This window comes from Paracoccus sp. J39 (assembly GCF_000518925.1).
In the GTDB taxonomy this organism is placed as follows: domain Bacteria; phylum Pseudomonadota; class Alphaproteobacteria; order Rhodobacterales; family Rhodobacteraceae; genus Paracoccus.
The window spans coordinates 55,467-165,112 of sequence record NZ_JAEN01000002.1 but is presented as its reverse complement, the minus strand read 5'-3'; the positions used below and the strand labels follow the sequence as shown (position 1 = coordinate 165,112).

At 67.1% G+C, this 109,646-nt stretch carries 116 protein-coding genes, 2 tRNA genes and 3 pseudogenes (2 of these 121 cut by a window edge); 42 read left to right on the top strand and 79 right to left on the bottom strand.

Annotated elements, in window-relative coordinates; all coding sequences use genetic code 11:
* Positions 1-369 carry the 3' portion of an anti-phage deoxyguanosine triphosphatase gene (locus L632_RS0102765; RefSeq protein ID WP_084648051.1) on the top strand. It extends 951 nt beyond the left edge of the window, so 369 of the gene's 1,320 nt are visible here — the last part of the coding sequence; its start codon lies beyond the left edge, outside the window; the stop codon is at positions 367-369.
* Here L632_RS0102765 and L632_RS0102760 read toward each other — a convergent pair.
* Positions 366-1,655: a sorbosone dehydrogenase family protein gene (locus L632_RS0102760; RefSeq protein ID WP_028716334.1), complete on the bottom strand. Its 1,290-nt coding sequence runs from the start codon at positions 1,653-1,655 to the stop codon at positions 366-368. The genes L632_RS0102765 and L632_RS0102760 overlap by 4 nt on opposite strands.
* A gap of 123 nt (positions 1,656-1,778) precedes the next feature.
* Between L632_RS0102760 and L632_RS0102755 the strand changes: the two genes are divergently transcribed.
* A complete protein-coding gene (locus L632_RS0102755) occupies positions 1,779-2,825 on the top strand; it encodes an alkane 1-monooxygenase (protein ID WP_028712529.1) in 1,047 nt (348 codons plus the stop codon).
* A 57-nt stretch (positions 2,826-2,882) separates the two neighbouring features.
* Here the strand turns inward: L632_RS0102755 and pgi are convergent, their stop codons facing one another.
* The 5 genes from pgi to L632_RS0102730 form a co-directional block, all read right to left on the bottom strand.
* Positions 2,883-4,487 carry a glucose-6-phosphate isomerase gene (gene pgi, locus L632_RS0102750; RefSeq protein WP_028712528.1) on the bottom strand — a complete coding sequence of 535 codons (1,605 nt, stop codon included), beginning with the start codon at positions 4,485-4,487 and terminating at the stop codon, positions 2,883-2,885.
* A 1-nt stretch (position 4,488) separates the two neighbouring features.
* Positions 4,489-5,163, bottom strand: coding sequence for a 6-phosphogluconolactonase (gene pgl / locus L632_RS0102745; protein WP_036697114.1), 675 nt, complete (start codon positions 5,161-5,163; stop codon positions 4,489-4,491).
* Positions 5,160-6,611: a glucose-6-phosphate dehydrogenase gene (gene zwf, locus L632_RS0102740; RefSeq protein ID WP_028712526.1), complete on the bottom strand. Its 1,452-nt coding sequence runs from the start codon at positions 6,609-6,611 to the stop codon at positions 5,160-5,162. The genes pgl and zwf overlap by 4 nt, the downstream gene beginning before the upstream one ends.
* Before the next feature lie 76 nt (positions 6,612-6,687).
* Positions 6,688-7,281 (bottom strand): RSP_2648 family PIN domain-containing protein, encoded by a 594-nt coding sequence (locus L632_RS21990; protein WP_051416187.1) that lies wholly within the window; start codon positions 7,279-7,281, stop codon positions 6,688-6,690.
* Positions 7,278-8,474, bottom strand: coding sequence for an RSP_2647 family RNA methyltransferase (locus L632_RS0102730; RefSeq protein ID WP_028712525.1), 1,197 nt, complete (start codon positions 8,472-8,474; stop codon positions 7,278-7,280). The genes L632_RS21990 and L632_RS0102730 overlap by 4 nt, the downstream gene beginning before the upstream one ends.
* A gap of 115 nt (positions 8,475-8,589) precedes the next feature.
* Here L632_RS0102730 and edd point away from each other — a divergent pair, with 115 nt between their 5' ends.
* Positions 8,590-10,392: a phosphogluconate dehydratase gene (gene edd, locus L632_RS0102725; RefSeq protein WP_028712524.1), complete on the top strand. Its 1,803-nt coding sequence runs from the start codon at positions 8,590-8,592 to the stop codon at positions 10,390-10,392.
* A 25-nt stretch (positions 10,393-10,417) separates the two neighbouring features.
* Here edd and L632_RS21985 read toward each other — a convergent pair whose 3' ends face one another.
* From L632_RS21985 to L632_RS23750, 7 genes are all read right to left on the bottom strand, one after another.
* Complete coding sequence (locus L632_RS21985; protein ID WP_051416186.1) at positions 10,418-10,951, bottom strand: PAS domain S-box protein; 534 nt, start codon at positions 10,949-10,951, stop codon at positions 10,418-10,420.
* 76 nt (positions 10,952-11,027) lie between these two features.
* Positions 11,028-11,486 (bottom strand): low molecular weight phosphatase family protein, encoded by a 459-nt coding sequence (locus tag L632_RS0102715; RefSeq protein ID WP_028712523.1) that lies wholly within the window; start codon positions 11,484-11,486, stop codon positions 11,028-11,030.
* A 3-nt stretch (positions 11,487-11,489) separates the two neighbouring features.
* Complete coding sequence (locus L632_RS0102710) at positions 11,490-11,981, bottom strand: UPF0262 family protein (protein ID WP_028712522.1); 492 nt, start codon at positions 11,979-11,981, stop codon at positions 11,490-11,492.
* Entirely contained in the window at positions 11,978-13,288 is a 1,311-nt protein-coding gene (hisD, locus tag L632_RS0102705; protein ID WP_028716333.1) for a histidinol dehydrogenase, read from the bottom strand. The genes L632_RS0102710 and hisD overlap by 4 nt, the downstream gene beginning before the upstream one ends.
* A gap of 228 nt (positions 13,289-13,516) precedes the next feature.
* Positions 13,517-13,996 (bottom strand): DUF2948 family protein, encoded by a 480-nt coding sequence (locus L632_RS0102700; protein WP_028712520.1) that lies wholly within the window; start codon positions 13,994-13,996, stop codon positions 13,517-13,519.
* Positions 13,989-15,272 carry a UDP-N-acetylglucosamine 1-carboxyvinyltransferase gene (gene murA, locus L632_RS0102695; RefSeq protein ID WP_028712519.1) on the bottom strand — a complete coding sequence of 428 codons (1,284 nt, stop codon included), beginning with the start codon at positions 15,270-15,272 and terminating at the stop codon, positions 13,989-13,991. Before murA ends, L632_RS0102700 begins: the two co-directional genes overlap by 8 nt.
* Positions 15,273-15,461 (bottom strand): hypothetical protein, encoded by a 189-nt coding sequence (locus tag L632_RS23750; protein ID WP_084648050.1) that lies wholly within the window; start codon positions 15,459-15,461, stop codon positions 15,273-15,275.
* A 143-nt stretch (positions 15,462-15,604) separates the two neighbouring features.
* Between L632_RS23750 and L632_RS0102690 the strand changes: the two genes are divergently transcribed.
* From L632_RS0102690 to L632_RS0102675, 5 genes are all read left to right on the top strand, one after another.
* Positions 15,605-15,679: transfer RNA gene (locus L632_RS0102690), tRNA-Thr, on the top strand.
* Between the two features lie 739 nt (positions 15,680-16,418).
* Positions 16,419-18,257, top strand: coding sequence for a calcium-binding protein (locus L632_RS23415; RefSeq protein ID WP_084648049.1), 1,839 nt, complete (start codon positions 16,419-16,421; stop codon positions 18,255-18,257).
* A 192-nt stretch (positions 18,258-18,449) separates the two neighbouring features.
* Positions 18,450-18,650, top strand: a complete 201-nt coding sequence (locus L632_RS24215) for a hypothetical protein (protein WP_156929448.1) — start codon at positions 18,450-18,452, stop codon at positions 18,648-18,650.
* A 136-nt stretch (positions 18,651-18,786) separates the two neighbouring features.
* The gene (locus L632_RS0102680) at positions 18,787-19,533 is read left to right on the top strand and encodes a sulfite exporter TauE/SafE family protein (RefSeq protein WP_028712518.1); all 747 of its coding nucleotides are present in this window, start codon (positions 18,787-18,789) and stop codon (positions 19,531-19,533) included.
* Positions 19,534-19,560: 27 nt separating this feature from the next.
* Positions 19,561-19,911 carry a RidA family protein gene (locus L632_RS0102675; RefSeq protein ID WP_028712517.1) on the top strand — a complete coding sequence of 117 codons (351 nt, stop codon included), beginning with the start codon at positions 19,561-19,563 and terminating at the stop codon, positions 19,909-19,911.
* On the opposite strand, the gene lpxB is transcribed toward L632_RS0102675, so the two are convergent.
* The 8 genes and pseudogenes from lpxB to L632_RS0102635 all read right to left on the bottom strand — a co-directional run bounded on the left by lpxB (position 19,886) and on the right by L632_RS0102635 (position 30,065).
* A complete protein-coding gene (gene lpxB / locus L632_RS0102670) occupies positions 19,886-21,049 on the bottom strand; it encodes a lipid-A-disaccharide synthase (protein ID WP_028712516.1) in 1,164 nt (387 codons plus the stop codon). The two genes, L632_RS0102675 and lpxB, sit on opposite strands and share 26 nt — an antisense overlap.
* 165 nt (positions 21,050-21,214) lie before the next feature.
* Positions 21,215-22,012 carry an LpxI family protein gene (locus tag L632_RS0102665; protein WP_028712515.1) on the bottom strand — a complete coding sequence of 266 codons (798 nt, stop codon included), beginning with the start codon at positions 22,010-22,012 and terminating at the stop codon, positions 21,215-21,217.
* Positions 22,009-22,794: an acyl-ACP--UDP-N-acetylglucosamine O-acyltransferase gene (gene lpxA / locus L632_RS0102660; RefSeq protein ID WP_028712514.1), complete on the bottom strand. Its 786-nt coding sequence runs from the start codon at positions 22,792-22,794 to the stop codon at positions 22,009-22,011. The genes L632_RS0102665 and lpxA overlap by 4 nt, the downstream gene beginning before the upstream one ends.
* A complete protein-coding gene (gene fabZ, locus L632_RS0102655) occupies positions 22,787-23,278 on the bottom strand; it encodes a 3-hydroxyacyl-ACP dehydratase FabZ (protein WP_051416184.1) in 492 nt (163 codons plus the stop codon). The genes lpxA and fabZ overlap by 8 nt, the downstream gene beginning before the upstream one ends.
* Positions 23,279-23,343: 65 nt before the next feature.
* The gene (locus tag L632_RS0102650; protein WP_028712512.1) at positions 23,344-25,452 is read right to left on the bottom strand and encodes a membrane protein; all 2,109 of its coding nucleotides are present in this window, start codon (positions 25,450-25,452) and stop codon (positions 23,344-23,346) included.
* Positions 25,449-28,198 (bottom strand): annotated as a pseudogene (locus L632_RS21975) (DUF4159 domain-containing protein). The gene L632_RS0102650 and the pseudogene L632_RS21975 overlap by 4 nt, the downstream one beginning before the upstream one ends.
* Positions 28,198-29,067: a DUF58 domain-containing protein gene (locus L632_RS0102640; RefSeq protein WP_028712511.1), complete on the bottom strand. Its 870-nt coding sequence runs from the start codon at positions 29,065-29,067 to the stop codon at positions 28,198-28,200. The pseudogene L632_RS21975 and the gene L632_RS0102640 overlap by 1 nt, the downstream one beginning before the upstream one ends.
* On the bottom strand, positions 29,064-30,065 hold the full coding sequence (locus L632_RS0102635; RefSeq protein ID WP_028712510.1) for a MoxR family ATPase: 1,002 nt from the start codon (positions 30,063-30,065) through the stop codon (positions 29,064-29,066). The genes L632_RS0102640 and L632_RS0102635 overlap by 4 nt, the downstream gene beginning before the upstream one ends.
* A 61-nt stretch (positions 30,066-30,126) precedes the next feature.
* On the opposite strand from L632_RS0102635, the gene L632_RS0102630 reads away from it, so the two are divergent.
* A complete protein-coding gene (locus tag L632_RS0102630) occupies positions 30,127-30,672 on the top strand; it encodes a DUF1285 domain-containing protein (RefSeq protein ID WP_028712509.1) in 546 nt (181 codons plus the stop codon).
* A 2-nt stretch (positions 30,673-30,674) separates the two neighbouring features.
* Positions 30,675-31,430, top strand: a complete 756-nt coding sequence (locus tag L632_RS0102625) for a hydroxypyruvate isomerase family protein (protein WP_028716332.1) — start codon at positions 30,675-30,677, stop codon at positions 31,428-31,430.
* Between the two features lie 166 nt (positions 31,431-31,596).
* Here the strand turns inward: L632_RS0102625 and L632_RS0102620 are convergent, their stop codons facing one another.
* The 5 genes from L632_RS0102620 to L632_RS0102600 all read right to left on the bottom strand — a co-directional run bounded on the left by L632_RS0102620 (position 31,597) and on the right by L632_RS0102600 (position 36,549).
* The gene (locus tag L632_RS0102620; RefSeq protein ID WP_028716331.1) at positions 31,597-32,226 is read right to left on the bottom strand and encodes an FMN-binding negative transcriptional regulator; all 630 of its coding nucleotides are present in this window, start codon (positions 32,224-32,226) and stop codon (positions 31,597-31,599) included.
* 90 nt (positions 32,227-32,316) lie between these two features.
* Positions 32,317-34,647, bottom strand: coding sequence for an aldehyde dehydrogenase family protein (locus L632_RS0102615; protein ID WP_028712506.1), 2,331 nt, complete (start codon positions 34,645-34,647; stop codon positions 32,317-32,319).
* A gap of 2 nt (positions 34,648-34,649) precedes the next feature.
* Positions 34,650-35,594, bottom strand: a complete 945-nt coding sequence (deoC, locus tag L632_RS0102610; RefSeq protein ID WP_028712505.1) for a deoxyribose-phosphate aldolase — start codon at positions 35,592-35,594, stop codon at positions 34,650-34,652.
* A gap of 3 nt (positions 35,595-35,597) precedes the next feature.
* On the bottom strand, positions 35,598-36,257 hold the full coding sequence (locus L632_RS0102605) for a DUF1523 family protein (protein ID WP_028712504.1): 660 nt from the start codon (positions 36,255-36,257) through the stop codon (positions 35,598-35,600).
* A gap of 10 nt (positions 36,258-36,267) precedes the next feature.
* A complete protein-coding gene (locus L632_RS0102600; RefSeq protein ID WP_028712503.1) occupies positions 36,268-36,549 on the bottom strand; it encodes a hypothetical protein in 282 nt (93 codons plus the stop codon).
* A gap of 104 nt (positions 36,550-36,653) precedes the next feature.
* Here L632_RS0102600 and L632_RS0102595 point away from each other — a divergent pair, with 104 nt between their 5' ends.
* The 5 genes from L632_RS0102595 to L632_RS0102575 all read left to right on the top strand — a co-directional run bounded on the left by L632_RS0102595 (position 36,654) and on the right by L632_RS0102575 (position 42,251).
* Complete coding sequence (locus tag L632_RS0102595) at positions 36,654-37,955, top strand: acetylornithine deacetylase/succinyl-diaminopimelate desuccinylase family protein (RefSeq protein ID WP_028716330.1); 1,302 nt, start codon at positions 36,654-36,656, stop codon at positions 37,953-37,955.
* A gap of 35 nt (positions 37,956-37,990) precedes the next feature.
* Positions 37,991-38,284, top strand: coding sequence for a septum formation initiator family protein (locus L632_RS0102590; protein ID WP_028712501.1), 294 nt, complete (start codon positions 37,991-37,993; stop codon positions 38,282-38,284).
* A gap of 223 nt (positions 38,285-38,507) precedes the next feature.
* Positions 38,508-39,539 (top strand): pyruvate dehydrogenase (acetyl-transferring) E1 component subunit alpha, encoded by a 1,032-nt coding sequence (gene pdhA / locus L632_RS0102585; protein WP_028712500.1) that lies wholly within the window; start codon positions 38,508-38,510, stop codon positions 39,537-39,539.
* A gap of 12 nt (positions 39,540-39,551) precedes the next feature.
* On the top strand, positions 39,552-40,934 hold the full coding sequence (locus tag L632_RS0102580) for a pyruvate dehydrogenase complex E1 component subunit beta (RefSeq protein WP_028712499.1): 1,383 nt from the start codon (positions 39,552-39,554) through the stop codon (positions 40,932-40,934).
* Between the two features lie 12 nt (positions 40,935-40,946).
* Positions 40,947-42,251 (top strand): pyruvate dehydrogenase complex dihydrolipoamide acetyltransferase, encoded by a 1,305-nt coding sequence (locus L632_RS0102575; protein WP_028712498.1) that lies wholly within the window; start codon positions 40,947-40,949, stop codon positions 42,249-42,251.
* Between the two features lie 102 nt (positions 42,252-42,353).
* On the opposite strand, the gene L632_RS0102570 is transcribed toward L632_RS0102575, so the two are convergent.
* The 3 genes from L632_RS0102570 to L632_RS0102560 all read right to left on the bottom strand — a co-directional run bounded on the left by L632_RS0102570 (position 42,354) and on the right by L632_RS0102560 (position 47,425).
* A complete protein-coding gene (locus L632_RS0102570) occupies positions 42,354-45,410 on the bottom strand; it encodes an efflux RND transporter permease subunit (RefSeq protein ID WP_028716329.1) in 3,057 nt (1,018 codons plus the stop codon).
* Positions 45,407-46,573, bottom strand: a complete 1,167-nt coding sequence (locus L632_RS0102565) for an efflux RND transporter periplasmic adaptor subunit (protein ID WP_028712496.1) — start codon at positions 46,571-46,573, stop codon at positions 45,407-45,409. The genes L632_RS0102570 and L632_RS0102565 overlap by 4 nt, the downstream gene beginning before the upstream one ends.
* Positions 46,574-46,642: 69 nt before the next feature.
* Positions 46,643-47,425: a division plane positioning ATPase MipZ gene (locus L632_RS0102560; RefSeq protein WP_028712495.1), complete on the bottom strand. Its 783-nt coding sequence runs from the start codon at positions 47,423-47,425 to the stop codon at positions 46,643-46,645.
* Between the two features lie 269 nt (positions 47,426-47,694).
* Here L632_RS0102560 and L632_RS0102555 point away from each other — a divergent pair, with 269 nt between their 5' ends.
* Both L632_RS0102555 and L632_RS0102550 read left to right on the top strand, forming a co-directional pair.
* Positions 47,695-47,943, top strand: coding sequence for a hypothetical protein (locus L632_RS0102555; protein ID WP_028712494.1), 249 nt, complete (start codon positions 47,695-47,697; stop codon positions 47,941-47,943).
* On the top strand, positions 47,940-48,146 hold the full coding sequence (locus tag L632_RS0102550; protein WP_028712493.1) for a hypothetical protein: 207 nt from the start codon (positions 47,940-47,942) through the stop codon (positions 48,144-48,146). The genes L632_RS0102555 and L632_RS0102550 overlap by 4 nt, the downstream gene beginning before the upstream one ends.
* Positions 48,147-48,266: 120 nt before the next feature.
* Here L632_RS0102550 and rpmE read toward each other — a convergent pair whose 3' ends face one another.
* From rpmE to ffh, 8 genes are all read right to left on the bottom strand, one after another.
* Complete coding sequence (gene rpmE / locus L632_RS0102545; RefSeq protein ID WP_010395846.1) at positions 48,267-48,488, bottom strand: 50S ribosomal protein L31; 222 nt, start codon at positions 48,486-48,488, stop codon at positions 48,267-48,269.
* Positions 48,489-48,499: 11 nt separating this feature from the next.
* Positions 48,500-48,880 carry a 50S ribosomal protein L19 gene (rplS, locus tag L632_RS0102540; protein WP_028712492.1) on the bottom strand — a complete coding sequence of 127 codons (381 nt, stop codon included), beginning with the start codon at positions 48,878-48,880 and terminating at the stop codon, positions 48,500-48,502.
* Between the two features lie 2 nt (positions 48,881-48,882).
* Complete coding sequence (gene trmD, locus L632_RS0102535; protein WP_028712491.1) at positions 48,883-49,749, bottom strand: tRNA (guanosine(37)-N1)-methyltransferase TrmD; 867 nt, start codon at positions 49,747-49,749, stop codon at positions 48,883-48,885.
* Complete coding sequence (gene rimM, locus L632_RS0102530) at positions 49,746-50,249, bottom strand: ribosome maturation factor RimM (protein ID WP_028712490.1); 504 nt, start codon at positions 50,247-50,249, stop codon at positions 49,746-49,748. The genes trmD and rimM overlap by 4 nt, the downstream gene beginning before the upstream one ends.
* Positions 50,249-50,623: a 30S ribosomal protein S16 gene (gene rpsP / locus L632_RS0102525; RefSeq protein WP_028712489.1), complete on the bottom strand. Its 375-nt coding sequence runs from the start codon at positions 50,621-50,623 to the stop codon at positions 50,249-50,251. The genes rimM and rpsP overlap by 1 nt, the downstream gene beginning before the upstream one ends.
* Before the next feature lie 93 nt (positions 50,624-50,716).
* Positions 50,717-51,013, bottom strand: a complete 297-nt coding sequence (locus L632_RS0102520) for a chorismate mutase (RefSeq protein WP_028712488.1) — start codon at positions 51,011-51,013, stop codon at positions 50,717-50,719.
* Between the two features lie 60 nt (positions 51,014-51,073).
* Complete coding sequence (locus L632_RS0102515; RefSeq protein ID WP_028712487.1) at positions 51,074-51,604, bottom strand: GNAT family N-acetyltransferase; 531 nt, start codon at positions 51,602-51,604, stop codon at positions 51,074-51,076.
* On the bottom strand, positions 51,605-53,101 hold the full coding sequence (gene ffh, locus L632_RS0102510) for a signal recognition particle protein (protein WP_028716328.1): 1,497 nt from the start codon (positions 53,099-53,101) through the stop codon (positions 51,605-51,607).
* A 365-nt stretch (positions 53,102-53,466) separates the two neighbouring features.
* Between ffh and L632_RS0102505 the strand changes: the two genes are divergently transcribed.
* Both L632_RS0102505 and L632_RS0102500 read left to right on the top strand, forming a co-directional pair.
* Entirely contained in the window at positions 53,467-54,036 is a 570-nt protein-coding gene (locus L632_RS0102505; protein WP_028716327.1) for a peroxidase-related enzyme, read from the top strand.
* Positions 54,036-54,941, top strand: coding sequence for a DMT family transporter (locus L632_RS0102500; protein WP_036697105.1), 906 nt, complete (start codon positions 54,036-54,038; stop codon positions 54,939-54,941). Before L632_RS0102505 ends, L632_RS0102500 begins: the two co-directional genes overlap by 1 nt.
* A gap of 100 nt (positions 54,942-55,041) precedes the next feature.
* Here the strand turns inward: L632_RS0102500 and L632_RS0102495 are convergent, their stop codons facing one another.
* Positions 55,042-57,000 (bottom strand): protein meaA, encoded by a 1,959-nt coding sequence (locus L632_RS0102495; protein ID WP_028716325.1) that lies wholly within the window; start codon positions 56,998-57,000, stop codon positions 55,042-55,044.
* A 269-nt stretch (positions 57,001-57,269) separates the two neighbouring features.
* Between L632_RS0102495 and L632_RS23410 the strand changes: the two genes are divergently transcribed.
* The 4 genes from L632_RS23410 (at position 57,270) to L632_RS0102475 (ending at position 61,944) form a co-directional block, all read left to right on the top strand.
* Entirely contained in the window at positions 57,270-58,142 is an 873-nt protein-coding gene (locus tag L632_RS23410; protein ID WP_051416183.1) for an alpha/beta hydrolase, read from the top strand.
* Positions 58,143-58,325: 183 nt separating this feature from the next.
* Positions 58,326-59,615 carry a crotonyl-CoA carboxylase/reductase gene (gene ccrA, locus L632_RS0102485; RefSeq protein WP_028712482.1) on the top strand — a complete coding sequence of 430 codons (1,290 nt, stop codon included), beginning with the start codon at positions 58,326-58,328 and terminating at the stop codon, positions 59,613-59,615.
* A gap of 266 nt (positions 59,616-59,881) precedes the next feature.
* Complete coding sequence (gene gdhA / locus L632_RS0102480; RefSeq protein WP_028712481.1) at positions 59,882-61,243, top strand: NADP-specific glutamate dehydrogenase; 1,362 nt, start codon at positions 59,882-59,884, stop codon at positions 61,241-61,243.
* A gap of 95 nt (positions 61,244-61,338) precedes the next feature.
* Positions 61,339-61,944, top strand: a complete 606-nt coding sequence (locus L632_RS0102475; protein WP_028712480.1) for a hypothetical protein — start codon at positions 61,339-61,341, stop codon at positions 61,942-61,944.
* Here the strand turns inward: L632_RS0102475 and L632_RS0102470 are convergent.
* Positions 61,932-62,384, bottom strand: coding sequence for a type II toxin-antitoxin system RatA family toxin (locus tag L632_RS0102470; protein ID WP_028712479.1), 453 nt, complete (start codon positions 62,382-62,384; stop codon positions 61,932-61,934). The genes L632_RS0102475 and L632_RS0102470 overlap by 13 nt on opposite strands.
* Before the next feature lie 55 nt (positions 62,385-62,439).
* On the opposite strand from L632_RS0102470, the gene L632_RS0102465 reads away from it, so the two are divergent.
* Positions 62,440-62,628 (top strand): hypothetical protein, encoded by a 189-nt coding sequence (locus L632_RS0102465; protein ID WP_028712478.1) that lies wholly within the window; start codon positions 62,440-62,442, stop codon positions 62,626-62,628.
* A 92-nt stretch (positions 62,629-62,720) separates the two neighbouring features.
* Here L632_RS0102465 and L632_RS0102460 read toward each other — a convergent pair whose 3' ends face one another.
* Positions 62,721-63,572 carry a neutral zinc metallopeptidase gene (locus L632_RS0102460; protein WP_028712477.1) on the bottom strand — a complete coding sequence of 284 codons (852 nt, stop codon included), beginning with the start codon at positions 63,570-63,572 and terminating at the stop codon, positions 62,721-62,723.
* 131 nt (positions 63,573-63,703) lie between these two features.
* Here L632_RS0102460 and L632_RS0102455 point away from each other — a divergent pair, with 131 nt between their 5' ends.
* From L632_RS0102455 to L632_RS0102440, 4 genes are all read left to right on the top strand, one after another.
* Entirely contained in the window at positions 63,704-64,300 is a 597-nt protein-coding gene (locus tag L632_RS0102455; RefSeq protein ID WP_028712476.1) for a DedA family protein, read from the top strand.
* A gap of 53 nt (positions 64,301-64,353) precedes the next feature.
* Complete coding sequence (locus L632_RS0102450; protein WP_028712475.1) at positions 64,354-64,848, top strand: disulfide bond formation protein B; 495 nt, start codon at positions 64,354-64,356, stop codon at positions 64,846-64,848.
* 93 nt (positions 64,849-64,941) lie between these two features.
* The gene (gyrA, locus tag L632_RS0102445; protein ID WP_028716324.1) at positions 64,942-67,686 is read left to right on the top strand and encodes a DNA gyrase subunit A; all 2,745 of its coding nucleotides are present in this window, start codon (positions 64,942-64,944) and stop codon (positions 67,684-67,686) included.
* A gap of 56 nt (positions 67,687-67,742) precedes the next feature.
* On the top strand, positions 67,743-68,813 hold the full coding sequence (locus tag L632_RS0102440) for an AI-2E family transporter (RefSeq protein ID WP_028716323.1): 1,071 nt from the start codon (positions 67,743-67,745) through the stop codon (positions 68,811-68,813).
* A gap of 85 nt (positions 68,814-68,898) precedes the next feature.
* Here L632_RS0102440 and L632_RS21965 read toward each other — a convergent pair whose 3' ends face one another.
* Genes L632_RS21965 through L632_RS0102425 form a run of 3 tightly spaced genes read right to left on the bottom strand, consistent with a single transcriptional unit; the run spans position 68,899 to position 73,515 of the window.
* On the bottom strand, positions 68,899-71,334 hold the full coding sequence (locus tag L632_RS21965; protein ID WP_084637798.1) for a DUF3772 domain-containing protein: 2,436 nt from the start codon (positions 71,332-71,334) through the stop codon (positions 68,899-68,901).
* Between the two features lie 8 nt (positions 71,335-71,342).
* Entirely contained in the window at positions 71,343-72,374 is a 1,032-nt protein-coding gene (locus L632_RS0102430) for a cysteine synthase A (RefSeq protein ID WP_028712472.1), read from the bottom strand.
* A 46-nt stretch (positions 72,375-72,420) separates the two neighbouring features.
* Positions 72,421-73,515, bottom strand: coding sequence for an NUDIX domain-containing protein (locus L632_RS0102425; protein WP_028712471.1), 1,095 nt, complete (start codon positions 73,513-73,515; stop codon positions 72,421-72,423).
* A 148-nt stretch (positions 73,516-73,663) separates the two neighbouring features.
* Here L632_RS0102425 and L632_RS0102420 point away from each other — a divergent pair.
* Positions 73,664-73,753 (top strand) — tRNA-Ser (locus tag L632_RS0102420).
* Positions 73,754-74,020: 267 nt separating this feature from the next.
* On the opposite strand, the gene L632_RS0102415 is transcribed toward L632_RS0102420, so the two are convergent.
* From L632_RS0102415 to L632_RS0102385, 7 genes are all read right to left on the bottom strand, one after another.
* Positions 74,021-74,284, bottom strand: a complete 264-nt coding sequence (locus tag L632_RS0102415) for a hypothetical protein (RefSeq protein WP_028716322.1) — start codon at positions 74,282-74,284, stop codon at positions 74,021-74,023.
* 284 nt (positions 74,285-74,568) lie between these two features.
* A complete protein-coding gene (locus tag L632_RS21960; protein ID WP_036697098.1) occupies positions 74,569-75,099 on the bottom strand; it encodes a hypothetical protein in 531 nt (176 codons plus the stop codon).
* 76 nt (positions 75,100-75,175) lie between these two features.
* Positions 75,176-75,409, bottom strand: a complete 234-nt coding sequence (locus L632_RS0102405; RefSeq protein ID WP_028716321.1) for a hypothetical protein — start codon at positions 75,407-75,409, stop codon at positions 75,176-75,178.
* Complete coding sequence (locus L632_RS0102400; RefSeq protein WP_028716320.1) at positions 75,406-75,615, bottom strand: hypothetical protein; 210 nt, start codon at positions 75,613-75,615, stop codon at positions 75,406-75,408. The genes L632_RS0102405 and L632_RS0102400 overlap by 4 nt, the downstream gene beginning before the upstream one ends.
* Entirely contained in the window at positions 75,612-75,887 is a 276-nt protein-coding gene (locus tag L632_RS0102395; protein ID WP_156933624.1) for a hypothetical protein, read from the bottom strand. Before L632_RS0102395 ends, L632_RS0102400 begins: the two co-directional genes overlap by 4 nt.
* Before the next feature lie 95 nt (positions 75,888-75,982).
* Positions 75,983-76,156, bottom strand: a complete 174-nt coding sequence (locus tag L632_RS24210) for a hypothetical protein (protein WP_156933623.1) — start codon at positions 76,154-76,156, stop codon at positions 75,983-75,985.
* Entirely contained in the window at positions 76,153-76,386 is a 234-nt protein-coding gene (locus tag L632_RS0102385) for a hypothetical protein (RefSeq protein ID WP_115756339.1), read from the bottom strand. Before L632_RS0102385 ends, L632_RS24210 begins: the two co-directional genes overlap by 4 nt.
* A gap of 170 nt (positions 76,387-76,556) precedes the next feature.
* Between L632_RS0102385 and L632_RS24825 the strand changes: the two are divergent.
* Positions 76,557-76,649 (top strand): annotated as a pseudogene (locus L632_RS24825) (transcriptional regulator); the annotation flags it as partial.
* Between the two features lie 6 nt (positions 76,650-76,655).
* Here L632_RS24825 and L632_RS24820 read toward each other — a convergent pair.
* Positions 76,656-76,802, bottom strand: coding sequence for a hypothetical protein (locus L632_RS24820; RefSeq protein ID WP_232220949.1), 147 nt, complete (start codon positions 76,800-76,802; stop codon positions 76,656-76,658).
* A gap of 117 nt (positions 76,803-76,919) precedes the next feature.
* On the opposite strand from L632_RS24820, the gene L632_RS0102380 reads away from it, so the two are divergent.
* Positions 76,920-77,303, top strand: a complete 384-nt coding sequence (locus L632_RS0102380) for a DoxX family protein (RefSeq protein WP_028716317.1) — start codon at positions 76,920-76,922, stop codon at positions 77,301-77,303.
* Positions 77,304-77,412: 109 nt separating this feature from the next.
* Here the strand turns inward: L632_RS0102380 and L632_RS0102375 are convergent, their stop codons facing one another.
* Positions 77,413-77,742 (bottom strand): Rap1a/Tai family immunity protein, encoded by a 330-nt coding sequence (locus L632_RS0102375; RefSeq protein WP_028716316.1) that lies wholly within the window; start codon positions 77,740-77,742, stop codon positions 77,413-77,415.
* A 165-nt stretch (positions 77,743-77,907) separates the two neighbouring features.
* Between L632_RS0102375 and L632_RS0102370 the strand changes: the two genes are divergently transcribed.
* The 4 genes from L632_RS0102370 (at position 77,908) to L632_RS0102360 (ending at position 79,611) form a co-directional block, all read left to right on the top strand.
* A complete protein-coding gene (locus tag L632_RS0102370) occupies positions 77,908-78,207 on the top strand; it encodes a hypothetical protein (protein ID WP_156933622.1) in 300 nt (99 codons plus the stop codon).
* The gene (locus tag L632_RS0102365) at positions 78,207-78,428 is read left to right on the top strand and encodes a hypothetical protein (RefSeq protein ID WP_028716314.1); all 222 of its coding nucleotides are present in this window, start codon (positions 78,207-78,209) and stop codon (positions 78,426-78,428) included. The genes L632_RS0102370 and L632_RS0102365 overlap by 1 nt, the downstream gene beginning before the upstream one ends.
* Positions 78,429-78,485: 57 nt before the next feature.
* Positions 78,486-79,142, top strand: a complete 657-nt coding sequence (locus tag L632_RS24205) for a DUF3800 domain-containing protein (RefSeq protein ID WP_172823714.1) — start codon at positions 78,486-78,488, stop codon at positions 79,140-79,142.
* Between the two features lie 241 nt (positions 79,143-79,383).
* Positions 79,384-79,611 carry a hypothetical protein gene (locus L632_RS0102360; RefSeq protein ID WP_028716313.1) on the top strand — a complete coding sequence of 76 codons (228 nt, stop codon included), beginning with the start codon at positions 79,384-79,386 and terminating at the stop codon, positions 79,609-79,611.
* A gap of 16 nt (positions 79,612-79,627) precedes the next feature.
* Here L632_RS0102360 and L632_RS24200 read toward each other — a convergent pair whose 3' ends face one another.
* Together L632_RS24200 and L632_RS21955 are read right to left on the bottom strand one after the other, a co-directional pair.
* Entirely contained in the window at positions 79,628-79,906 is a 279-nt protein-coding gene (locus L632_RS24200) for a hypothetical protein (RefSeq protein WP_156933621.1), read from the bottom strand.
* A 285-nt stretch (positions 79,907-80,191) separates the two neighbouring features.
* On the bottom strand, positions 80,192-80,800 hold the full coding sequence (locus tag L632_RS21955; RefSeq protein WP_156933620.1) for a hypothetical protein: 609 nt from the start codon (positions 80,798-80,800) through the stop codon (positions 80,192-80,194).
* A 56-nt stretch (positions 80,801-80,856) separates the two neighbouring features.
* Here L632_RS21955 and L632_RS24195 point away from each other — a divergent pair, with 56 nt between their 5' ends.
* Positions 80,857-81,033 carry a hypothetical protein gene (locus L632_RS24195; RefSeq protein ID WP_156933619.1) on the top strand — a complete coding sequence of 59 codons (177 nt, stop codon included), beginning with the start codon at positions 80,857-80,859 and terminating at the stop codon, positions 81,031-81,033.
* On the opposite strand, the gene L632_RS0102335 is transcribed toward L632_RS24195, so the two are convergent.
* From L632_RS0102335 to L632_RS0102275, 13 genes are all read right to left on the bottom strand, one after another.
* Positions 80,990-83,164 carry a hypothetical protein gene (locus L632_RS0102335; RefSeq protein ID WP_028716312.1) on the bottom strand — a complete coding sequence of 725 codons (2,175 nt, stop codon included), beginning with the start codon at positions 83,162-83,164 and terminating at the stop codon, positions 80,990-80,992. The genes L632_RS24195 and L632_RS0102335 overlap by 44 nt on opposite strands.
* Positions 83,164-84,591: a hypothetical protein gene (locus L632_RS0102330; protein ID WP_156933618.1), complete on the bottom strand. Its 1,428-nt coding sequence runs from the start codon at positions 84,589-84,591 to the stop codon at positions 83,164-83,166. Before L632_RS0102330 ends, L632_RS0102335 begins: the two co-directional genes overlap by 1 nt.
* Positions 84,591-85,355 (bottom strand): hypothetical protein, encoded by a 765-nt coding sequence (locus L632_RS23405; RefSeq protein ID WP_028716310.1) that lies wholly within the window; start codon positions 85,353-85,355, stop codon positions 84,591-84,593. Before L632_RS23405 ends, L632_RS0102330 begins: the two co-directional genes overlap by 1 nt.
* Positions 85,356-85,467: 112 nt before the next feature.
* Positions 85,468-85,962, bottom strand: a complete 495-nt coding sequence (locus tag L632_RS0102320; protein WP_028716309.1) for a hypothetical protein — start codon at positions 85,960-85,962, stop codon at positions 85,468-85,470.
* Between the two features lie 498 nt (positions 85,963-86,460).
* Positions 86,461-87,021 carry a hypothetical protein gene (locus L632_RS0102310; protein WP_028716307.1) on the bottom strand — a complete coding sequence of 187 codons (561 nt, stop codon included), beginning with the start codon at positions 87,019-87,021 and terminating at the stop codon, positions 86,461-86,463.
* Positions 87,018-87,185 carry a hypothetical protein gene (locus L632_RS24190; protein ID WP_156933617.1) on the bottom strand — a complete coding sequence of 56 codons (168 nt, stop codon included), beginning with the start codon at positions 87,183-87,185 and terminating at the stop codon, positions 87,018-87,020. The genes L632_RS0102310 and L632_RS24190 overlap by 4 nt, the downstream gene beginning before the upstream one ends.
* A gap of 280 nt (positions 87,186-87,465) precedes the next feature.
* Entirely contained in the window at positions 87,466-88,977 is a 1,512-nt protein-coding gene (locus L632_RS0102300; RefSeq protein WP_084648048.1) for a YfjI family protein, read from the bottom strand.
* The gene (locus L632_RS0102295; RefSeq protein ID WP_028716305.1) at positions 88,974-89,855 is read right to left on the bottom strand and encodes a toprim domain-containing protein; all 882 of its coding nucleotides are present in this window, start codon (positions 89,853-89,855) and stop codon (positions 88,974-88,976) included. Before L632_RS0102295 ends, L632_RS0102300 begins: the two co-directional genes overlap by 4 nt.
* A 90-nt stretch (positions 89,856-89,945) precedes the next feature.
* A complete protein-coding gene (locus tag L632_RS21945) occupies positions 89,946-90,161 on the bottom strand; it encodes a transcriptional coactivator p15/PC4 family protein (RefSeq protein WP_036697094.1) in 216 nt (71 codons plus the stop codon).
* Positions 90,158-90,463, bottom strand: a complete 306-nt coding sequence (locus tag L632_RS0102280; protein WP_028716304.1) for a hypothetical protein — start codon at positions 90,461-90,463, stop codon at positions 90,158-90,160. Before L632_RS0102280 ends, L632_RS21945 begins: the two co-directional genes overlap by 4 nt.
* Positions 90,464-90,571: 108 nt before the next feature.
* Positions 90,572-90,766: an AlpA family transcriptional regulator gene (locus L632_RS23740; protein ID WP_084196909.1), complete on the bottom strand. Its 195-nt coding sequence runs from the start codon at positions 90,764-90,766 to the stop codon at positions 90,572-90,574.
* 90 nt (positions 90,767-90,856) lie between these two features.
* Entirely contained in the window at positions 90,857-91,534 is a 678-nt protein-coding gene (locus L632_RS24185) for a hypothetical protein (protein ID WP_156933616.1), read from the bottom strand.
* The gene (locus L632_RS0102275; protein ID WP_028716303.1) at positions 91,534-92,826 is read right to left on the bottom strand and encodes an integrase arm-type DNA-binding domain-containing protein; all 1,293 of its coding nucleotides are present in this window, start codon (positions 92,824-92,826) and stop codon (positions 91,534-91,536) included. The genes L632_RS24185 and L632_RS0102275 overlap by 1 nt, the downstream gene beginning before the upstream one ends.
* A gap of 714 nt (positions 92,827-93,540) precedes the next feature.
* Here L632_RS0102275 and L632_RS0102270 point away from each other — a divergent pair.
* A complete protein-coding gene (locus L632_RS0102270; protein WP_028712470.1) occupies positions 93,541-93,912 on the top strand; it encodes a hypothetical protein in 372 nt (123 codons plus the stop codon).
* 62 nt (positions 93,913-93,974) lie between these two features.
* Positions 93,975-94,175, top strand: a complete 201-nt coding sequence (locus L632_RS24180) for a hypothetical protein (RefSeq protein ID WP_156929447.1) — start codon at positions 93,975-93,977, stop codon at positions 94,173-94,175.
* A gap of 54 nt (positions 94,176-94,229) precedes the next feature.
* Here the strand turns inward: L632_RS24180 and L632_RS0102265 are convergent, their stop codons facing one another.
* On the bottom strand, positions 94,230-94,595 hold the full coding sequence (locus L632_RS0102265; RefSeq protein ID WP_028712469.1) for a DUF983 domain-containing protein: 366 nt from the start codon (positions 94,593-94,595) through the stop codon (positions 94,230-94,232).
* A gap of 542 nt (positions 94,596-95,137) precedes the next feature.
* On the opposite strand from L632_RS0102265, the pseudogene L632_RS24815 reads away from it, so the two are divergent.
* Positions 95,138-95,302 (top strand): annotated as a pseudogene (locus L632_RS24815) (IS5/IS1182 family transposase); the annotation flags it as partial.
* Here L632_RS24815 and L632_RS0102260 read toward each other — a convergent pair.
* From L632_RS0102260 to L632_RS0102235, 6 genes are all read right to left on the bottom strand, one after another.
* On the bottom strand, positions 95,286-96,413 hold the full coding sequence (locus L632_RS0102260) for a glycoside hydrolase family 105 protein (protein ID WP_028716302.1): 1,128 nt from the start codon (positions 96,411-96,413) through the stop codon (positions 95,286-95,288). The pseudogene L632_RS24815 and the gene L632_RS0102260 overlap by 17 nt on opposite strands.
* Positions 96,410-97,954 carry a glycoside hydrolase family 28 protein gene (locus L632_RS0102255; RefSeq protein WP_036697090.1) on the bottom strand — a complete coding sequence of 515 codons (1,545 nt, stop codon included), beginning with the start codon at positions 97,952-97,954 and terminating at the stop codon, positions 96,410-96,412. The genes L632_RS0102260 and L632_RS0102255 overlap by 4 nt, the downstream gene beginning before the upstream one ends.
* A 70-nt stretch (positions 97,955-98,024) precedes the next feature.
* Positions 98,025-99,281 carry an ABC transporter substrate-binding protein gene (locus L632_RS0102250; RefSeq protein WP_051476361.1) on the bottom strand — a complete coding sequence of 419 codons (1,257 nt, stop codon included), beginning with the start codon at positions 99,279-99,281 and terminating at the stop codon, positions 98,025-98,027.
* A gap of 21 nt (positions 99,282-99,302) precedes the next feature.
* Positions 99,303-100,412, bottom strand: a complete 1,110-nt coding sequence (locus L632_RS0102245) for an ABC transporter ATP-binding protein (RefSeq protein ID WP_028716299.1) — start codon at positions 100,410-100,412, stop codon at positions 99,303-99,305.
* The gene (locus L632_RS0102240; RefSeq protein WP_036697088.1) at positions 100,412-101,293 is read right to left on the bottom strand and encodes a carbohydrate ABC transporter permease; all 882 of its coding nucleotides are present in this window, start codon (positions 101,291-101,293) and stop codon (positions 100,412-100,414) included. Before L632_RS0102240 ends, L632_RS0102245 begins: the two co-directional genes overlap by 1 nt.
* A 9-nt stretch (positions 101,294-101,302) precedes the next feature.
* Positions 101,303-102,184, bottom strand: coding sequence for a carbohydrate ABC transporter permease (locus tag L632_RS0102235; RefSeq protein WP_028716297.1), 882 nt, complete (start codon positions 102,182-102,184; stop codon positions 101,303-101,305).
* A 217-nt stretch (positions 102,185-102,401) separates the two neighbouring features.
* Here L632_RS0102235 and L632_RS0102230 point away from each other — a divergent pair, with 217 nt between their 5' ends.
* A complete protein-coding gene (locus tag L632_RS0102230) occupies positions 102,402-103,331 on the top strand; it encodes a helix-turn-helix domain-containing protein (RefSeq protein ID WP_028716296.1) in 930 nt (309 codons plus the stop codon).
* On the opposite strand, the gene L632_RS0102225 is transcribed toward L632_RS0102230, so the two are convergent.
* The 5 genes from L632_RS0102225 to kduI all read right to left on the bottom strand — a co-directional run bounded on the left by L632_RS0102225 (position 103,332) and on the right by kduI (position 107,890).
* Positions 103,332-104,192 (bottom strand): amidohydrolase family protein, encoded by an 861-nt coding sequence (locus tag L632_RS0102225; RefSeq protein ID WP_028716295.1) that lies wholly within the window; start codon positions 104,190-104,192, stop codon positions 103,332-103,334. It abuts the gene before it with no gap.
* Complete coding sequence (locus L632_RS0102220; RefSeq protein ID WP_028716294.1) at positions 104,189-105,325, bottom strand: mandelate racemase/muconate lactonizing enzyme family protein; 1,137 nt, start codon at positions 105,323-105,325, stop codon at positions 104,189-104,191. The genes L632_RS0102225 and L632_RS0102220 overlap by 4 nt, the downstream gene beginning before the upstream one ends.
* Before the next feature lie 7 nt (positions 105,326-105,332).
* The gene (gene kdgD / locus L632_RS0102215) at positions 105,333-106,238 is read right to left on the bottom strand and encodes a 5-dehydro-4-deoxyglucarate dehydratase (RefSeq protein ID WP_028716293.1); all 906 of its coding nucleotides are present in this window, start codon (positions 106,236-106,238) and stop codon (positions 105,333-105,335) included.
* 90 nt (positions 106,239-106,328) lie between these two features.
* Positions 106,329-107,069, bottom strand: a complete 741-nt coding sequence (gene kduD / locus L632_RS0102210; protein ID WP_028716292.1) for a 2-dehydro-3-deoxy-D-gluconate 5-dehydrogenase KduD — start codon at positions 107,067-107,069, stop codon at positions 106,329-106,331.
* Complete coding sequence (gene kduI / locus L632_RS0102205) at positions 107,066-107,890, bottom strand: 5-dehydro-4-deoxy-D-glucuronate isomerase (RefSeq protein ID WP_028716291.1); 825 nt, start codon at positions 107,888-107,890, stop codon at positions 107,066-107,068. The genes kduD and kduI overlap by 4 nt, the downstream gene beginning before the upstream one ends.
* A 118-nt stretch (positions 107,891-108,008) precedes the next feature.
* On the opposite strand from kduI, the gene L632_RS0102200 reads away from it, so the two are divergent.
* Positions 108,009-108,920 (top strand): sugar kinase, encoded by a 912-nt coding sequence (locus L632_RS0102200; protein ID WP_028716290.1) that lies wholly within the window; start codon positions 108,009-108,011, stop codon positions 108,918-108,920.
* Positions 108,917-109,646 carry the 5' portion of an NAD(P)-dependent oxidoreductase gene (locus L632_RS0102195; RefSeq protein WP_232220948.1) on the top strand. It continues 89 nt past the right edge of the window, so 730 of the gene's 819 nt are visible here — the first part of the coding sequence; it begins with the start codon at positions 108,917-108,919; the stop codon falls past the right edge of the window. Before L632_RS0102200 ends, L632_RS0102195 begins: the two co-directional genes overlap by 4 nt.

Below are 109,646 nucleotides of genomic sequence, written 5' to 3'. Positions count from 1 at the left end.
TTCCGCGAGGAGCCCGGCTTCCGCGAGCCGCTGCTGCGCCATCGCGTCGAGCTGGCCGAGACGCCGCGCCGCCTCCTGGGTGCGCTGAAGGGTTTCATCTTCGACCGGGTGATCCGCAGCGCCGGAGTGCAGCAGCTGGAATTCAAGGGCCAGGCGATGGTGGTCGAGGTCTTCGAGGCGCTGCGCTCGGACCCCGAACGGCTGCTGCCCGGCGAATGGCGGGCGCGCTTCGCCGAGGCCGAGGGCGAAAGCGGCAACGGCCTGCGCATCATCTGCGATTGCGTCGCCGCCATGACCGACACCGCCTTGCTGCGGACCTATGAGCGGCTGTTCGCGCCGCGCATGGGTTCGGTCTTCGACCGGCTCTAGGCGGCGCTGACCCGCCAGATCACGTCGCCCACGTCATCGGCCATCAGAAGCGACCTGCCGTCCGGGCCAATGGCAACGCCGACCGGGCGGCCATAGGAATATTTCTCGTCCTCGGACAGGAAGCCCCAGAGGATGTCGCGCGGCGGCCCCGAGGGGCGGCCGTCCCGGAAGGGCACGAAGATCAGCTTGTAGCCTGACAGCGTCGAGCGGTTCCAGGACCCGTGCTGGCCGATCACCATGCCGTCCGGAAAGCCCGGCAGCGTGCCCTCGGGCATCCAGCACAGGCCGAGCGACGCGGTATGCCCGCCCAGGGCGTAATCGGGGGTGAGGGCCCGGGCGACCTCGGCCGGGTCCTGCGGCACGCGGTCGTCCACGGTCCGGCCCCAATAGCAATAGGGCCAGCCGTAGAAACCGCCTTCCTGCACCGAGGTCAGGTAGTCGGGCGGCGTCTCGTCCCCCAGCCCGTCGCGCTCGTTCACCACGGTCCAGAGCGCGCCGGTCATGGGCTCCCAGGCCATGCCGACCGGGTTACGCAGACCCGAGGCGAAGATGCGGGCCTTGCCGGTTTCCAGATCCAGCTCCCAGATAGCGGCGCGGCCTTCCTCGGCCTCCATGCCTTCGTCGGCGATATTGGTCAGCGAGCCGACGCCGCAATAAAGCCGCTTGCGGTCGGGCGAGACGATCAGGCTGCGCGTCCAGTGGCCGCCGGGCTTGAACTCGACCAGCCGCCGGCCCGGCCCGTCGAGGCGGGTCGCGCCCGGCTCGTAGGCGAAGGCCACGATGCCGTCGGTATTGCCGACGAAGAAGGTGTCACCGACCAGGGCCATGCCGAAGGGCTGGCGCTGGCCTTCCAGGAAGACCTCGCGCGTTTCGGCCACGCCGTCGCCGTCGCTGTCGCGCCACAGCGTGATGCGGTTGGCGCTGGTTCCCAGCGCCCGGGCGCGGCGCATGGTGGCCTGCGCGGCGCGGTCGAGCAGCGATTTCGGCGGGCTCGCCTCTTGCAGCGCCTCGGCCACCAGCACGTCGCCATTGGGCAGCACCTCGATCCAGCGCGGATGCTGCAGTTCGCGGGCGAAGGCGTTGACGCGCAGGCCGGGCGCGGCCTTGGGCAGCTGTCCCGGCGCCCAGCCCCGCGCGGTGGGCATCTTCAGGGTCATGATGCCCTGTTTCTTCGCCTCGGGGATCGCCGGGCTGCTGCCGAAGGCGGCCGTCCGGGGTGCGCCCATGCGTCGCACCAGCACCATCGCGCCGCCCACGAATGCCGTCGCCTTCGCCAGAAAATCCATGGGTTTCCTTCCTGTTTGCGCCAACAAGGCTAGCCGCGGGACGGCAAGGGTCAATCCCCGAATGCACGTCCCGGTGGTCCGGCGGGCAAAAACCGGCTATAGGCGCGAAAAACTGGTGCCGCCATGCCCGCTCCCTTCGACAGACCGGCCTCGGTCCCGGCCTTCGCGCTTTTCGCCCTGCTGCCCGGCCTGCTACTGGCCGCGGCTTGCCTGTTCGGGGGGCCGTGGATCTGGGCGGCGCTGATCTGGATGGGCGGGGCCAGCCAGATCGTCGACACGGTGATCGCGCGCGGCTTCGCCGATCCCGGCCGCGACGAGGCACCGCCCGGGACCGACCTGCTGTCGGTGCTGCTGGCGCTGCTGCATTTCCTGCTGCTGGCGGGCGGGCTGGCCGCGCTGCTGCAGCCGGAGCTGGGCATGGCCTCGCGCATCGCCCTGTTCCTGGGGCTGGGGCTGTTCTTCGGCCAGGTCTCGAACTCGAACGCGCACGAGCTGATCCATCGCGGTTCGCGCGCGCTGTTCCGGCTGGGCGCGGCGGTCTATGTGACGCTGCTCTTCGGTCATCACAGCTCGGCGCATCGGCTGGTGCATCACCGCCATGTCGCGACGCCGCTGGACCCGAACACGGCCCGGCTGGGCGAGAGCTTCTGGCATTTCTTCCCGCGCGCCTGGGCCGGATCGTTCCGCGCCGGGCTGGCGGCCGAACGGGCGCTGTCGGCGGCCAGGCCCGGCCGGCCGAACCCCTATCTGGTCTGGATCGGCGGCGGGCTGGCCTGCTGTACGGTGGTGCTGCTGGTCTTGGGCCCTGCCGGGCTGGGCTGGTACCTGGGGCTTTGCCTTTATGCGCAGATGCAGATGATGCTGGCCGATTACGTCCAGCATTACGGGCTGGAGCGCGCCCGGCGCGCGGACGGGCGCTATGAGCCGGTCGGACCGCGCCACAGCTGGGACGCGCCGCATTTCCTGTCCTCGCTGATGATGGTGAATGCGCCGCGCCATTCCGACCACCACGCCCATCCCGGCCGCGCCTATCCGGCGCTGCGGCTGGAGCGGGCCGGGAAACCGCGGCCGATGCTGCCCTGGTCGCTGCCGGTGATGGCGGCCCTTGCCATGTGGCCGCGGATCTGGCGGCGGGTCATGGACCGGCGGGTCATGCGGATGCGGGGCTGAACGGGCAAGGGCGGCGCGGGTGGCGCCGCCCTTGGGTATTTGGAGAGCGAAGAAGTCTTAGCCCCGCGCCTCGCGGATCAGCGCCGCAAGATGCTCGGTCGAGGGGTCGTGGCCGGGGGCGGGCTGGCCGTCCAGCAGCGGCGCCACCTTCAGGGCCAGTTCCTTGCCGAGTTCGACCCCCCATTGGTCGAAGCTGTTGATGCCCAGGATGACGCCCTCGGCGAAGACCCGATGCTCGTAGAGCGCGACGATCTGGCCCAGCGTGTAGGGGTCGAGTTCCGGGATCAGCAAGGTGGTCGAGGGGCGGTTGCCGGGGAAGACGCGGTGGCGGGCCTGGCGTTCCAGCTCGGCGCCGGTCAGGCCCTTGGCCTGCATGAGCGCCCGGGCCTCGTCCAGCGAGCGGCCGCGCATCAGCGCCTCGGATTGCGCGAGGCAGTTGGCGATCAGCAGCAGGTGATGATGCGCAAGCTCGGGCTCGTGTCCGCGGGCGGCGACGATGAATTCGCAGGGCACGATGGCGGTGCCCTGGTGGATCAGCTGATAGAAGGCGTGCTGGCCATTGGTGCCCGGCTCGCCCCAGACCACCGGGCCCGAGGGGACGGTCAGGTCGCTGCCGTCCATGGCCACGCGCTTGCCGTTCGATTCCATTTCCAGCTGCTGCAGATAGGCCGGCAGGCGGCCGAGGCGGTTGTCATAGGGCAGCACGGCGCGGGTGCCGTAGCCGCAGATCTGGTGGTGCCAGATGCCGACCAGCGCCAGGATCACCGGCAGGTTTTCCGCCAGCGGGGCCTGGCGGAAATGCCGGTCCATGGCCGCGCCGCCGGCCAGGAAGCGGTCGAATTCGTCCGGGCCGATGGCGATCATCAGCGACAGGCCGATCGGCCCCCACATGGAATAGCGGCCGCCGACCCAATCCTCGAAGCCGAAGACGCGGGCCTCGTCGATGCCCCATTCGGCGGTCCGGGCGGTGGCCGAGGACAGCGCGGCGAATTGCGCCGCCGGCTGCGCCACGGTCTTCGCCATCCAGTCCAGCGCGGTTTTCGCGTTGGTCATGGTCTCGATGGTGGTGAAGGTCTTGGAGGCGACGATCACCAGCGTCGTCGCGGGGTCGAGCCGGGCAATGGTATCGGCGATGTCCGCCCCGTCCACGTTCGAGACGAAATGCACCCGCGGGCCGTCATGCCAGGGCGAAAGCGCCCGCGTCGCCATGGCCGGGCCGAGGTCCGAGCCGCCGATGCCGATATTGACCACATCGGTGATCTTGCCGCCCTGCCCCGCGAAGCTGCCGTCCCGGACGGCATCGGCAAAGGCGCGCATGCGGGCATGGGTGGCGCGCACCTCAGGCATCACGTCGCGGCCGTCCACCGTTACGCTGGCGTCGAGATTGCGCAGCGCGGTGTGCAGCACGGCGCGATCCTCGGTCTCGTTGATGCGCTGGCCGGTGAACATGGCCTCGCGGCGTTCCGGAACCGGCGCGGCGAGGTCCAGCAGCAGGTCGCGGGCGCGCGCGTCGATGGTGGTCTTGGACCAGTCCAGCACCAGCCCTTCGGCGCTGGTCGAAAAGGCGGCGGCGCGGGCCGGATCGGCGGCGAACAGCGCCTCGATCCGCAGCGCGCCCTGGGAGTTGCGGTATTCTGTCAGTCTGGTCCAGGTATCGGTCATCTCACTCTGCCCAATGCACGGTGATGTCGCCAAGAAAGGCGCGGATCGGCGCCTCGGTCGGGTCGAGGCCCTGCGCGCGCTCGAAAGCCTCGCGCTTGTCGGCGCCGGCGATCAGCAGATGGGTGTTGATCGCGCCCTTCAGCGCCGAGGCGGTCAGGGTGATCCGCGGCTCGTCCTTGATGCTGTTGACGGCCATCACCGGCGGCGCGTCGGAGGCCAGCGCCAGAACGGTCTCGGAAGCCGCGGGAAACAGGCTCGCCGTATGCATGTCGGTGCCCATGCCTAAAAGCAGCACGGTCAGCGGCAGATGCGGGGCGATGGCCTCGGACAGGGCCGGCACCGCATCCTCGGGGCGCTCGTCGCCGGTATAGAGGTCGAGGTAATTGGCCGCGGCGGCCTTGTCCTTCAGCAGGTGGCGGCGCAGCAGCCGGCCGTTCGAACGGACATGCTCGCCATCCACCCAGCGTTCGTCGTTGAGCAGCACGGTGACGCGCGGCCAGTCGATCTCGCTGCCCGAAAGATAGTCATAAAGCGGCGCCGGGGTGGTGCCGCCCGGCACGCAGAGGCTGGCGCCGTCGTTCACCCGCAGATGCTGCGACAGCTGGCCCGCCAGCCGGTCGGCCAGCGCCAGGAACAGCATCTCGCGGTCGGCATATTCGATGAACTCCATGGTCATGGCCTGATCTCCCTCCAGCGGCGGTTGTCGCGATGCAGCAGGCGCAGCGCCTCCTCGGGGCCGCTGGAACCGGGATCGTAGGGCTCGGGCCGTTTCGAGCCGGCCTCCCAGGCGGCGATGATCGGGTCGGTCCAGGCCCAGGCGGCCTCGACCTCGTCGCCGCGCATGAACAGGGTCTGGTTGCCGCGGATCACGTCCATGATCAGCCGCTCATAGGCGTCCGGCATGTCGGTGCCATCGGCCCCAAGCGCAACCGCGAAGCTCATGTCCAGCGGCACCTGCACCAGGCGCATGCCGCCCGGCCCCGGCTCCTTGATCATCACGGTCAGGTGCATGCCCTCGTTCGGCTGCAGCTTGATGACCAGCTGGTTGGCCTTGTGCGTGCCGCCATCGTCGAAGATCGAATGCGGCGGCTCTTTGAAGGTCACGACGATCTCGCTGGTGCGCGCGCGCAGCCGCTTGCCGGTGCGCAGGTAGAAAGGCGTGCCGGTCCAGCGCCAGTTGGCGATCCGCACCTTCAGCGCCACGAAGCTTTCGGTGCGCGAGGCCGGATTCTCGGCATCCTCCAGATAGCCCGGGCCCTCGGGGCCGGCCAGATACTGGCCGCGCACGATATCCTCGGGGGCAAGCGGTTCCAGGGCGCGGATCACCTTGAGCTTCTCGTCGCGCACCGCACCGGGATCGAAATGATAGGGCGGCTCCATGGCGGTCAGGCACAGCAGCTGCATCAGGTGGTTCTGCACCATGTCCCGCATGGCGCCGGAATGGTCGTAATATTCGCCGCGCCCGCCGACGCCCACCGTCTCGGCCACGGTGATCTGGACATGGTCCACATATTGCGCGTTCCACAGCGGCTCGAACAGGATGTTGGCGAAGCGCACCGCCATCAGGTTCTGGACGGTTTCCTTGCCCAGGTAATGGTCGATCCGGTAGATCTGGCTTTCGTCGAAATGCCGGGCCAGCGTCGCGTTCAGCGCGCGCGCGGTGGCGAGGTCCCGGCCGAAGGGCTTTTCGACCACGATGCGGCTCTCGGCATCGGCGATGCCGTTGCCGGCCAGGCGCTCGGCGATATCGCCGAACAGCGCCGGCGCCACCGAGAAGTAGAAGGCATGCACCACCCCCGGCCGCACCCGCGCCTTGAGCTCGGCCCAGCCGTCGGTGCCGCGCGCGTCGATGGCGACATAGCCCAGCATGTCCAGGAAGGCCGCAAGCTGCGCCTGATCCTGGCCTGGGCCGATAAACTCCTCGATCGCGGCACGCATCTCGGCGCGGAACGCTTCGTCGTCCTGGCGGGTGCGGGCCGCGCCAATGATGCGGGCGCTGGCCGGCACCTGCCCCGCCATGAACCGCCGATAGAGGCCGGGCACGATCTTGCGCCGGGCCAGGTCGCCGGTGGCGCCAAAGATCACCAGGTCGAAATCCTCAACCGGAATGATGCGTGAAACCATCGCTGCCTCCTCATCGCTGATCTGCCGATTAGCCGATGTTAGCGGTAACATCAAGTCCTGCAATCCGATCCTCATTTCAGTCCTGGCCCCGTCGGGGGAAGGTATCCGCCGAATGCGACGGAAATGTCGCGGTTTCCGGGCTTTCCAGCCGGGCGATGGCCTTGGCAAGGCGCGGCAGCCGGGCGCGCCGCATCAGTTCCTTGCGGCCGAGCTCGCCTCCGGCGGCGCGAGCCCGGGCCTCGGTGGCCTCGATGGCCGCCAGCACGGTGTCGGGCGCCCTCAGGTAAAGGTCGCGCAGGAATTCATCGGGATGAATCGCCCGCAATCCGACCGAGGCCAGCGCACGGGGTGGAAAGTCGCGCAGATTCGCGGTGATGACGCTGTCAGCCCCGGCCGCCAGCGCGCATTCGACCACATGCCGGTCGGCCGGATCGGGCAGGTCAAGGCCGCCTGCCGCCTGCCCCGGCTCGACCAGCGCCTGCGGAAAGCGCGATTCCAGCAGCGCGATCTCGACCCCGGCCTCGGCGCCCTGGCGGGTGGCGGCATGGCGCCACTCGTCCAGGATGCGGCACGACCAGACCGGCTGGAACAGCCCCGCCGCCGCCGTGTCGATCAGGATTTCCCGCAACACGGTCGGGAACAGCACGCAGGCGTCCAGAACCGCCCTCATCCGTCCAGCCGGAAGAACAGCGCCTTGAGATAGCCGGTCTCGGCCAGCTGGGGCAGCGTCGGATGGTCCGGCCCGGCCTGGCCGGTATGCAGCAGCTGCATCCGCCGCCCGCCGCGGCCGATGCCGCGGGCGCTGGCATTGCGAAAGGCGGCCAGGTCGGCGGCATGGCTGCAGGAACACAGGCCCAGATAGCCGCCCGGCGCCACCAGCGGCGCGGCCAGCTTCGCCACCCGCTCATAGGCGCGCAGGCCCGCCTCCAGCGCCGGTTTCGAGGGCGCGAAAGCCGGCGGATCGCAGATCACCAGGTCGAAACGTGCGCCCTCGGCGGCCAGCGCCTCCATCTGCTCGAAGGCGTCGCCCTGGCGGGTGGCCAGCCGCGCCTCGGCCCCCATGGCGCGCGCGCCGCCCCGCGCCAGGTCCAGCGCCGCGGCCGAGCCGTCGACGCAGGTGGCATGGGTCGCCCCCGCCGCCAGCGCCGCCAGGCCGAAGCCGCCGACATGCGAGAACACGTCCAGCACGCGCTGGCCGCGCGCCAGCCGCTGCGCAAAGGCATGGTTGGGGCGCTGGTCATAGAACAGCCCGGTCTTCTGCCCCTGCGTCAGGTCGGCGAGGTAGATCGCGCCGTTCATCGGCACCTCGACCGGGCCGGGAACCTCGCCCGACAGCAGCTCCATCCGCTCGGGCAGGCCCTCCAGCCCGCGCGCCCGGCCCTGCCCGTTCAGGACCACCGTCGAGACGCCCGCGACCTGGCGCAGCGCCGCGGCGATCTCCCCGACCATGCGTTCGGCCCAGGCGGCGTTGGGCTGGATCACTGCGGCATCGCCGAAACGGTCGATGATGGTGCCGGGCAGCCCGTCGGCCTCGGCATGGACCAGCCGGTAGAAGGGCGCGTCGAACAGCCGTTCACGCAGCGCCAGCGCCCGCTGCAACCGCGCGGCGATCCAGTCGCGGCCGATCCGCACCTGCGGGTCGGGGTCCATGACGCGGGCGATGATCTTCGATTCGGGGTTTACCGTCACCAGCCCCAGCGGCCGGCGCTCGGCATCCTCGAGCAGGGCGAAGCTGCCGGGCGGGATCGCCCGGGTGCGCCGGTCGGTCACCAGCTCGTCGGCAAAGACCCAGGGAAAGCCGTGGCGGATCGCCTGCGGCTTGGATTTCGGGCGCAATCGGATGATGGGCAGATCGGCGGTCATGGCGGCCTCGTGCAAAACGCGGCAGGATTGCCACGGCAAGCGTCCGCGGGCAAGAGCAGGCCGGTTGCAATGTTACCGCTAACAGGATACATTGGCGCCAAAGGAGAAGCGAGCCATGACCCTGCACGCCACCATCGACCGGGTGACCGACCGCATCCGCGAGCGTTCGATCCATAGCCGCAGCGCCTATCTGGCCAAGATCGCCCGCGCCGCCGAAGAAGGGCCGCGCCGCGCCCATCTGTCCTGCGGCAACCAGGCCCATGCCTATGCCGCCATGCCCGACAAGCAGGATCTTGCCACCACCCGCAAGCCCAACATCGGCATCGTCACCGCCTATAACGACATGCTCTCGGCCCACCAGCCCTATGAGCGTTACCCCGACCTGATCCGGCAGGCCGCCCATGTGGCGGGCGCCACGGCGCAGGTGGCGGGCGGGGTGCCGGCGATGTGCGACGGCGTGACCCAGGGCCGGCCGGGGATGGAGCTGTCGCTGTTTTCCCGCGACGTGATCGCGCTGGCCTCGGGTGTGGCGCTGACACATGACGTCTTCGACGCGGCGCTTTACCTGGGCGTCTGCGACAAGATCGTGCCGGGGCTGATCATCGCTGCCGGCACCTTCGGCCATATCCCGGCGGTCTTCGTGCCGGCCGGGCCGATGCCCTCGGGCCTGCCCAATGACGAGAAATCCAAGGTCCGCCAGCAATTCGCCACCGGCGAGGTCGGGCGCGAGGCGCTGATGGCAGCCGAGATGGCCAGCTATCACGCGCCGGGGACCTGCACCTTCTACGGCACGGCGAACACCAACCAGATGCTGATGGAGTTCATGGGCCTGCACCTGCCCGGTTCCAGCTTCGTCAATCCGAACACGCCCCTGCGCGAGGCGCTGACCAGCGCCGCCGTGCAGCGCGCCGCCGCGATCACCCGGCTGGGCAACGACTATCTGCCGGCGGGCGAGGTGCTGGACGAGCGCGCCTTCGTCAACGGCATCGTCGGGCTGATGGCGACCGGCGGCTCGACCAACCTGGTGCTGCACCTGCCGGCGATGGCACGGGCGGCGGGGGTGATCCTGGACCTCGAGGATTTCCACGACCTGTCCGAGACCGTGCCGCTGATGGCCCGGGTCTATCCCAACGGGCTGGCCGACGTGAACCATTTCCACGCCGCCGGCGGGCTCGGCTTCATGATCGGGCAGTTGCTCGAGGCCGGGCTGCTGCATCCCGACGTCAAGACCATCGCCGGCGGCGGGCTCGATCAATATGCCAGCGAGCCGAAGCTGAAGGACGGCCGGATCGAATGGGTCGAGGGCGCGCGCGAGACGCTGAACGACAAGATCCTGCGCCCGGCCGGCAATCCTTTCGCCGCCACCGGCGGGCTGAAGCAGCTGTCCGGCAATCTGGGCCGCGGCGTCATCAAGGTTTCGGCCGTGGCCCCCGAGCGCCATGTCATCGAGGCCCCGGCCCGCGTCTTCGCCGACCAGGAGGAGGTCAAGGCCGCCTTCAAGCGCGGCGAATTCACCGAGGACGTGATCGTCATCGTCCGCTTCCAGGGCCCGCGTGCCAACGGCATGCCCGAATTGCATTCGCTGACCCCGACGCTGGCGGTGCTGCAGGATCGCGGGCTGCGGGTGGCGCTGGTCACCGACGGCCGCATGTCCGGCGCCTCGGGAAAGGTTCCGGCGGCGATCCACATCTCGCCCGAGGCCGCCGATGGCGGGCCGCTGGCGCGGGTGCGGGACGGCGATCTTGTCCGGCTCGACGCGGCGCAGGGCACGCTGACCTGCCTGGCCGAGGGCTTCGAGGAGCGCGCGCCGGCGGAACACGACCCTTCGCGTTCGGCCGAAGGGCTGGGGCGGGAACTCTTCGCCGCCTTCCGCCGCCATGTCGGCCCGGCCACCGAGGGCGCGGCAGTGGTCGTCTGACCCGCCTGTGGACCGGTGCGGCGGATCAATGCTCGCCGCGCGTTGCGAGCAGCAGGCCAGCCTCGGTCTCGGCAGCTTCCGCCGGCCGCGGCCATGGACCGCCGGGCATGCGGCGCGGCAGGCGGATCACCTGTCCCATGCCGGCCGCCACCTCGGGCAGCACAAGGCGCAGCGGCCCGGCCTCCTCGGCCGCTTCGCGCAGGAACAGCACGTTCAGGCAGACCTGCCCCGCATCGTCGCGGATCGGGCAGATGCGGGCGTCCACCCGGAACCGCCGCCCCGACTTGGTCAATTGCGCCAGCCCATGAATGCGCGATTCGCGTCCCCCCGGCGCCTCCAGAACCTGCCGCAGCCGGTCCGGCGCCTTTTCCGAGGGGTCCAGAAGGATGACCACCGGCCGGCCGATCAGCTCTTCCCTGCGATAGCCGCACATGCCCAGACAGGTCTGGTTCACCGCCACGATATGCCCCCCAAGATCGAGGACGAGCACCGCGCGATGCGTGCCCATCGCGCGCATGGCCCATTCGAGGTCGTGGTCAAGCCGCTGGATGTCGGTCATCCGGAACTCCTGCAAAGGGTTTCCGGCAGCATCGCGCCAAGAGGCTAAGATTCCGTTAGCGCGCAGAGAATTTTTCTCAAGCTTCGGTCGGCGGACCGAAACGCTCGATCATCCGCTTGCGGATCTGGTCGCGCACGGTCCGGTATAGCGCCAGCTTGGCCTCGCGCCCCTCGGCCAGGCCGCTGGGATCCATGATCGGCCAATATTCCACGTCCAGATGAGAAACCCGCGTCAGCTCAAGGGCTTGCCTCTGGCTGGCCGGCGACAGCGCGATCACCAGGTCGAAGCTGCTCAGATCGTCGCCCCAGGCCTTCATCTCCTCGAAGGAGCGCGAGCGATGGGTGGAGAGCTCGACGCCGATCTCCTTGCAGACCGCGATGGCGAAGCCGTCGATCTCCATGTCGTTCCTGACCCCCGCCGACTGCACATAGGCGGCGCGGCCGTAGAACTTCTTCATCATTCCCTCGGCCATGGGCGAACGGATGGCGTTGTGATCGCAGCAGAACAGCACCGAATGGGGGATCTGTCCGGCCACGAATCACCCCGGGATGAGCGCGCAGATCAGCGTGAACAGGCGCCGCGCGGTGTCGATATCAACCTCGGCCTTGCCCTCCAGCCGCTCCTGCAGGGTGCGGGCGCCCTCGTTGTGGATGCCGCGCCGGGCCATGTCGATCGCCTCGATCTGCGCCGGCGGCAGGCGCTTCACAGCGTCGAAATAGCTGGTGCAGATCTGGAAGTAATCCTTGACCGTCTGCCGGAACGGACCCAGCGACAGATGGAACTCGGCCACCTTGCTGCCGGATTCGGTGGCGATGTCGAAGACCAGCCGCTTTTCGCGCACCGCCAGGGCCAGCGCATAGGGGCCGGCGGGAACCTCCTGCCCGTCGCGGCCGGGCAGGACGAAGCTGTTATCCTCGAGCAGGTCGAAGACCGCGACGCGGCGATCCTGCTCGATCTCGGGCGTGGCCGGGGGCAGCGCGCTGTCGTCGATGTCGATCCGGCATAGCCGGCCGGTGGTGGGCTGACTCATGACGTCCCCCCGTTCAGTGCCGCCAGCCGCGCCGAGACCGAGCGGCCATGCGCCGAAAGCCCCTCGGATTCGGCCAGCCGCACCGCGGACGGGCCGATCGCCCCCAGCGCCTCGGGCGACAGCCGGGCCATGGTGGTGCGCTTGAGGAAATCCATCACCGACAGGCCAGACGAGAACCGCGCCGACCGCGCCGTGGGCAGGACGTGATTCGGGCCGCTGACATAATCGCCCACCGCCTCGGGCGTCCAGCCGCCCAGGAAGATCGCCCCGGCATGGCGGGTCTTTTCCGCCAGCGCCTCGGGGTCGTCCACGCAAAGCTCCAGATGCTCGGGCGCCAGCCGGTCCGAGAGCGCCGCCGCCTCGTGGAGGTCGCGGGTCACGATCACCGTGCCATAGTCGCGCCAGCTCGCCCCCGCCACCGCGGCGCGCGGCAGGGTCGGCAGCAGCCGCTCCACCTCGGCCACCACGGCGCGGGCGAGCGCCTCGTCCGGGGTGATCAGGATCGACTGGGCATCGGCATCATGCTCGGCCTGCGCCAGCAGGTCCAAGGCCAGCCATTCCGGGTTCTGCGCGCCTTGGGCGATGATCAGCACCTCGGAGGGCCCCGCGATCATGTCGATGCCGACGCGGCCGAAGACCTGCCGCTTGGCCGCCGCGACATAGGCGTTGCCGGGGCCGGTGATCTTGTCCACCGGGCGAATGGTCTCGGTGCCATAGGCCAGGGCGGCGATCGCCTGCGCGCCGCCGATGCGATAGATCTCGTCCACCCCGGCCAGCTCGGCCGCCAGCAGCACCAGCGGGTTCACCACACCGTCGGGGGTCGGCACGCAGATCACCAGCCGCTCGACCCCCGCCACCCGCGCCGGGATGGCGTTCATCAGCACCGAGGAGGGATAGCTCGCCTGCCCGCCCGGCACATAGAGGCCGGCGGCCGCGACCGGCGTCCAGCGCCAGCCCAGAGTCGCGCCCTCGGGATCGGTCCAGCTGAGGTCGTCGGGCATCTGCCTTGCGTGATAGGCGCGGATGCGGTTCGCGGCCATGGCCAGCGCGGCGCGATCCTCGGCCGAGACCTTCCCGATCTCGGCGGCGATCTCCTCCTTCGAGAAAGCCAGTGTCTCCGCCGTCAGCGCCAGGCGGTCGAAACGCCCGGTCAGTTCGACCAGAGCGGCATCGCCCCGGTCGCGCACATCGGCGATGATCGCCGCCACGGCATCGTTCACGTCCGCCGCATCCTCGCGCTTCATGGACAGAAGCGCCGAGAAGCGTTCGGCAAAATCGGGTTGGGCGGTCGACAGATGGATGGGCATGGCTCGGGCCTTCAATGACCCGACCTTGTTAGCGGCTGCGGCCAAGGGGCTCAAGCCGCTATGGCTCGGCTGAACCTGTCCGTTCAGAGCCGGTTGTGCGGCCGGATTCGAGTATTTGTGAAACGGTGAAAGCCCTTCCCAGAAGAGCAAATTTGGCGTTTCACCGTTTTTCAAATACTCATGCAGCCGCGCAATCCTCACGCCCTCCGGGAAGCAGGCGCCGCGGGATCAGCTGTCCGGATGCTGCGGCGCACGTCGCGAGGGGGCGATATAAGGTCGCGTCACGTCGCGCAGCTCGACATTCAGGCATTCCGCCTCGACGGCCAGCGTGCCGTCGCCGGCAAACTGCAGCAGCAGCAGGCCCGTGCCGTCCTCGCCCGCCTGCCATGTCACGGTCAGCAGCTCCAGGATCAGGTCCTTGTCCGTGCGGTCGATCCCGTCGCTCTGCACCCGCCGCACGTCCGAGACCAGCAGCACCGCGCGCACCCGCTCATAGGGGCGGCCGTCGCGGCGGGCGAGATCGGCATCCTCCCAGCGGAAACGGTTCAGGAGCAGGGCGAGCTGCCGGTGGCGGCCGTCATAGGCGATCTCGGTCACCGGCAGGATCGCGTCCTGCACCAGCGCCGAGATCACGGTCAGGTCGTCGGCATCGCTGGCCAGCAGCGCCAGCGGTGCGGGATCGGCATCGGTGAAACGGGCGTCAGCCATCGGCGGGAACCTCCTTGATGCGTTCGATATCGGCGCCGACACCGCGCAGCTTGCGCACGACCTTCTCGTAGCCGCGGTCGAGGTGATAGACGCGGCTGACGATGGTCTCGCCCTCGGCGGCGAGCCCGGCGAGGATCAGGCTGACCGAGGCGCGCAGGTCGGTCGCCATCACCGGAGCGCCGCGCAGCTTCTCGACGCCATGGACGGTGGCGTGGCCGCCATGGACCTCGATCCGGGCGCCCATGCGCGCCAGTTCCGGGGCATGCATGAAGCGGTTCTCGAAGATCTTCTCCTCCAGAACCGAGCTGCCCTCGGCGGTGCAAAGCAACGCCATCATCTGCGCCTGCAGGTCGGTCGGGAAGCCGGGAAAGGGTTCGGTCACCACGTCCACGGCGCGCACCCGGCCGTTCTTGCGCGAGACCTTGAGGCCGCGGGCGGTCTCGACCACCTCCACGCCGGCCGCGTCCAGCTTTTCGCAGAAGGCGGCGACCAGGTCGATGCGGCCGCCGAGGCATTCCACCTCTCCGCCGCAGATCGCCGGGGCGAGCATGTAGGTGCCCAGCTCGATCCGGTCCGTCACCACCGGATGCGTGGCGCCGCCAAGCGCCTGCACGCCCTCGACGGTGATGGTCGATGTCCCCTCGCCCTCGATCTGCGCGCCCATGCGGCGCAGGCATTCGGCCAGGTCGACGATCTCGGGCTCGCGTGCGGCATTGTTGATGACGGTGGTGCCGCGGGCCAGCGTCGCCGCCATCAGCGCGTTCTCGGTCGCGCCCACCGAGACCAGCGGAAAGTCGATCACCGCGCCCTTCAGCCCGCCCGAAGGCGCCTTGGCATGGACATAGCCCTCGCGCAGGTCGAGTTCCGCCCCCATCGCCTCCAGCGCGCGCAGGTGCAGGTCGACCGGGCGGGCGCCGATGGCGCAGCCGCCGGGCAGCGAGACCACGGCATGGCCGTCGCGCGCCAGCATCGGCCCCAGCACCAGGATCGAGGCACGCATCTTGCGCACGATGTCGTAATCGGCCCGATGGCTGGTCAGGTCGTGGCTCGACAGCGCCAGCACCTGCCCGTCCTGAAGACTCGCGACCTCGGCCCCCAGCGACTGCAGAAGCGCGGTCATGGTGCGGATGTCCGAGAGCCGGGGCGCATTGGTCAGCGTCAGCGGCTGATCGGTCAGCAGCGTCGCCGGCATCAGCGTCAGGCAGGCATTCTTGGCGCCGGCGATCGGGATCTCGCCCCTGAGCGGCCCGTTACCCCTTACAATGATCTGGTCCATCTAATCCTCGTTCCCGGGCGTCTGGCCGTTTGCCGGCATCTCTGGCCCGTGCTGCTCGTTCGTCATGTCTTCTGCCGTCCCGGCCCGCGCGCGGCCCTGCGCCTTGCGCCGCGCGAGATTGGCCCGCAGCGCCGCCTTAAGCCGCGCTTCGCGTGTATCTCCCTTGGGATCGCGGGGTGTTTTCGTCATGCCTCCTGTTAGCGTCCTTGCCGGCTTGCGTCCAGCAGCGGCTGGGCCGGCCGGGCCGGATCGGCGACGATTGGCGAAATGCATTTTTCCGACACTTCCCCCTTGCGCGCCCGGCGCAGTCGGTCTAAAGCCCCGCCCACGATGCTGCGGTAGCTCAGTGGTAGAGCACTCCCTTGGTAAGGGAGAGGTCGAGAGTTCAATCCTCTCTCGCAGCACCATTTATCCACATATTACAAATAGATGGGCGCGGAACCACACGGATTCCAAAAGCTCACTGCGGAATTTGTGAGAGGACCCATCGTTCTCCTGTGCTATCCGCACATACGCGGATTCGCGACGTTCCTCGTAAATCAGCCGCCATGCATCGCCCTCATGGGTGCCGTGAGCCCGCGATCAGCTTTGCCATCGCGGCGGCCAAGGCGGCCTCCCGGCGCGCGCGCATCCGTCCTCTGCCCGCTTCGGTGCCTTCGCAGGTCTGCTTGCCGCTGTCGGAGGACGAGATCCCGTCTTTGACAGCCCGGATCACACAAGCCTCTTCCAAGCGTCGATGGCATAAGACCGCATGCCTCCCGCCTCTGCCGAACAACGACTGGTTTATCTGCTGGCTTTGACGCGCTCAGGCGCCGGCAAGAGGTTCTTCGGCGAACGCTAAAAGCACAAGAATTGATGAAAATTTAACGACTTTTCCACCGGAAATTATAATATATTATACGGAAAGGGCTTGATCGCAAACCGCAAGGCAACGCCCGCTCTTATAATCCTATCAAATTACTGAACCTGTCGATGGACGAGAAAGGCGCTCTGCAAGGAGCGCCTTATCGTTACTCCTTGCCGCACAGATCAACCGTTAAATTTCTCTTCAATTTATAAACTGTTAACGGATTGCCGTTAACACTCTGTTAACCCACGGCTGGCCATGGTGCACGGACAACATCCACCACCGAAAAAGGGCTTCCCATGACTGCGCAATTCCACGATGGCCATCACCCCGGTCATGGAGGGGGCGGCACAGCCGGCTCGGAATACACCATCGATTCACGCAACGGCGGCGCTAAGCACGGCCACGGAACCGACGGGGATGACACGTTTTTTGTCAGGACGGATGGCCAGACCAAAAATCAGATTCATATCCATGCGGAGGGCGGAAACGATACCTTCCGGCTCGATATGGGCGTGATCGGATCGCGCTTCATTCAGCACGGGCATCATATTTTCGCCGAAGCGGGGCGTGATCGGTTTTTCTTCGACAACCTTGCCAATATGAAGGGAACGGTGGTCGGCAGGCTGGACGATTTTGACGGGAGCTCGGATGAGATCTGGATCGCCAACCAGCGGCTCGATCTGCATAATCCTGGCGCCATTACCGGTTTCGACGTGTCCATTGTCAGCTATCTTGGACAACAATGGCTGCAAATTTTCAATCAGCAGGGCGGACGTGCCTTATACGCCCTCGAGGGCGCGCGGCAGGTCAAGAATGCCAACGGGATGTGGCAGGATGAGGAGCATTTCCTGACCTGGGACCATGTCCTTCCCGATGTGCTTCCGGTTGTTCGCTATGAGAACCCGGTGAACTTCCTTCCAACGCATATGACCTCGCAATTCAATCCGGCGCGCATCGTTTCCATATCTGCAAGCTTGTCCGAGAATTTGAATCTTCAGGGCGGAATTGCCAATGAACTGATCGTCGCTCAACGCGGGCACGACCTGATCAATGGCGGCGCCGGAAACGACTATATCCGGGCCCATATGGGCAACGACACCGTCTATGGCGGCGACGGCAACGACCTGATCGAGGGCGACAAGGGCTTTGACCTGATATTCGGCGGCCCTGGGCATGACACAATCTCGGGCGGGTCCGATGCGGATACCCTGCACGGAGGAGACGGGCACGATCTCATCTTCGGGGGATCCGAGAATGACATCATCTTCGGCGGCAATGGCAATGACCGGCTGCACGGCGGCCCTGGCGACGATACGGTCAGAGGCGAGGCGGGCAATGATCTGATCCATGGCAACAGCGGCAAGGACTTCCTTTCCGGAGGCGCCGGAGACGATACCATTTTTGCCGGCGCCGGAAATGATTACGTCGAAGGCGGCAACGGTCTGGACGAACTGCACGGCGGCGATGGCGCCGACACCATCTACGGCAATCTCGGCAACGATTCGATTTTTGGCGGCGCCGGCAACGACCTCATCCACGCGGGGGATGGCAACGACTTCGCCCGCGGCGGCATAGGGGACGACACGATCTACGGCGGCGCCGGCGCGGATCTTCTGCTCGGCCTGGAAGGCAATGATCTTCTCCAGGGCGGTCCTGGAAGGGATTCGCTGCATGGTGGCATGGGCAATGACGTGCTTTACGGCGGCGCCGACAGCGACATCCTGTTCGGCAACCAGGGGAACGACACGCTGCGCGGTGGCGACGGCGATGACAACCTGACCGGCGGCCTGGGAAAGGACTGGCTGTATGGCGGTGCCGGCGCGGACAGTTTCATCTTCAGGGATGTGCTCGACTCTGCAGCAGGCGCCGAGCGCGACCTGATCATGGATTTCAATCGCGCCGAGGGGGATGTGATCGACCTGCGGCTGATCGATGCAAACAGCGCCGCAGCCGGCGATCACGCCTTCACGTTCATCGGTGACCGGGGGTTCAGCAACACCGCCGGCCAACTCCGATATGAGGCGCAAGGGGCCAATCTCGTCATTTACGGCGATGTCAATGGCGACGGAAGGGCCGACTTCTCGGTGCAGGTCAACGGCCTGTCGTCGATATCCGCCGACGACTTCCTGCTGTGATGCCTGACCGCACCGGTGAACCGATTTCCGTTTTCGGTTTCCCTGGCCTGAGCGGATGCTAGTTCCGAACCACGGGTGGTGCGGGCCCCGACCATTGGCTCCGGTTCCGGCGGCTCTCGCAGCCGGGCAATCAGGCGGGCCGGTGGCGGCAGTGGCGCCGCCCAGCCAGCGAGCCTGCGGAAGATTTCGCCGTTGAGCTTCGTCGCTCTGCATCGAAGCTCCTCGGGTGCAGCCCGGTCCGCACGGGCAGCCCGGCCGGGGAACCATCGCCCCCACGCCGCGTTCCGCCTTCGACCAGAAAGGGAGAGAACAAAAATGAAGGGCATCATCGCCTGGCTTCTTGGCGTTCCGATCTTCGTGATCATCCTGCTGTACCTGACCGGCATCTTCTGACCGGGGCCAGGCTCGACTGTGCATGATGCGCCCGGAGCCTGTCTCCGGGCGTTTTCCTTGTCGGCGCCGCATGGCTGGACGCCCCGGAACCGCAAGGCTAAGCATGGGCGCCCGACACGATCTGGAGCCGCCCCGAATGACCGAGATTTTGCTGATGCTTGCCGCCGGCTTTCTGGGCGGAATGCTGAACGCCGTCGCCGGCGGCGGCACCTTCATCACCTTTCCTGCCCTGGTCGCCAGCGGCGTGCCGGTGGTCTCGGCCAATGCCACCAGCACGGTCGCGGCCCTGCCGGGCTACCTGTCCGCCGCCCTGGGTTTCCGCAACGAGATCGCGCAGATCGATCGCGCTCTGGTGCTGCGGCTGACCTTCTGGACGCTGGTCGGCGGCATCGTCGGCTCCTGCCTGCTGCTGGTCTCGTCGAACCAGGCCTTTGCGTTGCTGGTGCCCTTCCTGCTGCTGGCGGCGACCTCGGTCTTCATCTGGGGCGCGCAGGTGCGGGAATGGGCGGCGCAGCACCGCAACGCGGTCGCGCCCTTCGGCGCCGGGACCATGGTGCCGGTCGCGATCTACGGCGGCTATTTCAACGGCGGGCTAGGCATCGTCCTGCTGGCGCTCTTCGCGCTTTGGGGCATGACCCAGCTGAACCAGATGAACGGGCTGAAGAACTGGCTGTCCTTCGCGCTGTCGGTGATCTCCTTCGCGATCTTCGCCGCGGGCGGGCAGGTCGCCTGGTGGCCGGCGGCGGTGATGAGCCTCGGAACCATCCTCGGCGGCTATCTGGGCGCCCCGGTGGCGCGGCGCATCCCTGTCCACGCGTTGCGGGCATTGATCGCGGCCATCGGCTTTGGCATGACGGCGCTGTTCCTCTGGCGGCTCTTCTGACGCCAGCCCAACCCGAAAGGATTTTCCATGTCCGAAATCAAGCGCATCGAGACCGGCCCCCGCATGAGCCAGGCGGTCATCCATAACGGCACCGTCTACCTGGCGGGCCAGGTCGGCAAGCCCGGCGAATCGGTGACCGGGCAGACCCGCGCGGTTCTGGCCCAAGTCGACCGGCTGCTGGCGGAATGCGGCTCGGACAAGACCCGCATCCTCTCGGCCCAGATCTGGCTGGCCGACATGGCCGATTTCGCCGAGATGAACGCCGTCTGGGACGCCTGGGTCGCGCCCGGCCACGCCCCCGCCCGCGCCACCGGCGAATCGGCGCTGGCGACGCCCGACTACAAGGTCGAGATCATCGTGGTCGCGGCGCAGAACTGATCGCCGCCATGACCGAACGCGCGGCGCGCAGGCCGGGAGGCTCGCCGCCGCGCCCCAGCCGCTGCATGGTCAGCGCCATGGCGGCCAGTTGCACGGCCCGCTCCTCGGGATCCTCGACCAGCCGATAAAGCGCCTGCGACATCGGCCCCGGCTGGCAGTTGCGGCCAAGATATTCCGGCACCGCGCGGGTCTCGCTGACCAGGTTGACCAGCGTCACCGTGTCGGTCCTCAGCAACAGCCCGATGATCAGCCGGCTGAGCGGCGCCACGTCATAGCCGATCACCATGGGCACGTCGTTGGCGGCCAGATCCAGGCTGACCGTGCCCGATGCCGCCAGCGCCAGATCGGCCGCGGCAAAGGCCGCGCGCCTCTCCTCGGGCCGCTCGACCACCACCGGCGCGGTCGGCCAGCGCCGCGCCATCTCGCGCACCAGCACCGAGACGCCGCGCACGGTCGGGATCACCACGCGAATCTCGGGCACCCGGTCACGCAGCCGGATCAGCGCCTCGTCGAAGCGCGGGCCCAGCCGCCCCACTTCGGTCCGGCGCGAGCCCGGCAGGCACAAGACCAGCGGCGCATCCGGCGCGATGCCGTTCGCGGCACGAAACGCCGCCGCCTCGGCCTCGCCCGCCACCGGCTCGGCGACGATGGGATGGCCGACGAAATCGCAACTCATGCCGGCGGCCTGCATCAGCGGCGGCTCGAAGGGCAGGATCGCCAGCACATGGTCGATGACCTCGGCCATCTTCCCGGCCCGCCCCGGCCGCCAGGCCCAGACCGAGGGCGCGACGTAATGGATGGTGCGCAGATCCGGGGCCAGCGCCCGCGCCTGACGCGCCACGCGCAGGCAGAAATCCGGGCTGTCGATGGTGACCAGCGCGTCGGGCCGGGCCTCGGCGACGGCACGGGCGGTCTCGGCGATGCGGGCCTTCAGCGCGCGGTATTTCGGCAGCACCTCCCAGATGCCCATGAGGCTCAGCTCTTCCATCGGGAAACGGCTCTCGAGGCCCTGCGCCGCCATGGCGGGGCCGCCCACACCCAGGAACTCGGCCGCTGGATCGAGACTTTTCAGCCCCGCCATCAGGGCACCGCCCAGGTTGTCGCCCGAGGGCTCGCCGGCGATCAGGAAGAATTTCATCGCGCCGCTCCGCTTGCCATGCCCCGACATGGGTATTTGAAAAACAGAGAAGCGATCCGGACTTCTTCGTGCCCCACATACCCTCCTGCCGCTTTCGCGTCACTGTCACTTGAGTATTTGGAAACGGTGAAGCAAGCCACTTTCACCGTTTCCCAAATACTCATGTCACCCGCGCGCCCAGAGAAACAGCCCCGCGGCTTCGGCGCGACGCATTGCCTCGGCTCGTTCCAGCAGGATAACGCTGCCCGCCTCCCAGGCGATCCCGGCCAGCCCGGCCCCGGCGGCCTGGGTGACGGTATCGGGGCCGATGGTCGGCAGGTCGATGCGCCGGTCCTGGCCGGGCTTGGGCGCCTTGTAGAGCACGCCGCCCGGCCCTTTCGGGTCGGGTTTCAGCCCGGCATGCAGGCGGGCGAATTCCAGCATCGCCTGGGTGCCCGGCAGCGCCTCGACGGCAAGGCAGAGCCCCTGCGCCACCACGGCGCCCTGGCCGATGTCGAGCGCGCCGAGGCCGGCGACGATCTCGGCGGCGCGGGCGGCATCCTTCTGGTCGCGCGGGCTCGGCTCGCCCGCCAGAACACCTTCCCCCGGCACCAGATCGGGAAGGATCTGGTCTACAGAACAAATGGATATGCCGGCCTCCTCGAAGACGTCCAGGACCGCACGCAGCGCCGCGTCGTCGCCGGACTGCATCCCCATCAGGATGCGCGGCACGATGGTCAGGGTGCGGGGGTCGAAAAGCTCGGGCTCGATCTTCGGGCGGCGGATGGCGCCGGCGAAGACCGCCTGCGTCACGCCCTGGTCGGCCAGCTCGTCCAGGAAGGGCACCAGCCGTTCCAGGCGGAAGGGCTTCGCCTCGAGCTGCGGTTTCAGGTTGTCCAGCGCATAGACCAGCGGCTGGTCCAGCGCGGCAGCGATGGCGGGGGCAAGGCGGCCCTCGCCGGCGATCAGGGCGATGCGGCTCATGGATGGGGCGCCAGGAAGCTGCGGTCCGAGGGGCCGAGGATGAAGTCCAGCACCTCGCGCACCATCGGCCCGTTCTCGGCCTCGGCCAGATGCCGGGCGGTGTCGCGGAAACTGCCCCGGCCCAGCTGCGCCAGCATGTCGCGCAGTGCGTGGATCTCCTCGCGCGAGGCGCCGCGGCGCTTCAGTCCCACCAGGTTCAGCCCGTCCAGGTGGCCGCGCGGCCCCTGCACCAGGCCGAAGGGGATCACGTCGGCCGTCACCATGGTCACCGCGCCGATCATCGCGCCGCGGCCGATGCGCACCCATTGGTGCACGCCGGACAGGCCGCCGACGATCACGTCGTCCTCGAGCACGCAATGGCCGGCCACCGAGGCGTTGTTGACCAGGATCACCCGGTCGCCGATCCGGCAGTCATGCGCGACATGGCTGCCCGCCATGAAAAGGCCGTCGTCGCCGATGCGGGTGACGCTGCCGCCGCCCTCGGTGCCGGGGTTCATGGTGACATATTCGCGGATGCGGTTGCGGGCGCCGATCTCCAGCCGGGTGCGCTCGCCGCGGAACTTCAGGTCCTGCGGCACCTCGCCCAGCGAGGCGAAGGGGAAGACCACGGTTTCGTCGCCGATCGCGGTCTCGCCCGCCACCACGACATGGGATTTCAGCACCACGCCCCGGCCGAGGACGACCTCGGGGCCGAGGACGCAGAACGGGCCGATCTCGCATCCCTCGCCGATCTTCGCGGCGGGGTCCACGACGGCCGAGGGATGGACGCGGGTTTCAGCCATTGTCGCCACGGTTCAGCATGGCCATGACCTCGGCCTCGGCGGCGAGTTGGCCGTTGACCATGGCGCGGCCCTCGAATTTCCAGATCTTGCCGCCGCCGCGCAGGGTCTTCATGTGCAGTTCCAGCACGTCGCCCGGCACCACCTTCTGGCGGAAGCGGCATTTGTCGATGGACATGAAATAGGTGCCCATCCCCTTGCCGGCGAGGTCCAGCGTCACCCCCACCAGCACCGCCGCGGCCTGGGCCATGGCCTCGATGATCAGCACGCCGGGCATCACCGGCTCCTGCGGGAAATGCCCTTCGAAATGCGGCTCGTTCGAGGTCACGTTCTTGACCCCGACGCAGCTTTCGCCCGGCACGATGTCGCGGACCCGGTCCACCAGCAGGAAGGGATAGCGATGCGGCAGGATGCGCTTGATCATCGCCAGATCGACTTCGGTCGGCGGGATATAGGCGGTCTGGTCATCGTTCGGGGCGGCGGCCATGCGATCCTCTTGGAATGTTTTCATTTGCCTAGCAACGGCGCGCGATCTTGGCAAGTTTCGCGGCGTCAGCCCCCTGCGGCCGTCCGGCGCCCGCGGCCTTCCGACAGCCAGCCCGCCAGCGCCAGCCCGGCGATCAGCGCGAGCCAAGCCCAGCCGGGCAACAGTGGGCGATGCGTCATGCCGCTGACCGAGGCCGCCTCGCGCGGGGTGATGGCGATCCACGGACCGCCGACGCCCTGCCCATGCGCCGGCCGGCCCTCGCGCACCGTGCGCAGGCCGGGCATGCCGTCCGAAAGCCGCAGCACAGCCCCCTGCGTCGCCTCGGCCAGCGGTCCGAGAACCGCGCCCGAGGCCACGGTTTCCTCGAATTCGCGCGGCGCGGCGGGGCCAAGCGCCAGGACGCGGGTGATATCGCCATCCGCCAGCCGGTAAAGCCCCGGTCCCGGCGCCGTCCAGCGCGCGGTGAAGCGGCCCGGCCCAGCCTCGGCCAGCGCGACCTCCTCGGTCTCGCCGTCGGGGCGGGTGATGCGGACCGGGCCGGCGGTCACGTTCATGGTGCGGCGGGTGATGGTCACCGTCAGGTCGCCGCCGACATCGGCCAGCAAGGCCTCTTCCTCCAGCTCCGGCTCCTGCATCGACCAATGGGCGATGCGGCGCAGCAGCTCCAGCTGCGGCCCGCCGCCCTCGAAGCCGCGGCCCCAGAGCCAGACCTGATCCGAGGTCAGCATCGCCACCCGCCCCTCGCCCACGCGGCTAAGCAGCAGCAGCGGCTCGTCCCGCGCGCCGCTCAGCACCACCTGGGCGCGCGGATCAGGGATCACCTGCGACATGCGCAGCCAGCGGCCCCAATGGCTTTCCGAACCCTCGGCCGGGGCGCCGGGCAGGCCGGCCGTGACCGGGTGGCGCTGGCCCTCCTCGGTCAGGCGCGGCAGATAGGGCTCGTCATAGACCCGGCCGGTGGGGCGCGCGGGCAGGATCGCGCCCAGGGGCGACAGGTTCAGGCTCTCCACCGAGGACATCTCGGGGCCCGCCGAGACCAGGATGGCGCCGCCCTCTTCGACATAGCGGCGGATATTGTCGTAATATTGCGGCAGCAGGATGCCGCGCACCCGGTAGCGGTCGAAGATGATCAGGTCGAAATCCCGGATCCGCTCCATGAACAGCTCCTGGGTCGGAAAGGCGATCAGCGACATCTCGTCGACCGGGACCCCGTCCATCTTGTCCGGCGGCCGCAGGATGGTGAAATGGATCAGGTCCACATTCGCATCCGATTTCAACAGGTTGCGCCAGGTTCTTTCCCCTGCGTGCGGCGCGCCCGAGACCAGCAGCACCCGCAGCCGGTCGCGCACGCCCTGGATCTGCACGGCGGCCGAGTTGTTGCGGTCGGTCAGTTCCGGCACCTCGGACTCGGGCGCGTCGAATGCGATCGAGACCACGTTCTGCCCGGCATGCTTCGGCACCACCGGCAGGTCCAGCGCCACGCCGGGCGGCAGGTCGAGCGCGCGCATCTCCTCTCCGTCCAGCAGGATGCGAAGCCGGGCCGGGGTCTGCGCCACCTCGGGCGGAACCGCGCCCTGGTCCTCGACGCGCAGGCGGATGGTGACGGGCTTGCCGATCAGCCCGTAGGCCGGGGCCTCCTCGATCACCAGCCGGCGATCCCAGTCGCCCGCTTGCCCGGTCAGCAGCACATGCACCGGCGCCGGGGCCGAGGCCGGGACCATCGGCGCGTCATGGGCCAGCCCGTCGGTGACGGCGATCACGCCGGCGACTCGGGTCTGCGGCTCGGCGGCCAGAGCCCGGGTCAGCGCGGTGCCGATCTGGGTGCCGTCCGGGTCGTCGGCCACGGTCACGCGGCGGATCTCGGTATCGGGCAGCGCCGAAAGCTGGCGGGTCAGTTCCTCGACCGCCGCGTCAGTCTGTTCGCCGCGGCCCGGCAGCGCCTGGCTGGCGCTGCGGTCGTCCAGCAGGATGACGATGTCCGACAGCTTGCTGCGGATGCCCGATTCCAGCGCCGGCCCGGCCAGGGCGGCCGCGGCCGCCAGCCCGGCGATCCCGCGCCAGGCCCAGCCGCGCAAGCCCCGCCACAGCGACCACAAGGCCACCAGCAGCGCCAGCACGGCCAGCGCCGCGACCAAGGGCCAGGGCAGCAGCGGATCGAAGGTCAGGCCGCTCATTGCACGACCTCCTCCTGCCGCAGCCGCTCCAGCAGGGCGGGCACATGCACCTGGTCGGATTTGTAGTTCCCGGTCAGCACATACATGATCAGGTTGACGCCGAAGCGATAGGCCATCTCGCGCTGGCGTTCGCCCTCGAAGCCCGAGCCGATGCTGAACATGGGCAGGCCGTTCTCATTCACCGCCCAGGCCTCGGCCCAGGCATTGCCGCCGATGACGACCGGAGAGACGCCGTCGTTGAGGTTGCGGAAAGGCACGCCCTCGGCCGCCTCGGCACCGGCGGGGGGCGCTTCGGCCCAGACCTCGCGGCCCTGATAGCGGCCGGGAAAATCCCCGAGCAGGTAATAGCTGCGGGTCAGGACGTGATCGGAGGGGATGGGCGCCAGCGGCGGGATGTCCAGCGGCGCGGCCAGCGCCTGCAGCGCCGCGCCGCCATCCGGTCCGCCCAGCCCGGCAATATCGCCGTCCCGGGTGTCGAACAGGATCATCCCGCCCGAGCGCAGGAAATGGTTCAGCCGCACATAGGCCTGCGGCGAGGGCGGCGCCTGCGCCTCGGTCACCGGCCAATAGAGAAAGGTCAGCAGCGACAGATCGTCCTGCTCGGGGTCGATGCCGATGGGCTCGCCCGGCTCGACGGTGGTGCGGGCGGTCAGCACCTGCGACAGGCCGCGCAGGCCCGCCTCCGTGGCGGCATCGACCTCGGCATCGCCGGTGACGATATAGGCCAGCGCGACCTCGTCGGCGGCACGCACCAGCCGGGGATCGGGGTCGTCCTGCGCCCAGAGGGCGGTGGCCCAGAGCAGCGCGGCAAGGATTGCAGGCCATCTCATGCCAGCGCCCCCCGCCTGCCGCGCGCCAGCCAGGCGCTGCCCAGCGCGTCCAGCGCCAGAAGTGCTGCGGCCAGCGCGATCAGCCAGCCGCGCAGGTCCAGCCCCGGCGCCTGCGCCGCGCGCTCGATACGGGCGCCGGGCCAGTCGGCAGGCGCGATCGGCCCGCCGGCGTTCAGCGCCGCCATGCGCTCGCCGCCGCGGTAAAGCCCGGCGGGCGCGCCGGGCGCCGGGCCGCGCGCGAAATCGGCGGCAGCGACCGGCGCCGGATCCTGCGGCTCGGTCGGGTGGCCGAAGCCGTCCAGCACCAGTTCGGGCAGCCAGAAGGGCTGTTCGGCACGGTCGGCCCCGGGCGCGGCGGCGCTGGCCCGCGCGCTGCGCACCAGCCGGTCCAGCATCTCGACGAACAGGCCCGAAATCGCCAGGTTCGACCATTCCGCGTTCGCCGTGGTGTGAAACAGGACCAGCTGCCCCTGTCCCAGCGGCGCGCGGGTGACCAGCGGCGTGCCGTCCGAAAGCTGGGCGATGGTGCGGTCCGCAAGATCGGGCGAAGGCTCGGCCAGCAATTGGGCGCGCACCGTCGCGTCGCCCCGCACCGAAAGCCCGGCAAAGGGTCCGTCGGCGGCAAAGGGCGCGACGGTGCGCGGATCGCCCCAGCTCAGCGCGCCGCCGATATCGCGCCCGCCGGCGCGCAGGCGCACGGGCAAGAGCGGTTCCTCGCTCAGCCGCTCGGAAGCCGCCATGCGCGGGCCGGAAAAGCGGATCAGCAGCCCGCCCTGCTCGACCCAGTCGCGCAAGCCCTGGGTCTCGGCCAGCCCGAACTGGTCGGCCAGCACGATCACGTCGGGCGAGGCTTGCAATACGTCGCCCAGCCCGCCCTCGATCAGGTCGGTGGTCGGGCCCAGCGCCCGGCGCAGGTAATGCAGGGGCGAAAGCAGCCGCTGGCCTTCGCTGGCGCGGTCGTCGCCGACCAGCGCCACCTTGCGCCGGCGCAAGGAGTCATCGGCCAGCACCACCGCCCCGGCCGAGGCATGACCCTCGACCTCGAAGCGGGTGATGCGATTGCGCAGCTCCGAAGGCAGAGCGATGGGCACCAGCCGGCTGGTCACGCCCTGATCCTCCGCTTCCTCGCCGGGCTGCAGCCGCGCCAGCTCGCGCGGGGTGCCCTGCGGATCGAGGCCGATGGCCAGCACCTCGGACGTGGCGGCCCCGGTCGAACGCAGCCGCAGCGCCGGCTGGTCGCCCGGCACCAGCTCCAGCGACTGGCGGGGTCCCTGCGGCGGCACCACAGTGACGCTGCCGCGCCCGGACAGCGCCGACAGCCATTCCACCCGGCCGGGATGGTCCAGCCCGTCGCTGAGCCACAGCACCGACAGGGTGCCGGGCGCGCCGGCCAGCACCGCCTCGGGATCCGAGGGGTAGCGCGTCTCCCACGCCGCGGGGCGCAAGGCGCGCAGTTGCGCGGCAAGCTCGGTCGCGGGCAGGAAGGGCAGCGCGCCCTCGGCCCGGCCGTCGCCCACCAGCAGCGCCGCCGGCCGGCCCTCCGCCCCCGCCTGGTCCAGCGCGCGCAGGGCGCGGGCCTGGCGCTGCGGCCAATCGGGCGCGGCGGCCCAGCCGGCATCCATCACGATCAGCAGGGGGCCCTGCCCGCCCTGGTCCGGCGAGGGCTTCCACACCGGGCCGGCAAAGCCCAGGATCAGCGCCGCGATCGCCAGAACCCGCAGCAGAAGCAGCCACCAGGGCGTGTGCCGCGCCACCGGATGCGGATCCTTGAGCCCCAGAAGCAGCCGCGTGCCGGGAAACCGCACCAGCTTCGGCGAGGGCGGCATGGCGCGCAGGATCAGCCACAGCACCGGCAGCGCCGCCAGCGCCGCGAGAATCCAGGGCGTCAGGAAGCCGATGGGACCGATCAGCAGCATCAGCCCTCCAGCACCGACCAGAGCCAGAGCAGCGCCTGCGAGGGCGGTGCCCCGGTATCGTGCATGCCGAAATGCCAGCCCGCCGTGGCGGCGGCGCGCGACAGCACCTCGCGCCGCTCGGCCAGCCGCGCCAGATAGGCCGTGCGCAGCCCGCCCGCGTCGCGCGTGTCGTGGCGCAGCGCGCCCGAGGCCGAACGGAACAGCACCGCCCCCCGCCAGGGAAAGCCGTCCTCGTCGGGATCCAGCACCTGCATCAGCACACCCTGCACCCCCAGGCCGGCGGCGCGGGCAAGGTAGTCCAGAACCGGCTGCGGATCGCCCAGGAAATCGTCGAACAGAACGATCCGCTGGCCGGGACGCAGGGCCTCGGCCGGGGGGGCGTCCTCGTCGCGGTCCAGCGCCGGGCGGGCGACCAGCGCCTCGGCCAGGCGCTCGGCCTGCAGGCGGCCGGGGCGCGGCGGCTGGCCTGCCAGCGCCACGCGCTCGCCCCCGGCCAGCAGCGCCATGGCCAGCGCCAGCGCCAGCAGCTCGGCGCGGTCGCGCTTGGCTGGCCGGTCCGCGCCGCCGGCGTAATCCATGCCCGCCGCGGCCGAGACCCAGATCGCCGCCGATTGCGCCACCTGCGCCTCGCGGTCGCGGACGAATTGCGCATCCGACCGCGCCGAGCGGCGCCAGTCGATGCTGCGTGCCGTGTCGCCCGCCGTGGCGGGGCGGTATTGCCAGAAATCCTCGCCCATGCCGGCACGGCGCTGGCCATGCGCCCCCGGCACCAGCGCCGCCGCCAGCCGCTCGGCCGACAGCATCAGCGCCGGCAAGGCGGCCGAGGCAGCCTCGGCCCGGGCGCGAAGCTGATCGGCCGCGGGTCTCACGCCGCCGCCCGCATCCGGTCGTCGAGCAGGCGCGCGATAACCCCCTCGATGGTCTCGCCGCGGGCGCGGGCGGCGAAGCTCAGCGCCATGCGGTGACGCAGCACCGGGGCGGCCATGGCTTCGACGTCGTCCAGCGTCGGCGCAAAGCGGCCGTTCAGCGCGGCGCGGGCGCGCGTGACCAGGGTCAGCGCCTGCGCGGCGCGCGGCCCCGGCCCCCAGACCAGGGTGTCGGCCATCCAGCCCGGCGCCTCGGGCGCGCCGGGCCGTGCCGCCCGCACCAGGTCGAGGATCGCGTTCAGCACCGTCTCGCCCACCGGCATGCGCCGGATCAGCGCCTGCGCCGCGACCAGCCCCGCCGCGTCGAAAACGGCATGCGCCTGGCCCTGTTCGGTCCCGGTCGTCGCCAGCAGGATGGCGCGCTCGGTGTCGCGGTCGGGATAGTCCACGTCGATCTGCAGAAGGAAACGGTCCAGCTGCGCCTCGGGCAGCGGATAGGTGCCCTCCTGCTCGATCGGGTTCTGGGTGGCAAGGACGTGGAAGGGCCGGCCCAGCGGGCGATGCTCGCCGCCGATGGTGACCTCGCCCTCCTGCATGGCCTGCAGCAGCGCGGATTGCGTGCGCGGGCTGGCGCGGTTGATCTCGTCGGCCATCAGAAGCTGGGTAAAGACCGGCCCCTCGATGAAGCGAAAGGCGCGGGTGCCGTCGGGCCGGATGTCCAGCACCTCGGAGCCCAGGATGTCGGCCGGCATCAGGTCGGGGGTGAACTGGATGCGCGCGGTATCGAGGCCCAGCACGGTGGCCAGCGTATCGACCAGCATGGTCTTGCCCAGGCCCGGCTGGCCGACCAGCAGCGCATGCCCCCCCGACAGGATCGCGGCCAGAACCTGCTCGACCACGGCATGCTGGCCGACGAAGCGGTGCTCGACACTGGCGCGGGCCTGCGCCAGACGGTCGGTCAGCGTCAGGACTTCGGAAACCAGTTTCTCATTCTCGGCCATGACAACGCCCCGTTTCTGTTCTAGGACAACATAAAGGCAGGGGTGACGGGGTCCACAGGGAATGGAGGAAAAGACTGACAATGCCGTGAGCGATGCGGCCGGAATCGCCGCCGCGGCCAGCCGCGCCTCGAAAAAGGGGCCGCCGCCGGTGCATCTTTGGAATCCGCCCTTCTGCGGCGATCTGGACATGGAAATCCGCGCCGACGGCAGCTGGTTCTACAACGGCACCCCCATTGGCCGGCCGGAAATGGTGCGGCTCTTCGCCTCGATCCTGAAGCGCGAGGGTAACGATTACTTTCTGGTCACCCCGGTTGAAAAGGTCGGCATCCGCGTGGTCGATGCGCCCTTCATCGCCGTGGACGCCGAAATCGGCGAGACCATCGTCTTTACCACCAATGTGGGCGACCGGGTGACGGCCGGCCCCGGGCATGCGATCGAGCTGCGCGGGACGGCCGAGGAACCCCGTCCCTATGTCCATATCCGCCGCGGTCTTTGGGCGCTGATCGACCGCAAGACATTCTACCGACTGGCCGATGCGGCTATGCCCGGCGAAAACGGGCGTATGGAAGTGCGATCGGGAGGGACGGCCTTTCCTCTGGAGCCCTGATCATGGCGCGATTCGCCGCCAATCTGACCTATCTGTTCACCGAACTGCCCATGCTGCAACGCTTCGCCGCCGCAAGGCGGGCGGGCTTTCACGGGGTCGAGATCCTGTTTCCCTATGATCTCGCGGTCAAGGAGCTGGCCCAGGCCGCGCAGGTGGCGGGGGTGGAGTTCGTGCTGATGAACACGCCGCCGCCGAACTGGGCCGGCGGCCCGCGCGGCTTCGCCGCCGAGCCGGGCAACGAGACCCGGTTTCGCAGCGACTTCGACCGCGCCCTGCGCTTTGCCAAGGCGCTGGGGGTGCAGCACCTGCACGTGATGGCCGGCAAGGCCGAAGGGCCCGAGGCGCGGCGCAGCTTCGTCGAGAACCTGAAATGGGCCTGCCGCCGGGCGCCGCGCGCCAGCCTGACCATCGAGCCGATGAACCGCACTGACATGCCGGGCTATTACCTCGACAGTTTCGACCTCGCGGCCGAGATCATCGATGCCGTCGGCGCGGCCAATCTGGGGCTGCAATTCGACGCCTACCAGGCGCAGATGATCCATGGCGACGCGCTGGCGGTCTGGGAACGCCATGCCGCCCGCGTGCGGCATATCCAGATCGCCGGCTGTCCCGGACGGCACGAGCCGCGCCAGGGCGATATCGACTTCGCCGAATTGCTGCGCGCCGTCGACGGCGCGGGCTATCGGGGCTGGGTCGGGGCGGAATACACCCCCCGCACCTCGACCGAGGCCGGGTTGCGCTGGCTGCGCTCGGCTTAAGATCGGGGCGGGCGTATTCAGGCGCGATCCGCCCGGGGTGACGGGACGGGGGCGCTTGATCGCCGCCGCCGCCGCGGCGCCGAAGCCGGACAAGCGCCGCAGGACGTCTTGCCGGCCTTCGCGCCCGCCGCAAATCCGGCCTTTCCGGCAGGGTCGCCTGCGCGGGTCAATCCTTGCCTGGCAGGCGCCGGGCCATTCGTTCGGCCAAGGCCTCGTGCCCGCTGGCCTGCAGCCCGGCGATCGCGCCCAGATAGTCGCGCGCCTCGCGGTTCTGGCTGAGCTTCGATTTCGCCAGCGTCCTGCGCACCGCAATGCGGAAGGCGACGATACCGCCCAGCATCTGCTGCAGGTAATCGGCCGGCGCATCGGCCATGCGCCAAGCCTCGGGCCCGTTCAGGCGGCGCTCGTGGTTGCGGGTCAGCAGGCCGACCGCGGCGCGCTTGGCATGCTCGTCATGCTGGAAGGTGATGCCGCCATAGACATGCACCACCTGATAATTCCAGGTCGGGACGTGCCGGTGATGCTCGGGCTTGCTGGGATAGAAATTCGGCGAGACATAGGCATCCTCGCCGCGAAAGATCGCCAGCACCTCCTGCCCGTCGGGGATCAGCCGGTGCATGTCGTTGGCCAGGGCCACATGGCCGATCAGCGTGCCGTCCGGCGCGGCGAGCAGCGGGATATGGTTGGCGATCAGCCCCTCATCCGTCTGCGCCACGATACAGGCCAGAGGCGCAGCCTGGATGACCGCGGCGATCTCGTCGGGGCTGATCTCTTGGAAATGCGGGGGGACATACATGCGGCGATTCCGATGCTGAGGCGGTCCGATTGTGCCCCCCGGGCGCAGCGATGACAACGCCATGCGCCGCCCGCGACCGGGCCAGCGCCGCTAATAGGCCGCGCTGCCGGTGCCGGCGGGAAGCGCGCCATAGGGCAGCCAGATGGTCTTGCTGCGGCTGGCGGCACGCAGGAATTCCCGGCCCTGCGCCTGCGGGCCGTTCCAGTCGCGGGACGCTGGGGTCCAGACCGGGATCAGGGTCTCGGCCGCGGCGCGCTGCAGTTCGGCCAGCCCCTCGCCCTGCCCGGCGTGCCAGATCGCCGAAACGCCGTCATGCGCGGCCAGCGTCCCCGCCAGCGCATCGCGCGGGCCGCTGACGATATTGACCACGCCGCCCGGCATGTCCGAGCAGGCCAGGACCTGCGCCAATGTCAGCGCCGCCATCGGCCGATCCTGCGAGGGGATCGCCACCACGGCATTGCCCATGGCGATGGCCGGCAGCACCAGCGCCATGAAACCGGCGAGCGGCGCGGCCGTCGGCGCGACCAGCCCCATGACGCCATGCGGCTCGGGCTGGACATGGCACAGGTGGCCGGGCTTGGCCGAGACCGTGGCGCCGTCGTATTTGTCGGCAAAACCGGCATAGAAGAAGCAGCGGCGGATGGCGGCATCGACCTCGGCCGGGCTGGCGTAACCGGCGAATTCGGCACGGCGCTGCGCCAGGTTCTCGGCCAGGAAATACAGCACCTGCGCCCGGCCGTGACCGCCCAGGCCCTGCCATTTCGCCAACGCGGACCCCGCTGCCTCGACCGCGTTGCGGATGTCCTTGCGATTGCCCAGCGGCACCAGCTCGTCCTGTGCGAGGTAGCTCGCGCCGCCGTCCGGCCGCTTCTGCGCGCCGCCGATATAAAGCTTGACGGTGCGGTCGATCCCGGCGCTTTCCTCGGACGCCTCGGCCGGGGGGATGTCCGCCGGCACCGGGTCGCGCTGCGCGGCGACGGGGGCGGCCAGATAGTCAAGCATCCCCTCGCGCCCGCCCTCGCGGCCATAGCCCGAATCGCGCATGCCGCCAAAGGGCGCGGCCGCGTCGAAGAGGTTGGCGCAATTCACCCAGACCACGCCGGCCTTGATCCGGGCCGCCATGTCGGTCGCCACCGTGGCGCTTTCCGACCAGACCGAGGCCGCCAGCCCGTAGCGGGTGTTGTTGGCCAGGTCCGCCGCCTCGTCCGGGCTGCGGAAGGTCGAGAGCGTGGCGATGGGGCCGAAGATCTCCTCGACCATGCCGGGATTGGCGGGGGCGATGTTTCGCAGATAGCCCGGCGCGATGAAGCAGCCCGGCGCCGCCGCGCCGCCGACCAGTTCCGCCCCGGCGGCGGTCGCCCGGTCGAGGATGCGCAGGATGCGGTCCTTTTGCACCGGGTCGACGATGGCGCCGATATCTGTGGACTTGTCGAGCGGCGCGCCAAGCCGCAGCTTGCCCATCCGCGCCCGCAACAGCGCCTCGAACCGCGCGGCGACCGCTTCGGCGACCAGGATGCGCGAGCCGGCGCAGCAGACCTCGCCCTGGTTGAACCAGACCCCGTCGACCACGCCCTCGACGGCGGCGTCCAGGTCGGCATCCTCCATGACCACGAAGGGCGACTTGCCGCCCAGTTCCAGCGTCAGCCGCTTGCCCGAGCCGGCGACGGCGCGGGCAATACCGCGCCCGACCTCGGTCGAGCCGGTGAAGGCGATCTTGTCCACCGGGGCCGCGACCAGCGCCGCGCCGGTCTCGCCGTCGCCGGTGACGATGTTGACCACCCCGGCGGGCAGGCCGACATGGGCGCAGATCTCGGCAAAGGCCAGCGCGGTCAGCGGCGTCAATTCGGCGGGCTTCAGCACCACGGTATTGCCGGCGGCCAGCGCCGGCGCCACCTTCCAGGCCAGCATCAGCAGCGGGAAATTCCACGGGATGATCTGGCCGCAGACGCCCAAGGGGCCGTGGCCGGGAAACTCGGTCTCGGCCAGTTCGGCCCAGCCGGCATGGTGGTAGAAATGCCGCACCACCAGCGGCACGTCGATGTCGCGGCTTTCGCGGATCGGCTTGCCGTTGTCCAGCGTCTCCAGCACCGCCAAGAACCGCTCGCGCTTCTGGATCGTCCGGGCGATGGCATAGAGAAAGCGCGCCCGCACATGGCCGGGCATGGCGCCCCAGCCGCGCTGCGCCCGGCGGGCGGCACGCACCGCCTTCATCACGTCGCGGGCGGTGCCCTGCGTCACCTGCGCCAGCTCCTCGCCGGTCGAGGGATCGCGGCTGGCGAAGGTCTCGCCAGCCTTGGTAAAGCGCCCGGCGATGAAATGGCCGAAGCGGCCGCGTTCGCGCAGCCAGTCGCGGACGGCAGAGGCATCCTCGGGCGCGGGGCCGTATTCCATGCTTTCCATGATCTCGCTTACCTTCGGCATGTTCACCCCGCGGCCAGACGATGGGCGGCAGCGTAGCGCCCGGTGACGTGATGGGAAATCTGCCGCTCGATATCGGCCAGAAGCGAGCTGGCGCCGATGCGGAACAGATCCGCCCGCAGCCAGTCGCGGCCCAGTTCCTCGGCCATCAGCACCTGCCAGTTCAGCGCGTCCCTGGCGGTTTTCAACCCGCCGGCCGGCTTGAAGCCCACGGCAAAGCCGGTCCGGTCGCGATAGTCGCGGATCGCGCGCAGCATGACCAGCGACACCGGCAGCGTGGCATTCACCGGCTCCTTCCCGGTCGAGGTCTTGATGAAATCGGCGCCGGCCTGCATGGCGACATGGCTGGCCTTGGCGACATTGCCCAGGGTCTTGAGCTCGCCCGTCGCCAGGATCGCCTTCATCCGGGCATGGCCGCAAGCCTCGCGCATCTCGCAGATCTCGTCGTAAAGCGCCGCCCATTCCCCGCGCAGCACCAGCGCGCGGGAAATCACGATGTCGATCTCATCCGCGCCCTGATCCAATGCATAGCGGATCTCGGCCAGCCGCAGATCGAGCGGCATCAGCCCGGCGGGAAAGCCGGTCGCGACCGAGGCCACCGGGATCGCCGTGCCCTGCAAGGCGCGTTTCGCCACCGCCACCATGGTCGGATAGACGCAGACCGCGCCGGTGGTCAGATGCTCGACCCCCAGCGCCGCCAACTGGCCGGCATCGACCGGCTGGCGCGCCTTGGCGCACAGCCGCGCCACACGGTCGGGCGTGTCGTCGCCCGACAGCGTGGTCAGGTCGATGCAGCGCACCGCGTTCAGCAGCCAGGCCGCCTGCCATTCCTTCTTCAGGCTGCGGCGGGCGGTCAGGCTTGCGGCACGGCGCTCGGCCGCCGGGGTGTTGACCTGGATGGTCTCGAACCAGTCGAGGCTGAAATCGGTGCCGGGATTCTTGCGGTCCATGGCTCAGCGCCCCCGCAGCCCGTCCCACCAGCGCCGCATGCGCCCGCGCGCCCGGTCGCGGGCCGCGTCCGCCCGGGCGTCGAGCCGGTCCCAGGCCGCATCGGCGGAGCGCACGGCTGGGTCGATGGTCCGCTCGCGGAACTGGTTCCACATGCGCCAGAGCAGGAACAAGAGCGCCCCCAGGATCAGCAGGATGATCTGCGCCGCCCAGTTGAAGGGCTTCACCTCGGGCCCAGCCACCGGCTTGATCGAGATGGCGTTCGGATAGACCGAAAGCCAGGCGATGCGCCAGCCGTAAGAGGTCACGCTGACCCATTCGGGATTGGCCGCGGTCGAGCGCAGGTCCGTCGCCTGCGCATGCAGGTTCGAGCTGTCGTATTTGAAATAGGGCGGCCAGATCCAGCCGGTATCCTCGTTGCGATAGACATAGGGCTTGCCGTTCGGCCGCACCGTGTCGATGAAGCGCACGTCGCGCTGGCCCTGGGCGTTCTGCACCGTGCCGGTATCGGGCGAGGCATAGAAAAAGGCATTCGCGCCGATATCCGTCAGCCGGTTGTAGGTGTTGGTGATGCGGACCGTCTGCTTCGAGGGCAGCGTGTAATCCAGGAACAGAAAGACCGCGATCCCGAAGATCACCCCAAGGACGGTCAGGAACCAGCGCATCGGCGCCCCCTCAATTGTAGTTCACGATCACGATGATCACGACGATCGCGACCACCGGCAGGACCAGCACCAGCCCGACGAGCCGCGCCCGCAGGGTCTTGCTGAAGCCCACCATCGAACGCCGCACGAACTCGGCGCGTTCCGGGGACGGGCCCGCGCGCTCGGGATGGCGGCGATCCCATTCCTTTTCAAGCTCTTCCCGGCGCAGGCTGCGGATATAGATCCAGATCAGCGCATAGAAGATCAGCTCGACGATCAGGACCATGCCGATCAGGCGAAGAAAGGCGATCATCGGGCCGACCCTGGTTGCGAAAAGCCTGCCCCATGGAAGGCCCCCGCGCCGCGACTGTCAATGACCCCATTGCGGCGCCGCCGCGCCCGGCCTAGCCTTGCGCCATGGACGCGCTTGCCCGTGAGATCGAGAACCGCCGCGACGACCTGGTCCGCCTGACCCGGGATCTGATCCGCATCCCGACGTTGAACCCGCCGGGCCGCAACTATCGCGAGATCTGCGAATACCTGCAGGCCCGGCTGGCGCCGCAGGGCTGGGCCTGCGAACTGATCCGCGCCCATGGCGCGCCCGGCGACAGCGAGGCCTTTCCGCGCTGGAACCTGGTCGCCCGCCATCGGGGCGGCCCGCCCGGCGAATGCGTGCATTTCAACAGCCATCACGACGTGGTCGAGGTCGGCCATGGCTGGAGCCGCGATCCCTTCGCCGCGGAACTGGAGGGCGGCCGCATCTATGGCCGCGGCGCCTGCGACATGAAGGGCGGGCTGGCCGCCAGCATCATCGCAGCCGAGGCCTTCATCGCGCTTTACCCCGACCACCCCGGCCAGATCGAGATCAGCGCCACCGCGGACGAGGAATCGGGCGGTTTCGGCGGCGTGGCCTATCTTGCCGAACAGGGCGCCTTCGCCCATGTCGGCCATGTCATCATCCCCGAGCCGCTGCACAAGGACCGCATCTGCCTGGGCCATCGCGGCGTCTGGTGGGCCGAGATCGAGACGCATGGCCGCATCGCCCACGGCTCGATGCCCTTCCTGGGCGACAGCGCCATCCGCCACATGGGCGCGGTGCTGGAAGAAATGGAGCGCACGCTGTTCCCGCCGCTGATGACCAAGCGGACCCAGATGCCGGTGATCCCCGAGGGCGCGCGCAACTCGACGCTGAACATCAACTCGATCCATGGCGGCGAACCGGATCACGGCCCGGACTTCACCGGCCTGCCGGCGCCCTGCGTCGCCGACCGCTGCCGCATCGTGATCGACCGCCGCTTCCTGATCGAGGAGGAGCTCTCGGAAATAAAGCGCGAGGTCACCGCGCTGCTCGAACAGGTCAGGGCGCAACGCCCCGGATTCTCCTATGAAATCCGCGACCTGTTCGAGGTGATCCCCAGCATGACCGACCGCGAGGCGCCGGTGGTGCGCTCGACCGCCGCCGCCATCGAACGGGTGCTGGGCCGCGAGGCCGGCTATGTGGTCAGCCCCGGCACCTACGACCAGAAACATATCGACCGCATCGGCAAGCTGAAAAACTGCATTGCCTACGGCCCCGGCGTGCTGGACCTGGCGCACCAGCCCGACGAATGGGTGGGGGTGGACGATATGCGGGATTCCGCCCGGGTCATGGCCCTGGTGCTCGACGACATCCTGCGCGGCCCCGCGGGGGATTCCCCCCGCCCCGCGCCTGTGGCATGATCGCCCGAAACCAGCGAGCAGCCGCCGAGCAGCCTATGACCCAACGCCTGTCGATCAGCGCCATCATCTTCTTCGTCGTGATGATCCTTCTGGGCGTCTATTTCGCCTACGCGGCGGTGCAGGGCCCCTCGGGCATCCTGCGGCGGGTGCAGCTGCAGGCCGAAACGCAGGAACTGGTCCAGCAGCGCGACAAGCTGCAGGCCGAAGTGGACCGGATGCGCAACCTGACCCGGCGCCTGTCGGACGACTATCTCGACCTCGACCTGCTGGACGAACGCGCCCGCGACGTGCTGGGCCTGGTGCGCGCCGACGAGATCATCATCCGCTGAGCCTCCCGCAAACATCGGCCGCGCCTTCTCTGTTGCCCAAATACCCCCGCACCCGCGCCCCAGGACGCGGCGATGCCCCCTGCGCGGCTCGACTATTTCCCCGGCGCAAGCGGCTTTCCGCATCTGCCCTCTGGACGGATGCACGAGTCCGGTTTACTTCCCCCGAAAGCTTCGCCTAGAATTAGTTTAACGCTGAACTATCCCCGCCCCGAGGAGGAGGCCCATGGTCAGAAAGCCCGCAGCCAGGCAGAACACGTCCAACGTGTCCAAGGACGAGCTGCTCAAATACTACCGCGACATGCTGTTGATCCGGCGATTCGAGGAAAAGGCCGGCCAGCTTTACGGCATGGGCCTGATCGGTGGCTTCTGCCATCTCTATATCGGGCAGGAGGCCGTCGTCGTCGGCCTCGAGGCCGCCGCCAAGGAAGGCGACAAGCGCATCACCTCCTATCGCGACCACGGCCACATGCTGGCCTGCGGCATGGAAGCCCGCGGCGTGATGGCCGAGCTGACCGGCCGCATCGGCGGCTATTCCAAGGGCAAGGGCGGCTCGATGCACATGTTCAGCCGCGAGAAGCATTTCTACGGCGGCCACGGCATCGTCGCGGCGCAGGTGCCTCTGGGTGCCGGCCTGGCCTTCGCCGACAAGTATCTCGGCAACGACAATGTCACCTTCGTCTATTTCGGCGACGGCGCCTCGAACCAGGGCCAGGTCTACGAGACCTACAACATGGCCGAGCTCTGGGAACTGCCGGTGGTCTTCGTCATCGAGAACAACCAGTATGCCATGGGCACCTCGATGAAGCGTTCGACCAAGTCGACCACGCTCTTCGGCCGCGGCGAATCCTTCGGCATCAAGGGCGAACAGGTGGACGGCATGGACGTGCTGGCGGTCAAGGCCGCGGGCGAGAAGGCCGTGGCGCATTGCCGCGCCGGCAAGGGGCCCTACATCCTCGAAGTCATGACCTATCGCTATCGCGGCCATTCCATGTCCGACCCGGCGAAATACCGCACCCGCGAGGAAGTGCAGAAGATGCGCGACGAGCGCGACGCCATCGAGCATGTGCGCGAGTTGCTGCTGACCGGCAAGCACGCCTCCGAAGAGGACCTCAAGGCCATCGACAAGGAAATCAAGGATATCGTGAACGATTCCGCCGAATTCGCCAAGGAAAGCCCCGAGCCGCCGCTGGAAGAGCTCTGGACCGATATCTACGCCAAGGAAGTGCCGCAGGGCGGCGCGGAACAGAACGCCTGAGGGGAGGGAACCATGGCAACCGAAATCCTGATGCCCGCCCTGTCGCCGACCATGGAAGAAGGCACGCTGGCCAAATGGCTGGTCAAGGAAGGCGATAGCGTGAAATCCGGCGACATCCTCGCCGAGATCGAGACCGACAAGGCCACGATGGAGTTCGAGGCCGTCGAGGAGGGCATCCTCGGCAAGCTGCTGATCGCCGAGGGCACCCAGGGGGTCAAGGTCAACACCCCCATCGCCGTGCTGGTCGAGGAAGGCGAATCCGCCGATGCCGTCCCGGCGCCGAAGGCCGAGGCGCCCGCCGAGGCCGCACCCGCCGAGGCCAGGGCCGAGGCTCCGTCCGCCCCGGCCGAGGCGGCCGCCCCTGCCCCGGCTCCGGTCGCGGACCAGTCACCCGACTGGCCGGAAGGCACGCCGATGAAGACCATGACCGTGCGCGAGGCCCTGCGCGAGGCCATGGAAGAGGAAATGAACCGCGACGAGACCGTCTTCCTGATGGGCGAGGAAGTCGGCGAATACCAGGGCGCCTACAAGATCAGCCAGGGCCTTCTGGACAAGTTCGGTCCGCGCCGCGTGGTGGACACGCCGATCTCGGAAATCGGCTTTGCCGGCATCGGCACCGGCGCCGCCATGGCCGGGCTGCGCCCGATCGTCGAGTTCATGACCTTCAACTTCGCCATGCAGGCCATCGACCATATCATCAACTCGGCCGCCAAGACGCTTTACATGTCCGGCGGCCAGATGGGCTGCCCCATCGTCTTCCGCGGCCCGAACGGCGCCGCCGCGCGCGTGGCGGCCCAGCACAGCCAGGATTACGCGGCCTGGTATGCGCAGATCCCCGGCCTCAAGGTGGTGATGCCCTATTCGGCGGCCGATGCGAAGGGCCTGCTGAAGCAGGCGATCCGCGACCCGAACCCGGTGATCTTCCTGGAAAACGAGATCCTCTACGGCCGCAGCTTCGAGGTGCCGGATCTTGACGATTTCACCATCCCCTTCGGCAAGGCCAAGATCGTGCGCCCCGGCAAGGACGTGACCCTGGTCAGCTTCGGCATCGGCATGGTCCATGCGCTCGAAGCCGCCGAGAAACTGGCCGCCGAGGGCATTGAGGCCGAGGTGATCGACCTGCGCACCCTGCGCCCCATCGATTACGCCACGCTGATCGAATCGGTAAAGCGCACCAACCGCTGCGTGACGGTGGAGGAAGGCTTCCCGGTCGCCTCGATCGGCAACCACCTCTCGGCCCATATCATGGAGAACGCCTTCGACTATCTCGACGCGCCGGTGATCAACTGCACCGGCAAGGACGTGCCCATGCCCTATGCCGCGAACCTTGAAAAGCACGCGCTGATCACCTCGGACGAGGTCGTGGCCGCGGTCAAGAAAGTCACCTACCGTTAAGGAGCGAGCGAGATGCCGACAGAAATCCTGATGCCCGCGCTTTCTCCGACCATGGAAGAGGGCACGCTGGCCAAATGGCTGGTCAAAGAGGGCGACGAGGTCAAATCCGGCGACATCCTGGCCGAGATCGAGACCGACAAGGCCACGATGGAATTCGAGGCCGTCGACGAAGGCAAGCTGGGCAAGATCCTGATCGCCGAGGGCACGGCAGGGGTCAAGGTCAACACCCCCATCGCGGTGCTGCTGGAGGAGGGCGAATCCGCCGACGACCTCGGCGCGGCGCCGGCGCCCAAGGCGGAAGCCAGGCCCGAGGCGACGAAAGCCGAAGCCGCCCCGGCACCGGCGGCAGCCGCAGCCCCAGCCCCGGCCGCGCCGAAATCGGCCGAGGGCGGGCGCATCTTCGCCTCGCCCCTGGCGCGGCGCATTGCGGCAGAAAAGGGCATCGACCTCGCCTCGGTCCAGGGCTCCGGCCCGCATGGCCGCATCGTCAAGGCGGATGTCGAGGGCGCCAAGCCCGGCGCGGCCAAGCCTGCCGCCACCGATGCCCCGAAAGCCGCCGCTCCCGCCCCGGCGACCGCAGCCCCCGCCGGCCCCTCCGCGGAAACCATCCTCAAGATCTATGCCGACCGCGAGACCGAGGAGGTGGCGCTGGACGGCATGCGCCGCACCATCGCCGCGCGCCTGTCGGAAGCCAAGCAGACCATCCCGCATTTCTACCTGCGCCGGTCCGCGAAGCTCGACGAACTGATGAAGTTCCGCGCCATGCTGAACAAGCAGCTGGAATCGCGGGGCGTGAAGCTGTCGGTGAACGACTTCATCATCAAGGCCTGCGCGCTGGCCCTGCAAGAGGTGCCGGATGCGAACGCGGTCTGGGCCGGCGACCGGATCCTGAAGCTGAAGCATTCGGACGTGGCTGTCGCGGTGGCGATCGAAGGCGGGCTCTTCACCCCGGTGCTGAAGGACGCGCAGCAAAAGACGCTGTCCGCCCTCTCGGCCGAGATGAAGGACCTGGCCACCCGCGCCAAGACCAAGAAGCTCGCGCCCCACGAATACCAGGGCGGCAGCTTCGCCATCTCCAACCTCGGCATGTTCGGGATCGAGAATTTCGACGCGGTGATCAACCCGCCGCATGGCGCGATCCTCGCCGTCGGTGCCGGCATCCAGACCCCGGTGGTCGAGAATGGCGAGGTGGTGGTCCGCAACGTCATGTCGATGACCCTCTCGGTCGACCACCGGGTGATCGACGGCGCCCTCGGCGCCCAGCTGCTGGAAGCCATCGTCAAGCACCTGGAAAACCCGATGGGCATGCTGGCCTGATCCGGGCAGCATGAACCGCAAAGGGGGCCGGCGGCCCCCTTTCTTCTTTCTTGTCCAAATATCCCGCGGGGGTCCGGGGGCGCGAAGCCCCCGGCAGCGGCCTCACTCGCCCGCCGCCTCCGCCGCCGCGTTCAGCCCGATCCGCCGCCGCAGCCAGCGCGCCACCCGCACCTGCCCGCCATGAATGACCGAGAACAGCGACGGCACGAACAGCAGCGACAGCAGCGTGGAAAGCAGCAGCCCCCCGATCACCGCGATGGCCATGGGCGAGCTGAACTCGGCCCCTTCGCCGGTGCCGAGGGCCGAGGGCACCATGCCCGCCGTCATGGCGATGGTGGTCATGACGATGGGCCGGGCCCGCTTGTGCACCGCATCCAGGATCGCCGCGCGCTTCTCCGTGCCCTGGTCCATGGAGCTGACGGCGAATTCCACCAGCATGATGGCGTTCTTGGTCACGATCCCCATCAGCATCAGGAAGCCGATCACCACCGCCATGCTGATGGAATTGCCGGTCAGGAACAGCGCCAGGATCGCGCCGCCGATGGCCAGCGGCAGCGACATCAGGATCGAGACCGGGGTGACGAAATTGTGGAACAAGAGCACCAGCACCACATAGGTCAGCAGCACGCCCGAGATCATCGCCACGGTGAAGGCCTGGAACACCTCGGCCATGATCTCGGCATCGCCCGAGGGCTGGATCTGGGTTCCCGCCGGCAGCTCCACCTGGCTCTGCAAGGCCGTGACCTGCGCGTTCACCGGCCCCAGCAGCGCCCCGCCCGCCAGGTTCGCCGACACCGTGGTGCGATAGCGCCGGTCGTAGCGCCCGATCTCGGTCGCCCCGGCCGAGATCGACACATCCGCCACCACCTCCAGCGGCACCTGCCCGGCCGAGCTTGGCACCCGCAGGTTGCGCACCGTCATCAGGTCGCGCCGGGCCGATTCGTCCAGCCGCACCATGATCGGGATCTGCTTGTCGCCGGTGTTGAACTTGGCAAGGTTCGATTCCGTGTCGCCCAGCGTCGCCACCCGCAGCGTCGTCGCCAGCGCGCTGGCGGTGACGCCCAGCTGCGCCGCGACCTCGGGGCGCGGATGGATCTGGATCTCGGGCCGCTGCAGGCTGGCCGAGGATGTGACCCCCTCCAGCGTGGACAGGGTCTTCATCGCCGCCATCAGCCGCTCGGCCGCCTCGGCCGCGCCCTCCTCGCTGTCCCCAAGGACCGAGACCTGCAGGTCGGCATTGCCCTCTTCGTTCTGGAAGTTGATCCGCTGGTCCGGAACCTGCGACAGGTCGCGCTTCAACTCGTCCTCGATGACGAAGCTCGACCGCTCGCGCTCTTCCTTGGGGCCGTAATTGACCATCAGCTTGGCCTTGGCCACGTCGTCCTCTCCGCCATTGACGAAGACCGAGCGCACCTCGGGCACCGCGCCGATGCGCTGCGAGATCATCCGCGCCGCCGCCTCGGTTTCCGACACCGTGGCGCCGGGCGGCAATTCGATGGTGATCTGGCTGCGGCCGACATCCGAGGCCGGGATGAATTCGGTCGGCAGCAGCGTGGCGGAAAAGATCGAGCCGGCAAAGACCCCCAGCCCCATCAGCAGCGTCAGGCCGCGATGGCGCAGCGTCCAGGCCAGCACCGCCATCAGCGTCCGCAGCACCGGCCCGTCGCGCTCCTCGGCCAGGCGGGTGTTGTCGCGCAGGAAATAGGCGGCCAGCATCGGCGTGATCAGCCGCGCCACCAGAAGCGAGAACAGCACCGAAACCGCGACGGTCAAGCCGAATTGCTTGAAATACTGGCCCGGAATCCCGCCCATGAAGCTGACCGGGGCAAAGACCGCGACGATCGAGAAGCTGATGGCGATGACGGTCAGGCCGATCTCGTTCGCGGCCTCCATGCTGGCCTCATAGGCGGGAACGCCCATGTTGATGTGCCGCACGATATTTTCGATCTCGACGATGGCGTCGTCGACCAGGATGCCGGTGACAAGGGTGATCGCCAGCAGGCTGATGCCGTTCAGCGTGAAGCCCAGCCAATGCATGACGAAGAAGGTCGGGATGATCGACAGGGGCAGCGCCACGGCGGCGATCAGCGTCGCGCGCCAGTTCCTCAGGAACAGGAACACCACCACCACCGCCAGCGCCGCGCCCTCGTAGAGCGTCTCCATCGTGGAATGGTAGCTGCCCGAGGTATAGGTCGTGGCATCGTCGATCAGGGTGATGCGGGTGCCGGGATTGCGCGCCTCGATCTCGGCGATGCGGGCCTTGGTGCCGTCGCCGGCCTCCAGATCGGATTCGCCGCTGGCGCGGAAGACGCCGAAGGCGACCACGGGCTGGCCGTCGAGCAGCGCGAACTTGCGTTCCTCGCTGGCGCCGTCGGTGACGCTGCCCAGCTGGTCCAGCCGCACCGTCCGCCCGCCCCCGATCAGGATCGGCGTCGCGGCCAGCCGGGCCACGTCGCCCGCCGATCCCAGCGCGCGGATGGAATATTCCGTGCCGGCCAGATCGCCCCGGCCGCCGCCCATGTCGATGTTCTTGGCCCGCAGCTGATCCGAGATCTCGGCAGCCGTCAGCCCGAAGGCCATGATGCGGTCGGGGTCCAGCTCGACATTGATCTGGCGGTCGGCGCCGCCGATGCGGGTGATGCTGGCGACGCCCGGCACGGTGGACAGGTCCCGCGACACCACGTCGTCGACGAAATCCGACAGCTGTTCGATGCTCATGCCGGGATTGCTGACGGCATAGGTCAGGATCGCCATGCCGCTGACGTCGATGCGGTGGATCAGCGGCTCGACGATGGATTCCGGCAGGTCGGCGCGGACATTGGCCACCGCGTCCTTGACGTCGTTGACGGCGCGGTCGGTATCGGTTTCCAGCTCGAATTCGACATAGATGCGGGCCGAACTGTCGGTCGCGGACGAGGTGATGTGCCGCACGCCGGTGATCGAGGCGATGGAATCCTCGATGGGCTGGATCACCTGCCGCGTCAGCTCGCTGGGGGCGGCGCCGGGCTGGCTGACCACGACGCTGACCAGCGGCAGGTCGATATTCGGCATGGCCGTGACCGCCAGCCGGCTGAAGCTGTAGAACCCCATCAGCATCAGCACGAGGAAGATCGCGATGGGCGGCACCGGATGGCGTATGGACCAGGCCGAGAAGTTCATGGCGCCGCCCGCACCTGGTCGCCGCTGCGGAAGAAGGCGCCGGCCCGGGCCACCACCGTCTCGCCGGCCGCGATGCCCTCGACGATCTCGCGCCGGCCTTGCCAGAGCAGGCCGGTGCGGACCTCGCGCGCCTCGATCCGGCCGTCCTTGACCACCTGCACCCGCTCGCCCGAGGCATCCGCCAGGATGGCCGAGCTGGGCACGGTCACCGCCTCGCGCCTGTCTGTGATGATCCAGCCGCTGGCGAAAAGTCCCGGACGTAGGCGCGGGTCGGGTTCCAGTGCGATCCGCGCCAGGCCAAGCCGCGTCACCGGATCGACGGCGGCCGGCACCAGCCGCAGCTTGCCCTCGACGCGGCCAAGACCCGCGACCGCGATCTCGGCCGTATCGCCCGGCTTCAGCTGGCTCAGCGCGGTCTCGATCACGTCGGCCTCAAGCTCGACCTCGCCGCCGGCGATCAGGGTGAACAGCGGCTCGCCGCCGCCGCCGGGAATGGCCCCCCGCCGGGCGGTCCGCGCCACCACCACGCCATCGACCGGCGCGACGATGCGGGCATGGTCCAGGTTCAGCCGCGCGATGCGCTGCGCCGCCGCGGCCTGGGCCTGCGCCGCCCGCGCCACGCCCAGCCCGTCCGAGGCCGAGGCAGAGGCCGCCCGCGCCGAAGCCTCGGTGGCGATGGCCTGATCCAGCACCGCCTGGCTGGCATTGCCGCTTTGCCGCAGGCTGCGGGTGCGCTCCAGCGCCGCGACGGCCTGGGTCAGGCTGGCCTCGGCGCTGGCGATCTGGCTTTCGGCCTGCCGCACCCCGGCCTCGGCGCGCTGATATTCGGCCTCGGCCTGGGCCAGCTGCGCCGACAGCACGTCCTCGGACAGCCGCGCCAGCACCTGCCCGGCCTTGACCCGGTCGCCGACCTCCGCCTCGATGCCGGTGATCTCGTGCCCCGAGACGAGGGCATGGACCTGCACCTCCTGCCGCGCCACCAGCGAGCCCGAGACCGGCACCCGCGCCTCGATCCAGCTGCGCTCGGCGGTGGCCAGCGTCACCACGGGCAGTTCGGTCTGCTCGACCGCGCCCGCGGTCTCGGCCATGACCATGCCGGCCGGTCCCAGGGACAGGGCAAGCGCCAGCATCGCGATCCGGGTGATCCGGCAGGTTGCCGTCATCGTCCCCTCCAAACCAATCTGCGGCGCAACATAGTCGCGCCTGCCCCCGGCAACAATGCCAGCCGGGTTTCAGAAGGAAACGCTGACGCCGGGTAGGTTCAACTCGCCGATCAGGTCGCGCAGTTCCTGCCGCGCGGCAATGTTGGACATGCTGAGCTGTTCCGTGCCGATATCCTTGAGGTCGAGAAGCGTCAATCCGCGCGGAAACAGCTCGCGGAAGATCACCCGCTCGGAAAAACCGGGCGCCACGCGGAAGCCGATGCGCCTGGACAGGTTCGCCAGCGCGCCGCCGACCTTGCGCTTGTTGTGCATCGCCTGCGTACCCAGCCGGTTGCGCAGCACCAGCCAGTCGATCGGCCCCGCCCCCGCCTCGCCGCGCAGTTGGCGGGCGGACCAGACCATCTCGGCATAGATCGAAGGCCCGAGGATCTTGCCCTCGGGCGACAGCCGCGCCAGCAGGTCGAAATCGACGAAACTGTCGTTCATCGGCGTGATCAGCGTATCGGCCAGCGTATGCGCCATCTGGCTGAGCTTCGTATGCGACCCTGGACAGTCCAGCAGGATGAAGTCGCATTCGGCATCCAGCGCCGCGACCGCCTGCGACAGCGGGTCCGGGCCGCCGGGGATCTCGGGCTGGAGATGGCCCAGCAGCGGCATCGGCAGATCTAGCCCCTCGCGTTGCGCGAAGGCGGCGCGGTTCTCGAGATAGCGGCCGAAGCTGCGCTGGCGCACGTCCAGATCGAGCGCACCGACCCGGTGGCCCATGCGCGCCAGCGCGGTCGCCACATGCATCGAGGTCGTGGACTTGCCCGAACCGCCCTTTTCGTTGCCGACGACGATGATATGCGCCACGAATCCCCCTGCGATGCCCGCCGCTTACGGGCCGGACCATAGGCCGCGACAGCCGCGATGAAAAGCGCCCAGGCCGGCGAATCGCCGGGGCCGCATCCTTTTCGCGCCGGGCCGGACCAGGGCCACGCACCCCGCAAACACCTGTTCCGGCGCCATTCTTTCATCACGACTTGGTTGGTCGATATTTATCTTGAAAAATACGATCAGATATGTCGTTATATAGCCATGCCGGAGTCATCCGGCGGGGTCAGCCAGGGAGGGAGCCAGAGATGACCGTGCTGAACCATCTGTCGGCCTTTGCCGAACATGCGCTGCGGGTCGCCATGCCCGCCGCCCCACGCTATGCGGTCAGCCTGATCGACCGCCGCACGGGCAGGCCGCATCGCATCTCGGACATACCGCTGCGCCTGATCACCGGCGTGCCTTTCGAGACCGCGTGCGAGCTGATGCGCCACCGCGACCCGTCGCGCTGGGACACCGCCATCCATCGCCTCGACCGGAAAGGAGCGATCCGATGATCCACGCCATTTTCCCCAAGCCGAACCGCGGCTTTGCCACCATCGCCCTGTCGGCGCATCAAAGCGCGCAGGGTCCGGTGCTGCGCGAATATCGCGACGGCCGCGTGGTGATCGACACCGGCCGCGGCCAGCTGACCGGCCTGCCGCTGAACCGGGCCCCGCGTGCGCCGGTCTGGATGCCGATCTTCGGCCTGGCCTATTGAATCGCCGATCCGGCGCGCATCCGGCCCTTCGCACCGCGCCGGCAGCGGGCCGCCCACCGCCCGCCCAACGAAAAACGCCGCCCCTTGGGGCGGCGTTTGCATTGCGGTCCGGGTCCGGGATCAGAAGCCCAGGCCGGCGTATTTGTTCTTGAACTTCGACACGCGGCCGCCGGTGTCCATCAGCTTGGCCGAGCCGCCGGTCCAGGCGGGGTGCGAGGTCGGGTCGATGTCCAGCGACATGGTGTCGCCTTCCTTGCCCCAGGTCGAACGCACCTGATAGGTGGTGCCGTCGGTCATCTTGACCTCGATCAGGTGATAGTCGGGATGGATGTCTGCTTTCATGGCGCGTCTCCTCAGGCCTGAGCGTCGGCTTTGGGCTTGTAGTTGCTGACCTCGGCGATACGGGCCGATTTGCCGCGGCGATCGCGCAGGTAATACAGCTTGGCGCGGCGGACCCGGCCGCGGCGCACCACGGTGATCGAGTCGATATTGGTCGAGTAGAGCGGGAAGACACGCTCGACGCCCTCGCCGAACGAGATCTTGCGCACGGTGAACGAGGCGCCGATGCCGCCGCCCTTACGCGAGATGACCACGCCTTCGTAGTTCTGCACGCGGGTGCGGGTGCCTTCGGTCACCTTGTAGCCGACGCGGACGGTGTCGCCGGCCTTGAAATCGGGGATGTCCTTGCCGAGCGCGGCGATCTGCTCGGCTTCCAACTGGGCGATCAGGTTCATCGCTATGGTTCCTCTTGATGCTCGCGGTAGCCCCGCGATTGGTCTGATGCGCCCGAGAGCTGTCGGTCCTTTGCCGGGTCCATACGAGTTTCCTCATATGCCCGCCACAGGTCGGGGCGGCGTTCCTTGGTCAGCCTTTCGGCCATGTCGCGCCGCCAACTGGCAATAGCCGCGTGATTGCCGGACAAAAGCACTTCCGGGATCGCGCGGCCTTCCCAAAGGGCGGGCTTCGTGTACTGCGGATGTTCAAGCAGGCCGCCATGGTCCGGGGAAAAGGATTCCTCGGCCAGAGACTCCTGATTCCCCAGCACGCGCGGTATAAGGCGAACCGTCGCGTCGATCAAGACCTGAGCCGCCAGTTCCCCGCCGGTCAGGACATAGTCGCCGATGCTGATCTCTTCGATGCCATGGGCGTCCAGCACCCGCTGGTCCACGCCCTCGAACCGGCCGCAGATCAGGGTCATGCCCGGGCCCTTGGCCAGTTGCCGCGCCCGCGCCTGGGTGAAGGGCCTGCCGCGTGGCGAAAGATAGATCACCGGCAGGTCCCCGCCCGCCTCGCGCAATGCCGCATCCATCACGTCGGGGCGGATCACCATGCCGGCGCCGCCGCCGGCGGGCGTGTCGTCCACGTTGCGGTGGCGGCCGATGCCGAAGGGGCGCAGGTCGATGCTGCGCAGGTTCCACAGCCCCTCCGACAGCGCCCTTCCGGTCAGGGAAAGCCCCAGAACGCCGGGAAAAGCCTCGGGGAAAAGCGTGATGACCTGTGCGGTCCATGCGCCCCTGACCTGCGGCTCGGCCATCAGATCGCGCGGCTGCGTGCTGGCCCGGATCGACAGCCGGCCGTGGGATTTCATCGCCCCGCCGGTCATTCCTGGTCTTCCGGCGGGTCGGCGACGATGCGCCCGGCGGCGATGTCCACCGTCGGCACGAAGGCACGGGTAAAGGGCAAAAGCAGCGCCTGCCCGCGGCCGGCGCCGTGGATTTCCAGGATATCGCCCGCGCCGTGATCGTAGATCGCCCGGACCTTGCCCAGCAGCGCGCCGCCGGTGTCATAGACCGACAGGCCGATCAGGTCGGCATGGTAGAATTCGTCGTCCGGCAGCGCCGGAAGCCTGTCGCGGTCGGCCCAGAGGGTGACGCCCTTCAGCGCCTCGGCCTGTTCCCGCGTCTCGATGCCCGACAGCCGGGCGCCAAGCCCGCCCGTCACCGGCCGCGTCAGGCGGACGGTGAACGAGCGGCTGCCGTCTTCGGTGTAAAGCGGGGCATAGGCGGCAATATCGTTGGGCTGCGAGGTGAAGCTCTTCAGCCTCACCTCGCCCCGGACGCCGAAGGCACCCGCGATCGCGCCGACGCAGACCCGCTCGGCCATTATTCCGAAGCGGCTTCTTCGGCCGGGGCGTTGGCCGCGGCTTCACGGGCGGCGCGCTTCTCGGCGCGTTCCTTGGCGGCCTTGCCGGGCTCGCCCTTCTTCAGGTTCTTGCGCTCGGATTTCTCTTTCACGCCGGCGGCTTCCAGGAAGCGGGCGACGCGGTCGGTCGGCTGCGCGCCCTGGGCCAGCCAGTATTGCACCCGCTCGAGGTTCATCTTGATGCGCTCTTCCGAATCCTTGGGCAGGAGCGGGTTGTAGGTGCCCAGCTTCTCGATGAAGCGGCCGTCGCGCGGCATGCGCGAGTCCGAGGCGACGATGGCGTAATGGGGGCGTTTCTTCGAGCCACCACGGGCCAGGCGGATTTTCATTGCCATTGCGTTTCTCCTTTGGAATGGCGGGGTTGCAGGATGCGCCGGAGCGCAGCCTACGGGTCGGGTTGCGGTTGGCAGGCTGCGTCTTGACGCATCCTAGGCGTGGTATCGTTCATGATGCCGGATCACTTCGGCGATCACGAAGTTCAGGAATTTGCGCGCGAATTCCGGGTCGAGATCGGCCTCGCGCGCGAGGCGTTCCAGCCGCTCGATCTGCTGCGCCTCGCGGGCGGGATCGGACGGCGGAAGGTCGTGTTCGGCCTTGAGGCGGCCGACGGACTGGGTGTGCTTGAACCGCTCGGCAAGCGTATAGACCAGGATCGCGTCCAGCCGGTCGATGCTGGCGCGATGCTCCTTGAGCAGCGTCGCGGCGCGGGCGGTCGGGTCACTCATTCGGGTCTCCGCTGGCTGAAATCTGGCTGCAGGGGGCATGTGCGCCGCCGAAGGACTTGCTCATGCCGCGCCCCTCATCGGATGGCGATAGACGAGGCAGGGTTCCTTGCCGGGATGCGCCGCATCCGGGTCGCGCACCGCGCCCAGCCTCTCGGCCAGGGCGGCCGAGCGGGCATTGGCGGGCAGGATATAGCTGACGGCGGTGGTCCAGCCGAGCTGCCGGGCGGCGAAGTCGCGGGCGGCCAGCGCCGCCTCATGCGCGATGCCCCTGCCCTCGACCGCGACGTCCCAGAGCGTCCAGCCCAGCTCGTGCTCGGGCCAACCATCCGGGAACCAGGGCCCGACCAAGCCGAGCGGCGCGCCGCCGTCGCGATCCGTCACCACGAAGGAGCCGAAGCCGCGCAGCACCCAATGGCCGACGATATGGCCGAAGGCCCGCCATGCCTGTCCCGGCTCGACCATCGGGCCGCCGATCCAGCGCGCCCGCTCGCCGATGGCGAAATCGCGCCATGCCGGCCAGTCGCCGGCCTGCGGGGCACGCAGGACCAGTCGCTCGGTCGTCAGCACGGGCGTGTCGGAGAGCGTGACCACTTATTTCTTCCCGAACAGTCCCGAGAGTCCGCCGGGCAGGTTCAGCTTGCCCAGATCGCCGCCCAGCCCCTTGGGGTCCTGCAACATCTTCGTCGCCTCGGCCATCTTGGCCGGATCGACATTGGCCATGTCGGGCAGCCCGCCGCCCTTGCCGGTCATGGCGCGCATGGCCTGTTTCAGCATGCCGCCCTTGCCCATCTTGCCGAGCTTCTTCATCGTGTCGGCCATCTGCTTCTGCATCTTCAGCAGCTTGTTCAGTTCCGACACTTCCATGCCGGCGCCGGCGGCGATGCGCTTCTTGCGGCTGGCCTGCAGGATGTCCGGATTGGCGCGTTCCTTCTTGGTCATCGAATTGATCAGCGCGATCTGGCGCTTGATCGCCTTGTCGTCGAAGCCGGCGGCCTCGGCCTGCTTGGCCATCTTGCCCATGCCCGGCATCATGCCCATGATCGACTGCATGCCGCCCATCTTGAGCATCTGCTCAAGCTGGCCCCGCAGATCGTTCATGTTGAACATGCCCTTCTGGAAGCGCCGCATCATGCGCTCGGCCTGCTCGACCTCCAGCACTTCCTGCGCCTTCTCGACCAGGGCGACGATATCGCCCATGCCGAGGATGCGGCCGGCAATGCGCTGCGCGTCGAAGGCTTCCAGCGCGTCCATCTTTTCGCCAAGGCCGACGAAGCGGATCGGCTTGCCGGTCACGGCACGCATCGACAGCGCCGCGCCGCCGCGGCCGTCGCCGTCCATCCGGGTCAGCACCACGCCCGAGATGCCGACCTTGCCGTCGAATTCGCCGGCGACGTTCACCGCGTCCTGGCCGGTCAGACCGTCGACGACCAGCAGCGTCTCGCGCGGGTTCGCCACGTCGCGGACCGCCTGCACCTCGTCCATCAGCACTTCGTCGATATGCAGCCGGCCGGCGGTGTCGAGCATATAGACGTCATAGCCGCCCAGCGTCGCCTGCTGCTTGGCGCGTCTGGCGATCTGCACGGCATTCTCGCCCGGCAAGATGGGCAGGGTATCGACGCCGATCTGCTGGCCCAGGATCGCCAGCTGCTCCATGGCGGCGGGACGGTTGGTGTCCAGCGAGGCCATCAGCACGCGCTTCTTCTCGCGGTCCTTCAGGCGCTTCGCCAGCTTCGCGGTGGTGGTGGTCTTGCCCGAGCCCTGAAGCCCGACCATCAGGATCGGCGCCGGCGGGTTGTCGATGCGCAGCGCGTCGGGCTCGTCCTCGCCCTGCAGGACCTTGATCAGCTCGTCATGGACGATCTTCACGACCTGCTGGCCGGGAGTGATCGACTTGGTGACCGCGGCGCCGGTAGCCTTCTGCGTCACCGATTTCACGAAGCTGCGCGCCACCGGCAGCGAGACGTCGGCCTCCAGCAGCGCGACGCGCACCTCGCGCATGGCGGCGGCGACGTCCTCCTCGGACAGCGCACCCTGCTTGGTCAGCCGGTCGAAGACGCCGCCAAGGCGGTCGGACAGGTTTTCAAACATCGGCGGCCCTCCTGATGGTTGCCGTTGCCCCGGGTATGGGGCGCGAATAAACAGTGACGCCCCCGTGGGCGCAACGCGCTGACGGGGGGCGATCCCCGGCGGGCGGGGACCGGAAGGGCGGACCTTCCGGGAATCCCGGTGTGGATAGGCCGAAATCGAGGCCAAGTCAACCGGAGGTCAACTTCTTGTTGACTGCAACTCGACTGTAATGGTGCCAATTCAACTTAGAACTGATCTCAGTTTGACTTGTTAACTTAAAGGTTAGCCATGCGTTGACTTGAGATTAGTGTCGACCAATCGCTCTCGCCCACGGATTGACCCTGCCCCGGCTTTGGTGAAAACCTCGGCCCCCGGAGGACCGAGCCATGACCCATTCCATCAGCCGCTTTCCCGTGCCCTCGCTTGACGAGATGCCCGAGGACATCGCCACGCGCATCCGCAAGGTGGCCGAGAAATCCGGCTTCGTGCCGAACGTCTTCCTGGCGCTGGCGCATCGCCCGGACGAGTTCCGCGCCTTCTTCGCCTATCACGACGCGCTGATGGAGCGCGAGTCGGGCCTGACCAAGGCCGAGCGCGAGCTGATCGTGGTCGCCACCTCGGGGCTGAACCAGTGCCAGTATTGCGTGGTGGCGCATGGCGCGATCCTGCGCATCCGCGCGAAGAATGCCTTCATCGCCGACCAGGTGGCGGTGAACTGGCGCAAGGCCGACCTGTCGGCCCGCGAACGCGCCATGCTGACCTATGCCGAGAAGGTGGCACTGAACGCCCAGCAGATCGGCGAGGCGGATCACCAGGCGCTGCGCGAGGCCGGGTTCGACCAGGACGAGATCTGGGACATCGGCGCCATCGCCGCCTTCTTCGGCATGTCGAACCGGCTGGTGAATGCCGGCGACATCCGGCCGAACGACGAATTCTACATGCTGGGCCGCGGCTGATGGCCGAACTGTCCGCGGTGCCGCAGATGCAGCGCGAGGCGCTGCAGGGCCATGCGGCGATGCTGCTGTTCTCGGCCGCGATCGCCGGCTCCTTCTCGCTCGGCGCGCGGGCGGCGAACCTGATCGACCCGGCGGCGATCTCGGCGGCGCGCTTCGCCATCGCGGCGGGCGTGGTCGGCGGCGTGGCCCTTGCCGGCCCCGGCATCCCGCGCGCAAGCTTTCGGGCACCCTGGCGCTACCTTCTGCTGGGCGGGCTTTTCGCCGCCTATTTCGTGCTGATGTTCGAGGGGCTCAAGACCGCTCTGCCGGTCTCGGCGGCGGCGGTGTTCACGTTGACGCCGCTGATGTCGGCGGGCTTCGGCTGGCTTCTGATGCGGCAGCGCATGACTGGGCGCATCGCCGTGGCGCTGGCGCTGGGGGCGGCGGGCTCGCTCTGGGTGATCTTCGGCGGCGACGCGGCGGCGCTGATGCGGCTGGAATTCGGCCGCGGCGAGGCGATCTACCTGGTCGGCTGCGCGGCGCATGCGCTCTATACGCCGATGGTGCGGCGGCTGAACCGCGGCGAGGCGCCGATCGTGTCGACCTTCGCCACGCTCTGCGCAGGCGGGCTGATCCTGCTGGTCTGGGGCGGAGAGGCGATCCTGCGCACCGATTGGGCGCATCTGCCGGCCATCGTCTGGGTGACGCTGCTCTATGTGGCGATCTTCGCCAGCGCGCTGACCACGGCATTGGTGCAATTCGCCACCATGCGCCTGCCCTCCTCCAAGGTGATGGCCTATACCTATCTGACCCCGGCCTGGGTGATCGGGCTCGAGGCCGCATTGACCCGCGGCCTGCCGTCGCTCGCCGTGCTGCCCGGGGTGCTGGCGACCGTCGCCGCGCTGCTTCTGCTGCTGAAGGACTGACGGCGCGGCCGCGATTTGGGTATTTGCACAACAGAGAAGCCGAAGGCACGGCTCCCGGACTTCTTCGTTCCTCAAATACCCATGCGGCCGTGCCACCGGATCAGGCGACCGCCTCCTCGGGCTCGACCAGGGCCACGATATCCATCATGATCCGGTTGAGCTCGAAATCCTTGGGCGTATAGACCCGCGCCACGCCCATCTTCAGCAGCCGGGCCGCGTCCTCGTCGGGGATGATGCCGCCGACCACCACCGGGACATGCGAAAGACCGGCGGCTCGCATGCGCTCCATCAACTCCTCGATCAGCGGCAGGTGGCTGCCCGACAGGATCGACAGGCCGACGACATGGGCGTTGTCCTCGGCGGCGCGCGTCACGATCTGCTCGGGCGTCAGGCGGATGCCTTCATAGGTGATGTCCATGCCGCAATCGCGGGCGCGGAAGGCGATCTGCTCGGCGCCGTTGGAATGGCCGTCGAGCCCGGGCTTGCCGACCAGGAATTTCAGCCGCCGGCCCAGGCGGCGGCTGACGGCGTCCACCGCCTCGCGGATCGGCTCCAGCCCCTCGGTGCGGTTGGACGGGCTGGCCGAGACGCCGGTCGGGCCGCGATATTCGCCGTGCACCTGGCGCATCACCGCCGCCCATTCGCCGGTCGTCGCACCCGCCTTGGCCGCGGCGATGGAAAACGGCATGACGTTCTGGCCCCTCTGCGCGGCATCGCGCAGCGCGGCGAGGGCGGTCTCGACGGCCGCCTCGTCGCGCGCCTGCCGCCAGGCGTTCAGCCGGGCGATCTGGTCCTGCTCGACCGCCGGATCGACGACCATGATGCCGCCGTCGCCCGCGGTCAGCGGCGAGGGCTCGCCCTGCTGCCAGCGATTGACGCCCACGACCACCGTTTCGTTCGCCTCGATGCGGTTCAGCCGCTCGGCGTTGGATTCGACCAGCCGCGACTTCATGTATTCGATGGCGGCAATGGCGCCGCCCATCTCGTCCAGCGTCGCCAGCTCCGCGCGGGCGCCGGATTTCAGCTCCTCGACCTTGGCGGCGATGGCCGGGTTGCCGTCGAAGAGGTCGCCATATTCCAGCAGGTCGGTTTCATAGGCGACGATCTGCTGCATACGCAGCGACCATTGCTGGTCCCAGGGGCGCGGCAGGCCCAGCGCCTCGTTCCAGGCCGGCAGCTGCACCGCGCGGGCGCGGGCATTCTTCGACAGCACCACCGCCAGCATCTCCAGCAGGATGCGATAGACGTTGTTTTCCGGCTGCTGCTCGGTCAGGCCCAGCGAGTTCACCTGCACGCCATAGCGGAAGCGGCGGTATTTCTCCTCCTCGATGCCGTAGCGGGTGCGGCAGATCTCGTCCCAGAGCTCGGTGAAGGCGCGCATCTTGCACATCTCGGTCACGAAGCGGATGCCGGCGTTCACGAAGAAGCTGATGCGCCCGACCATGGCCGGGAAATCCTGCGGCTCGACCTTGGTTTTCAGATCGTCGAGCACCGCGATGCCCGTGGCCAGCGCATAGGCCAGCTCCTGCTCGGGCGTCGCCCCCGCCTCTTGCAGGTGGTAGGAGCAGACGTTCATCGGGTTCCATTTCGGCAGGTGCTTCGCCGTATAGGCCGCGACGTCGGTGATCATCCGCAGCGAGGGTTTCGGCGGGCAGATATAGGTGCCGCGCGACAGGTATTCCTTGATGATGTCGTTCTGCACCGTGCCTTGCAGCTTGGTGACATCCGCGCCCTGCTCCTCGGCCACGGCGATATAGAGCGACAACAGCCAGGGCGCGGTGGCGTTGATGGTCATCGAGGTGTTCATCTGTTCCAGCGGGATCTGGTCGAACAGCGCCCGCATGTCGCCCAGATGGCAGATCGGCACGCCGACCTTGCCGACCTCTCCCCGCGCCAGGACATGGTCGCTGTCATAGCCCGTCTGCGTCGGCAGGTCGAAGGCCACCGACAGGCCGGTCTGCCCCTTGGCAAGGTTGCCCCGATAGAGTGCGTTGGATTTCTCGGCGGTCGAATGGCCCGCATAGGTGCGGAAGAGCCAGGGTTTGTCTTTCTCGGCCACGGGATTTCCCTCGCAACATTATTACGACAGGCATAGCGATAGCGTAATAATCCTGCCCGGTCAATTCGCCGCATCGCAGAGAGAACCTGACGCTGCGGTCGGTGCGATGTTCTCGGTCGATGCCGTGGAAAACGGCAGAAAACCGGGAAAACCTGCGGCCGCGGCAAATAATGCAGTTGCAGCGTTGGCGGCGGGAGGGGCGGATGCTAGCCTTGGCCCCGACGGACGAGGCCCACGGACGAGGCCCATCGACAGGAACGGAGCGCCCCATGGTGCTGACCCGCCGCTCGACCCTTGGGATCCTGGCCGCTCTGGCGGCCCGGCCGGCCGGGGCGCGGCCCGGATTGCACGACCTGGCCTATTCCGATGCCTCGCCCCGCAACCGGCTGGACATCCATCTGCCGCAGGGCGGCGGACCTTTCCCCTGGCTGCTCGACCTGCATGGCGGCGGCTTCCGCGCCGGCGACAAGCGGCTCTTGCCGGTGCCGCCCGAGCTGCTGCGGGCAGGAATCGCCGTGATACGAATGAATTACCGGCTGTCGAATGAGGCGCTCTGGCCGGCGCAGGAACAGGATGTGCTGGCCGCTCTGGACTTCCTGCGCCGTGACGGGCCCGATCTGGGCCTGAAGCCGGGGCGCGGCGCCTTGGGCGGGCGTTCGGCCGGGGCGTTCCTGGCGGTCTCGGCGGCGCTGACGCTGGCGATGCAGGGCCGGCCGCCGCGCGCGGTGGTCGATTTCTACGGGCCGATGGACTTCGGCAGCATGGATGCCGACATGGCGCGGCTGGGCGGCGCGCCCAGACGCCTGCCCGCCGATTCGCCGCAAAGCGCCGAATCGCTGCTGGTCGGCTATGCCGTGGGCCAGCGCCGAGACGAGGCGACGGCGCTGTCGCCGGTCGGCCGGCTGGGCGCCATGCGTCCCGGCACGCCGCTGCCGCCGCTGATGATCCGCCACGGGGCAGAAGACCGCATCGTTCCGCCGGGCCAGGCGCGGCGCCTGCGCGAGGCCTGGCTGGCGATCGATCCCGGTGCGGCCGTGGATTTCGCCATTCTGCCCGATGAGCGCCATGGCAGCGCCGGTTTCACGGCTACCCGCACGCAAGAGGCGCTGGCCGGTTTCCTGCTGCGGCATCTGGCGGGGTAAAGACGCCCGATCTGCGCTGCATTGCGGCGCCTCGCAAATCCGTTACGACAGATTATTATAATTTCTGCATCTGGAATGTTGCATTGTTGCGCGGACGATCTTACAACCTGCCCTGTAACCCGCGCTGATTCTGCGCCGCGGCGGAACCCCCGGCGCAAGGAGGCGGCAAGAGAGGACTCTGAGATGGCCCTGGACCAACCGACCCCGATCGCGCCCTATGACGCACCGGAAAAGGACCTTTACGAGATCGGCGAGATGCCGCCTCTGGGCTATGTGCCCAAGCAGATGTACGCTTGGGCGATCCGGCGCGAACGCCATGGCGAGCCCGACAAGGCCATGCAGGTCGAGGTGGTCGAGACGCCGCCGATCGACAGCAACGAGGTGCTGGTCCTGGTGATGGCGGCGGGCGTCAATTACAATGGCATCTGGGCTGGCCTGGGCGTTCCGATCAGCCCCTTCGACGGCCATGGCGCGCCCTATCACATCGCCGGTTCCGACGCCTCGGGCATCGTCTGGGCGGTGGGCGACAAGGTCAAGAACTGGAAGGTCGGCGACGAGGTCGTCATCCACTGCAACCAGGACGACGGCAACGACGAGGAATGCAACGGCGGCGACCCGATGTATTCGCCCAGCCAGCGCATCTGGGGCTATGAGACGCCGGACGGCAGCTTCGCGCAATTCACCCGCGTCCAGGCCCAGCAGCTGATGAAGCGGCCCCGCCACCTGACCTGGGAGGAATCGGCCTGCTACACGCTGACGCTGGCCACCGCCTACCGGATGCTGTTCGGGCACGAGCCGCATGAGCTGAAGCCGGGCATGAACGTGCTGGTCTGGGGCGCCTCGGGCGGGCTTGGCAGCTTCGCCATCCAGCTCATCAACGCGGCGGGGGCGAACGCCATCGGCGTCATCAGCGACGAGGACAAGCGCGAATTCGTCATGTCGCTGGGCGCCAAGGGCGTCATCAACCGCAAGGACTTCAAGTGCTGGGGCCAGCTGCCCACGGTGAACACCCCCGAATACAAGGAGTGGTTCGCCGAGGCGCGCAAGTTCGGCAAGGCGATCTGGGACATCACCGGCAAGGGCGTGAATGTCGACATCGTCTTCGAGCACCCGGGCGAGGCGACCTTCCCCGTCTCGACCCTGGTCTGCAAGAAGGGCGGCATGGTGGTGATCTGCGCCGGCACCTCGGGCTTCAACTGCACCTTCGACGTGCGCTACATGTGGATGCACCAGAAGCGCCTGCAGGGCAGCCATTTCGCGCATCTGAAACAGGCCAGCGCCGCCAACAAGCTGATGCTGGAACGCCGCATCGATCCCTGCATGTCCGAGGTCTTCCCCTGGGCGGAAATCCCGCAGGCGCATCTGAAGATGCTGCGCAACCAGCACAAGCCCGGCAACATGGCGGTGCTGGTGCAGTCGCCGGTCACCGGCCTGCGCACCTTCGAGGACGCGCTGGAGGCGGGGCGGCGCTGACCCGGCCCCGGCGCATGCCGACCGCCCGGCGCGGGGAGGCGCCGGGCGGTCTTTTCGTCTGCGGAAAGGCGCGGAAAAGCCTGCTGCTCTGTCAACAGGCAGAATAAAATCGCGTTACTCTTTGATATTCACCGATTTATTATCGGGTCGGCACAGCATTCCGCCGAAAACTTCGGCATTTTGCCCAAATATTGCGCCTGCCCCATTCAAACTGCCTGAACCTTGGGCTAAGGAGCCTTCCGACCCCAAGGGAAGGATTCCGCGACATGCCGCAGATCGATGACAAGCTTGCCCCCATCTACGAGGAGGTGGTCCGCCGCAACGCCGGCGAGCCCGAGTTCCATCAGGCCGTGCGCGAGGTGCTGGAAAGCCTGGGCCGGGTGGTCGCCAAGCGCCCGGACTACCTCGAAGACGCGCTGATCGAACGCATCTGCGAGCCCGAGCGCCAGATCATCTTCCGCGTGCCGTGGACCGACGACAAGGGCCGCGTGCAGATCAATCGCGGCTTCCGGGTGCAGTTCTCCTCGGCCATGGGCCCCTACAAGGGCGGCCTGCGCTTCCACCCCTCGGTGAACGTGGGCATCATCAAGTTCCTCGGCTTCGAACAGATCTTCAAGAACGCGCTGACCGGCCTGCCCATCGGCGGCGGCAAGGGCGGCTCGGACTTCGATCCCAAGGGCCGCTCGGACGGCGAGATCATGCGCTTCTGCCAAAGCTTCATGACCGAGCTTTACCGCCACCTGGGCGAATATACCGACGTGCCGGCCGGCGATATCGGCGTCGGCGCGCGCGAGATCGGCTATATGTTCGGCCAGTACAAGCGCCTGACCAACCGCTACGAGGCCGGCGTGCTGACCGGCAAGGGGCTGTTCTACGGCGGCTCGCTGGCCCGCAAGGAAGCAACCGGCTACGGCAACACCTATTTCACCCAGGCCATGCTGAAGACCGGCGGCACCGATTTCGACGGCAAGACGGTCGTGGTCTCGGGCTCGGGCAATGTCGCGATCTACACCATCGAGAAGGTGCAGGAATTCGGCGGCAAGGTCATCGCCTGCTCGGACAGCTCGGGCTATATCGTGGACGAGTCCGGCATCGACCTGGCGCTGGTCAAGGAAATCAAGGAGGTGCGCCGCGGCCGCATTTCGCAATACGTCCGGATGAAAGGCGAAGGCAACGGCGCCTATTTCGTGAAATCCGGCGAGGGCTCGATCTGGGACGTGGCCTGCGAAGTCGCCATGCCCTCGGCCACGCAGAACGAGCTGACCGGCAAGGACGCGGCCAAGCTGGTCAAGAACGGCGTCACGGCGGTCGGCGAGGGCGCGAACATGCCCTGCACCCCCGAGGCGATCCGGGCCTTCCAGCAGGCCGGCGTCAAGTTCGGCCCCGGCAAGGCGGCGAATGCCGGCGGCGTCGCCACCTCGGCGCTGGAGATGCAGCAGAACGCCTCGCGCGACCGCTGGTCCTTCGAGAAGACCGAGGCGAAGCTGGCCGAGATCATGCGCGACATCCATGACAGCTGCTACAGCACGGCCGAGGAATTCGGCGCCCCGGGCGATTACGTGATCGGCGCCAACATCGCCGGCTTCATCCGCGTGGCCGAGCCGATGCGCGCCTTCGGCGTGATCTGATCCCCTGCGCGGGCCGGCACCCCCGGCCCGCCTTGCCAGCCCGGGACAGGCCCGCTAATGCGCATGGGTGTTTTCGTCCATGGGTTGTCCTGTTCATGCTGATCTTTCTCAAGCCCCGCCTCGTGCTGCTTTCGGTTCCCAAGACCGGCACCACCGCGCTGGAAGAGGCGCTTTCGCCGCAGGCCGAGATCGCCTTCCGCTCGCGCCCGGAAATCAAGCACCTGAACCTGCGGCAATATCTCAACCGCATCCGGCCGCTGCTGAACCCGCTGGGCGGGCCGGAATTCGAGACGGTGGCGGTGGTGCGCGAGCCGCTGGACTGGCTGCGCAGCTGGTATCGCTTCCGCGCCCGCGACGGGCTGATCGGCCATGCGAACAGCACCGCCCATGTCAGCTTCGAGGCGTTCGCCGCCGATTACCTGCGGCCGGGGAACCGGCCCGAATACGCCCGGCTGGGCCGGCAGTCGGAATTCCTGATCGACCATGACGGCGCCATCGCGGTCGATCACGTCTTCCGCTACGAGGCGATGCCGGCGCTGGTCGAATTCCTGTCGCAGCGCCTCGGCACCCGGATCGCGCTGCGGCGCAGGAACATCTCGCCCCAGGCCACGACGGACCTGCCGCCGGCGGCCGAGGCGCGGCTGCGCGAGGCGCTGGCGCCGGAATACGCGATCTGGCAGGCCGCCCGTCAGGTCCCGTAAAGCGCCTTGGCCCGGTCCTCGAAGGCCCGGACGATGCGCGACATCGCCTCGCCGAAGACCACGCCGATCACCTTGCCGAGAATGGCGTTGCGGAATTCGAAATCGACGAAGAACTCCACCCTGCAGCCGCCTTCCGGCAGGTCCGCGAAGCTCCAGCCGCTGCGCAGGTACTTGAACGGCCCGTCCAGATATTCGGTGTCGATGCGCCTGGTCTCGGGCCACAAGGTCACGCGAGAGCCGAATCGTTCGCGGAACACCTTGAAGCTGATGACCAGGTCAGCCTCGACCACTTCACTGCCCGAAGCGCCAGGCCGGCGCGCGCGGATGCGGGCGGCGGTGTTCCAGGGCAGGAACTCGGGATATCTTTCGATATCGGCCACCAGCGCATACATCTGGTCGGCGGTATAGGGCAGGATGCGGCTGTCGCTGTGCTGGGGCAAGGAAATCGTCCGGGGCCGTATTCGTTTCGGGCAGCACTAGCAAAGGAAAGGGGCGATGAACAACCTCATCTGGCTGATCCGGGCTTCACGCTGGGCAAGACACCCGCCGAAGCCGCGCACCGTGATGCTGGTGCTCGCCATCATCGCGGCGGGCCTGCTGCTGGCGGGGCTGGAACATTTCGGGCTCTGGCCGGACTGGGCGACCATGGACCGGCCGCGCGGCCTGCACCTGCAGCGCCCGTAAGGCCGCTCCGGCCCCCTTTCCCCATACCCCCGCAACGGCGTCCTCAGGCCCAGCGCCCGGCTTCTTCGTTCGGCAAATACCCAAGCGGCCGCCTACATCCCGGCCGCCTTGAACGTGTCGCATTGCGCCATCTGCCCCGAGGCGAAGCCGCGCTTGAACCAAGTCTGGCGCTCGGCGGCCGAGCCATGGGTGAAGGCGTCGGGCACCACCGCGCGGCCGGCGCTTTCCATCAGCGTATCGTCGCCCACGGCGGCAGCGGCGTTGATCGCCTCGTCGATGTCGCCCTCCTCGATGCTGCCGAACTGCTCGCTGGCCTGCCTTGCCCAGATCCCGGCATAGCAATCCGCCTGCAGCTCGGTCAGCACCGAGAGCCGGTTCGAATCGCGCTGGCCGACGCGGGCGCGCAGCCCGTTCACCTCGCCCAGCGTTCCGGTCAGGTTCTGCACGTGATGGCCGATCTCATGCGCGATGACATAGGCATAGGCGAAATCGCCTCCCGCCCCCATCTTGCCGGCCATCACCCGGAAGAAATCCGTGTCCAGATAGACCTTGCGGTCCCCCGGGCAGTAGAATGGCCCCATCGCCGCCGAGGCGCCGCCGCAGGCCGACTGCACCGCGCCCGAGAACAGCACAAGGCCCGGCTCCTGATAGCGCATCCCCGCCTGGTCGGGCAGCACGCCGGCCCAGACCTCCTCGGTATCGGCCAGCACCACCGAGACGAACTGGCCGATCTCGCGCTCTTCCTGGGTCAGCTCGCGCGGCTCGCCCTGCCGGCCGCCATCATCGATGGCGCCGACGATGGGCGAGATGTCGATACCGAAGAAATAGCCCACCGCCAGCACCACCAGAACGCCGACGACGCCCATGCCGCCCGCGCCCGCCGCCCGGCCCATGCCGCGCCGGTCCTCGACATTCCGGCTGCCGCGTCTGCCCCGCCATTCCATCCGCCACCCTCCCCGCCGCGATCCGGCCCTTCACGCCAAGGTTACCGCAACCTCGTCCCGGCGCAACACCCGCGCAGGGTTGACAGTTCCGGCCCCAGCCCGCAGCAGGGTCCGAAACGAAAGGGGCAGGCATGTTCGACTGGGTGGTTTCGACGATCGAGAGCTGGGGCTATCTCGGCGTGCTGATGCTGATGGTGGCCGAGAACGTCTTTCCGCCCATCCCCTCCGAGGTGATCATGCCGCTGGCCGGCTTCCTGGCCGGCAGCGGCCGCATGTCGCTGACCCTGACCATCCTGGTCGGCACCATCGGCTCGGTCCTGGGCACGCTGATGTGGTATTACATCGGCCTCTGGTTCGGCGAGGAGCGGCTGAAGCGCTTCGCCGCCCGCCATGGCCGTCTGCTGACGCTCTCGCCCTCGGATATCGACGCGGCGCATGACTGGTTCCAGCGCCACGGCGCCATGGCGGTGTTCTTCGGCCGCATGATCCCGGCCATTCGGACGCTGATCTCGGTTCCCGCCGGGCTGGCGCGCATGCCGATGTGGAAATTCCTGCTCTATACCGTGATCGGCAGCGCGCTCTGGACCGGGGTGCTGACATTCGCCGGGCTGATGCTGCACGAAAACTATGCGCTGGTCGCGGATTGGGTCGATCCGCTGTCCAAGCTGGTGGTGGTGGCAGTGGTGGCGATCTATCTTTACCGCGTCGTCACCTGGAAGCCGCATTGAGTTCACGCGATTGGCACTTGCCGGCCGCCGCGCGCGGTCCTAACCGAAAGCCCATGAACGGATTTTCGAGCAAGCATATCGCCGTGACCGCCGGCGCGGGTTCCGCCGCCCTGCTGGCCGCCGCGCTGACCTTCCAGAGCCTGGGCTATGCGCCCTGCGAGCTCTGCATCCTGCAACGCTGGCCGCATCTGGCCGCCGCGATCATCGGCGGGCTGATCTGGTTCTTCGGCTGGAAACGCTGGCTGGCGGCGCTGGGGCTGATCGCCGCGCTTTGCGCCACCGGCCTCGCCATCTACCACGCCGGGGTCGAGTTGCAGATCTGGCAGGGACCGCAGCATTGCTCGGGCGGCGTGTCGGGGCTGGCCACCATGTCCACGCAGGACCTGATGGCGGCGCTGCAGCAGGCGCCGGTGGTGCGCTGCGACGAGGTGGCCTGGAGCCTGTTCGGCATCTCGATGGCGGGCTGGAACGCCATTCTCTCGGCCGGGCTTGCGGCGCTGTGGCTGGCCTCGGTCCGCGGCCGCCGGCGCGAGGCCGGGCTGGCCTGAGGCGGGATTTCCCGCCCGGCCGCGCCCCGTCAAGATTGCACCCAAGGCGGGTATGGGATAGACCCATGCCCAACAAGATCTTGAGGTTTCCCCGTGGCTGACATCCCTGAAAACGACGACGATACCCCCGAGAACGGCGGATCGGAGCGCGCCGTGATGCATCACGACGGCCCGGTGATCGACATCTCGCACGAGATGCGCTCCTCCTATCTCGACTATGCCATGTCGGTGATCGTCAGCCGGGCGATTCCCGACCTGCGCGACGGGCTGAAGCCGGTGCATCGCCGGGTGCTCTTCGCCATGCACGAGACCGGCAACACCCATGACAAGCCCTATCGCAAGTCGGCCCGCCCGGTCGGCGACACCATGGGTAAGTATCACCCGCATGGCGACGCCTCGATCTACGACGCGCTGGTGCGGATGGCGCAGGACTTTTCCATGTCGCTGCCGCTTCTGGACGGCCAGGGCAATTTCGGCAGCATGGACGGCGACAGCCCGGCAGCCATGCGCTATACCGAGGTGCGGATGGACAAGCCCTCGGCCTATCTGCTGATGGACATCGACAAGGACACCGTCGATTTCCAGGACAATTACGACGGCAAGGACCGCGAGCCGACCGTCCTGCCGGCGCGTTTCCCGAACATGCTGGTCAACGGCGCCGGCGGCATCGCCGTCGGTATGGCGACCAACATCCCGCCGCACAACCTGGGCGAGGTCGTGGACGCCACGCTGGCGCTGATCGAGAACCCCGACCTGCCGACCGAACGGCTGCTGGAAATCGTGCCCGGCCCGGATTTCCCGACCGGCGGCATCATCCTGGGCCGCTCGGGCGTGCGCAAGGCCTATCTGGAAGGACGCGGCAGCATCGTCGTGCGGGCCAAGACCCGGATCGAGGAGACCCGCGCCGGCCGTCAGGCGATCATCCTCGACGAGATCCCCTTCCAGGTGAACAAGGCGACGCTGATCGAGAAGATCGCCGAGCTTGCCAAGGAAAAGCGTATCGAGGGCATCGCCCATGTGCAGGACGAATCCGATCGCGTCGGCGTGCGGGTGGTGATCGAGCTGAAGCGCGACGCCACCGCCGAGGTGGTGCTGAACCAGCTGTTCCGCTTTACCCCGATGCAGACCAGCTTCGGCGCCAACATGCTGGCGCTGAACGGCGGCCGGCCCGAGCAGCTGACGCTGCGCGACTTCCTGACCCATTTCATCGCCTTCCGCGAGGAGGTGGTCGCCCGCCGCACCGCCTATGAACTGCGCAAGGCGCGGGAACGCGCGCATGTGCTCTGCGGCCTTGCCGTCGCGGTCTCGAACGTGGACGAGGTGGTGGCGACGATCCGCAGCTCGGCCGACGCCGCCGAGGCGCGGGCGCGGCTGATGGAGCGGCGCTGGCCGGCGCATGAGATCGTGGAATACCTGCGGCTGATCGACGACCCGCTGCATCCGGTGAACGAGGACGGCACCTACAACCTGTCCGAGACCCAAGCCCGCGCCATCCTGGAACTGCGCCTGCAGCGCCTGACCCAGCTGGGCGTGCAGGAGGTCACCGACGAGCTGAAGACGCTGGCCGATTCCATCCGGGAATTCCTGGCCATCCTCGCCTCGCGCGAGCGGATCATGGGCATCATCTCGAACGAGCTGACCGAGGTGAAGACCCTCTTCGCCGTGCCGCGCCGGACCGAGATCACCGACTGGGCCGGCGATCTGGACGACGAGGACCTGATCGAGCGCGAGGACATGGTCGTCACCATCACCTCGGGCGGCTATATCAAGCGCACGGCCCTGGCCGAGTTCCGCAGCCAGCGCCGCGGCGGCAAGGGCCTGTCCAGCATGGCGACGAAAGAGGACGACGTGGTGACGACCCTGTTCGTCGCCAATACCCATACGGAGCTGCTGTTCTTCACCACCGACGGCATGGTCTATCGGATGAAGACCTGGCGGCTGCCCTTGGGCGGGCGCACCGCCAAGGGCAAGGCCATCGTCAATATCCTGCCGATCCAGCCCGGGGTTTCCATCGCCGCGCTGATGCCGGTCGATGCGCCGCAAAGCGAATGGGACGGCTATCAGGTGATCTTCGCCACCTCGGAAGGCGACGTGCGCCGCAACGCGCTGTCGGATTTCGCCAATGTCATGCGCAACGGCAAGATCGCCATGAAGCTGCCCGAGGGAGTCGAGCTGATCGGCGCCCGCATGGCGACCGAGAATGACGACGTGATGCTGGTCACCGCCGCCGGCCGGGCGATCCGCTTCCCGACCACCGACGTGCGGGTGTTCAAGGGCCGCGATTCCACCGGGGTGCGCGGCATCCGGCTGGTGAACGACGGCGACAAGGTGGTCAGCATGTCGGTGATCCGGCATTTCGAGGCCGGGTCCGAGGAACGCGCCGCCTATCTGAAGATGCGCCGCGCCGTGGCCGGCGCGCTGGACGACGGCGCCGAGGAGGACGAGGACGAGGATGCCGTGGCCGAGACCGCGATCTCGCAGGAACGCTATGCCGAGATGTCGGCCGCCGAGGAGCTGATCCTGACCATCACCGCCAAGGGCGCCGGCAAGATCAGTTCGTCGCACGACTATCCGCTGCGCGGCCGCGGCGGCCAGGGCGTCATGGCAATGGACAAGGCCATGCGCGGCGGGCCGCTGGTCGCCAGCTTCCCGGTCGAGGGCGACGACCAGATCATGCTGGCGACCTCGACCGGCCAATCGATCCGGGTGCCGGTCGAGGGCATCAGCTTCCGCTCGCGCTCTGCCGGCGGCGTGCGCGTCTTCAGCACCGCACCCGGCGAGGAGGTGGTTTCTGTTGCCCGCATCGCCGAGAATGGCGAGGATGAGGCCGAAGCCTGAGACGGGGCCGGGGCGCGCGCATCGCGCCCTGCCGCCGACAGCATGAGGGGATGGGATTGAACGGGCGGGACTCGCATCTGGGCGAGCGGTTGCAGACCGGCTTTCTGGGCGTGATCGCCTTTGGCCTGATCCTGTTCCTGCTGGTGCAGGCGCGCTTCATCCTTATCTGCCTAGTGCTGGCCATCATCATCTTCTCGCTGACCAGCGACGCGATTTCCGCCTTTGCAAGGCTGAAGGTGCCGAACTGGCTGGCGACGACGCTGGCGCTGATCGCCATCGCCATCGGCCTGCTCTGGGCGGCGACGGCGATGGTGGCGCAGGTGAACGAGGTGGTCTCGACCTCGATCGCCTATGCCGACCGGGCGCAGGCGGCGCTGGCGCGGCTCAGCCAGCGCTGGGGGCCGAACGTGCAGGAGGCGATCAGCACCTTCATGGGCAATATCGATGTCGCCGGCTGGATCCGCTCGGCGGCGGCGCAGGCGTCGAACCTGATCTCGGGCTCGGTGCTGATCCTGACCTTCGTCGGCTTCATGTTCAGCGAACGGATCTGGTTCCCGATCAAGATCGAGCGCCTGACTGGCGACCCGGACCAGGCCCGGCAGGTGCTGGAAACGGTCCACAAGATCATGCGGCGGGTGAACCGCTATCTGGTGGTCAAGGCAGCGATCAGCGCCGTCACGGCGGCGCTGATCTGGACGATCTTCCGGGTGCAGGGGCTGGAACTGGCCGGGGCGGTGGCCATGCTGACCTTCATCCTGAACTTCATCCCGACGCTGGGCTCGATCGCGGCCACGGTCATCACCATCGCCATGGTGCTGGCGCAGACCGGCGACCCGGCAACGACGCTGACCGTGGGCGGGCTGACCGTGGCGGTGCAATTCATCATCGGCAATGTCTTCGATCCGATGCTGCTGGGCCAGACGCTGCGGCTGTCCTCCTTTGGCATCGTGCTGTCGCTGGCGTTCTGGGGCGTGGTCTGGGGCATCGCCGGCACCTTCCTGGCCGTGCCGATCATGGTGGCGATCATGATCGTCTGCGCCCAGATCCCCTGGCTGCGCCCGGTGGCGATCATGCTTTCGCAAGAGGGCCTGCCCGAACAGGAGCCGCCCAGCGGCCTGCGCCGCTAGGCGCAAGAGGCGGGCGCGGCGCCGGCTTGAACCGGACGGGGCCTGGGACGCGGCCGGCGGACCATGCGCAAGGCGCGGCGCCTTCTCAGCTGCTGCGGCCGGTCGGGTCTTTTTCGTCCTGCGGGCCGACGGAGGAGAGGGCGGCAGGCGCCTCGCCCTCGGCCTGGTGCAGGTAGATATCCTGCGCGCCGCGCGCGCTGCCGGGCAGCGCGATCCCCGCCGCAGCAAAGCGTTCCAGGATCTGATGATTGATCTCGGAGACGATCGAGGTGCCGCCGTTGATGTCGGAAAGCACGGCGCGCAGTTCGTAATTCTGTCCCGTGGGCGTGATGCTGCGCAACAGCACCGCCGGGGGCGGGTTCACCAGCACCGTCGGCTGGTCCTCGGCGATCTCGCGCAAAAGCGCGGCCACCTGCCGGCTGTCGGCCGTCACCCCCACCGTGATCGGCACGATGATCCGCCCGGCCAGGCTGCCGCGCGTCCAGTTGGTGACCGGCTGGGTGATCAGGTTCGAATTCGGCACGATCACCTGGGTGCGGTCGAAGGTCTGGATCTGGGTGGCCCGCACCGCCATCTTCTTGACGATGCCCTGCTGGCCGCCGACCTCGATCCAGTCGCCGACCGCGATCGGCCGCTCGACCAGCAGGATGATGCCCGACACGAAGTTCGACACCACCTGCTGCATGCCGAAACCGATGCCGACCGACAGCGCACCGGCGACGAAAGCCAGCGAGGTCAGGTCGATCCCGGCCGAGGTGACGGCAAAGACCGCCGCCAGCGCCACGCCGACATAGCCGATCATCGAGGAGACCGCGTTCTGCCCGCCCGCATCCAGCCGGGTCTTGGGCAGGATCGAGCTGCGGAAGGCGCCCTGCACGAAATTGGTCAGGAAATAGCCGATGGCAAAGACGATCAGGAAGGTCAGGATCGCCATCGGCGACAGCCGCACGCCGCCGAAGGCGAAGCCCTGCTGCGCCTTGCTCCAGGCCTCGGCCAGGTCGCTGGCGCGGGCGCCCCAGATCAGCGCGAAAAGCGGCAGCGACAGCAGGATCAGCGCAAAGCCGACCAGCACCGGCATCAGCGCGTCGCGCGCCGACTGGTCGCCGCCCTTGGCCATGGCGTAGAAGTCGGCGGTGAAGTCCTGCAGGATGATCAGCAGCCCGACCAGCGCCAGGGTCAGCACCAGCGCCCAGAGCAGCGCGTTGCCCGCCGTGACATAGCCCGCCGCCACCAGAACCGGCGCGACCAGCGCCGCCAGCCGCCCCACCATGGCAAGGAAGCTGACCACGCGGATGCGGTAATCCGGCGTGTCCGAGCCCTCGGCCGCCCGCAGCCCGCGCAGCATGTTGCAAAGCTGGAACAGGCAGAAGGCGCCGAACAGCACCAGCAGGAAGTGCCAGACCCCAGCGGAAGCCTCGCCAAGGCGCTGGGGCACGGTATCGGTGTCGTTCTGGCTGTTGAAGCCGGAAAGCGGCAGGATCGAACGGGCGAAAAGCTGGTGCAGCGCCAGGGCCGAGGCCAGCAGCGTGGCCCGCAGCCGCGCCTTGGCGCGGTGCTCCTCGCTCATCGGCAGCGGCGGCTGCACGGCGGTGTCGGGCGCGGGGAACAGCCGACGCGCCAGCCAGATGCCGCCGAAGAAGGACAGCCCCGCCGCTGGCACCGACCGCAAGAGCGGCATGCCCCACTCTTCCAGCAGGTCGGTCGAGGCCAGCGCCGCCGCGAACAGGATCACCCCGATCAGCGGGATGGCGATCTGGCCCAGAGAGACGCCGAAGATCAGCGCCGCCCGCGACCGCTCGCTGGCGCGCGCCGACAGCCGGGACGGCAGGGAATCGACCCAGTGCCGGCCGCGCGACAGCAGCAGCAGGGCCACCAGCAGGAAGCCGCCGATCAGCGGCAGGCGCGCGGTAAAGCCGCTCATGCCGCCGGTGCTGTCCCAGCGGTTGCGCGCCTCGGCATAGATCTGGCCGGCGACATGGCCCGCCTCGGCCATGGCCGGCCCCCAGTTGGCCGGGTTCAGCGGCGAGGGCGTCTTGCGGATCAGCGCGAAGGTCTGGCGGGCGCGCAGGGTCTGGTCGATCTGGGTGACGATGCCGTCGGCCCGACCGTAGGATTCCACCGCCTGCAACCCCGGTGCCTGCAGGGTCGAGAGCTGCTCGTTCAGCTCCTTCCGGCGGGCGGCGATGTCCTCGGATTCCGTCTGGCCCTCGGCCGGGGGCGGGCCGAGCGCGGCGATCTGTTCCTTCAGCGTGGCGATCCGCGTGGCGTTGATGCCCTGCGCCGCCTTAAGCCGCTCGCGCCATTTCACCACCTCGTCGCGGATGGTCTGCAGCCGGACGTCATTGGCCGAGCCGGATTCCAGGATCTGCTCGGCCTGCTCGGCCAGCTTGTTCCAGGCGGCGAAATCCGGGGCCTCGGCCTCTTGCTGCGCCAGCACCGGCAGGCTGAAGGCCAGCAGGAACACGGCCAGCAGCGTCGCAAGGCGGGGCAGCGCGGCAAGGCGGGACGAAAGGCGGGGCATGGGGCGGGTCAGTCCTGATACACCTCGGGCAGGTCCGCCGGCTGGCGCGTCATCCATTCCGGCACCGGCAGGCCCTTGGCCCGCAGGAAGTCGGGGTTGAAGAGCTTGGTCTGGTAACGCGTGCCATAGTCGCAAAGCACCGTCACGATGGTGTGACCGGGACCCATGTCCTTCGCCATGCGGATCGCGCCGGCGACATTTATCCCCGACGAGCCGCCCAGGCAGAGCCCCTCGTATTCCAGCAGGTCGAAGATCACCGGCAGCGCCTCGGCATCCGGGATGCGATAGGCGAAATCCGGGGTGAAGCCTTCGAGATTCGCGGTGATGCGGCCCTGGCCGATGCCCTCGGTGATCGAGGAACCGGGCGATTCGAACTTGCCCTCGGTATAGAAGCTGTAAAGCGCCGCGCCCTCGGGATCGGCCAGGCCCATCTTGACGCCCTTGGGCTGCAAGGCCATGGCGACGCCCGCCAGCGTCCCGCCCGAGCCGACCGCGCAGATGAAGCCGTCCACGCGGCCGCCCGTCTGTTCCCAGATCTCGGGGCCGGTGGTTTCCAGATGCGCCTGACGGTTGGCGACATTGTCGAACTGGTTGGCCCAGATGGCGCCGTTCGGCTCGGACCTGGCCAGCTCCTCGGCCAGGCGACCGGAATAGCGCACGTAGTTGTTGGGGTTCTTGTAGGGCTGCGCGGGCACCTCCACCAGCTCGGCCCCGGCCAGCCGCAGCATGTCCTTTTTCTCCTGGCTCTGCGTCTCGGGGATCACGATGACCGAGCGGAAGCCCATCGAGGCGCCGACCAGCGCCAGGCCGATGCCGGTATTGCCCGCCGTGCCCTCGACGATGGTGCCGCCCGGCTTCAGCTCGCCCCGCTCCAGCGCGTCCTTGATGATATAGAGCGCGGCGCGATCCTTGACCGACTGGCCCGGGTTCATGAACTCGGCCTTGCCCAGGATCTCGCAGCCGGTCTCTTCCGAGGCGCGACGCAGCCGGATCAGGGGAGTGTTGCCGATGGCAGAGGCGAGGTCGGGGCAGATGCGCATGGGCTTGGCCTTTCGCAGGATGTTCCCGCCCGGTTTACACGCCGCCCTATGACGGCGGCAACCCCGCCGGGGCGGTCTCTGCCTCCAGCCCCAGTTCACGGCGGATTTCGTGGCGGCGCAGTTCCAGCCACAGCGCCAGGTTCAGAAGCGGTCCGTTGCGGATCTCGCCCGCCAGCGCCATGCGGGTCAGCTCGGCCCGCGGGATCAGATGCGAGCGGATATCCTCGTCCTCGGTCGCAAGCCCGCCCAGTCCGGCGCTGTCATCCGGCAGGTCGGCGATGCCGACATAGAGATAGAGGTATTCCGCCACCGCCCCGGGGCTGGGATAGTTGTGCGGCGCCGGGAACAGGCGCGTCACGGCGATGCCGGTTTCCTCGACCGCCTCGCGCCGGGCGGCCTGTTCCGGGGTCTCGCCGGCATCGACGCGGCCGGCCACGGTCTCGTAAAGCCACGGCTGCGCATCGCCGCGCGCCAAGGGTCCGGCGCGCAGCTGGTCGATCAGCATGACCCGGTCGCGCAGCGGGTCCCAGGGCAGGACGACGGTCGCATCGCCCGAGACGAAGACCGCGCGCAGCAACGGCGGCGTCCGGCCGCCATCGTTGCGGTGCTGGCTGAGCCGGATCGCCTCGACCGAGAAATAGTCGGCATAGGGCTCCTCGACCGAATCGATGCGGGTCCGGTCGATGGCGGCAGGCCCCACATGCGGCAGGCCCGCGGTCTCGGCCAGGGCGCGCTGGCGCGAGGCGACCCAGCTGGCGATCATCGGCAGGCGCCTGCGGATCGCCTCGGCCGGCTGGTCCCAGGGCAGGGCCAGCACCCTGTCTGCCATCGCGGCCGCCAGTTCGGGCTGCCATTCGGATGCGGCCTCGGCCGGCTCGCCCAGGCCCAGCACCTCCCGGCCCTCATGCCGCTGCGGCGCCAGGCCGAAGATCGCGGCATAGCGGCGCAGGGCCGGCGTCCAGTCGGCCTGCCAGAGCGGCAGGCTGTCGCTGCCCACGGCCAGGCGGGGCCAGCCGTCCGCCGCGATCCCGGCCATGCGGCCGCCGATCAGCCTGCCCTGCAACGGTTCGGCCTCGATGGCTTGGGGGGCCAGGCGGGCCCGCAGGAGCGGATGCGCCAGCGGCCCGATCAGCAGCGGCATAGCCGCGGTCCCCGGATGCTTTCGGCCTGCCCGGCCATGCCTGTTTCTGCCATGATCCCTCCAGGGACAAAATTTTCGCGGTTTTCGCGCGAAGCCCCTTGCGCTTCAACCCCCGCCCGTCTAAATCGCCGCCACCACCCGAAAGCGCGGAGAGGTGCCGGAGTGGTCGAACGGGGCGGTCTCGAAAACCGTTGAGCCTTCACGGGTTCCGTGGGTTCGAATCCCACCCTCTCCGCCACACTCCATTGATATTTATAAGAAAAATTGCCGTTCAGGCGACACACCCGCCATCACGCCCGCCTTTATATTTGCGGTTGGCTGCTACCGATTGCGGTCGTGAGCGATGCGGATTCGCCACGCGATGGGATAGATTGGAGCTAGCATCTGCAGCGCATGCGGGATCTGTCGCTGGGCCGTGAGCGCACCAGGACGGTTGCCCCGTGGCGGCTGCTTCCGATCTGCCCGGCGGCGATCCAGTTCATCACCGTGCGGCGCGGCCCGCCGATCAGCCATCGCAGGCACAGCCGACGCCTTTGCGGCATTGCTTGTCCCGGCTGATGCAACTGTCACCGCAGGCTTTGCCCTTGCTGCACATCTTGCAGCAGGCGGCATCCAGAAGGACGGCATCAGGGCCTCTGAGGTCCAGCAGGCGTTGCCGGGCGTCCTGGATGTCCTCTGTCATCAAGGCGCCGAGGATGGGCACGGCGCCGTCATCCGCAAACGAGGGCAGGGAAAAGCAGACGAGGAAAGCAATGAGGGAAGGGCGCATCGGACTTTTTAACGATTTGTTAACCTTTCCCTGATAAGCGGCTTTCCGCCGATTCGCCAAGAAGCAGGGGCAGTCGCCTGGGCCTCTGGATCAGGGGTTCCACGTCGAACTGACAAACTGACAGAACTGACAGAACCCCGCCCGGCTCGCCTTAAGAGCGCATGCCGCCGTGCGACGCTCCCGGAATCCTCCCGCCCAAGCGAAAGCCCCCGCATGATGCGGGGGCTCTGTCGGCCAATGCGCTCATGTTCACCCCCTTCCGGGTTGGGCCGAGAAATCAGCGGTCAGGCATGCCACGGCGATGGCGTGGCGCTGCGAAGCCCCGAGGTCGCCAGCACCAGCGGCGGCTCCCTGGGAAAGGACCGGATATCGAACCACTTGAAACAGGTGCCGTCCGTGTTCATCCGGTCGCCCGAGGAAATGGGATAGCCGTTCGAGGCGTGGCGGATCAGCCCGGCTCGGAAAGCCCGCAGATCCAGCAGCCACCACAGGTCAAAGCCCGTCCCGACGGCATTGGCATGGCCGTAGAACAGCCAGTCTCCCTCGCCGTTCACAATCTTGGCCAGCTCGGTCGGGTTGCCCGAGGGCAGACGCGAGCGGATGGTGAAGTCATAGGGATAGCGGCCGGCATAGCCATGGCGGCGCACCCTGGCGGCGATGCGCATATCACGGCCATCAAGCATCAGCAGATCGGTGGCATGGCGGGTATCGAGGTAATCTGGCGCGACCTGCAAGAGATGCGCACCAACGATGCGGCGGATCTCGGGAATAAAACGATCCGACCAGTGCCGATTGATCGAATAGGCCGTGTCCATGCTGATGCGCCCTCGCGCCGGTTGAAGATGGGATGAAGGAATGGAGGCGCCCGACCGGGGCCGGGCGCGGTGGTTGTCAGGCGACAAGTTCGCGGGTCTCGGGCCTATGGGCGGCAAGCTCGGCATCGTGCAGTTCCTGCGCCTTCTTAACGCGATCCGCGACGACTTGGATCAGGTTGATGATGCCCGAGCCGATGGGGGTTTCGTCCTGCGTCAGGAAGTCAGTGGCCACATTATCCAAGATGCACAGCAGCCCCCCGATGGTATGAAGCTCGGCCTCGGTGTCGCAATGCGCGTTGAAATAGCTCATACTATGGCCCCCTTCGGCAGGTTTACGATGTCCAGACCGTTGTTCAGACCACGGCTGAGGTTGAACGCCTTTTCCGCCAGCTCAGTCATCAGAGCGCGGGCGTCTTCCTCGTCGCGGGTGGACAGGGCGCGCATGGCCCGAGCGATTGCTTCAAGAGCAGCAGCGTCGTCCTGCATCTTATCCAAATAGGTTTCGAGCGCGCTCATGCCGCACCCCCGATCAGCGCGCGGGCTTCGGCCCAAAGGTCATGGCGACCGCAGCTATCTTCGATGGAAAAATCCCCGAAGCAGGTCCATGCCATGACCTTGAGCGCCCAATCGCCCAGCCCCTCGCAAGGCGCGGCGATCAGACGTTTCTCCACGGCCGTCAGGCGATCCGTCGCCGCGTCGCACATGGCGCATTCGCCCGTGTCGCTTTCACGAAAGGCCACCACTTCGGCATCGTGGGCGACCTGCCATTCCCGGAACAGCTTCATCACCGGGGTTTCCTCGACCCCTGCAGCCCCGCCTGCCGGGGCAGCACCGGCCACGAGCGCAACCGGCGCCAGTCTCATCAGGTCACGACGTTTCATCGTCAGTTCTCCTTGTTGAAAGGTTCATCCGCCGCCAGTTCGCGCAGGGCGAGTTCCAGCGGCAGCAGAGGGATGGCCAGCACCGCGCCTTGCGCCTGAGCCTCGGCCACGGTGATGAAACCGCGGATCAGCGCAGCCGCGCGATGATGCCGGTCATGGACAGCGGCAGCGCTCATGCCTCACCGCCCAGCCGCGCGAGGCGGCGATGCGAGGCCCGGATGGCGTCTCGCTGGAAACGCACAGCTTCGCGGACTGACCGCAGATCGCCTGCGCCCGTCTCGACTTCATCAAGGGCCAGCCGCAGACGCTCCGCGATGAAGGCGCGCTCCGTTGCCGGCAGGACCGATCCTGCACGGCCGTTCAGACATGCGGGCTCTGTCGCCCTTTTCAGGTCGTTGTCGATCATCATTAGCTCCATCCGGCAATCTGACAGCCACTTAGGCGAGGTAAATCATCACAGGGCATTGAGTTATTATGCCACTGTGCTAAGAAAGTAGCGTCAAGGCATACCCATGTCAACACTCTGGCATAACTTTTTTACACAGGGACATAACATTGACCCCGGAGCAGGTTCGGATGGCACGAGCAGCACTGCGGATAGGCGTGCGAGACCTTGCAGAAGCAGCAGGCGTCACCCCAGCCACAATCACGCGGTTCGAGACCGAAAAGGGCGGGCTACAGCACGCCAGTGCAGAGGCCATCCGCAAGGCCCTTGAGGCCCAGGGCGTGCAGTTCCTCGAAGGTGGTCAGGTCGCGGCGGGGCCTGGGGTGGCCATGAGGGCTGATGGGTCCGATACGGCTTGAAACCGTGCAGCTTTGCATCGCCGCGTCCCTGAAGAACAATGCGATTGCTTTGCGCTCCGCCCTTCATCCTGCTTGCATTCTGACGAATGCTGCCATCCACTGTCCGCAGCATCAACCCAAAGATGAGAGACGGTGATGACTGACAAGCTTTCGGCGCTACAGCTCTATGCAATCGGGGCCCTGCGCATCGTCGCCGGGCTGCTCTATTTCGAGCATGGAACCCAAAAGCTGTTCGGCATCCCCATCCCCGGCCCCGAGACCCTCGGCATGCTGTCGCTCGTCTCCGGGCTGCTGGAGGTCATCGGCGGCGCACTGATCATCCTCGGCCTGTTCACCCGGCCGGTGGCATTCGTCCTGTCCGGGCACATGGCTTTCGCCTATTGGATGGCGCATGCCCCCAAGAGCGTTTTCCCCGTGGCCAACGGCGGCGATGCAGCCATCCTGTTCTGCTTCGTCTTCCTGTTGCTCGTGACCACCGGTGCCGGGGCGCTGTCCATCGACCGGCTCAAGGGCCGCTGAGAAGCTCTGCAGGAGCATCCCGTCTCCGGCGCAGTTAAATGCGCTGGAGGAAGCAACACCATGACCTCCAGCACCAGCGCCCCACGGGCGTCAGCGGCAGTTACGCAGATCACCGGCAGGGGAAGGCGATGTTGAAGGCACCGCGCGTTAGCCTTGAGGCCGGCATATGCCGGGCGGCGGGAAACTTAACCAGATGCGCGCAAACCACATCTGCCAACTGCCCGAGGGTCACGCCATTCGGAATGCAAGCATTTAACTCATTAGTGTTCTGGTCAGCATCCACCATCCAAAGGCCATCCGTGAATCCTGCCAGATACCCGACCACGAAGTTCCTGTTGGAGCGGCATAAGTCGTGCAGTTCATTGCCGGTGTAAAATCGGTCCTGCCCCAACACAGGCCCTGCCACCACCAACCCCAACACAGCAGCCACTAACCGCATCACAACCTCCTGGCGAATCTCATACCACCGTTATCATGACCGGCAGAATCAGCGAGCCGCTTTTAATAAGCATCGGCCGAAACGATGGCATCCTCCCGTGTGGCGACCGCCGCTTGACTCTCCGCCGCTGCTACGCTGACCTCGTGCAAAACGGAGAGACTGGCTATGCGTTTGACTATGGCAACATTTCTGGCGGCGGGCTTGGCAGTGCAGGCTATGCCAGCGTCGGCGGCTTTGAGCGGCTACTGGGATAGCTCGAAAATCCTGCACGCGATACTCGGCGACAACCGGCTGGCCGACGCCCTCAAGCAGCAGCCCATCGAGCGCATCGAAAAGACAGCCGAGGGATACGAGGTCAGCAGCCGGGATTGCGCGGTGCAGGTCAAGGTGACCTCCATTGCGCCTGACCATCCGGGGCCGACCCGCCACACCATCAGCATTGGCAAGGGGCGGTGCCAGCAGTAATGCCCGAGTTGAGAACCGAGGAAGTTGAACAGATCGAGGCAGCCGCGCGCGTGGTGCTGGGGCTGCTGCGCTTGCAGACCTTGCAGTCGGGCGCCGTGCCCTTGAGCGACCTGCCGCAACTGCTGCTGGCAGCCGCCGAGGAACGCCACCGGAATGGCGATTTCGGCGCTGAGAGGATGCTGTGCGAGTGGGCGGATATGCTGAGGGATTGGGAGGGGTGAGGAACAGGATTTGGGAGTCATTGAAAGGGGTTTGGCGACACGGTATCGTCTTAGGTGATGAGTCGCGCCCTAATTTTTTCCGATGAAGCGGGATGTTTTGCGTTTTGCAAGAATGACCGCGCAAGTCGTTACTTCATGGTCTGCACGGTGTCCCTTCCCTCATGGGAAGCAGGCGACAAGATGCTGGCGCTCAGGCGGGACATGGCATGGAGAGGGCTTCCAGTAGGAGAGCAACTCCATGCGACAGCAGATAAGAATGACGTTCGCCGCGAAGTGTTTAGCCTTCTTTCTGGGCAAGATTTTCGTATAGATGTTACCATCCTAGAGAAATCTAAAGCACAACCACACACCAGAAAAAGCCCGGACACGTTCTACAAATACGCTTGGTTTTACCACTTCAAGCACGTGGGGCCCGCGTTGCTAGCTGGCGTTACCGAAGCTCACATATTCGCGGCAGCCCTCGGAACCAAAAAGGGCCAAGCTGTCTATACCGCTGCCGTCAATGACGTGATCCAACAGATCGTTCAACGTCAACAGTGGGCTACATCCTTTCCGCGCGCAGCCGCGGAGCCGTGCCTGCAAATCGCTGACTACTGCGCGTGGGCTATCCAACGGAAGTGGGAGAGGGGCGATACTTGGGCTTACGATCTGATCTCCAACAAGATCAAAACTGAATATGATCTGTGGAGAATGGGGGCTAAGCACTACTATTAAGCCCCAGAAAAAGTTGCGGCCCGCAATCTCAGCTATCCCGAAGGAAGCGCCCGAGGGGGCTTGTCACTGAGCAAGGGCCGCATCTGAAATATAGCCGATCACGCCGCCCAATGCAACGATTCTGGGCCACATAGGGCCGTTTCGGACCATTTTGGAACGCCGCCCAGCCCCGCTCCGGCGGGGCTTCGTCATCCAGGAACATCGCAGCATTCTGGTGGTTGGTTACCCAGGAGGACCAATCATGGCCAGAGAACATCCCACCGAGAAAGACAACCCGGCGACCGACCCAGAGCGCCAGAACGCCCAAGGCAAGCACGAAGGCAGCCCACACTCGCCCGAGGAGTTCACGAAAGCCGACCCCGAGGCTGGAAAGGAATGGCCTGCCAAGCACCGCGGCGCCAAGCCCAACACCGCGATGTGCGAGGACAGGAGCAAGCCTGGCATCGTGGACAAGAGCGAGGACTGCTAGTCTCGCAGATCCCGGCTCATGGCGGCAGGTCCATCTGCACCAGTGCGAACAGATACAGCAACCAAGGGGCTAAAACGGCCCCGCCCAGCAGAAAAAGCACGTCTCTCTGCCACCCGCTGCGGATTACGGCCATCGAGATGGCGACCGCTGCGGCTATGGGCAACAGCAACAGAATAGGCATCGGATAATGATAGCGAGTGCCAACCGCCGTGACCTCATGAAACGAAGCGGCCGCAAAGGCTTGGCCGAAACCTGCCAGAACTGCACGGTAAGGTCGGCAATCGCTCGCCATCATGGGCGATTGCTGGTCTTGCCCCACAGACCGGCGGGTTAAAGCCGCAGCAGCTGCTCAACCTCCCGGCTCTCCCGCACGAGGGCCATGACCTGCGCCCGCAGCGCCATGGCCTCTTTCGTGCGCTGGCCGTGCCGAAAATTCGGATGGGCGGGCCCAGGCTTCGCGCCGCTGCGGGCACCATGCATCCGGCAGACGGTCCAGCCCTTCACCGCAGGATTGCAGCACCGGACCCCAGATCGCTTCGACATTGCCGTGCAGCGGGGAGAGCTGTGCATGGGGTAAACGTCAGCTTTCGCCATGACCCCGCCCCCCGTGGTTGACGTTCCCGACAACGGCCTGGGCGCCGCTCTCGACCGTGACCCGCTCGACGCGCACCACCTGCTGGCCCTTGGAGCGATACCGTTTCAGCGCCTCGACCTGGGCGGCATAGGTCCGCGCCAGCTTGTTCAGCGCGCGCTCGGCAGAGTCTTGCTGCAGGATGTTCTCAACATGATTCAACCTGCGCGCCATGTGCATGGTCGCCTGATGGATCGCTGCCATCTGGGTCAGCAGCAGCGCCTCGGTCGCGTCCTGCGGCTCCATGCTGTCCACGAACCCCAAGGCGAAATTGGAGGCATTGGCGTCCGTCTTGGTGCCGGGCGAGCCCAGGATTGAAATCTGCCCCAGCAGCCCGTTCTTCACTGCCGGGTTGCCGGTGGCTTTGCTAATGCGGCTGAAATCGCCGTCGATGACCAGCCTGACACTCCGGTCCTCATGCCATTCGATTTCCATCGTCGGCGGGGTCCGTTTCTTCTGAGATGCCGGCGGGTGGACGGTATCCGCTGCGGTCGCCAGCTCCTGGACAGAAGCGCCCGTATCGTTCCGCGCCTTGTCTGCGCTTGCCTGTGAGTGCATGAATCTGGCCCTTTCAATCAGTTGCGATGGTTCGCGGCAGGGCATAGGATCCAGCCATGAGCATGGCCGAGATGTTTACCGTCGTCATTGCCGCGAACATGGTCACCATCGTGTTCCTCTATGCGGTCTGGCGGATCAAAAAGAACGAGAACGATTGGCCTGCCATTGGGCTCGCGCTGTTTTGCTGCCTCATTGCGGGCGTAGCCAGTTACGCAACTCTCCTGCCGACGTAGGCAGAGAGGCGGCGCCAAGCGCATTCAGCGCGTTAGTGACGCCCCGCCCCGCCCCCGGCAGGATCGGGAAGGCCGTGCGCGCCGCTTCCAGCGCGTTCAGCGTTGCCAGCGCGTTCGGGCGGGTCAGCACGTCTGCAAGCTCGTTGCGCACACCGCTCTTGGCGCGCTGGATTTGCGCAGGGGTTGATCCCGTAACGCGTTGCCAGATGCCCTTGGCGGTGTTCACCGGCTCGCCGCGAGCGAGCGCCCCCGGCTCTAGGCTGTCATCCAGCATCTGCCCGAACTGCTGACGCCCGAAGGTGCGGCTGTTCGTCGCCACCCGCGCCCGCAGCCCGAGCGCCTGCGCCGTGTCGTCCAGCGCCTGCTTGAGCGGTTCCCAGTCCTTGCCCAGAAGCAGCCTCATCTTGTCCTGTGAAGCCCGCGACGTGAGCATGGTATAGGACTTGTAGGCCTCGCGAGCGTCAATGTTCGGATCGCTGGCAACCGCCCTGACATTAGCAACTGCGTCGTCAATGCTTTGCCGCAACCCGCGTTTGACCGCCGCGCGCTCGGCTTGAGACATGCCGTCAAGCAGCGCCTCTGCCTCGGCCCGAGTCACACCCGGAGCGAGAAGCGTTTCGCCCGTCTTGATCGCCTTGACCTGCCCGATGATATCGCCCGCCGTATTCACGGCATAATCATACTCCGGCACGGCTTGCCCAAGGTTGCGGCGAATGTCCCGCGCCAGACCCTGATAGGCAGCCCCCATGCGGGTTTGTCCACCAAGCGCCCCGGCGCCGTCGCCGCTTTCCGCAAGCCCGTCCAGCGCCTGCTTGATGTAGTCCCACTGACGCACGTCGGGCGGGTTGGTGAAGGTCACTGTTCCATCGTCAGCAATGGACGCCATGATCTGCTTGGACTTCTCACCGTTCATCCGCATCAGCTTATTGGCGTAGCTGATCGCATCAGCAGGCAGGCGCGGGCTGATATCGTCCAGCAGCGCTGCCCCTTGCGGGCTGGCGTAGTCGATGGGCTGCGCATAAGCGGCGTCATAGACCGCCTTGCGTGCGGGGGCGGTTGCCGACCGAATATCCCCTTGTAAGCGCGCCGTGTCGCTGAACTGCCGAGAGGACGGGGCGCCGACGCTGTTGCCGGTCAGGCTGCGATCAAGCTGGCCGCTGAGACGCTGGCCTGCCGCCGTTGCCCGGTCGTCAATCCGCCCCAGCGCCGTGCGCGCGCCCTCTCCGGGCGATTGAATGACCGCATCAAGCGCGCCTTGCGTGGACGGGCCGGCATCGGCAAGCATCGCGTCGGGGCGTGCCAGAGCATTCCGCATTCGGGCGGCATCGTCCATTTCCAGCGTATCGGACAGCAGGCGGCCAGCGCGGCGGCTGATACCGAGGTCGTCGGCAACCTGTCCAATGCCGCGATATTCTGCCAGGGCGTTGCGTGCACCGCGATAGGCCGCGCCAACACCTTGAGCAACGGCAGGGATGGCGGCACCGACTGCACCGCCCAGCACCATATCGGTGATGCCGGTCCCGAACCGCTCATTCGCATTATTCTCGCCGCGTCCGAAACCTCTCACGACGCCCTCGCCCATCCCCAAAAGGCCACCGCGCAGCATGTTGCCACCGAGGCTTTCGGCAGCAATCCCGGGACCTGCCGCCATGAGCGCGGGAACCGTGGCCGTGATGCCCCCAGCGAGTTGCAAGCCCGCGCTTTGCCACGGTCTTTCCTGATCCATCGCCTTCGAGGTAGCGCGCCAGGCATCGCGGGCCTGATCGCCATAGACCGCGCCGACCGCTTCATCGGCATAGGTGCCGATAAACGGCACGCCTTCCACGGCCTTCGCGGCCCGTGCAGCGACCGGGTTCTGGTCTATGATGGCCTCGTTCCATCCAGATTTGGACACATCGGCCGGCGTGGCGCCCTCCATCAGCTTCGCCACCTGATCCGGGTCGCTGGTGCTGTAGTTCGGGCTGCTGAACACGCGCTGACCGCTGGACAGTTCCCAGATGGTGCCGCCGTCCTTGGTCGTCGCGACGGCCCTACGCCCGGACGGCTGGTCCTGTGCCGCGGGGGCGAAATCCGCCCAGGGCCCATCCTCTTGCCCCGTCTGCGGCTGAAAATCTTCCCAGGGACCGGCCATTATTGCTTCTCCCAGCTGTTCGGGTCTGCCGGATCACCGCCGCGAAAGCGGTATCCCTTGCGCACTTCGCCCACCTGCGGAGGCGGAGGCCTACCGCCCGCTTGATGGGATTGCGGCGGGCTTGAAACAGAGGCTGATGGATTGGCGGCAGACGGCACTGGCGCCCGCTGGGGCGCAGATCCGGGGGAAAGCGCCCCCTGCTGCTTCGCCATTTCTACAAGCCGCGCTTCAGCAGCGCTCTGCGGCGCGCGAGTCTGGACATAGCGGCCATCCGGGCCAGTAACCAGGATAGGTGCAACAGGGCCGGAAGGCGCACCTTGGATCGGGCGCGAAGGTGGCTGCTGCGCAGCGAGGGGAGCGGACATGGCGGGGCCAGCGTCCGGCGAATATTGCGGCTGTTGAACCGAGGTCGCTACCGCCGGCTGTGACGGGCTGGCCCAGCCATAGGACGGCAGCGCCAAGTCGGGATTGATGCCCCACTGCTGGGCGATGGGAAGATATTCGTCACGCACCGAGCCGAACCGATCCGACGACGCCTGATAGATATTGCCCGCCTGCTTGAGCATGTCGTCGCGCTGCTTGGGCGACAGGCGCTCGCCGCTGATGATACGGTTCCACTGGTTGCGAATCTGTTCCGGCACACCGGCCGCGTTCTGGGCCGTCGCAAATTCGCCTTCTCGAACCACGCTGCCGGGGTCCAGCATCTTCATGAAGTTGAAGATCAGCGCCAGGTCGCCTGCCGCGCTCGGGTCTTTCTTCGATGCCTCGATGCGCTCCATCGCCTGGGTCTGGTCGATGAACATCTTCACGTCGGGAAGGCCAGTGAACTCCTTTCGAAGGCTTTGCGTGGTGTCGAAGTCGGCGCCCTGGCCTTGCATCCCCTTCATGGTATCCGCCCATGACAGGTAGCCTCTGGCTTTCACGGGGATATCATCCCAACTGTAGTCGTCGGGGTTGCCGCCTTCCCTTGTGATGAAGTCGGCTAGGCCGGCCTTGTCGCCGCGATGATAGAAATCGAGCGCAATCTTGGCCAGGCGTTCCGCCTCCTGCGCGTCCTTGAGCGCCTGCGCCTCGCCAACACGCTGAATGTGCTGCTGGACGTTGAGTTGATACTGGTTTTCCAGACGCGATTCCTGCCGGTCGGCGCGCGCGTCCAGCTTGGCATCGCGCTCTTGCCGATACCGCTGGTCTTGCTGGCGGCTGGTCATGTCGAGCGCCAACAACGGATCATACTGATACAGCGCATTCAGGGCATTGGTATTTCCGCTGGCGAGCGCAGGGCCGCTTTCTTTCAGGAAGCCGGCCAGCGCGTTCTGCTGGCGCTGCTGGTTCACCTGCTGGGCAAGGGCGTTGCCGCGCTCAAGGGCGCCGAACACGTCGGCGGTCTGCCCGGCTTGCAGGATCAGGCTCGGGTTCATCATCGCCATCACGGCCTCCACGCGCTGTAGGTCGGGGTAAAGCCTGCCGGCTGCTGACGGCTGAGCCCCTGTTGGTAGCCCCACAGGTTGATGCCGCTATTGATGCCATCCTGAATGGCGTTGTTGAACCCTGCCGCACCCCCAGCCAGGGCATTGCCCTTGTTCGCCAAAGCGCCGCTGCCCATCTGCGCGAAGGCGTTCGACGCCTGCGCCGTGTTCGCCGCGCTGGCCTGCCCCATGTCGGTGAGGCCGGAAAGCCGCGCCAGATAGTTGCCGTATTCCTCGCTCGCGATGTTCTGGTTGTAATCCGCCAGAGCCTTGAGCGTCGCCCCGCTGTGCAGGCCGCCACGGGCACCGGCAAGCGCGTTGATGCTGTCATTGCCGGATTGCAGGCGGAACTCATAACCCGGTGTCGCGGTGAAGCCGCCATAGGCACTGCCCCCGGTCGGATTGGCCCGCGCCCATGCATGCGCCTCTTCCAGCGTGTTGAACGTCTGGCCGCCGACGCGATACTGCGTGCTGCCCGGCGTCGTCACCATCCGCGACATGTCCTCGCCAAGGCGGCCGTTGCGGTTGAAAAGACCCATCGACGTGGGGCCGAGGCCGGAGCTTTGCGTGGTCGTGCTGCCGGGCGTGGTGATGGTCTCGATCTGCGGCGCGGTCCCGCCCACGGTCGGCGCGGCACCCAGCCCCATCTCATACATCAGGGCTTGCAGCGCCGTGGAGCCGGCATCGCGATAGCCGCCCAGATCCTCGCGGGTCTGCTGATACATACGCTCTTGCAGGGCAAGTTGCTGGTCAGCCGACTTTGACTGTGCTTTCGCCGCCTTCGACGCAGACGAGGCTCCAAGCAGAGACGACCCGGCGATAACGCCGGTAACGGGATCAGGCATTGAACTCTCTCCAAAGGGTTTCCGGCGTCTCGCCATAGGTCCGGTAAATCTCGGGGCCGACCTCTGCCGCCCAGTCATCGCCGCCGGCCAGCCACGCCATCAGGTGCCAGACGGTATAAATGCCGGCGCGCAGCATGTAGGCTTTCGCCACGTCGTTGCGGTCGCCCCGGTCCAGCACGTTGGCCGCCCGCCATTGCAGATACATTTGCAGCATGGCCGGGCGCAGAAGATGCGCGTGAGCCGCGAAATACGGCTCGTATTCCTTGCCCCAGCCCAGCCAGGACAGAAGGGCATTCATGCCCTCGCAAGCGCCTTCGTCTTCAAGGTCGTCCCACTTCTGGCAGGCCTCGAACAGCTGGCGGGCAAAGCGGATGGCCAGGTCGTCGCCCTGGAACCAGCGCGCGAAGCGGTGAACCAAGGCGGTTTCGGCGCCCTCGATTGAGGACGCCACGCCAGAGGTCGCGAGTGTCTGTTGATCGGTCAGCATTGCCCCATACCGCTACCGTCGCTTGTGGTATTATATTACCTGATACAGCTGGAAATCTCAAGCTTTATGCCCTCCCCGCAGGTGGCAAGTTCACGAGCTTGGCCGAGGGTGAGAGGCTATTGCGCCAGGCGGCAAAAAGCGCTGCGGAGCGCGCCGCCCCCACACGACACTGAGGTGGAATACTTGAAGGGCCCTCCTGCTGGACGGCAGCATATGGCATGCCGTTGTCATCCAGCACGACTGCGAGCCATACCCTGTCCGACCAGTCGGAATGCGGAGCGAATCCGGGGAAGCCGGTCGCAGCCTCCAACGTGACCGGCCGCACGATTTCCGAGCGTCCACTGCGGAGCATGTCAGCAATCGCGCGCTGCAAAACCTCAATCATCGCAGCATTGCAGATGCGGACCACGCCGCCGCCCGCGGGGACCATGAACCCGCGGGCCATCATTGCCGCCGTCCGGTCAGCGTTTTGCCGGCCATATTTTCTCAGCACCCGATTCACGACGAGAGCCCTCCCTGTTTCATGTTGCGGAAAAATGCAGCGCGGGCGGCTGGATCGAGCGTATTGAACGCCAGCGAGCGCAGGGCGTCATGCCGGCCCGTCCGGTCAAATTCCGGCGACTGATCGCCTGGGCGCACCAGCACCGCGAACCGGCAAAACCCTTCCCGGTCCACCCCGGCGGCCAGCCATGCGCCGAGTTGCAGCCGTTCACGCGCGAATTCCTCTATGCTCATGGAATAGTCGCCCGTGACGAACCCATGCCCGAAATATGCGAAGACCGGGCTCGGCTTTACAAAATCAGCTTGGCTGGGAAAGGACAGCGCGGCGTCCGGGCTGATCCGTTCGACATGATCCACACCACCCCGGCGCAGCACGACCTCATAGACCCGGCGCAGGGCCTCGATTGCCGCCGGGTCGCGCACCGGCACGAACTCCCCCCGGTAAACGTCCTGGCTGTTCTCGGCCCATTCCTGTGCCGTCGCTTCGGCATTCATCGCCAGCGCCTCGCGGAATACCCGCCGGCCGACACGGCCCAGGCCGTCAAGATAACCGCTCATCGTTCATTCTCCATGTAGATGTTGCCCAGCGCGACTGCCCGCAGCAGATCTGCCGCGAGACAAAGGGCTGCGCTGGGCGTGAGGGGGATTGCCGCCAACTGCTGGCCATCCTGCCAGACGTGAAGGGCGGGGCCTGGGCGGACTGTGACAAGAATCATGCCCATGCCCTCGTATCCTGCGGATCGTTCATCGCCTTCCAATCCGTGAAGGCATCTGCCACGCCCGTCCTGATCACCTCAGGCGGATGGCTGTGGCCCGACCATGGCGCTGCGGTATGTGCTGCCGGGACTGGCTCCCCGCCGAGCTGACGGACTGATAATACTGACAGAACCTCGGATTTGGTGTTTTTCCCGGACGGAATCGCCTGTGCAGCGGGGGTTTCGTCAGTTCTGTCAGTTCTGTCAGTTTGGCAAAGACCTGCGGTTGCCGCTTGAAGCCACCGGGTCATGCTTCACCTCGGACAGCAGGATTGACCGAATAAAGCCGCTTCGGCGCACCGCCCTTTGGGCTCGGCGGCAGTTCGACGTTGCGGATCAGGTCGGCGGTTTCCAGAACCTTGATGGCAGGGTTGATCCTCTCCATGTCCTGGAGGTGGGTTCGTTGCTTGCGCCGCACATCGCGCGCGGTGAAGCTCCGCCAGCTTTCTTCGCGGATCAGAGCCAGAAGGGCGCGGGCAGACCGCTGCGCCGGGTTCCCGGCGTTCTCTGCATAGGCGCGTTTCGCCATCGGCAGCAGATAGGCCTCGACCAGATGCGCAGCGCGTCCGAAGTGGTTGATCGTGATTTCCTGCGGTTCCTGCGCTTCGCCCGATGCCCATTCCATCAGCGCCAGCACGAGCGCCAGGCGCACGGCGACGCCCGGCAACTTGCCGATGAAGGAGAGCATCAGCCCCTCGGTATCGATTTCCCAACTCCGAACGGCCTGCCGGAAACCATCCAGAAGGTCGCGCGCATCATTCGTGAACGGCACGAACCATGGCCGGCGTTCGCCGTGTTCGTCGGCGGGCATCTGCAACGTCAGCAGCCGCGCGATGGCATTCTCGATGAAGGTTTCGTCATGGAATACCTCGGGGCGCTTCACGGGCGCCGGATGCGGCCAGACGGGCATCAGACGGGCCAACAGGCCGTCATCATCGGATTTGATCAGCAGGCTGCGTAGCCGGTCGGGCTGGATACCGCCCAGCACGCCCAGCGTGAGCCTGTCGATATAAACCGGATCGCGGCCCATGCGCTCGACCGAATAGGCGCGGCCCCCATAGGCTTCCAGCCAGAACGGACGATCAGAACCACCACCGGAATAGCGGCTCATGCCCTGCAACCATCCGGCCAGTTCATCGCGGGCCAGCAGGGTGCCGCGCGGCTGGCCCGACATGATGACCGCCAGCTTCTCGACCGTGGCATCGGAAACAGCCAGGCGGGGCATCACGGGCTCCGGGCCGGGATTTGCCGATTCCGGGCGCGAAGGCGGTTCCTCTCCGGCCTTGATTGCCGCCTTGACGGCCTCCTTCCAGGTGGATTCGGCTAGGCGGGCGACCTCGGCCTTCGCACGCCAGTCGTTGATATCGGTCTGCGCGGATTCGCGCATCTGGCGTTCGAATTTCTTGAGCGGCATCAGGACGGCATCAAGGCCGGGGCTTTTGCCCGCGGAGGGATTGCCGATAACCATGAACCACGGAACGGGCGGTTCGGCCCACCCCTGCCAAGGCGACGCCCAGCGGGTATTCCCAATGAGAGAGCCGCAAACTGACAGAACTGACGCAACCACATAGTCGGCCGGCGCCCCCTTGCATTCGGCGGCCTTGCGCATCCAGTCTGCCCAACGCACCGAAAAAACCTGATCCAAAGGCAGGGGGGGCGGTTCGGGGATTTCAGCTTGAAGCAAGCGCAGATCAGCATCGGGCCATTTTTCCGAGAAGGGTATGGCGGCGGGATGCAACTGTTCGGGCATCGCGTTCATGCGGCGGCCCCTTTCTTGTTCAGGATATCGTTCCAATCCTGCCCGTCAGGAGCAGGCAGAAGGCTGACGGACCAGCCCAGGGCGCTGGCGCGCTCGGCCAGCTTGCGACCTGCGGCCTTTCCCGGTTCGTCGCCATCGGTGGCGATGGTCAGGCGATGCGGGCTATCGGGAAGCCGAAGCCCGGCCATGCCCGAGGTGGACAGGCAGGCCCAGACAGTCGCGGGCCGGCACAGAAGCCCCGAGGCCAGCGAAAGCGCGGTCTCGATACCCTCGGCCACCACCAGCGGCCCTTGTGCAACTGTCAGCCGCACGGCGCCACCGAGCGCCGCGCCCAGCATGGCCTTGGGCGGGTCCAGATCGGCCTTGCCGCTGCCATCGGGACGCAGATAGGTCCGATGCACCGCCAGCCGGGGAAGCCCGTCGATCCGGGCCACCATGGCCGGCGCGCGCTGGGCGCCGGGATGCCAGCAATCGGGATGGAAGCGCAGGCTGTCCGGCAAGGTGCAGGTGATGCCCCGGCCGCGCAGGTAGGTTTCCGCGATGGAGCCACCGATCGGTTGCGCCTCGCGCCAGCAGGCCAGCGCGCGCTTCTCGGCCATCTGGGCGGCAGCCTCGTCCTCGGCCTTGCGGCAGGCCATCTCGGCCGGGCTCAGCGGCTCAGGGCGATAGTCCCGCGACAGCATGCCCCGCGAGCGCAGGGCATCCAGAATGTCGATGAAGGCGCAGCCGGTCTTGCAGTTCAGCAGCAGGCGCCCATCCGGGGCATCGGCCAGCGAAAGCGAGGGCTTGCGGTCGCCATGGGCCGGGCAGCAGGCAAGGCCATAGCGGCCATACCACTTGCCGCCCAGCGATTGCGTCAGGGTGCGGGCGTCAGTCACGGCCGGCCCCCCAGATCAGGGCAGCCAGCATCGCGGCGCGGTCGTGGCTGATGCCGTAGCGGATGCAGAGCCGGGAAATGCGAAGCGCCATCATGCCGCACCGCCTTTCCTGGCCTTGCCCAGCGTCTCCAGGACGGCCGGCAGCAGATCGAGCCGAAAGGCCAGTCCCTGCTTGCCGGGGCGCATCTCCCCCGCATCGTCGCGATACCAGACGCGGATATTGACGATATCGTGGCCCTTGAAGGTTTCCGCCGTGAAGCGGATTTCCTCACGGGCGTTCTTCTGCACAATGCCCAGGTCCGTCATGCCGCAGCCTCCCGGCCGGGGGTCACGCTGGACCGCAGGACATAGCGCGCATGATGGCCGGGAAACGGCCCCTCATGGCTTTCGTGGATCGTCTCGATGCAGACGCCGGCCTTTTTCAGCTTGAACACGTAGGCCGACCAGCGCGGGCCGGGGTGATCGATGGGCGTGCAGCCCCTCGGGCCGGCTCGCATCAGGTTTTCCAGGGCCCAGCGGTCCCGGCCCTTGACGACGACCACGCGGGGATCCGCTTCCCCGTCGCGAATGGTGAATGCCCGTGCGGGCCATTGCTCTTTGAAGGACATAGCCTTGCCTCATCTCTTGCGGGCAAGGGCGCCGTGCGCTATATTTGCGGTATTCCCTTACCGCCAAGCGAATGCGCCGCCGCCCTTTGCCTCGGGGTGGCGGTTTCGTTATGCGGCGCCTGCCATTTCAGCCCGGCGCCGCTCCCAACCTTCAAGCTCAGAGAGCTTCCAGCGGGTGCATCCGGGCGTCAGCGTGACGGGTTTCGGAAAGGTCGGATCGGTTCTTGCCCAGCGCCAAGGCGTTTTCGGGTGAACCCCGTAGCGGGCGGCAATCTGAGCGGCTGCAAGGTAGGTATCGGCCATGATGCTCTCCAATCTGTAGCGATTGGGAGCAACTTGAAGCTTGACGGCCCTTCCTTCATGCCGGACATTGTTCAGTTTTTTCCGTCACCCTCAATTCTTGCTTAGATGATGGGGATAGCTGGGTGAAAGTGCATTCATTATCCCTTTTTCTTGCTTTTCTCGCCTTTTAGCGAGTTCACCATTTACGGCGGCCGCAAGAGAATCATAAAGAATCCGAAATTTTTTGTTAGTCCAGACGTCTTTTACAGCACGATAAGTCACCTCGTGCCGCCCACAGGACGCGAAGGCTTCGGCTATCAAATCGCAAGCCGATATTCTGGGACTCACATCGTTTCTGGTCGCAGTAATACCAAAATCATCAACCAATGTTGCCAACATGGAAACGATAAAGACGTCCCTCTCGTGGTTCTCAGAGAGAGACCGCCCGCGTCGTTTAGGCAGTGATGGAGCGGTTCCATCCAAAACCGATGCTGCAAACCACCCCTCGCCTTCACTAAGAGGAACTCCTGAATAGAGCTTGGAGGCTATAATACCACAAAGCAGTTTCCGCGCCTCTGCGTCATGCTTGGCAGCAGAGACCAGCCATGCCCGCATGCTGTCATACATAACGATATAGGAACCGCGCGGGCCGGTGCGGTAATCACACCCCAATTTCCACCACAATAAATTTTCGCCAGGCGACCTCCTATTGATCGGCGCCGAGGCAACCCACTCTGCGACCTCCTGTGTTGCAAACTCTGCGGCAGTCCTCCCAATATGATGATCCATCACCTTGCCTTCACCATCTTCGCTCCGCCCTGCTTCTTCCCGGTCAGGAAATCCGCCCAAGCCGCCATCATCGCGCGGCGCTTCTCAACCATGTCTCCGCGCCGATACGACGCCTCGACCGCGTTCCCGACCTTATGGGCAAGCGCGACCTCGGCCATATCGCCGGGGAAATGGGTTTCCTCTGCAATCCAGTCCCGGAAGGTCGACCGCAGGCCATGGGGCACCGCAGGGCGCTTACTGGCCCTGTCGATGAAACCGGGGCCGTCCTCGGCCAGATCAGCAGCATGCAGCCGCTTCATGGTGGCGCTCAGCGTCATGTCGGACATTTCCCCGCCACGGGGCGCCGGAAACACCAGCGGGTTATCCGCGAACCTGGGAAGCGCCTTGAGCAGATCCACGGCGTCCTTGGTTAGGGGCACCCGATGTTCTCGATCCATCTTCATGCGTTCGGCCGGGATGATCCACATCGCCGCCGCCAAGTCGATTTCGGCCCAGCGCGCGCCCCGCACCTCCTGCGACCGGGCCGCAGTGAGAGCGGCAAATTCGAGCGCACGGCTTCCCATGCCTTCCCGCTTCCGAAGTGCAGCGAACCAGCGGGGAGCATCCGCGATCCGCACCGCAGGGTGATTTCCCTCCTTCGCGACCTTGGAGGGCGCCGGCAGCAACTCTTTCAGATTGCCGGCCCACCGCGCCGGATTGTCGCCCACACGGTGCCCGGCCACCGTCGCCCACGAAAGAACCGCCTCGATTCGCCCGCGCAGGCGCGATGCCGTTTCGGTTTTGGTCGACCAGATCGGCTGCAACACGCGCAGCACGTCCTGCACGGTGATATCCTGAACCAACAGCGCCCCCAGGCCGGGAATGGCGTAGCTCTTGAGCGTATTGCCCCATTGCTGCTTGTGCTTCTCGTTCTTGAAGGCGTCCAGTTTCGCGGCAAGATACTGGTCGACGGCATCCGCAAACGTCAGGCCCCGAAGCTGCGCAGCTACAAGGGCCGCCTTCGCCGCTTTCCTTTCTTCGACCGGATCAATTCCGTTTCGGATCTTGTCCTTTGCTTCGCGCGCGCGCTCACGGGCCATTGCAAGGGACACCTCCGGGAAGCCGCCCAGCCCGATTTCCCGGCGCCTGGCGCCGACCATCGCCCGAAGCAGCCATGTGCGGCCACCTGCGGGCGTGATCTGCAACAGCAGCCCAGAGACGCCCCCGACCGCGAACGTGGCATTGCCCCCTTTGCCAGGGTGCTGCAATCTTTTCACCTCAAGCGGCGAAAGTTCTTTGGCGAGACGCGGCACTCAAAGCCCTCCATCATACCCGCCATCATTGTTGCTGCCGTCCGCTACCAAACGCAACCGCATACTACTAGGGCGGCAGATATTTCCTAGGAATCCTTGGCTTAGGAGCTTCTGATTGCTACCGGGATGCCCTGACTAATGGCGGGCACCCTCTCCGCCACTTTCCCCAGCAGCATCAGCAAAAACAGCCACTTAGGGAAAGACAGTGGCCCGTTTTGTGTCCCAAACGTGACCCAATCCAACCGCTTTCGGAACGCCCGAACCGCCGCGCGGAATTGCCCGTCGCTTTGGTGATCTGCGACCGCACCGGCCGGGGCCGCGCGGTCTACCCCGGTCAGTCGGCGGTGGCCGTCGCGACCCGCCTTGGGGCGGTGGACTGGACCAGCGAGCCCGCCGGGGTCGCCTCGCGGACATTGATCGAGATGCGCACGGGTAGCTGCTTTGCCGTCTTTGAGCGGCCTTCCCTTGCCGGCCGGGGCGCGCAGACCGCTCCATGGAGCTTTTGCAAAGGCCACAAAAACGCCCAGTCAGCAAGCCCGGGATTGCCTGCTTTTGGCAGCAATCATCCTGCGATTCCGCGAATCTCGGCCGTCGGATCGACAGAAGGGCAGCCCGGCTTCTTGCGGCAGCGGTGCATCGCAACCCGCTGCGATTTCGTCGCGAGAGGCGAGCCGAAGCCTTGTGTCCCGGCCGGGTATGTGGATCAGTCGAAGCATGACGGACGCACAGGCTCCTCAGACGGCGATCCCATCGCATGCGGCGAGGCTATGGCTGGCCCTGCTGCTGGTTCTGCTGGTCGTCATGTTGCCCGGACCACAAGTCACCGCGGCGGCCAGCCAGTCCCAGCAACTGAGCAAGCCGACCTTGGCCCTGACGGCGATTCATGGGCGCGACCTGATCGCCCGCAAGGATGCGGTGCAGATCCGCCCGCTGGCCGCAACTGCGCTGCCGCCGTCGGAGCCCCCACCGCCACTGCCGCGCATAGCGGCGGCGCTCGCCTTCGCCGATCACCCGCAAATCGGTCTGTGCGCCGGCGCGCTGGTTCCCTGGGCCCGCGCGCCGCCGTCCCTTCGCATGACCGCCTGACATCGCTCTGCCACCGATTCCGGGCTGGCAGATCATGACCCTTGCGTTCACGAGGACGACAGATGAATTCCCATGAAGACGAACCGGCGGCACGCCGGACGCCGTTTGCCGAAAATCCAAAGACCGGCGTTGCACCGCCTGAGCCCGCAGAGCCGCCCGCAACCGGACAGGCCCAGTCCGGCAAGGCTGTGCTGCTGAACTGGTGCATCATGCTCGCCGGCTTTGGCGCCATTGCCGCTGCCGCCTATTGGCTGCTCGGGTGAGGCGACGCCCCTGCGGAGATCGGTCCGCGGGGGCGGTCCCGGGCCAGCGCAGGGTCAAGCGCCTCTGTCCTGCTCATGCTTGGCCCACAAATAGCCGACGAACGCCCCCTTCACGAGGCGCAGAATGATCAAGGTCAGCAGGGTCATCGCCACCCCCACCACGATCAGCAGCGTCACCGGGTCTGGCCGATAGATCGCCCAGGTGAAGCCGATCATCGGGATCAGCAGCAGGAGCATGATGGTCATGGTGAAGAAAGCCGGACCATCTGCGGCCCGATAGAGCCCCAACGGTTCGCCGCATAAGTCGCACTCTTGCACGATGGTCAGATATCCCTTGAACAGCCGGCCCTTGCCGCAATGCGGGCACCTGCCCATCAGCCCTCTTGCCGCCGCGGCCCGCTCGTCCCGTTCCTCTGTCATGGTTGTTCGCTCCGATTGCTCCTGCCAGAGAGGAACGTCATGGAACGAGGTTTGGATGCCGGGACACCCGCGGCAAAGAGGATGTTTGTCGCGCGCATTGCACATGCCGCAACCCTCGATACGCTTCGAAGCCAAGTCCATGCCCGCCGAGGTCGGGAACTGCTACGCCGCGAAACCTTGTATGTCTGCAATTTCGCACCCACGCTGGGAGAATAGCAGCATAGGGCTTCGCGCGTCACCTGCTCACGCACAGGTCCACGCCGCTCCAGCATGTCATGCACCTGGCTCCTGCCGCTGGTCCGTTTCGCCAGCGATCTGCCTGGCGTTTCTGCCGCCGTGAAGCTTGCAGCGCCGCTTGCCCGGCTCGGACTTGCAGCGGCAGGGCACTCCCTTCCGCGGACCACAGGCGACAGGGCGGGTTGCCTCGGGCTGGGATTTTTGGGGCCAACATGGCGGCAGAACATGCCAGCAACGACAACGGAGCGGCGGCCATGCCGAACGGCCCGGCCTGCCACGACATGACTTCTGGCAGACCGGGCGGCAAGGCTATCCGATACGACAGACGCGGGCCCAGACGCCGAAACCGGATCGAGATCAAGTTCAACAGATCTGGGGATTGGCGCCGGATCGCAAGCCGCTACGACAGATGCGCCAGAGCCTTTCTTTCGGCCCTCGCTCCCGCCGCGGCCGTCATGTTCCGGCTTTGAGGATCAATGGGGCTTGACCCTTGCGGGTAAGCCGCGCCGCCTCGGCCGCAGCCATCATCAGCGGCCCGACGCCCTTGGCATCATCGGCCACCACCGCTTCGGTGAGGTAATAGCCGGGCGAGCCGTCGCGATAACGGCCTGAAAAGCCGCCGAGCCCCGCGACATGGCAGATGCCGGTCAGCTGCGGGCGGCCGTCCACGGGTGCAACCCGCAGTTCGAGCGCGGCCAGCGCGCGCAGCCCCGCCTGACGCAGACGCTCGGACTCGGCACCCGCGACCAGCCCGAGCCGCGCGGCGCGCAGGAAGGCATAGGCGAACATGGCCGAGGCCGAGCTTTCCTCGTAATTCCCGCCCAACTCGGGCTGGTCCAGCACCTGCGGCCAAAGACCCGACCCGGCCTGCCGGTTCTCCAGCGCCCGCAGCATCGCCACGCAGCGCCCATGCAGGCTGGCAGTGGCCGCGTCGTGCGGCAGAATCGCCAGCACGTCGACCAGCGCCATGGCCAGCCAGCCCATTGCCCGTGACCAGACCGCCGAAGACCGGCCGGTGACCGGATCGGCCCAGGCCTGGGTCCGGCTGTCGTCATAGCCATGCGCGTAAAGCCCGCCCGGCACCGCCGTCAGCACCAGCGCGGTGGCGAATTGCAGCAGCGCATCGGTGATCCGGGCGCTTTCCCCGGTGGCCTGCGCATATTCGATCTGGAACGGCAGGCCCATATAAAGCCCGTCCAGCCAGAGCTGATGCGGATAGCGCTGCTTGTGCCAGTAATTGCCGGCCGGGATGCGCGGTTGCCGATCCAGCTGTCCGATCAGATGTCGCGCCGCCGCCATGTAGCGCGCATCGCCGGTCTGGCGGGCCAGCGGGAACAGCACCCGGCCGGCAAGGATGTTGTCTATGTTGAAATCCTCGGCCGCGAAGCCCTGCAGCGCGCCGTCCGGCGCGATCTGGGCATCGATCAAACGGTGCAGATGCGCGGTCCAGCGCTCCTCGCCGGTTGCCTCGGCAAGAAGCTGCAAGCCGCGATAGATGCAGCCGTCCTCATAGCACCAGGGCCCACCCTTGTAGGGCTGGTAAGCCGTGGCGAAACGGTCGAAATAGGCGGAAAGGCTCATCGTTCTGGCTCATCTGGGGAAAGGGTGATGGGGGTGGGATCGATCAGGGCGGGATCGTCGCAATCGATCTGCGCCGCCTCGGCGCTGATCCCGGCATGGCGCATGGCGCGAACCCGGTCGGCCATGATCGGAGAGGTCGCGCACGCCTCGGGGTCAAGCGACAGGATGCGCAGGTTGCGGATTCGGATATTGCGGATCGGCGCTTCGGGCAGGCCCAGAAAGCAGCCGGCGGCATGGGCCAGGCCCTGGACCTCGACATCCTCGATGGTGATGCCGTCGATCAGCGGCGTCCGTTCGGTGACCGGGGCGGGTGCGCGGCTTTGCACCCAGTCGGCATGGCCGTCGTGGTCGCAGAAATAATGCGCATTCGCGGCCAGCGCGGTCTCGACCCCTTGCATCCGCACCCGGCGGAAGGTGATGTCGGTGACCGCCCCCCCGCGCCCGCGCCGGGTCTTCAGCCGCAGGCCGCGGTCGGTGCCGATCATGGCGCAATCCTCGACCAGCACCTCATGCACGCCGCCCGACATTTCCGAGCCGATGACCAGCCCGCCATGGCCGCGCTCCATCAGGCAATGGCGGATGGTGACGCCGCGCGTCTCGGAGAGGTGCTCGGCCTCGCCCGCATCGCCGCGCTTGCCGGCCTTGACCGCGATGCAATCGTCGCCGACGGAAAAGCGGACGCCCTCGATCCGCACGTCGCGGCACATTTCGGGGTTGAACCCATCGGTATTGGGACTGTCGGCCGGCGCCTCGATCGCCAGGCCAAAGGCGGATAGCCTCTGGCAGCCTTGCGGATGCAGGCTCCAGCTGGGTGCATTGCGCAGGGTGAAGCCCAGCAGCGTGACGTCCCGGCAATCGACCAGATGCAGCCCGCGCGGACGGCGGGCTCCGCCGCGGGTGTCCTTGGGCCAGGACCACCAATCGCCCTGCCCGCCCGAGCCGTCCAGCGTGCCGGGCCCCTCGATCACCAGCCGCTCGGCTGCGACGGCGTGCAGCGGCGCCTTGAAACAGGCGGCGGGCAAACCCTCCCAGCTGCCGAGCATGCGGCCGTCCGGCGCCCGCGCGGGCAGGACCGGCCAGTCCGTGCGATCCGAGGGCGCACGCAGCACCGCCCCGGCCGAGAGATGCAGGATCATATCCGACCGCAGCGCCACCGGCGTGGCGAGCCAATCGCCGGGCGGCAGGACCACCGTGCCGCCCGGCGGCAGCGCCGCGATGGCGGATTGCAGCGCCCGGGCATTGGCCCGCGCCGCGTCCAGGTCCGCAAGGCCCGACGCCGGCAGAAGATCCGGCGCCACCGTCCCGGCACAGGGCGGGGTTGCGAAAGCGACCGGCGCGAAACCCTCGACCTCCAGCCGCCAGTCGCGGCCGGGGGTCAGCGCGTCCAACACCAGCACCGCCCGGTCGGTGCGCCCGACCCGCGGGACATCACCGCCCGACAGCCGCCAGCCGCGCGGTTCGGGCAGATTGTAAAGCGCGCCGGCAACAGCCAGCCGCAGCGCCGCGCAGCGCGGCGTGACGGTCAGAACAACGGGTATCATGGTCTTCCTGTGGATGGCCGCTGAAGCGAAAACGCTTGCGGCGGGCGAGCGCAGCGTTAGTTATCAGGCGTCAGTCGTATTCAGCCAGGACGTCGTTGGTGCCGTCGATGATCTGCTGCGCGGCATCCAGCGCGTCGATCTGGCCATAGGCATATTCTTCCAGGGTATCAATGAAATTGCCCCGCACCTCGGGATGCTCGTTGAAGGGCGAGATGGTCGGGCCGCTCGCCGCCATGGCGATCGCATTGGCCGCGGCGACATTCGGATCGCCCTTGCCTTGCAGCAGCGCCTGCGCCGCCTTCGAGGCCGGCAGGCCGCGGCTGTCGTCCAGCGCCAGGACGCCTTCGGGCTCGTTGACCAGGCAGTTCAGGATCTGCGCCGCCGCCTCGGGATGCTTGGAGTTCTTCGAGATCGCCAGCAGCATCGACGGCTTGCGATAGACGCCGTCGGTCACCGCCCCGTCGATGCGCAGCATCGGCACCGATTTCAGCACCTGCCCGTCCTGCAGCGGGTCGGCGTATTTCGACCAGGTGCTGTCCCATTCATAGGAGCCGGCAATCTTGCCCGCCGCCCATTGCGGTTTCTCGAACAGGTTGACATTGCCCTCGGAGGCCTCTTCCTTTTGCGACTTGATCGCGCCGATCTCGACCAGACGGCCCAGGAAGCCGATGCCGTCGGCCAGTTCCTCGGGGGTCCACGCGACCCGGTTGGTCGCGGGATCGACCAGGTCCTTGCCAGTCTTCTGCACCACGACCAGCGTGACCAGAAGCTGCGCGGTTTCCTTGACCGCGTTGAAGGTGAAGGTGTCCTGCCCCAGCTTTTCCTTGATGACCGACGTCGCGGCCATCAGTTCGCCCCAGGTCTTCGGCAGCGGCACGCCGGCCTTTTCGAAGGTGGTGGTGTTGAACAGGAACACCCGCCCGGTGGTCGAAACCGGGATGCCCTGCACCACGCCGTTCATCGAGACCGAGGCGAGTTCATCCTCGGTGTACTGGCTCAGGTCCAGGGCCGGAAACTGGCGCAGGTCGGCGAAGCCGGTGCCGTTGCGGGAAAACAGCGGCAGCCAGGGCCAATTGACCTGCAGGATGTCGGCCTCGGTCCCGCCGGCCATCTGTGTGGTCAGCTTTTCCAGGTAACCGTCGAAACCGGTGAATTCGCCCTTGATCCTGTGGCCGTGCTTGGCGCCGCAGGCCTGCAGCGCGGCCTGGGTCGCGACATGTCGGCTGTCACCGCCCCACCAGGACATGCGCAGCTCATCCGCCATCACGGCTTGGCCCGAGACCAGTGCGGTGCAGGTCAGCGCGGCAGCAAATCGGTTCAATCTCATGTGGTCCTCCTCGGATCGGGGTCAGGCCGCGATGCTGCCCTCCCGCAGCGAGACGTTACGGCCGTCGTCCTTGTTGAAGATGTGGATATGCTCGGGCGCGGGGCGCAGATGGATGCGGTCCGACTGGCCCAGCCGTTCGTATTCGGCAACGCCGATCACGGCGACCAGCTTCCGCCCCTCGAGGTCGGCGTGCAGATAGACCTCGTGGCCCATGAATTCGGCATTGGTCAGCCGCGCCGCAAGCCCGGTTTCGGCCAGCGCCAGATGCTGCGGGCGGATGCCCAGAACCGCATCGGCGGGCCGTTCCGCAAGCCGCACGGCCACCTCGGGTCCAAGCGCCAGGCGCTGGGTGCCGATGACGAAATCGCTGCCCTCCAGATGGCCGTCGATCAGGTTCATCTCGGGGCTGCCGATGAAACCCGCGACGAACAGGTTCGCCGGGCGGGTGTAAAGCGCCTTCGGGGTCGCGACCTGCATGATCCGCCCGGCCTGCATCACGCAGATGCGGTCGCCCATGGTCATCGCCTCGGTCTGGTCGTGGGTCACGTAGATCACCGTCGAGGAAAGGCCCTCGGCCTTGAGCCGCCGGTGCAGGTCGGTGATCCGCACCCGCATGCTGGCCCGCAGCTTGGCGTCGAGGTTCGACAGGGGCTCGTCAAACAGGAACACGCCCGGCTTCTTGATCAGCGCCCGGCCCAGGGCGACGCGTTGCGCCTGCCCGCCCGACAGCTGCTTGGGCAGCCGGTCCAGCAGCGGCTCGATCTCCAGAATGCGGGCGACATCGGCGATGGCCGCCTCGATCTCGGGCTTGGGCTTGCCGGCGATCTTGAGGCCAAAGGCCAGGTTGCCGCGCACCTTCATATGCGGGTAAAGCGCATAGTTCTGGAACACCATGGCAATGGAGCGCTTGCCGGGCGGCAGATCGTTCACGCGGGTGTCACCGATCACAACCTCGCCGCCGGTGATCTCTTCGAGCCCGGCGACCATGCGCAGGGTGGTCGACTTCGCGCAGCCCGATGGGCCGACGAAAACCATGAACTCGCCATCCGCGATGTCGAGGTTGATGCCATGCACGGCCTTCACGCCGCCGCCATAGACCTTTTCCAGATTGTTCAGCTGAACGCGTGCCATTAGCCCTTCACCCCGCCGGAAGAGATGCCCTCGATGAAATAGCGCTGCGCGGCGAAGAAGATGATCAGCGCCGGCGCGATGGTCAGGACCGACATCGCCAGGATGCGGTTCCATTCGAAGGCTTCGGTTGTGTCGATGGAAAGTTTCAGCGCGAGGCTGACCGGATATTTGTCGACCGAGCTGATATAGATCAGCGGGCCCAGGAAGTCGTTCATGGTCCACATGAACTGAAACAGGCAGACCGAGATCAGCGCCGGCGCCAGCATCGGCACCACGATATAGACCAGCGTCTGCAGGGAATTCGCCCCGTCCACGCGCGCCGCTTCCTCCATGTCGCCGGGCAGCGAGCGCAGGAACTGCACCAGCATGAAGACGAAGAAGGCATCGCCTGCCATTGCCGAGGGCACCCAGAGCGGCAGGAAACTGTCGAGCCAGCCCAGGTCGCGGAACAGCATGTATTGCGGGATGCGCGTCACCACGTTCGGCAGCAGCAGGATGGCGATGACGCTGGTGAACAGCAGCTTCTTGAACGGAAAATCGAAGCGCGCAAAGGCATAGGCCGCCATCGTGCAGCTGATCGCCGTGCCGATGACCTTGGGCAGGATGATCAGAAACGAGTTCCAGAAGAACCGCCCGAAAGTGTGGGGGGTCGAGGTCTGCCAGCCCTTCGCATAGCCGTCCAGCGTCGGGTCCTGGGGAACGAAACCCGCGCCCGAGAAGATCTCGGAATTGGTCTTGAACGAGGCACCGACCAGCCAGATCAGCGGGTAGAGCATCACCAGCCCCACTGCGAACAGCAGCACATAACGCAGCGCGGTCGAGATCAGGCGCAGCCGGGCGCGGCGCGCGGCCTGGTATTCGTTGAATGCAGCAATATCCATGACCGCCCCTCAGCTCCGCTTGTCGCCGGCGTAATAGACCCACTTCTTCGAGGACCAGAACGCCAGCAGGGTCAGCACCATGATGATGGCGAACAGCACCCAGGCGATGGCCGAGGCGTAGCCCATGTTGAATTTCTTGAAAGCCTCGTCATAGATGTAGAGCGGCAGGAAATAGGTCGATTTCAGCGGGCCGCCCTGGGTGATGATATAGGGGCCGTTGAACTCCTGGAACGCCTGGACCATCTGCATGATGAGGTTGAAGAAAATGACCGGCGTCAGCAGGGGCAGCGTGATCGAGAAGAAGACCCGGGTCTTCGAGGCGCCGTCGATGGCCGCAGCCTCGTAAAGCGAGCGGTCGATGCTTTGCAGGGCAGCCAGGAAGATCACCATGGCCGAGCCGAATTGCCAGCAACGCAGCAGCGTGATGGTGAAGAGCGCATTCCCGGGGTCGCCGAACCAGTCCACCGGGCCAAGGCCGATCAGCCCGAGCGCCATGTTCGCCAGCCCCTCGGTCGCGAAGATATAGCGCCACAGCACCGCGATGGCGATCGAGCCGCCCAGGATCGAGGGCACGTAGAAGGCGGTGCGGAAAAAACCGATGAAGCGCAGCTTGTAGTTCAGGATCGCCGCGATGAACAGCGCGAAGGCCAGCTTCAGCGGCACCGTGGCGAACACATAGATCAACGTGACATTCAGCGATTTCCAGAACGTGCGATCGCGGCTGAACAACCTTTCGAAATTGTCGAAGCCGACCCATCGCGGCGCGGACATCAGGTCGTATTTCGTGAAGGCCAGATACAACGACGCAACGAAGGGAATCGCGGTAAAGATCAGCAGGCCGATGATATAGGGCATCATATAGGCCAGGCCAAAAACGCGCTGGCCCTTCATGACGCCCGCCCTGCCGCCCGGCCGCCCGCCTGCGACCTCTCTCGGTAAATGCTGGAAGTATCTGGCAATTTCTCCTCCCCTAGTCCCAGCCGCGGCAAGGGCCGGAAGCCCCGTCCCGGACTGCGGTTTCCCAACCCGGCATGCGGCACGCTTTCGCGTCAGGGGTGACTAGACGGCATTTTCCTGCGACATTGAATTGACGGATCCGGAGAAAAAGATGGACGAAATCGAAGGTGGTATCCTGGCGGCGATTCCGGCCTCGGCGCTGGTGCTGTCGCTGACCCGCTCGGCCATCAAGATGGAGCATTCCAGCACCTGGTCCATCGACAAGGAAAACCCGGTCGACGATCTGGTGATCTGTCTTTCCGGCAGCGGCCGCTACCTGATCGACGGGGCGCCGCGGCTGATGCAGCCGGGCGATGCGATGCTGATCGCGCGCGGGCAAAGGTTCCAGGGCTGGAACGAAGGCCCCGAGATCTATCGCGGCGTGGCGCAGCATTTCACGCTGAGCCTGCACGGCCGGCACGACCTGCTGACGCAGATGGAACTGCGCCCACAGGTGCGGCTGTCGCGCTGGTCGCTGCTGGAGCCGATGGTGCGGCACTACCGGCAAAGCGCGCCGCCCGCCTCGGTCACGCTGGGGCAGCATCATCTGTTCATGGTGCTGCTGATCGCCTTCATCGAGGATGCCTTCATCCGCTGGCGCCGCGATGCCGCCTATCCGATGGCGGGCACCGATGCGATGGATCTCGCGGTGATGAAGGCCGCGACCATGATCGCCGCCAATCCGGTGGCCGAGGGCATCGCCGCCCAGGCGGTCGAGGCCGCGCCCTACAATGCCGATTATTTCCTGCGCGAATTCCAGAAGCGCATCGGCCTGACGCCGCGCAAATATCAGGAACAGCAGCGGATGGAGCGCGCGATGCACCACCTGGAGGCCGGGATGTCGGTCGGCGCCACCGCGGCCGAACTGGGCTATGCCGATCCCTATTATTTCTCGCGCATGTTCAAGCGGGTGACGGGGCTGTCGCCGCGCGACCACATGCGTCGGGTCGAGCGCAGCCGGCACGGCCGGCTTCTCGCGCTGGACGAGCCCGACCAAGCTGCCCGGCTGGCCGCCATGGCCAAGGCCGGGCCGGCCGGGTGATCAGACGGGCGGCAGGCGATATAGGTCGATGGGATTGCGCACCAGGACCCGGTCGCGGCAACCCTCGGGCAGCCAGCCCAGCACCAGTTCGGCCAGCGCCACCTCGTCGGGATAGTCCGCGCTGTTCCGGACGCCGTTATGCGGCCAGTTGGTCCCCCAGACGATGCGCTCGGGCGCATGGGCCGCGATGCGGCGCGAGGGTGCAGCCACATCGGCATAGGGCCAGCTCTCGCGGCTGCTTTCATAGACGCCGGCGAATTTGAACCAGCAATTGCCGCGGTCGATCAGCCGCAGCACCGCCTCGATCTCGGCGCTGTCCGGGGTGACGCCGCGAAAGAACTTGCCGTGGTGGTCGAAGACCCAGCGCGAACGCAGCGCCTGCAAGCGCGGCAAGTGATCCAGCAGGTCCGAACCGTCGAACTGCACCGCAATCATCCATCCCGCGTCATGGGCAATGTCATCGACCGCCTCAAGCTGGTCCAGTCCCGCGGCCCCGCCGGGCAGATCCATGATGCGCGCGCCGACGATGCGCCGCGCGGCGAGATCCGCGATCTGCGCCGGAGTGATCTCGGGCGTGACGACTGCCACGCCCCAGGCACATTCGCCCATCGCCTCCAGGCAGGCCAGAAGGTTTGCGTTGTCGCGCTGATGCGCATTGCCCTGGGTGACGATGACCCGGTCCAGCCCCATCCAGCGCATGACGCTGCGATAGGCCGCGGGGCCGGGCAAGGGATCCTGCGGCAGGCCGGGCCCGCCCGGCTGCGCGGGAAAGCCCGGCAGATACATGTGCATCTGCGTATCTGTCGCGCCACGCGGAAAGGGCAGCGCAGGCGGGGCACCGGTCAGCTTGCGGGTGATCATGCGTCCCTCATGCGGAATTCGGTGAGCGCGTCGCGGTTCACCTCGATGCCGAGGCCGGGGCCGTCGGGGATCGCCACCACGCCCTGCTGGGCCTCGATCGGCGTAGTCAGCACGGCCTGGCGGAAGGGATTGTGGGTGCGGTCGAATTCCAAGATCGGCTCGACCGGATTCATGCGCACCGGGTCCGGCACCATCGCCGCCATGAATTGCAGCGCCGCCGCGATCTGGACGCCGGTGCCCCAGACATGCGGCACCACCCGCACGCCATGCAGGCTGGCCAGGGTGGCGATCTTCTGCACCTCGGAGAAACCGCCCGCGCCGCAGAGGTCAGGCTGCAGGATGTCCACTGCCCGCTGTTCGATGGCCGGCCACATACCCCAGCGGGAGTGCCATGTCTCGCCTCCGGCGACCGGAATCGGCTGGCCTGCCCGCACGGCGCGATAGGCCGACAACTGCTCGGGCACGACCGGCTCTTCGAACCAGTCGATGCCGCATTCGGCGGCGGCCTGGCCCAGCCGGATCGCCTCGGTGACGCTATAGCCGTGATTGGCGTCGATCATCAGCCGCATCTCGGGGCCGATGGCCTCGCGCACGGCGCGAATCACGCGCAGATCCTCGGCCACATCGAAGCCGATCTTGATCTTGCAGGCGTGAAAACCCTGCGCCCGACGCTCGGCCATCTCGCCGGCATTGTCCTCGACCCGATCCACGCCGTCGCGCTTGAAACTGCCGGTGGCATAAGCGCGCACACGGTCGCGCCAGCGCCCGCCCAGCAGGACCGAGACCGGCTGGCCCAGGACCTTGCCCTTGACGTCCCACAGCGCGATGTCGATGCCTGACAGCGCCGTCACCGCCAGCCCGCGCTGGCCCTGGTCGCGCAACGCATTGTAAAGCACCGCCCAAAGCCTTTCGGTTTCCAGCGGATTCTGTCCGACCAACCAGCCCGCATAGGCCTGGACCACTGCCGCGTTCGGGCGCGCCGGGCCAAGGCATTCGCCCCAGCCCACCGTGCCGTCGTCGCATTCCACCTCGACCAGAACATGCGCCCGGCGGTCAAAGCGCATCGAGGCACTTTCGAACGGCACCTCCAGCCGATGTTCCAGCAGATGGGTGCGGACGGCGGCGATCCTCATGGCGGCCTCAGCGTTTCCAGGGGGCGATCAGGGCAGCAAGATCAGCTTGGTCGCGTTCGGTCAGGTCCGTCAGCGGCGAGCGCACCGGCCCGGCGTCGAAACCCTGCAGCCGGACCCCGGCCTTGACGGCGGAAACAGCATAGCCCTTGGCGCGGCTGCGGATCTCCATGAAGGGATAGAAGAACTCGTTCAGGATCCGCTCGCAATTGTCGCGCTCGCCGGCGCGCAGCGAGGCGTAGAATTCATTCGCCAGCCCAGGCACGAAGTTGAACACCGCCGAGGAATAGGTGGTGAAGCCCGCGCCCAGATAAGCCTCGGCGAACAGCTCGGCCGTGGGCATGCCGCCCAGATACATCAGCCGGTCGCCCATCTTGGCGGTGATCTGGCGCACCAGGCCGATGTCGCCGGTGCCGTCCTTGAAGCCGATCAGGTTCGGGCATTCGTCGCAGAGCCGCGCCAGCGTGTCGGCCTGCAGCACGGCATTGTCGCGGTTATAGACCATCACCCCGAAATCGACCGACTGGCAGACCTTGCGGACATGCTGGAACAGCCCCTCTTGCGGGGCGTCGATCAGGTAATGCGGCAAAAGCAGGATGCCGTCGGCGCCGATCTTCTGGACCGATTGCGCGATCTCGACCGCCATCTCGGTGCCATAGCCGCAGCCGGAGACGATGGCGGTGTCGCCCGCCACCTCCTTCGCGGCGGCGACGATCTCCGGCACCTCTCGCGGGGTCAGCGAAAAGAATTCGCCCGTGCCGCCGGCGGCGAACAGCACCGGCGCCTTGTAGCCTGCCAGCCATTCGACATGCGCGCGATAGGGATCAGGAGCAAAGCGGCCCCCCGCGTCGAAGGCGGTGACGGGAAAGGACAGCAGACCGGAGCCGAGCTTGGCCTTGAGCGCATTCGGAGTCATGTCGGTAATTCCTCTGACTGGAAGATTTCGCTCCAAAGACCATGCGGCGATAAAGTTGTCAATGATTTATCATATGATTTGTATGATAAATCATCGCGCCAGCCAGCCGCCATCGACGTTCAGCACGGCACCGTGCACATAAGCAGCCGCCTCCGAACACAAATAGACCGCCGTGCCGGCGATATCCTCGGGCCGGCCCCAGCGCCCGGCCGGAATGCGCTCGAGAATCGCGCGCGAGCGGTCGGGGTCGTTCCGCAGCGCCTCGGTGTTGCTGGTCGCGATATAGCCCGGGGCGATGGCGTTCACGTTGATGCCCCGGGCCGCCCATTCATTCGCCATCAGCTTGGTCAACCCGGCAACGCCATGTTTCGAGGCGGTATAGCTCGGCACCCGGATCCCGCCCTGGAAGGACAGCAGCGAGGCGATGTTGACGATCTTGCCCGCCCGTCCCTGCGCCATCGCCTCACGCGCGAAGGCCTGGCAGGTGAAGAACAACGCCTTGAGGTTCACATCGATCACGTCGTCCCAATCAGCCTCGGTGAAATCGAGCGAGTCGGCGCGGCGAATGATGCCGGCGTTGTTGACCAGGATGCTGTAGTCCGCACCCGCGAACAGGTCCCGCGCCGCCATCGGATCGGCAAAATCGATGCGCAGCTCGGATCCGGTGCCGCCCCCCTCGGCAATCAGGGCCAGGGTCTCGGCGCAGTCGCGGCGGGCGGCGCAGACCACCTCGGCCCCGGCCCGCGCCAGCCCGAGTGCGATCGCTTGGCCAAGCCCGGTGTTGGCGCCAGTCACCAGCGCCTTATGTCCTTGCAAGGAAAAGGGATTCACCGCAGATCCTCCGGCTGGATGAAGTCCATGTCGGTATAGTCGACATTGTCGCCGGCCATCGCCCAGATGAAGGTATAGGAGCCGATCCCGGCCCCGGAATGGATCGACCAGGGCGGCGAAATCGCGCCCTCCTCATTGCCGATGAACAGGTGCCGGGTCTCTTGCGGCTCTCCCATCAGGTGCAGGACGCGGGATTTCTCGTCCATGCCGAAATACAGATAGGCCTCCATGCGGCGGTCGTGGATATGGCTCGGGATCGTGTTCCAGACCGAACCGTCCTCGAGTGAGGTATAGCCCAGGATCAGCTGGCAGCTTTCCATCACCAGCGGGTGAATGAACTGGTTGATCGTGCGCTTGTTCGAGGTTTCGGCCGCGCCCAGCTTGACCTCCTTGCTGTCGGCCAGCGTCACCAGCCGATGCGGATAAGCATGATGCGCGGGGCAGGAGGTGATGTAGAAGCGCCCCTCGCCCGCGAAAGTGACCGCGCCGGCGCCCATGCCCAGGTAGAGCACGTCGCCGCGCTGCAGGGTCCAGGTCTGGCCTGAGGCCGAGACGGTGCCGGTGGCGCCGATGTTCACGATGCCCATCTCGCGCCGGTCCAGGAAAGAGGGCGTGCGGGTCTCGGCCACCTCATCCAGCACCAGACTGCCGCCCGCAGGCACGGCGCCGCCCATCACGAAGCGGTCGTAATGGGTATAGATCAGGCGAATCTGGCCTTCGACAAACATGCCATCGGCCAGGAAATGCCGGCGCAGGGTGGGGGTATCCATGGTCTTGGCAAGGTCGGGGTGGACGGCCTGACGGGTTTCGACGGTCAGCATGGGTTCCTCCGGAAAGACAAATATCATATCTATTGACACTTGTCATATGATATGTTTCCAAGTCAAGCGGGATGACGGCCGGGCGCCAAGGCGCTTTCGCAGGCCAAAAGGAGGGGTCATGCATTTCCTTGCTCTGGGCGAGGTGATGATCGAGCTTTCGAGCGCGGGCGAGGACCTGTGGCGGCAGAGGTTGGCCGGCGACACGTTCAACACCGCTTTCTACCTGGCGGCGCTGCGACCGGACTGGCGCGTGGGCTATGCCACGCGGCTGGGACAGGATGCGATGTCGGATCAGGCGCTGGCGGAAATCGCGGCGGCCGGCATGCGGACCGATCGCATCACCCGCGACCCGGAGCGCGGGATCGGCCTCTACATGATCGCGCTGAAGAAGGACGGCGAGCGCAGCTTCGCCTATTGGCGCGCCCAGTCGGCGGCGCGGCTGATGGCCGACGACCCGGACTGGCTGCGCGAGACCTGCGGCGGTGCCGACACGCTCTATCTCTCGGGCATCACCCTGGCGATCCTCGCGCCCGATGCCCGTGCACGGCTCTTGTCGGCCCTGCGTGGCCGCCACGTGATCTTCGATCCGAACATCCGCCCGCAGCTGTGGGAATCTGCCGAGGCCGCGTGCCAGGCGATCACCGCCGCCGCCGGGCTGTCGCGTATCGTTCTGCCCAGCTTTGACGACGAGGCTGCGGCTTTCGGCGACGCGGACCCGCAGGCCACCGCGGCGCGCTATGCCGCCGCCGGCGCGGCCGAGATCGTGGTCAAGAACGGCAACGGCCCTCTGGTGCTGCGGTCGAACGGCCAAAGCCTGGAACTGCCCGCGCCGGTGCCGGTGCGGCCGGTGGACACGACCGGCGCCGGCGACAGTTTCAACGCGGGCTATCTGGCCGCGCGGCTGGATGGCGCCGACCCGATACGCGCGGTCGCCGCCGGCCAGCGCCTGGCCGCATTGGTGGTCCAGCATCCCGGCGCTTTGCTGCCGCGCCCCGTCCTTGACGCTTTCCTGCTGGAGAACGCCGCATGAACCAGCCGCTGATGAACCGACTTCTGCTCACCGGCGCCGCGGGCGGTTTGGGTCGCGCGCTGCGCGCCCGGCTGGCACCGCTGGCGCGGACGATCCGGCTGGCCGATATCGCGCCCATCGCCGACCCGGCCCCGCATGAAGAGATCGTGACCTGCGACCTGGCCGATGCCAGGGCGGTGGACCGCATGGTCCAGGGCTGCGACGGCATCGTGCATTTCGGCGGCGTCTCGGTCGAAATGCCGTTCCCCCCGATCCTGCAGGCCAATATCCTGGGACTCTATAACCTCTATGAAGCCGCCCGCCGGCACGGACAGCCGCGCATCCTGTTCGCGAGCTCGAACCACACCGTCGGTTTCTGGAAACAGACCGACCGGCTGGGCCCCGACACCACGCTGCGCCCGGACAGCCTCTATGGCGTCTCCAAGGTTTTCGGCGAGGCGCTGGCCCGAATGTATTTCGAGAAATTCGGCCAGGAGACCGCGCTGGTCCGCGTCGGCTCGGCCACGCCCGAGCCCGAGGATCATCGCATGCTGGCCAGCTGGCTGTCGCATGACGATCTGCTGTCCCTGATCGAGGCGGTGTTCCGCGTCGAGCGGCTGGGTTGCCCGGTCATCTGGGGCGCCTCGGCCAATACGCAGGGCTGGTGGGACAACAGTCATCTGGATTGGCTGGGCTGGACACCGCGCGACAATGCCGAAACCTTCCGCGCGAAGATCGAGGCGACCG

Bases quoted from the DNA above. Each gene is read 5' to 3' on its own strand.
- murA (WP_028712519.1), bottom strand. From the start codon at position 15,272: ATGGACCAGATCATTGTAAGGGGTAACGGGCCGCTCAGGGGCGAGATC.
- pdhA (WP_028712500.1), top strand. From the start codon at position 38,508: ATGGTCAGAAAGCCCGCAGCCAGGCAGAACACGTCCAACGTGTCCAAG.
- L632_RS0102465 (WP_028712478.1), top strand. From the start codon at position 62,440: ATGAACAACCTCATCTGGCTGATCCGGGCTTCACGCTGGGCAAGACAC.
- ccrA (WP_028712482.1), top strand. From the start codon at position 58,326: ATGGCCCTGGACCAACCGACCCCGATCGCGCCCTATGACGCACCGGAA.
- L632_RS0102200 (WP_028716290.1), top strand. From the start codon at position 108,009: ATGCATTTCCTTGCTCTGGGCGAGGTGATGATCGAGCTTTCGAGCGCG.
- L632_RS0102375 (WP_028716316.1), bottom strand. From the start codon at position 77,742: ATGCGGTTAGTGGCTGCTGTGTTGGGGTTGGTGGTGGCAGGGCCTGTG.
- L632_RS0102455 (WP_028712476.1), top strand. From the start codon at position 63,704: ATGTTCGACTGGGTGGTTTCGACGATCGAGAGCTGGGGCTATCTCGGC.
- L632_RS0102520 (WP_028712488.1), bottom strand. From the start codon at position 51,013: ATGAGTGACCCGACCGCCCGCGCCGCGACGCTGCTCAAGGAGCATCGC.
- L632_RS0102590 (WP_028712501.1), top strand. From the start codon at position 37,991: ATGACCCAACGCCTGTCGATCAGCGCCATCATCTTCTTCGTCGTGATG.
- L632_RS0102230 (WP_028716296.1), top strand. From the start codon at position 102,402: ATGGACGAAATCGAAGGTGGTATCCTGGCGGCGATTCCGGCCTCGGCG.
- L632_RS21990 (WP_051416187.1), bottom strand. From the start codon at position 7,281: ATGAGGGCGGTTCTGGACGCCTGCGTGCTGTTCCCGACCGTGTTGCGG.
- L632_RS0102240 (WP_036697088.1), bottom strand. From the start codon at position 101,293: ATGGATATTGCTGCATTCAACGAATACCAGGCCGCGCGCCGCGCCCGG.
- deoC (WP_028712505.1), bottom strand. From the start codon at position 35,594: ATGGACCGCAAGAATCCCGGCACCGATTTCAGCCTCGACTGGTTCGAG.
- L632_RS21985 (WP_051416186.1), bottom strand. From the start codon at position 10,951: ATGACCGACATCCAGCGGCTTGACCACGACCTCGAATGGGCCATGCGC.
- L632_RS24185 (WP_156933616.1), bottom strand. From the start codon at position 91,534: ATGGATCATCATATTGGGAGGACTGCCGCAGAGTTTGCAACACAGGAG.
- ffh (WP_028716328.1), bottom strand. From the start codon at position 53,101: ATGTTTGAAAACCTGTCCGACCGCCTTGGCGGCGTCTTCGACCGGCTG.
- L632_RS0102425 (WP_028712471.1), bottom strand. From the start codon at position 73,515: ATGCCGCTGCTGATCGGGCCGCTGGCGCATCCGCTCCTGCGGGCCCGC.
- L632_RS0102630 (WP_028712509.1), top strand. From the start codon at position 30,127: ATGGAGGAAAAGACTGACAATGCCGTGAGCGATGCGGCCGGAATCGCC.
- L632_RS21955 (WP_156933620.1), bottom strand. From the start codon at position 80,800: ATGCACTCACAGGCAAGCGCAGACAAGGCGCGGAACGATACGGGCGCT.
- L632_RS0102500 (WP_036697105.1), top strand. From the start codon at position 54,036: ATGGCCGAACTGTCCGCGGTGCCGCAGATGCAGCGCGAGGCGCTGCAG.
- L632_RS0102505 (WP_028716327.1), top strand. From the start codon at position 53,467: ATGACCCATTCCATCAGCCGCTTTCCCGTGCCCTCGCTTGACGAGATG.
- L632_RS0102430 (WP_028712472.1), bottom strand. From the start codon at position 72,374: ATGCGCATCTGCCCCGACCTCGCCTCTGCCATCGGCAACACTCCCCTG.
- edd (WP_028712524.1), top strand. From the start codon at position 8,590: ATGACCCTGCACGCCACCATCGACCGGGTGACCGACCGCATCCGCGAG.
- L632_RS0102550 (WP_028712493.1), top strand. From the start codon at position 47,940: ATGATCCACGCCATTTTCCCCAAGCCGAACCGCGGCTTTGCCACCATC.
- L632_RS0102575 (WP_028712498.1), top strand. From the start codon at position 40,947: ATGCCGACAGAAATCCTGATGCCCGCGCTTTCTCCGACCATGGAAGAG.
- rpmE (WP_010395846.1), bottom strand. From the start codon at position 48,488: ATGAAAGCAGACATCCATCCCGACTATCACCTGATCGAGGTCAAGATG.
- L632_RS23410 (WP_051416183.1), top strand. From the start codon at position 57,270: ATGGTGCTGACCCGCCGCTCGACCCTTGGGATCCTGGCCGCTCTGGCG.
- L632_RS0102400 (WP_028716320.1), bottom strand. From the start codon at position 75,615: ATGAGCGCGCTCGAAACCTATTTGGATAAGATGCAGGACGACGCTGCT.
- L632_RS0102760 (WP_028716334.1), bottom strand. From the start codon at position 1,655: ATGGATTTTCTGGCGAAGGCGACGGCATTCGTGGGCGGCGCGATGGTG.
- L632_RS23415 (WP_084648049.1), top strand. From the start codon at position 16,419: ATGACTGCGCAATTCCACGATGGCCATCACCCCGGTCATGGAGGGGGC.
- L632_RS21945 (WP_036697094.1), bottom strand. From the start codon at position 90,161: ATGACGGACCTGGGCATTGTGCAGAAGAACGCCCGTGAGGAAATCCGC.
- L632_RS0102475 (WP_028712480.1), top strand. From the start codon at position 61,339: ATGCTGATCTTTCTCAAGCCCCGCCTCGTGCTGCTTTCGGTTCCCAAG.
- L632_RS0102370 (WP_156933622.1), top strand. From the start codon at position 77,908: ATGCGTTTGACTATGGCAACATTTCTGGCGGCGGGCTTGGCAGTGCAG.
- L632_RS0102220 (WP_028716294.1), bottom strand. From the start codon at position 105,325: ATGAGGATCGCCGCCGTCCGCACCCATCTGCTGGAACATCGGCTGGAG.
- L632_RS0102415 (WP_028716322.1), bottom strand. From the start codon at position 74,284: ATGCGCCCTTCCCTCATTGCTTTCCTCGTCTGCTTTTCCCTGCCCTCG.
- L632_RS0102755 (WP_028712529.1), top strand. From the start codon at position 1,779: ATGCCCGCTCCCTTCGACAGACCGGCCTCGGTCCCGGCCTTCGCGCTT.
- L632_RS0102235 (WP_028716297.1), bottom strand. From the start codon at position 102,184: ATGAAGGGCCAGCGCGTTTTTGGCCTGGCCTATATGATGCCCTATATC.
- rpsP (WP_028712489.1), bottom strand. From the start codon at position 50,623: ATGGCAATGAAAATCCGCCTGGCCCGTGGTGGCTCGAAGAAACGCCCC.
- L632_RS0102385 (WP_115756339.1), bottom strand. From the start codon at position 76,386: ATGATCGACAACGACCTGAAAAGGGCGACAGAGCCCGCATGTCTGAAC.
- L632_RS0102380 (WP_028716317.1), top strand. From the start codon at position 76,920: ATGACTGACAAGCTTTCGGCGCTACAGCTCTATGCAATCGGGGCCCTG.
- L632_RS0102265 (WP_028712469.1), bottom strand. From the start codon at position 94,595: ATGACAGAGGAACGGGACGAGCGGGCCGCGGCGGCAAGAGGGCTGATG.
- L632_RS0102625 (WP_028716332.1), top strand. From the start codon at position 30,675: ATGGCGCGATTCGCCGCCAATCTGACCTATCTGTTCACCGAACTGCCC.
- L632_RS0102555 (WP_028712494.1), top strand. From the start codon at position 47,695: ATGACCGTGCTGAACCATCTGTCGGCCTTTGCCGAACATGCGCTGCGG.
- hisD (WP_028716333.1), bottom strand. From the start codon at position 13,288: ATGCCCATCCATCTGTCGACCGCCCAACCCGATTTTGCCGAACGCTTC.
- L632_RS0102665 (WP_028712515.1), bottom strand. From the start codon at position 22,012: ATGAGCCGCATCGCCCTGATCGCCGGCGAGGGCCGCCTTGCCCCCGCC.
- L632_RS0102245 (WP_028716299.1), bottom strand. From the start codon at position 100,412: ATGGCACGCGTTCAGCTGAACAATCTGGAAAAGGTCTATGGCGGCGGC.
- zwf (WP_028712526.1), bottom strand. From the start codon at position 6,611: ATGGTTTCACGCATCATTCCGGTTGAGGATTTCGACCTGGTGATCTTT.
- L632_RS0102320 (WP_028716309.1), bottom strand. From the start codon at position 85,962: ATGCTGACCGATCAACAGACACTCGCGACCTCTGGCGTGGCGTCCTCA.
- L632_RS0102635 (WP_028712510.1), bottom strand. From the start codon at position 30,065: ATGGCCGAGAATGAGAAACTGGTTTCCGAAGTCCTGACGCTGACCGAC.
- L632_RS0102405 (WP_028716321.1), bottom strand. From the start codon at position 75,409: ATGAGCTATTTCAACGCGCATTGCGACACCGAGGCCGAGCTTCATACC.
- L632_RS23750 (WP_084648050.1), bottom strand. From the start codon at position 15,461: ATGACGAAAACACCCCGCGATCCCAAGGGAGATACACGCGAAGCGCGG.
- kduI (WP_028716291.1), bottom strand. From the start codon at position 107,890: ATGCTGACCGTCGAAACCCGTCAGGCCGTCCACCCCGACCTTGCCAAG.
- L632_RS21965 (WP_084637798.1), bottom strand. From the start codon at position 71,334: ATGCCCCGCCTTTCGTCCCGCCTTGCCGCGCTGCCCCGCCTTGCGACG.
- pgi (WP_028712528.1), bottom strand. From the start codon at position 4,487: ATGACCGATACCTGGACCAGACTGACAGAATACCGCAACTCCCAGGGC.
- L632_RS0102365 (WP_028716314.1), top strand. From the start codon at position 78,207: ATGCCCGAGTTGAGAACCGAGGAAGTTGAACAGATCGAGGCAGCCGCG.
- lpxA (WP_028712514.1), bottom strand. From the start codon at position 22,794: ATGGCTGAAACCCGCGTCCATCCCTCGGCCGTCGTGGACCCCGCCGCG.
- L632_RS0102565 (WP_028712496.1), bottom strand. From the start codon at position 46,573: ATGACGGCAACCTGCCGGATCACCCGGATCGCGATGCTGGCGCTTGCC.
- L632_RS23740 (WP_084196909.1), bottom strand. From the start codon at position 90,766: ATGGCCGATACCTACCTTGCAGCCGCTCAGATTGCCGCCCGCTACGGG.
- L632_RS23405 (WP_028716310.1), bottom strand. From the start codon at position 85,355: ATGTATCAGCAGACCCGCGAGGATCTGGGCGGCTATCGCGATGCCGGC.
- L632_RS0102730 (WP_028712525.1), bottom strand. From the start codon at position 8,474: ATGACCGCCGATCTGCCCATCATCCGATTGCGCCCGAAATCCAAGCCG.
- L632_RS0102615 (WP_028712506.1), bottom strand. From the start codon at position 34,647: ATGCCGAAGGTAAGCGAGATCATGGAAAGCATGGAATACGGCCCCGCG.
- L632_RS24205 (WP_172823714.1), top strand. From the start codon at position 78,486: ATGAGTCGCGCCCTAATTTTTTCCGATGAAGCGGGATGTTTTGCGTTT.
- L632_RS0102255 (WP_036697090.1), bottom strand. From the start codon at position 97,954: ATGATACCCGTTGTTCTGACCGTCACGCCGCGCTGCGCGGCGCTGCGG.
- L632_RS24190 (WP_156933617.1), bottom strand. From the start codon at position 87,185: ATGGGCATGATTCTTGTCACAGTCCGCCCAGGCCCCGCCCTTCACGTC.
- L632_RS0102360 (WP_028716313.1), top strand. From the start codon at position 79,384: ATGGCCAGAGAACATCCCACCGAGAAAGACAACCCGGCGACCGACCCA.
- gdhA (WP_028712481.1), top strand. From the start codon at position 59,882: ATGCCGCAGATCGATGACAAGCTTGCCCCCATCTACGAGGAGGTGGTC.
- fabZ (WP_051416184.1), bottom strand. From the start codon at position 23,278: ATGGCCGCCGCCCCGAACGATGACCAGACCGCCTATATCCCGCCGACC.
- L632_RS0102700 (WP_028712520.1), bottom strand. From the start codon at position 13,996: ATGGCTGACGCCCGTTTCACCGATGCCGATCCCGCACCGCTGGCGCTG.
- L632_RS24820 (WP_232220949.1), bottom strand. From the start codon at position 76,802: ATGCAAAGCTGCACGGTTTCAAGCCGTATCGGACCCATCAGCCCTCAT.
- L632_RS24210 (WP_156933623.1), bottom strand. From the start codon at position 76,156: ATGAGCGCTGCCGCTGTCCATGACCGGCATCATCGCGCGGCTGCGCTG.
- L632_RS0102460 (WP_028712477.1), bottom strand. From the start codon at position 63,572: ATGGAATGGCGGGGCAGACGCGGCAGCCGGAATGTCGAGGACCGGCGC.
- L632_RS0102280 (WP_028716304.1), bottom strand. From the start codon at position 90,463: ATGTCCTTCAAAGAGCAATGGCCCGCACGGGCATTCACCATTCGCGAC.
- L632_RS0102620 (WP_028716331.1), bottom strand. From the start codon at position 32,226: ATGTATGTCCCCCCGCATTTCCAAGAGATCAGCCCCGACGAGATCGCC.
- L632_RS0102225 (WP_028716295.1), bottom strand. From the start codon at position 104,192: ATGATCACCCGCAAGCTGACCGGTGCCCCGCCTGCGCTGCCCTTTCCG.
- L632_RS0102650 (WP_028712512.1), bottom strand. From the start codon at position 25,452: ATGAGCGGCCTGACCTTCGATCCGCTGCTGCCCTGGCCCTTGGTCGCG.
- L632_RS0102250 (WP_051476361.1), bottom strand. From the start codon at position 99,281: ATGAGATTGAACCGATTTGCTGCCGCGCTGACCTGCACCGCACTGGTC.
- L632_RS0102570 (WP_028716329.1), bottom strand. From the start codon at position 45,410: ATGAACTTCTCGGCCTGGTCCATACGCCATCCGGTGCCGCCCATCGCG.
- L632_RS24180 (WP_156929447.1), top strand. From the start codon at position 93,975: ATGAATTCCCATGAAGACGAACCGGCGGCACGCCGGACGCCGTTTGCC.
- L632_RS0102450 (WP_028712475.1), top strand. From the start codon at position 64,354: ATGAACGGATTTTCGAGCAAGCATATCGCCGTGACCGCCGGCGCGGGT.
- pgl (WP_036697114.1), bottom strand. From the start codon at position 5,163: ATGACCATGGAGTTCATCGAATATGCCGACCGCGAGATGCTGTTCCTG.
- trmD (WP_028712491.1), bottom strand. From the start codon at position 49,749: ATGACCGGCGGGGCGATGAAATCCCACGGCCGGCTGTCGATCCGGGCC.
- L632_RS21960 (WP_036697098.1), bottom strand. From the start codon at position 75,099: ATGGACACGGCCTATTCGATCAATCGGCACTGGTCGGATCGTTTTATT.
- rplS (WP_028712492.1), bottom strand. From the start codon at position 48,880: ATGAACCTGATCGCCCAGTTGGAAGCCGAGCAGATCGCCGCGCTCGGC.
- L632_RS0102335 (WP_028716312.1), bottom strand. From the start codon at position 83,164: ATGGCCGGTCCCTGGGAAGATTTTCAGCCGCAGACGGGGCAAGAGGAT.
- L632_RS0102675 (WP_028712517.1), top strand. From the start codon at position 19,561: ATGTCCGAAATCAAGCGCATCGAGACCGGCCCCCGCATGAGCCAGGCG.
- L632_RS0102260 (WP_028716302.1), bottom strand. From the start codon at position 96,413: ATGAGCCTTTCCGCCTATTTCGACCGTTTCGCCACGGCTTACCAGCCC.
- L632_RS0102600 (WP_028712503.1), bottom strand. From the start codon at position 36,549: ATGATCGCCTTTCTTCGCCTGATCGGCATGGTCCTGATCGTCGAGCTG.
- L632_RS0102710 (WP_028712522.1), bottom strand. From the start codon at position 11,981: ATGAGTCAGCCCACCACCGGCCGGCTATGCCGGATCGACATCGACGAC.
- rimM (WP_028712490.1), bottom strand. From the start codon at position 50,249: ATGGCCGAGCGGGTCTGCGTCGGCGCGATCGCGGGTGCCTTCGGCGTC.
- L632_RS0102310 (WP_028716307.1), bottom strand. From the start codon at position 87,021: ATGAGCGGTTATCTTGACGGCCTGGGCCGTGTCGGCCGGCGGGTATTC.
- L632_RS0102270 (WP_028712470.1), top strand. From the start codon at position 93,541: ATGACGGACGCACAGGCTCCTCAGACGGCGATCCCATCGCATGCGGCG.
- kdgD (WP_028716293.1), bottom strand. From the start codon at position 106,238: ATGACTCCGAATGCGCTCAAGGCCAAGCTCGGCTCCGGTCTGCTGTCC.
- L632_RS24200 (WP_156933621.1), bottom strand. From the start codon at position 79,906: ATGATGGCGAGCGATTGCCGACCTTACCGTGCAGTTCTGGCAGGTTTC.
- L632_RS0102605 (WP_028712504.1), bottom strand. From the start codon at position 36,257: ATGCGCTGGTTCCTGACCGTCCTTGGGGTGATCTTCGGGATCGCGGTC.
- L632_RS0102680 (WP_028712518.1), top strand. From the start codon at position 18,787: ATGACCGAGATTTTGCTGATGCTTGCCGCCGGCTTTCTGGGCGGAATG.
- L632_RS0102580 (WP_028712499.1), top strand. From the start codon at position 39,552: ATGGCAACCGAAATCCTGATGCCCGCCCTGTCGCCGACCATGGAAGAA.
- L632_RS0102330 (WP_156933618.1), bottom strand. From the start codon at position 84,591: ATGGCGATGATGAACCCGAGCCTGATCCTGCAAGCCGGGCAGACCGCC.
- lpxB (WP_028712516.1), bottom strand. From the start codon at position 21,049: ATGAAATTCTTCCTGATCGCCGGCGAGCCCTCGGGCGACAACCTGGGC.
- L632_RS0102300 (WP_084648048.1), bottom strand. From the start codon at position 88,977: ATGAACGCGATGCCCGAACAGTTGCATCCCGCCGCCATACCCTTCTCG.
- L632_RS0102595 (WP_028716330.1), top strand. From the start codon at position 36,654: ATGGACGCGCTTGCCCGTGAGATCGAGAACCGCCGCGACGACCTGGTC.
- L632_RS24195 (WP_156933619.1), top strand. From the start codon at position 80,857: ATGAGCATGGCCGAGATGTTTACCGTCGTCATTGCCGCGAACATGGTC.